This window comes from Geomonas azotofigens (assembly GCF_018919395.1).
Lineage (GTDB): Bacteria > Desulfobacterota > Desulfuromonadia > Geobacterales > Geobacteraceae > Geomonas > Geomonas azotofigens.
This window is the reverse complement of the sequence record NZ_JAHLME010000002.1, coordinates 288216-403558: the sequence shown is the minus strand read 5'-3', so window position 1 is coordinate 403558 and position 115343 is coordinate 288216. Positions and strand designations below refer to the sequence as shown.

At 61.9% G+C, this 115343-nt stretch carries 103 protein-coding genes (2 of these 103 cut by a window edge); 72 read left to right on the top strand and 31 right to left on the bottom strand.

Annotated elements, in window-relative coordinates; all coding sequences use genetic code 11:
* Window positions 1–847, bottom strand: the 5' portion of a protein-coding gene (locus KOL99_RS06775) for a tyrosine-type recombinase/integrase (RefSeq protein ID WP_268898911.1). It extends 410 nt beyond the left edge of the window; 847 of the gene's 1257 nt are visible here — the first part of the coding sequence; its start codon is at window positions 845–847; its stop codon lies off the left edge, out of view.
* A 438-nt stretch (window positions 848–1285) separates the two neighbouring features.
* Between KOL99_RS06775 and KOL99_RS06770 the strand changes: the two genes are divergently transcribed.
* The 3 genes from KOL99_RS06770 (at window position 1286) to KOL99_RS06760 (ending at window position 4151) form a co-directional block, all read left to right on the top strand.
* Complete coding sequence (locus KOL99_RS06770; RefSeq protein WP_216509720.1) at window positions 1286–1726, top strand: hypothetical protein; 441 nt, start codon at window positions 1286–1288, stop codon at window positions 1724–1726.
* 870 nt (window positions 1727–2596) lie between these two features.
* The gene (locus tag KOL99_RS21590; protein WP_236025864.1) at window positions 2597–3319 is read left to right on the top strand and encodes a PEP-CTERM sorting domain-containing protein; all 723 of its coding nucleotides are present in this window, start codon (window positions 2597–2599) and stop codon (window positions 3317–3319) included.
* A gap of 295 nt (window positions 3320–3614) precedes the next feature.
* Window positions 3615–4151, top strand: coding sequence for a hypothetical protein (locus KOL99_RS06760; protein WP_216509719.1), 537 nt, complete (start codon window positions 3615–3617; stop codon window positions 4149–4151).
* A gap of 435 nt (window positions 4152–4586) precedes the next feature.
* Here KOL99_RS06760 and ftsH (KOL99_RS06755) read toward each other — a convergent pair whose 3' ends face one another.
* From ftsH (KOL99_RS06755) to KOL99_RS06740, 4 genes are all read right to left on the bottom strand, one after another.
* Window positions 4587–6479, bottom strand: a complete 1893-nt coding sequence (gene ftsH / locus KOL99_RS06755) for an ATP-dependent zinc metalloprotease FtsH (RefSeq protein ID WP_236025862.1) — start codon at window positions 6477–6479, stop codon at window positions 4587–4589.
* A gap of 72 nt (window positions 6480–6551) precedes the next feature.
* Entirely contained in the window at window positions 6552–7040 is a 489-nt protein-coding gene (locus KOL99_RS06750) for an adenosine-specific kinase (protein WP_216509718.1), read from the bottom strand.
* Window positions 7041–7124: 84 nt separating this feature from the next.
* Window positions 7125–8135, bottom strand: coding sequence for an AmmeMemoRadiSam system radical SAM enzyme (gene amrS / locus KOL99_RS06745; protein WP_216509717.1), 1011 nt, complete (start codon window positions 8133–8135; stop codon window positions 7125–7127).
* A gap of 62 nt (window positions 8136–8197) precedes the next feature.
* Window positions 8198–8608, bottom strand: a complete 411-nt coding sequence (locus tag KOL99_RS06740; protein ID WP_216509716.1) for a hypothetical protein — start codon at window positions 8606–8608, stop codon at window positions 8198–8200.
* 674 nt (window positions 8609–9282) lie between these two features.
* Here KOL99_RS06740 and KOL99_RS06735 point away from each other — a divergent pair.
* Complete coding sequence (locus KOL99_RS06735) at window positions 9283–11181, top strand: UvrD-helicase domain-containing protein (protein ID WP_216509715.1); 1899 nt, start codon at window positions 9283–9285, stop codon at window positions 11179–11181.
* 589 nt (window positions 11182–11770) lie between these two features.
* On the opposite strand, the gene KOL99_RS06730 is transcribed toward KOL99_RS06735, so the two are convergent.
* From KOL99_RS06730 to KOL99_RS06720, 3 genes are all read right to left on the bottom strand, one after another.
* Window positions 11771–12139 (bottom strand): hypothetical protein, encoded by a 369-nt coding sequence (locus tag KOL99_RS06730; RefSeq protein ID WP_216509714.1) that lies wholly within the window; start codon window positions 12137–12139, stop codon window positions 11771–11773.
* A 215-nt stretch (window positions 12140–12354) separates the two neighbouring features.
* Window positions 12355–15042: an HYR domain-containing protein gene (locus tag KOL99_RS06725; protein WP_216509713.1), complete on the bottom strand. Its 2688-nt coding sequence runs from the start codon at window positions 15040–15042 to the stop codon at window positions 12355–12357.
* Window positions 15043–15098: 56 nt separating this feature from the next.
* A complete protein-coding gene (locus KOL99_RS06720) occupies window positions 15099–15413 on the bottom strand; it encodes a PilZ domain-containing protein (protein ID WP_216509712.1) in 315 nt (104 codons plus the stop codon).
* A gap of 385 nt (window positions 15414–15798) precedes the next feature.
* Between KOL99_RS06720 and KOL99_RS06715 the strand changes: the two genes are divergently transcribed.
* Window positions 15799–16494: a helix-turn-helix domain-containing protein gene (locus KOL99_RS06715; RefSeq protein ID WP_216509711.1), complete on the top strand. Its 696-nt coding sequence runs from the start codon at window positions 15799–15801 to the stop codon at window positions 16492–16494.
* Between the two features lie 64 nt (window positions 16495–16558).
* Here the strand turns inward: KOL99_RS06715 and KOL99_RS06710 are convergent, their stop codons facing one another.
* Window positions 16559–16870, bottom strand: a complete 312-nt coding sequence (locus tag KOL99_RS06710) for a hypothetical protein (protein WP_216509710.1) — start codon at window positions 16868–16870, stop codon at window positions 16559–16561.
* 173 nt (window positions 16871–17043) lie between these two features.
* Here KOL99_RS06710 and KOL99_RS06705 point away from each other — a divergent pair, with 173 nt between their 5' ends.
* Window positions 17044–17604 (top strand): YcbK family protein, encoded by a 561-nt coding sequence (locus tag KOL99_RS06705; protein WP_216509709.1) that lies wholly within the window; start codon window positions 17044–17046, stop codon window positions 17602–17604.
* Between the two features lie 100 nt (window positions 17605–17704).
* Here KOL99_RS06705 and nhaD read toward each other — a convergent pair whose 3' ends face one another.
* The 6 genes from nhaD to KOL99_RS06675 form a co-directional block, all read right to left on the bottom strand.
* A complete protein-coding gene (gene nhaD, locus KOL99_RS06700) occupies window positions 17705–18988 on the bottom strand; it encodes a sodium:proton antiporter NhaD (protein ID WP_216509708.1) in 1284 nt (427 codons plus the stop codon).
* A gap of 161 nt (window positions 18989–19149) precedes the next feature.
* Window positions 19150–20529: a TRAP transporter large permease gene (locus tag KOL99_RS06695; RefSeq protein ID WP_216509707.1), complete on the bottom strand. Its 1380-nt coding sequence runs from the start codon at window positions 20527–20529 to the stop codon at window positions 19150–19152.
* Complete coding sequence (locus KOL99_RS06690; RefSeq protein ID WP_216509706.1) at window positions 20526–21200, bottom strand: TRAP transporter small permease; 675 nt, start codon at window positions 21198–21200, stop codon at window positions 20526–20528. The genes KOL99_RS06695 and KOL99_RS06690 overlap by 4 nt, the downstream gene beginning before the upstream one ends.
* Before the next feature lie 75 nt (window positions 21201–21275).
* Complete coding sequence (locus tag KOL99_RS06685) at window positions 21276–22286, bottom strand: TRAP transporter substrate-binding protein (protein WP_216509705.1); 1011 nt, start codon at window positions 22284–22286, stop codon at window positions 21276–21278.
* Window positions 22287–22694: 408 nt separating this feature from the next.
* Window positions 22695–24071 (bottom strand): sigma-54-dependent transcriptional regulator, encoded by a 1377-nt coding sequence (locus tag KOL99_RS06680; RefSeq protein ID WP_216509704.1) that lies wholly within the window; start codon window positions 24069–24071, stop codon window positions 22695–22697.
* 147 nt (window positions 24072–24218) lie between these two features.
* Complete coding sequence (locus tag KOL99_RS06675; protein ID WP_216509703.1) at window positions 24219–26717, bottom strand: PAS domain-containing sensor histidine kinase; 2499 nt, start codon at window positions 26715–26717, stop codon at window positions 24219–24221.
* 163 nt (window positions 26718–26880) lie between these two features.
* Between KOL99_RS06675 and KOL99_RS06670 the strand changes: the two genes are divergently transcribed.
* The 5 genes from KOL99_RS06670 (at window position 26881) to lgt (ending at window position 31578) form a co-directional block, all read left to right on the top strand.
* The gene (locus tag KOL99_RS06670) at window positions 26881–28722 is read left to right on the top strand and encodes a UbiD family decarboxylase (protein WP_216509702.1); all 1842 of its coding nucleotides are present in this window, start codon (window positions 26881–26883) and stop codon (window positions 28720–28722) included.
* 290 nt (window positions 28723–29012) lie between these two features.
* Window positions 29013–29777: a TlyA family RNA methyltransferase gene (locus KOL99_RS06665; RefSeq protein ID WP_216509701.1), complete on the top strand. Its 765-nt coding sequence runs from the start codon at window positions 29013–29015 to the stop codon at window positions 29775–29777.
* 38 nt (window positions 29778–29815) lie between these two features.
* Complete coding sequence (locus tag KOL99_RS06660; RefSeq protein ID WP_216509700.1) at window positions 29816–30160, top strand: histidine triad nucleotide-binding protein; 345 nt, start codon at window positions 29816–29818, stop codon at window positions 30158–30160.
* Window positions 30161–30228: 68 nt separating this feature from the next.
* Window positions 30229–30723 (top strand): DUF4124 domain-containing protein, encoded by a 495-nt coding sequence (locus KOL99_RS06655; RefSeq protein ID WP_216509699.1) that lies wholly within the window; start codon window positions 30229–30231, stop codon window positions 30721–30723.
* A gap of 81 nt (window positions 30724–30804) precedes the next feature.
* Window positions 30805–31578, top strand: a complete 774-nt coding sequence (gene lgt, locus KOL99_RS06650; RefSeq protein ID WP_216509698.1) for a prolipoprotein diacylglyceryl transferase — start codon at window positions 30805–30807, stop codon at window positions 31576–31578.
* 3 nt (window positions 31579–31581) lie between these two features.
* On the opposite strand, the gene KOL99_RS06645 is transcribed toward lgt, so the two are convergent.
* The 5 genes from KOL99_RS06645 to KOL99_RS06625 form a co-directional block, all read right to left on the bottom strand.
* Window positions 31582–32004 carry an ATP-binding protein gene (locus KOL99_RS06645; RefSeq protein ID WP_216509697.1) on the bottom strand — a complete coding sequence of 141 codons (423 nt, stop codon included), beginning with the start codon at window positions 32002–32004 and terminating at the stop codon, window positions 31582–31584.
* A 31-nt stretch (window positions 32005–32035) separates the two neighbouring features.
* Window positions 32036–32377 carry an STAS domain-containing protein gene (locus KOL99_RS06640; protein ID WP_129125724.1) on the bottom strand — a complete coding sequence of 114 codons (342 nt, stop codon included), beginning with the start codon at window positions 32375–32377 and terminating at the stop codon, window positions 32036–32038.
* Between the two features lie 91 nt (window positions 32378–32468).
* On the bottom strand, window positions 32469–35705 hold the full coding sequence (locus KOL99_RS06635; protein WP_216509696.1) for a SpoIIE family protein phosphatase: 3237 nt from the start codon (window positions 35703–35705) through the stop codon (window positions 32469–32471).
* On the bottom strand, window positions 35705–35953 hold the full coding sequence (locus KOL99_RS06630) for a hypothetical protein (RefSeq protein ID WP_216509695.1): 249 nt from the start codon (window positions 35951–35953) through the stop codon (window positions 35705–35707). Before KOL99_RS06630 ends, KOL99_RS06635 begins: the two co-directional genes overlap by 1 nt.
* Window positions 35950–37512 (bottom strand): bifunctional aminoglycoside phosphotransferase/ATP-binding protein, encoded by a 1563-nt coding sequence (locus KOL99_RS06625; RefSeq protein WP_216509694.1) that lies wholly within the window; start codon window positions 37510–37512, stop codon window positions 35950–35952. Before KOL99_RS06625 ends, KOL99_RS06630 begins: the two co-directional genes overlap by 4 nt.
* Window positions 37513–37725: 213 nt before the next feature.
* On the opposite strand from KOL99_RS06625, the gene KOL99_RS06620 reads away from it, so the two are divergent.
* From KOL99_RS06620 to KOL99_RS06555, 14 genes are all read left to right on the top strand, one after another.
* Window positions 37726–39447, top strand: a complete 1722-nt coding sequence (locus tag KOL99_RS06620; protein ID WP_216509693.1) for a tetratricopeptide repeat protein — start codon at window positions 37726–37728, stop codon at window positions 39445–39447.
* Window positions 39444–41033, top strand: coding sequence for a peptide-binding protein (locus KOL99_RS06615; RefSeq protein ID WP_216509692.1), 1590 nt, complete (start codon window positions 39444–39446; stop codon window positions 41031–41033). Before KOL99_RS06620 ends, KOL99_RS06615 begins: the two co-directional genes overlap by 4 nt.
* Before the next feature lie 86 nt (window positions 41034–41119).
* The gene (locus KOL99_RS06610; protein ID WP_216509691.1) at window positions 41120–42100 is read left to right on the top strand and encodes an ABC transporter permease; all 981 of its coding nucleotides are present in this window, start codon (window positions 41120–41122) and stop codon (window positions 42098–42100) included.
* A gap of 64 nt (window positions 42101–42164) precedes the next feature.
* A complete protein-coding gene (opp4C, locus tag KOL99_RS06605; RefSeq protein ID WP_216509690.1) occupies window positions 42165–43019 on the top strand; it encodes an oligopeptide ABC transporter permease in 855 nt (284 codons plus the stop codon).
* A gap of 146 nt (window positions 43020–43165) precedes the next feature.
* Window positions 43166–43678 (top strand): hypothetical protein, encoded by a 513-nt coding sequence (locus tag KOL99_RS06600; RefSeq protein ID WP_216509689.1) that lies wholly within the window; start codon window positions 43166–43168, stop codon window positions 43676–43678.
* A 379-nt stretch (window positions 43679–44057) separates the two neighbouring features.
* The gene (gene tilS, locus KOL99_RS06595) at window positions 44058–45434 is read left to right on the top strand and encodes a tRNA lysidine(34) synthetase TilS (RefSeq protein WP_216509688.1); all 1377 of its coding nucleotides are present in this window, start codon (window positions 44058–44060) and stop codon (window positions 45432–45434) included.
* 179 nt (window positions 45435–45613) lie between these two features.
* The gene (gene ftsH, locus KOL99_RS06590; RefSeq protein WP_216509687.1) at window positions 45614–47452 is read left to right on the top strand and encodes an ATP-dependent zinc metalloprotease FtsH; all 1839 of its coding nucleotides are present in this window, start codon (window positions 45614–45616) and stop codon (window positions 47450–47452) included.
* Window positions 47452–48288: a dihydropteroate synthase gene (folP, locus tag KOL99_RS06585; RefSeq protein WP_216509686.1), complete on the top strand. Its 837-nt coding sequence runs from the start codon at window positions 47452–47454 to the stop codon at window positions 48286–48288. Before ftsH (KOL99_RS06590) ends, folP begins: the two co-directional genes overlap by 1 nt.
* Window positions 48289–48330: 42 nt before the next feature.
* On the top strand, window positions 48331–49089 hold the full coding sequence (gene cdaA / locus KOL99_RS06580; protein WP_216509685.1) for a diadenylate cyclase CdaA: 759 nt from the start codon (window positions 48331–48333) through the stop codon (window positions 49087–49089).
* On the top strand, window positions 49086–49478 hold the full coding sequence (locus KOL99_RS06575; RefSeq protein ID WP_216509684.1) for a YbbR-like domain-containing protein: 393 nt from the start codon (window positions 49086–49088) through the stop codon (window positions 49476–49478). Before cdaA ends, KOL99_RS06575 begins: the two co-directional genes overlap by 4 nt.
* Window positions 49479–49559: 81 nt before the next feature.
* Window positions 49560–50924 carry a phosphoglucosamine mutase gene (gene glmM / locus KOL99_RS06570; protein WP_216509683.1) on the top strand — a complete coding sequence of 455 codons (1365 nt, stop codon included), beginning with the start codon at window positions 49560–49562 and terminating at the stop codon, window positions 50922–50924.
* Window positions 50917–51636, top strand: a complete 720-nt coding sequence (locus KOL99_RS06565; protein ID WP_216509682.1) for a pyridoxine 5'-phosphate synthase — start codon at window positions 50917–50919, stop codon at window positions 51634–51636. Before glmM ends, KOL99_RS06565 begins: the two co-directional genes overlap by 8 nt.
* 70 nt (window positions 51637–51706) lie before the next feature.
* Entirely contained in the window at window positions 51707–51988 is a 282-nt protein-coding gene (locus tag KOL99_RS06560) for a peptidylprolyl isomerase (RefSeq protein ID WP_216509681.1), read from the top strand.
* Between the two features lie 151 nt (window positions 51989–52139).
* A complete protein-coding gene (locus KOL99_RS06555; protein WP_216509680.1) occupies window positions 52140–52409 on the top strand; it encodes a hypothetical protein in 270 nt (89 codons plus the stop codon).
* 207 nt (window positions 52410–52616) lie between these two features.
* On the opposite strand, the gene KOL99_RS06550 is transcribed toward KOL99_RS06555, so the two are convergent.
* From KOL99_RS06550 to KOL99_RS06530, 5 genes are all read right to left on the bottom strand, one after another.
* Window positions 52617–54176: a DHA2 family efflux MFS transporter permease subunit gene (locus KOL99_RS06550; RefSeq protein WP_216509679.1), complete on the bottom strand. Its 1560-nt coding sequence runs from the start codon at window positions 54174–54176 to the stop codon at window positions 52617–52619.
* Between the two features lie 189 nt (window positions 54177–54365).
* On the bottom strand, window positions 54366–55442 hold the full coding sequence (locus tag KOL99_RS06545) for an HlyD family secretion protein (protein ID WP_216509678.1): 1077 nt from the start codon (window positions 55440–55442) through the stop codon (window positions 54366–54368).
* A 70-nt stretch (window positions 55443–55512) separates the two neighbouring features.
* Window positions 55513–56778, bottom strand: coding sequence for a TolC family protein (locus KOL99_RS06540; protein WP_216509677.1), 1266 nt, complete (start codon window positions 56776–56778; stop codon window positions 55513–55515).
* A gap of 13 nt (window positions 56779–56791) precedes the next feature.
* Window positions 56792–57226: a MarR family winged helix-turn-helix transcriptional regulator gene (locus tag KOL99_RS06535; protein WP_216509676.1), complete on the bottom strand. Its 435-nt coding sequence runs from the start codon at window positions 57224–57226 to the stop codon at window positions 56792–56794.
* A gap of 175 nt (window positions 57227–57401) precedes the next feature.
* Window positions 57402–59519 carry a lytic transglycosylase domain-containing protein gene (locus KOL99_RS06530; protein WP_216509675.1) on the bottom strand — a complete coding sequence of 706 codons (2118 nt, stop codon included), beginning with the start codon at window positions 59517–59519 and terminating at the stop codon, window positions 57402–57404.
* A 319-nt stretch (window positions 59520–59838) separates the two neighbouring features.
* Between KOL99_RS06530 and rnr the strand changes: the two genes are divergently transcribed.
* The 47 genes from rnr to KOL99_RS06295 all read left to right on the top strand — a co-directional run bounded on the left by rnr (window position 59839) and on the right by KOL99_RS06295 (window position 108239).
* Complete coding sequence (gene rnr, locus KOL99_RS06525) at window positions 59839–62052, top strand: ribonuclease R (protein WP_216509674.1); 2214 nt, start codon at window positions 59839–59841, stop codon at window positions 62050–62052.
* Window positions 62053–62133: 81 nt separating this feature from the next.
* Window positions 62134–62982, top strand: coding sequence for a twin-arginine translocase subunit TatC (gene tatC / locus KOL99_RS06520; RefSeq protein ID WP_216509673.1), 849 nt, complete (start codon window positions 62134–62136; stop codon window positions 62980–62982).
* A 15-nt stretch (window positions 62983–62997) separates the two neighbouring features.
* Entirely contained in the window at window positions 62998–63990 is a 993-nt protein-coding gene (locus tag KOL99_RS06515; RefSeq protein ID WP_216509672.1) for a bifunctional riboflavin kinase/FAD synthetase, read from the top strand.
* Window positions 63991–64079: 89 nt separating this feature from the next.
* Window positions 64080–65108, top strand: coding sequence for a lysylphosphatidylglycerol synthase transmembrane domain-containing protein (locus KOL99_RS06510; protein ID WP_216509671.1), 1029 nt, complete (start codon window positions 64080–64082; stop codon window positions 65106–65108).
* Window positions 65098–66954, top strand: coding sequence for a glycosyltransferase family 117 protein (locus KOL99_RS06505; protein ID WP_216509670.1), 1857 nt, complete (start codon window positions 65098–65100; stop codon window positions 66952–66954). The genes KOL99_RS06510 and KOL99_RS06505 overlap by 11 nt, the downstream gene beginning before the upstream one ends.
* Window positions 66954–67808: a shikimate dehydrogenase gene (locus KOL99_RS06500; protein WP_216509669.1), complete on the top strand. Its 855-nt coding sequence runs from the start codon at window positions 66954–66956 to the stop codon at window positions 67806–67808. Before KOL99_RS06505 ends, KOL99_RS06500 begins: the two co-directional genes overlap by 1 nt.
* 72 nt (window positions 67809–67880) lie before the next feature.
* Window positions 67881–69587, top strand: coding sequence for a type IV-A pilus assembly ATPase PilB (gene pilB / locus KOL99_RS06495; protein ID WP_216509668.1), 1707 nt, complete (start codon window positions 67881–67883; stop codon window positions 69585–69587).
* 32 nt (window positions 69588–69619) lie between these two features.
* Window positions 69620–70723, top strand: coding sequence for a type IV pilus twitching motility protein PilT (locus KOL99_RS06490; protein ID WP_216509667.1), 1104 nt, complete (start codon window positions 69620–69622; stop codon window positions 70721–70723).
* 40 nt (window positions 70724–70763) lie between these two features.
* On the top strand, window positions 70764–71987 hold the full coding sequence (locus tag KOL99_RS06485; RefSeq protein WP_216509666.1) for a type II secretion system F family protein: 1224 nt from the start codon (window positions 70764–70766) through the stop codon (window positions 71985–71987).
* 5 nt (window positions 71988–71992) lie between these two features.
* On the top strand, window positions 71993–73618 hold the full coding sequence (locus KOL99_RS06480) for a two-component system sensor histidine kinase NtrB (RefSeq protein WP_216509665.1): 1626 nt from the start codon (window positions 71993–71995) through the stop codon (window positions 73616–73618).
* Window positions 73619–73714: 96 nt separating this feature from the next.
* A complete protein-coding gene (locus KOL99_RS06475) occupies window positions 73715–75088 on the top strand; it encodes a sigma-54-dependent transcriptional regulator (protein WP_216509664.1) in 1374 nt (457 codons plus the stop codon).
* A gap of 218 nt (window positions 75089–75306) precedes the next feature.
* The gene (locus KOL99_RS06470) at window positions 75307–75531 is read left to right on the top strand and encodes a type IV pilin protein (protein WP_216509663.1); all 225 of its coding nucleotides are present in this window, start codon (window positions 75307–75309) and stop codon (window positions 75529–75531) included.
* A 35-nt stretch (window positions 75532–75566) separates the two neighbouring features.
* Complete coding sequence (locus KOL99_RS06465; RefSeq protein WP_216509662.1) at window positions 75567–75986, top strand: hypothetical protein; 420 nt, start codon at window positions 75567–75569, stop codon at window positions 75984–75986.
* A 134-nt stretch (window positions 75987–76120) separates the two neighbouring features.
* Window positions 76121–76912, top strand: coding sequence for an ABC transporter permease subunit (locus KOL99_RS06460; RefSeq protein WP_216509661.1), 792 nt, complete (start codon window positions 76121–76123; stop codon window positions 76910–76912).
* Window positions 76912–77772 carry a hypothetical protein gene (locus KOL99_RS06455; protein WP_236025859.1) on the top strand — a complete coding sequence of 287 codons (861 nt, stop codon included), beginning with the start codon at window positions 76912–76914 and terminating at the stop codon, window positions 77770–77772. The genes KOL99_RS06460 and KOL99_RS06455 overlap by 1 nt, the downstream gene beginning before the upstream one ends.
* 19 nt (window positions 77773–77791) lie before the next feature.
* Window positions 77792–78670, top strand: coding sequence for an ABC transporter ATP-binding protein (locus KOL99_RS06450; protein ID WP_216509660.1), 879 nt, complete (start codon window positions 77792–77794; stop codon window positions 78668–78670).
* Window positions 78667–80376: a tetratricopeptide repeat protein gene (locus KOL99_RS06445; protein WP_216509659.1), complete on the top strand. Its 1710-nt coding sequence runs from the start codon at window positions 78667–78669 to the stop codon at window positions 80374–80376. Before KOL99_RS06450 ends, KOL99_RS06445 begins: the two co-directional genes overlap by 4 nt.
* Window positions 80376–81218 carry a decaprenyl-phosphate phosphoribosyltransferase gene (locus KOL99_RS06440; RefSeq protein ID WP_236025857.1) on the top strand — a complete coding sequence of 281 codons (843 nt, stop codon included), beginning with the start codon at window positions 80376–80378 and terminating at the stop codon, window positions 81216–81218. Before KOL99_RS06445 ends, KOL99_RS06440 begins: the two co-directional genes overlap by 1 nt.
* The gene (locus KOL99_RS06435; RefSeq protein WP_328759882.1) at window positions 81200–82171 is read left to right on the top strand and encodes a glycosyltransferase family 2 protein; all 972 of its coding nucleotides are present in this window, start codon (window positions 81200–81202) and stop codon (window positions 82169–82171) included. The genes KOL99_RS06440 and KOL99_RS06435 overlap by 19 nt, the downstream gene beginning before the upstream one ends.
* Entirely contained in the window at window positions 82168–82893 is a 726-nt protein-coding gene (locus tag KOL99_RS06430) for a glycosyltransferase family 2 protein (RefSeq protein WP_216509657.1), read from the top strand. Before KOL99_RS06435 ends, KOL99_RS06430 begins: the two co-directional genes overlap by 4 nt.
* A 15-nt stretch (window positions 82894–82908) precedes the next feature.
* The gene (locus tag KOL99_RS06425; protein WP_216509656.1) at window positions 82909–83751 is read left to right on the top strand and encodes an ABC transporter permease; all 843 of its coding nucleotides are present in this window, start codon (window positions 82909–82911) and stop codon (window positions 83749–83751) included.
* On the top strand, window positions 83748–85019 hold the full coding sequence (locus KOL99_RS06420) for an ABC transporter ATP-binding protein (protein WP_216509655.1): 1272 nt from the start codon (window positions 83748–83750) through the stop codon (window positions 85017–85019). The genes KOL99_RS06425 and KOL99_RS06420 overlap by 4 nt, the downstream gene beginning before the upstream one ends.
* Window positions 84995–86023 (top strand): class I SAM-dependent methyltransferase, encoded by a 1029-nt coding sequence (locus KOL99_RS06415; protein WP_216509654.1) that lies wholly within the window; start codon window positions 84995–84997, stop codon window positions 86021–86023. The genes KOL99_RS06420 and KOL99_RS06415 overlap by 25 nt, the downstream gene beginning before the upstream one ends.
* Before the next feature lie 42 nt (window positions 86024–86065).
* Window positions 86066–86893, top strand: a complete 828-nt coding sequence (locus KOL99_RS06410; RefSeq protein ID WP_236025856.1) for an N-acetylneuraminate synthase family protein — start codon at window positions 86066–86068, stop codon at window positions 86891–86893.
* Window positions 86886–88037: an acylneuraminate cytidylyltransferase gene (locus KOL99_RS06405; protein WP_216509652.1), complete on the top strand. Its 1152-nt coding sequence runs from the start codon at window positions 86886–86888 to the stop codon at window positions 88035–88037. The genes KOL99_RS06410 and KOL99_RS06405 overlap by 8 nt, the downstream gene beginning before the upstream one ends.
* Window positions 88031–88882, top strand: a complete 852-nt coding sequence (locus KOL99_RS06400) for a hypothetical protein (RefSeq protein WP_216509651.1) — start codon at window positions 88031–88033, stop codon at window positions 88880–88882. Before KOL99_RS06405 ends, KOL99_RS06400 begins: the two co-directional genes overlap by 7 nt.
* Window positions 88879–89457 (top strand): class I SAM-dependent methyltransferase, encoded by a 579-nt coding sequence (locus tag KOL99_RS06395; protein ID WP_216509650.1) that lies wholly within the window; start codon window positions 88879–88881, stop codon window positions 89455–89457. The genes KOL99_RS06400 and KOL99_RS06395 overlap by 4 nt, the downstream gene beginning before the upstream one ends.
* On the top strand, window positions 89454–90410 hold the full coding sequence (locus KOL99_RS06390; protein WP_216509649.1) for a polysaccharide pyruvyl transferase family protein: 957 nt from the start codon (window positions 89454–89456) through the stop codon (window positions 90408–90410). The genes KOL99_RS06395 and KOL99_RS06390 overlap by 4 nt, the downstream gene beginning before the upstream one ends.
* 47 nt (window positions 90411–90457) lie before the next feature.
* The gene (locus KOL99_RS06385) at window positions 90458–91267 is read left to right on the top strand and encodes an FkbM family methyltransferase (RefSeq protein WP_216509648.1); all 810 of its coding nucleotides are present in this window, start codon (window positions 90458–90460) and stop codon (window positions 91265–91267) included.
* Window positions 91268–91271: 4 nt separating this feature from the next.
* Complete coding sequence (locus KOL99_RS06380; RefSeq protein ID WP_216509647.1) at window positions 91272–91943, top strand: class I SAM-dependent methyltransferase; 672 nt, start codon at window positions 91272–91274, stop codon at window positions 91941–91943.
* A 3-nt stretch (window positions 91944–91946) separates the two neighbouring features.
* Window positions 91947–92930: a polysaccharide deacetylase family protein gene (locus KOL99_RS06375; protein WP_216509646.1), complete on the top strand. Its 984-nt coding sequence runs from the start codon at window positions 91947–91949 to the stop codon at window positions 92928–92930.
* Entirely contained in the window at window positions 92927–94264 is a 1338-nt protein-coding gene (locus KOL99_RS06370; protein WP_216509645.1) for a glycosyltransferase, read from the top strand. The genes KOL99_RS06375 and KOL99_RS06370 overlap by 4 nt, the downstream gene beginning before the upstream one ends.
* A gap of 109 nt (window positions 94265–94373) precedes the next feature.
* Complete coding sequence (locus KOL99_RS06365) at window positions 94374–95258, top strand: glycosyltransferase family 2 protein (RefSeq protein ID WP_216509644.1); 885 nt, start codon at window positions 94374–94376, stop codon at window positions 95256–95258.
* Window positions 95259–95268: 10 nt separating this feature from the next.
* Entirely contained in the window at window positions 95269–96060 is a 792-nt protein-coding gene (locus KOL99_RS06360) for a DUF268 domain-containing protein (RefSeq protein ID WP_236025855.1), read from the top strand.
* Window positions 96061–96112: 52 nt separating this feature from the next.
* Window positions 96113–97096, top strand: a complete 984-nt coding sequence (locus KOL99_RS06355; RefSeq protein ID WP_216509643.1) for a radical SAM/SPASM domain-containing protein — start codon at window positions 96113–96115, stop codon at window positions 97094–97096.
* The gene (locus KOL99_RS06350; RefSeq protein WP_216509642.1) at window positions 97093–97788 is read left to right on the top strand and encodes a class I SAM-dependent methyltransferase; all 696 of its coding nucleotides are present in this window, start codon (window positions 97093–97095) and stop codon (window positions 97786–97788) included. Before KOL99_RS06355 ends, KOL99_RS06350 begins: the two co-directional genes overlap by 4 nt.
* Before the next feature lie 13 nt (window positions 97789–97801).
* On the top strand, window positions 97802–98686 hold the full coding sequence (locus KOL99_RS06345; protein WP_236025854.1) for an alpha-1,2-fucosyltransferase: 885 nt from the start codon (window positions 97802–97804) through the stop codon (window positions 98684–98686).
* Window positions 98686–99699 (top strand): glycosyltransferase family 2 protein, encoded by a 1014-nt coding sequence (locus KOL99_RS06340; RefSeq protein ID WP_216509640.1) that lies wholly within the window; start codon window positions 98686–98688, stop codon window positions 99697–99699. The genes KOL99_RS06345 and KOL99_RS06340 overlap by 1 nt, the downstream gene beginning before the upstream one ends.
* Window positions 99692–100531 (top strand): class I SAM-dependent methyltransferase, encoded by an 840-nt coding sequence (locus KOL99_RS06335; RefSeq protein ID WP_216509639.1) that lies wholly within the window; start codon window positions 99692–99694, stop codon window positions 100529–100531. Before KOL99_RS06340 ends, KOL99_RS06335 begins: the two co-directional genes overlap by 8 nt.
* Window positions 100532–100537: 6 nt before the next feature.
* A complete protein-coding gene (locus KOL99_RS06330) occupies window positions 100538–101641 on the top strand; it encodes a glycosyltransferase family 4 protein (protein WP_216509638.1) in 1104 nt (367 codons plus the stop codon).
* The gene (locus KOL99_RS06325) at window positions 101638–102555 is read left to right on the top strand and encodes a glycosyltransferase family 2 protein (RefSeq protein WP_216509637.1); all 918 of its coding nucleotides are present in this window, start codon (window positions 101638–101640) and stop codon (window positions 102553–102555) included. Before KOL99_RS06330 ends, KOL99_RS06325 begins: the two co-directional genes overlap by 4 nt.
* 19 nt (window positions 102556–102574) lie before the next feature.
* The gene (locus tag KOL99_RS06320; RefSeq protein ID WP_216509636.1) at window positions 102575–103381 is read left to right on the top strand and encodes a class I SAM-dependent methyltransferase; all 807 of its coding nucleotides are present in this window, start codon (window positions 102575–102577) and stop codon (window positions 103379–103381) included.
* Entirely contained in the window at window positions 103378–104481 is a 1104-nt protein-coding gene (locus tag KOL99_RS21890; protein WP_216509635.1) for a glycosyltransferase family 4 protein, read from the top strand. Before KOL99_RS06320 ends, KOL99_RS21890 begins: the two co-directional genes overlap by 4 nt.
* A 71-nt stretch (window positions 104482–104552) precedes the next feature.
* The gene (locus tag KOL99_RS06310) at window positions 104553–105284 is read left to right on the top strand and encodes an FkbM family methyltransferase (RefSeq protein WP_216509634.1); all 732 of its coding nucleotides are present in this window, start codon (window positions 104553–104555) and stop codon (window positions 105282–105284) included.
* Window positions 105285–105382: 98 nt separating this feature from the next.
* Complete coding sequence (locus KOL99_RS06305; protein ID WP_216509633.1) at window positions 105383–106777, top strand: DUF6056 family protein; 1395 nt, start codon at window positions 105383–105385, stop codon at window positions 106775–106777.
* Between the two features lie 110 nt (window positions 106778–106887).
* Window positions 106888–107295: a hemerythrin domain-containing protein gene (locus tag KOL99_RS06300; protein ID WP_216509632.1), complete on the top strand. Its 408-nt coding sequence runs from the start codon at window positions 106888–106890 to the stop codon at window positions 107293–107295.
* A gap of 179 nt (window positions 107296–107474) precedes the next feature.
* Window positions 107475–108239, top strand: coding sequence for an undecaprenyl-diphosphate phosphatase (locus KOL99_RS06295; RefSeq protein WP_216509631.1), 765 nt, complete (start codon window positions 107475–107477; stop codon window positions 108237–108239).
* Window positions 108240–108248: 9 nt separating this feature from the next.
* On the opposite strand, the gene KOL99_RS06290 is transcribed toward KOL99_RS06295, so the two are convergent.
* The 6 genes from KOL99_RS06290 to KOL99_RS06265 all read right to left on the bottom strand — a co-directional run.
* The gene (locus KOL99_RS06290; protein ID WP_216509630.1) at window positions 108249–108986 is read right to left on the bottom strand and encodes a sulfite exporter TauE/SafE family protein; all 738 of its coding nucleotides are present in this window, start codon (window positions 108984–108986) and stop codon (window positions 108249–108251) included.
* A gap of 117 nt (window positions 108987–109103) precedes the next feature.
* Window positions 109104–110489 carry a NarK family nitrate/nitrite MFS transporter gene (locus tag KOL99_RS06285; protein ID WP_328759868.1) on the bottom strand — a complete coding sequence of 462 codons (1386 nt, stop codon included), beginning with the start codon at window positions 110487–110489 and terminating at the stop codon, window positions 109104–109106.
* Between the two features lie 118 nt (window positions 110490–110607).
* Window positions 110608–111273, bottom strand: coding sequence for a respiratory nitrate reductase subunit gamma (locus KOL99_RS06280; protein ID WP_216509628.1), 666 nt, complete (start codon window positions 111271–111273; stop codon window positions 110608–110610).
* Entirely contained in the window at window positions 111267–111812 is a 546-nt protein-coding gene (gene narJ / locus KOL99_RS06275; protein ID WP_216509627.1) for a nitrate reductase molybdenum cofactor assembly chaperone, read from the bottom strand. The genes KOL99_RS06280 and narJ overlap by 7 nt, the downstream gene beginning before the upstream one ends.
* Complete coding sequence (gene narH, locus KOL99_RS06270; RefSeq protein WP_216509626.1) at window positions 111809–113263, bottom strand: nitrate reductase subunit beta; 1455 nt, start codon at window positions 113261–113263, stop codon at window positions 111809–111811. Before narH ends, narJ begins: the two co-directional genes overlap by 4 nt.
* A 235-nt stretch (window positions 113264–113498) precedes the next feature.
* Window positions 113499–115343: the 3' portion of a nitrate reductase subunit alpha gene (locus KOL99_RS06265; RefSeq protein ID WP_216509625.1), read on the bottom strand. 1764 nt of this gene lie beyond the right edge of the window; only the last 1845 of its 3609 coding nucleotides appear in the window; its start codon lies off the right edge, out of view — the gene reads right to left on this strand; the stop codon is at window positions 113499–113501.

The following is a 115343-nucleotide window of genomic DNA, read 5'->3' as shown; positions in this document are numbered from 1 at the left end:
ATTCCTCTATGATCTCCAGCGCCAGCGGGGAGAGGGGGACGCGGTGGGCTTTCCCGTTTTTGGCCCGCTCGCTTGGAATGGTCCACCACTTGCCGTCGATCTCGCGGGTGTGCATGCCTGACACCTCGCCGGGTCTCTGTGCGGTGACCAGGATGAGTTTGATGGCGCGTATCACCTCTCCGGACAGGTTCATGCCGGTGTCGAGGGCGTGCCATACGGTCTTGACCTCGTCAGCGGAGAGAGCACGCTCCTTGAGTTTCAGGGGGGCGGGCATGTCGATGCCGGTGCAGGGGGTGGTTTTCAGGCGATCCTTCTTCACGGCCCAGTTGAACATCTTGCGTATGATCTTGAAGATGTTGTTGGCGGTCTGCGGGGAACCCCGGTCAACGACCTTGTCCAGAAGGGCGATCACCTGTCCTTTGGTTATCTCCTGGGCCTTTAGCCGGCCCCATGTAGGGAACACTTCCTTCTCGAGTATCCGTTTGTCTTCGAGCCAGCTTTTTTTGTTTGCTTCGGCGTGGCGCTTTAGGTAGTCTTCACCAAGCTCTTTGACGGTGGGCGCCGCCTTCAGGTCTGCCTGTTCCTGCTGGGCGGTTTCGAGAGGGTCTCCACCGGACTTGACCAGTTCATAGGCGCTGGCATGCTTGATCCGGGCTGCCTCAAGGGACAGTCCTGGATACTCCCCCAAGGTGAGGAAGCGCCTGGCGCCTGTTACCGGGGAGTCGTAGCCGTAAAAAAATATCTTGGTGCCGTTAGGTTTGATGCGTAGTCCGAAACCGCGACCATCCCGGATATCCCTGATCTTGGCCTCGGGTTTCATATTTCTAATCTGCCGGTCGGTGAACATTGCACTCCTCCCGCTGACGAGTGAACTTTCGAGTGAACTTTTAGCCGAGGGGTTTGTTGAAAACTGTTGAACTGCTCTGAATAGGTTGTAACCCATATCTTATTGATTTTCAAGAGCAATTCTTGAGGATTTGAAGCGAATCGAAACGTGATGAAAAGGCGTGAAAAGGCTTTTTTATTTAACTCCTAAGGAAGGGGTCGGACGTTCGAATCGTCTCGGGGACGCCAAAAAAATCAAGGGCTTACAGTGTTTAGCTGTGGGCCCTTTTTGTTTGTGCAACCTCTGGTGCAACCTCCAACCTGTCTATTTCCACTTCAGCTCTCTTTCACCTCGTTATCGCCCAAGTTGCTGCCATTTCAGTGCACGCAATGCGTGCATATATTTCGTTCACGGCTATATGTTCTTACGAGTGCCATTCTAGCCAGAAGGAGAGCAAACATGAACAAAAGCATCGTTTCACTGTTGGTTTTCTCCGCGTTGTGCAGTACGGCCTTTGCGGGCCCTCCCCCCGTCACCGGCAGTGTTGAAATCAGCGGGACTGTCGCTGTCGACGTAAAAAGCCCCAATCCCCTGCCTACGAAATCACCTGACAGTGTGTGGGTGACCCAAAAAGAAGGGCTGGCACTGTCTGCCGGTTCTCCTTCCCTCACCACCGACGCTAAATATAACTTTTGGAAATGTCGCGTAGGTATCAAGAATGAAAATGCGGAGGGAACGGTTGTCAATGTAAGAATTTACGATCCAGTGTCCAATTTCACATTTGACTCTTTTACCATGAACGAGCCAGGACAGCACGCAACGTACATAGACCTTCCTGGCGGGGGAATATCTATTGCCAACGATGCCATTGTCACTGTGCTGGGCATATTGTGCCGCTGATAGGGGTTGCGTCACCAGTATTATTGCAGGCAAAAAAGAGCAGGAATTCTGGCGCCTGCTGTGTCTAAAATTCCTGTTTGCTTTTTTAGCTGATAGGCAGATAATTACTCTTACCTGCTATGAAGGCCATCGCGCAAGAGGGATGCTAAGCGCAATCTAGTGCCTCTCCCTAATGTGACAGCCTTCAAAAACAGGGAAAAGCTCCCGCTCCACCAGCACCCGGTTCTGAAAAAACCGACAGCTGCGCGTAGACATTGTGAGCATTAAAGACGCTACTCTGTCACCGGGAGCCACCACCGAAACTGCTTTGGTCAGAGACCGCACTCAGGCTTGCTTAAAAAACAAGTCCAAGAGCAGCGGCAACCTCCCAAAGCAGTTTCTTTTTTGTGCCCAGCCGAATTTGCAGTTATATTTCCCCGCGTCTTCAGTCCAACGTCTCCTTTTTTCCTATTTTTTCCACGGCTCACCTTCTCCTGTGAGCCTATTCTCAAGGTGTCTTTAGGGCTCGTTGGCGATTCAACTGAACCCACCCCCGTAACCACCGATGGCCGGAGAAAATCCGGCTTTTTTTATTTCTTGACATGCACTTGCTGTTGCAATCGCCTTAAAACGGCCTTCTTGCTCATCAGGTAGCTAACCATGTATCGCAAATCTGTCGGTTTTCTTTACATAATCGTTTTGCAGCGCATGCGACAAGATAATAAACCTCATGGGAACAGGTGGTTATAAGTTTGGATGTGAATTTGCATATACTGACTTATAACACAGAGGGAAGTTTTGCGTGTTCCTAATTAAATGCAATGCAGTGTGTTGCATAGGGATAATCTGAATTTTAAGTTATCTGGCGATACTAAATATTGGGGAGGAATTATGCTCTCGAAAAGTATCAAGATAAATTCAATCTTCACTACATTCTTGGGGCTAATATTATTACAAGTGGGAAATACATATGGGTACACTATATCCTTTGAACCTATAGACCAAATTGTTTGGGCTAATGATAATTCAGGTGAAAGTCTTCCTGTAGCGTATGATGATAATTGCGCTGAGTTGATAGGCGTTAACTTTAGGCCTTACAATAATGAGTATTATCAGGTGAATGCGGGTACATCAGTTACTTCAGGTACATCAAGAGTATTTGCAGATAACAACGTATATTCCAACGCTTTTATCGAATTTAATACTTGGAAAACTTTGTATTCCGGTTGGTACGAAATTGACCACCAATTCCGTGGAACATTTTTATTGAATATTAAATCAGATGCAAACAATAACGAACCTATTCCCCTGATAAGTAGCGTTAATGGTATAGCAGGTGGAAAAATTACGTTATTCGACGATTCCTGGAGCAAGATATACGAATCTTATGATTATCCTAGTTTAAATGATGCAATATTGTCGCCAGAAGTAAACTATTACATGCAGGTAAGTTTATTCCATGATAGTTTGTCTGACATTTCAGATTATCAACATAATCGATTCGAGTTTTCTCTTGTTGAGACATCTCCTGTCCCCGAACCCTCAACCATCCTCCTCCTTGGTGCTGGTCTTGTAGGTCTTGCAGCATACGGCAGGAAGAGAATTAAGAAATAAGTCGGAAAACTTTATACTTTCCAAGAGGGCCATTCAGTCGAGTGGCCTTTTTCTTTATAGTTAGCATGCAGTAATCATTCACTAATTAAACATATCTGGTTATCTGCTTCGCTCAAGTTGGGGATAGGCCCGTGGTCACGAGGCGCCAGTAATTGGTTTTGAGGCAGCCGCAAAGCTGAGGGGGCAATGACCTTCTGGAGGTATGGCTAGAGGTATCAGCCCAAGGTTTTACTTGAGGCTATGTCAATGATATGTTACTAGATTTGCTCTTCACTTACCTACACAGGAGGAACAAATGAATCGTACTTTTGCTGTGTTAATGGCAGGAATGGCTCTAGTGACCTCAGCGTGCAGCAGCAGTTCTCAGGCAGACTCAGTTGATGCTAACACCAAAATGTTAGCTTCTAACATCATTATTGACAATTCAAAGACAACGCTTTCTGCTACAACGCTACAGTCAGCCATCGAAGAACTTGCTCCAGCCACTTTATCTTCTTCTGTTATAGTTGGTAGCTGGAACATTCTCAACTACCCTGACAAGAGTACAGGATCAGTTACTTTTAATTCTGACGGGACTTACAGTGTTACCAGCGGTGCTTTCAGAGTTTCTGGAAACCTTGTAGACGCTCCATACACAGGGAAGTGGAAGATGATTGAAGGTACTTTGCTGGAGTTGGTTCCTGATGTCACAGATACATACCATGGAACTACAGGGAATGATTCTGGCGTGCTTGATGCCTCATCCAAGTACCCCTCTGCACTTGTGTTTACCAAAAGTAAAATAATTCTTAAAGATGCCTCAATGGTTTCGATATTGAGTCCTGCTAAATAGGAAGGGGAGGGAGTACCTGGAAGACCACCTACAGTTTCCCAGGTACTCCCCTTGCCACACTACAGGATCTTCTTCAGCATCTCCCGTAGCATCTTCAACAGAGGTTCAACCGCTTGGCGCATCAGTTCCTTGAAGTCCTTCCTCCGCTCAGGGATTCGTTCCTTCTCGGAGACTCTCGGTTGAGGTGTCTCTGCTATCGGTATCACCCGTTGTTTGTTCAGTTCTTCCTTCCGAATTTGTGGTATTTGGTCACCAGACCATCTAACGCACTACTTCTGCCAAGGTACACCCTGTATAGGATGGATGACCTCTCAGCTTCCGAGAGAGTCCGGTTCCTACTGATTCGGGTGAGGCGGGAGATAGGGGAGAGGACCTCCTTAAGGCGTGGAAATTAGCTTCACATCTGAAGGCTCAGCAGCGGTCCCCCGCAACTGCTCACTGCACTATGCTCGTTTGCGGCGAGGCATCCCGCAGTATCCGCTCCACATCCGCCCTCTCGAGTACTTCTTCCTGCAGCAGCGCCCCTGCCAGGACATCAAGGGCATGCCTTCTGTCCTTCAGTATCCGGGTCGCGGTTGATTCGGCCTCCCTTATGATCTGCTGGATCTCCTGGTCCATGACCCAGGCCATTTCCTCGCTGTAGCGTTTGGGTAGGGAAAGCTCCCTGCCGAGGAACGGATGTTCTTCGCCGCGGCCGAGGTTCATGGGGCCGACCTTGTCGCTCATCCCCCACTGAGCCACCATCTTCTCGGCCAGCACGGTGGCGTCTTTGAGGTCATTCTGCGCTCCGCTGCTAAACTCGGCGTACACCATCTTCTCCGCGACCCTGCCCGCAAGGCTGATGCTCAGCCGGTTCATGAGGTAGGAGCGGGGATAATAGTGGCGATCTTCCCCCGGAAGGAGCTGCGTCACTCCCATCGCCATGCCACGGGGGATGATGCTGACCTTGTAGATCGGATCTGCGCCCGGCAGTTCCCAGGCGACGAGGGTGTGGCCGGCCTCATGGTAGGCGGTTATCCGCTTTTCCTCGTCACTGATGGTCAACTCCTTGACCGATCCCATCAGGATGATGTCCTTGGCTTCGCTGAAATCATGCGCGTCCACCAGCTCCTTTCCCTGTCTCAAGGCCACCAGCGCTGCTTCGTTAGCCAGGTTCTCCAGGTCCGCGCCGGTCATCCCCGGCGTCCCCTTGGCCAGGATTTCAAGATCCACATTCGCCGCCAGCTTCTTGCCGCGTACGTGGATTTTCAGGATCCCCTTACGTTCCTTCCATCCGGGCCGGTCGATCACGATATGGCGGTCGAACCTCCCCGGCCTGAGCAGCGCAGGGTCCAGAACATCGGGTCGGTTTGTCGCGGCCATGACGATAACTTCCTCATGGGGATCAAATCCGTCCATTTCGCTCAGCAGCTGGTTCAAAGTCTGCTCCCGCTCGTCATGACCGCCGCCCAGCCCCGTGCCCCGGGTCCGGCCGACCGCGTCGATCTCGTCGATGAAGATGATGCTCGGATGCGTGCCCTTGGCCTTCTTGAACATATCCCGGACGCGTGAGGCGCCGACCCCCACGAACATCTCGACAAACTCGGAGGCGCTGATGCTGTAAAAGGGAACTGCCGCCTCACCTGCCGTAGCGCGGGCTATCAGGGTCTTGCCGGTCCCCGGCGGGCCGACCAGCAGCACCCCCTTGGGAACCTTCGCTCCAATCCTCTCGAACCGGGAGGGGTCCGTCAGGAACTCGATGGTTTCCCTCAATTCCAGTTTGACGTTGTCCATGCCGGCAACGTCGTTGAAGGTCACGCTCGGCTTGTTGACGTCATAGAGGCGGGCCTTGCTCGCGCCGAAGGTGAAGAGCCCTCCGGGGCCCCCCTGTATCTGCTGGTTCTTTCGTAATATCACCAGCCAGACACCGATGATGAACAGCCAGGGAAGCAATGTGAGCACCGTCTGCCACACCACGCCATGTTCGGCAGATTCAATGCTGATGGTCACCTTTTTTTCCTGCAACTGGGCAAGGAGTCCCTCCCCCTGGAAAGGGGGAAGTATGGTTCTGAAATATTTCACCTGCGCGGGCTTCTCCCCTTCCTGCAGCGGGAGGCTCGCCTCGTTGCGCAATTCGCCGCTCAAGGCTTCCTTCCTGATGAGCACCGATTTGATATTGCCCGCGCCAAGCTGCTCCACGAACTGGCTATAGTTGATCGTATGGCGCAGGGGGGCGTTGACGTTGAACGTGCTGTTCCATAACGACAATAACAGAACAACGAGCAGGAACAGTGCGACCTTCCAGAAATTCATGATATCGGGGGGGGAGCCTTGCTTAGTGTCATTCATGATCCACTCGTGTCTGGGGTGCACCTTTAGGATGCGGCCCCTTTAGATTCTCCGTTTTTCACTTGGCATCTCTCAACGCTTGTAACCGATGCGACGCAGCAGGTCGCGCCGTTCCTGCCGGTCCTCGTCCGTTTCCACCCCTTTGGGTGGCAGGCCGTCGATGACGCCGAGTATCCCCCACCCCTGGAGCGTCGAGGCAACGACAACCTGGAGCGGATTGGCCGTGGCGCAGTAAATCCGGCACACTTCCGGGCAGTTCTTGATCTGGTTGAGCACGTTTATGGGGTAGGCATCGCGCAGCAAAACGCAGAAGACATGACCGGCGCCGATCGCCTTGAGCACCTGCACACATCCCTGGACCAACTCTTCATCGTTCCCCTCGGTCCTGATCAGGCACGGGCCGGATGCTTCGGTGAAGGCCACTCCGAAGCGAGCCTGTGGTACCGTCGTGGCGATGACTTCATACAGGTCCTCGGCCGTCTTGATGAAGTGGGTCTGACCGATGATTATGTTGGACCCCTCGGGGTACTCGATTTTTACATCATGTATTTCCACGTTCATAAGTTTCTCCTTTGGCTGACCAGGCAACCCGCGACCGTTTCGGCGTTTTCAGTTAGTTCCTGCCAGGTGGTTTGCCCGGACGTTTCACATGCCGAGGCCCGCTATGGTGGTGTCGCACTCAGGACAGGCTCCGTTGCGGATCCTGTTGGTAACGATTGCAAAACCGTAACGCTCGATCAAAAGGGTGGAACATGAGGGGCACCAGGTATTCTCTCCACCCTCACCGGGCACATTGCCTTCATAGACGTAGCGCAGGCCGGCGGCGCGGCCGATGTCTCGCGCCTTGCGCAGCGTGTCCACCGGTGTCCGTGGCCGGTCGGTTAATTTGTAGGTAGGGTAGAACTGGGTCACGTGCCAGGGGGTGTCGATCCCCAGGTTTGTGACGATGAATTCCGCTATCCCCTGCAACTCGGCCTCTGAATCGTTCAGTCCCGGTATGATCAGCGTGGTCAGTTCCACCCAGATCCCCTGCCGGCGATATTCGATGATGGAGTCGAGGACTTCGAAGAGACGGGCATGGACCACGTCCCGGTAGAAGCTCTCGGAGAAGCCTTTGAGGTCGATATTGGCCGCATCGAGGTAGGGCGCGATCATGGAAAGCGCCTCCTTGCTGATGTAGCCGTTGGTGACGAAAACGTTGCTCAGGCCCGCCTCTTTGGCAAGGAGGGCGGTGTCGTAGGCGAATTCGAAGAAAATGGTCGGCTCGGTGTAGGTGTAGGAGATAGAACGGCAGTCGGCACTCCGGGCCCTTTGTACGATTTCCAAGGGGGAGCGCTCAGTACCTGTAATGGGGGCGCCACGCTCTATCTGGGAAATGGTGTAGTTTTGGCAATGGCGGCAGTGGAAGTTGCATCCGACCGTGGCTATGGAATAGGACCTGGTCCCCGGCATGACGTGGAAGAGCGGCTTTTTTTCGATGGGATCGACATGCTCGGCGCAGAGTTTGCCGTAGACCAGGCTGTAGAGTGTACCGCGCCGGTTTTCACGCACGGCGCAGATTCCACGGGCGCCATCGGCTATGTGGCAGCGGAAGCGGCAAAGGCCGCAGCGGACCGTATTCCCTTCTTCCCGCTGGAAAAACAGTGCCTCTTTCATGGCTCCCCCCAGCGCTTCCTGTTTCAATTCCCGGGGCTTTTTCGCGTGGCCGTCACCTGTAGCTAATGAATTTGGATCCGGCTGACGTCAGGCGCGGAGATCTGGTAGGCTCCGTCTCCAGTGTCCCCGTGGAAGACGGCACCCGTGCGTATAGTCAGTTGGAGGCGATGACCGGATTTTAGCAGCAGGTCGGCTGGCACCATATCGCCACTGACAGGGCCAAAGCCGATTTCTTTCAGATCGTGGAAGAAGACACTCATTTCTCCCGCCCCTCGTTTCCCCTCGAGAAAAACCTTGCCGTTTACAGAAAACCTGGTCAATTCGATTTTCATTCCGGAGCGGTCGGTAAGCTGCACCTTGATGTTCTCATCCGTTTTGGGCACCTCTCCCTCCGGTGCTCCCCCAAGGCTACCCATGCCCATCAACACGGCGGTTGTTATAAGGACCAGCGCGGCAGTCATAAGGTTTCTCATACCGTCTCTCCTTTCCATCGTCAAATTGGATGCAGCTAACGCCGGTGCCATAGAGGGGGCACCCGCATAACACGGACTTCATTTTCCTCTGCGTCAATGACATGCTCCACGCAGGAATTGCCCGGCTATAACGTTTGCCCAATGCACTGACAGTATATCACTTTGTTATGGCCACGTTGCTGGGCATGTCCAGTCCGCGTTGAGCGTTGCGAGGCAGAGCGGTACTCGAACAACGGAAAGCTGACGATAAAGGCAGAGGAGGGAGCCACAGGAGCGACCACTATCGACACAACAAAAAACATTACAAAACATCTGAAACATAACGTGATCATCACAACCTTCGGTTACGCTTTAATCCCGGTTCTTGGTAACGTTACTAGCATCAAATCAATGCGCTGTATGTCGGCTGAACGAGCCTTTTGCCGCCCTCGTTTTTCTTACAGGTTGCCTGGGTATGGGGTGTGGATATGGCAGGGGTGGAAAAGCCTTCCAGTTTCTCTGGGGCTAACGGGAGGCCTCGCGCGTATGCTGGAAGAAAGCGCTTGAAAGCGGGGCTGAATGTGGGTATATCTAGTCCGCGAGCGTTGCGAGACTAAGCGGTAACGAATCATCAAAGGTTAGGCACTTGCGGGTTTCCTGCGGGTGCTTTTTTATGTTTTGGCTGTGGGGAGTTGATGGAAATTGTAAAACAGGAAATCGAGCGGCTGGACAGGGTGCATGAAGCGATCGGGCGGTACGCGGTCGACCGGCTGCAGACGATCGGGAGGCACGAGGCGTACACGAAGGAGCTGGAACAGCAGCGCCTGGCGTCGGTGGATTGGCGCGAGAAGAACGATCTCGCGGAGAAGCTGATCGAGCACGGGCACCACTCGCCGCGCAAGTATCTTCATGAATTCACCCAAACGGCCTCTCCCTACTTCGGCATTCTCGGCATCCACGACAACGACCGCAGGATCGGCAAGAAGGAATACCTGATCGGCAATCAGACCCTCATGGTCGGCCAGCGTGTGATCGTCATCGACTGGAGAAAGGCGGAAATCACCGGCCCCTTCTACGAGGGGTACGACATCGGCGAGGAATACGAGCTGACCATCAGAGGGGTCGAGAGGGAAGGGGTGATCACCCGCCGGGACAAGGTGACCATCACCAGGAAGGTCCTGAACCGGATCGAGACTCCTTCGGAAACCTACGAGCTGCGTGACGGCGCGTGGCATGTGAACGGCGGTGTTGCCGAGTCGACTGCCGATACCAAGGAACGGACCGAGGACCACCGGATGGTGGACTCCATCGCTGCTCTCATCTCCCCGGAGCAATTCCGGGCCATCACCAAGTTGAGAGACGGCGTCGTCGTCATAAACGGCGCGGCCGGAGCGGGCAAGACCACGGTGGCGCTGCACCGGCTCTCTTTCCTCATGTTCGACGCACCGGAGAAGTACCGCCCGGAGCGGTGCATCGTCCTCATGTTCAACAGGGTGCTGCGCGACTACGTCAAGCAGAGCAGCGACACCCTGCTGGGCCCGGTCCGCGTCGACACCTACAGCGCCTGGTCCCTGACGGCGCTCGCCGCTCTCGGCGTCCATTCGTTGAAAACGGTCTTCGACGATCCCTTCGGGGCGCAGAAGAAAAGCAGCAGGGTTCCGGCTCTTCTGGCGAAATACGTGAAGGAGACCACGAAGATCGAGCCGGTCACCGACCTGTGGCGTTTTCTCATGCAGGACTACGTCGTCGCCGCCCTCTGCACGGATTGCGGCGCGCAGTTCCAACAGGTGGCCCAGAGGAAGTTCGCCGCGAAGGAGCGGACGGTCTCGTTCTCCGACGTCAGCATCTTGCTCCGCCTGGCTCAACTGCGGCGTCCGGCTGGTACCGTCGTCCTCGGTGCGCTCAATGCCTACGATCACATCGTGGTCGATGAAGCCCAGGATCTCTCCTCGCTGGAACTTCGTACCATCGTTGCCGCCACCTCCGCGGCGCGCAGCCTCACCATCTGCGCCGACGAAAAGCAGCAGATCCTCGGTTTTCTCGACTCCCAAGGGTTCTCCAGCGTCATCGCCCAGCTCCAGTCGCAGGGGCTCGAAAAAGAGAACCTGACCGTTTCCTATCGCTGCCCCAAGGAGATCGTCGACCTGGCTGCCCAGGTGAGCGGCCGTAACGCCGACACCACCAAGGCCCACTCCGGCGTGGTCGACGTCCATTCCACTAATAATGCTGGTGAGTCGATGGTGAAGATCCGGGAACTCGTCGAGGCGTTGGTGCACGCGGCGCCAACCTCGCTTACCGGGGTCATCTGTAAGAAGAAGTCCGATGTCAAAGCCCTCCACGTATCGCTCGCCGGCGTACCCGGTCTGCATGCGGAGGGGGAGGTCTCCTTTTCCCCCGGCGTCCAAGTGATCCATGCCCACGCCATCAAAGGTGTCGAGTTCTCCAACGTCATCCTCTACAACCCCAGTTCTTACGACTATCGCCAGACCGACCCCGACAGGAACCTCCTGTACGTCGCTATCACGCGCGCCTGCAAGACCCTCCACATCGTCCACCATCAGCCGCTGGCGCAGGGGCTTCGTTCTGCAGTTTAGGCTGGAGACCCAACGTCAACACGGTTGGCGTTCTGGTACGCGCGATGTGGTACTCCATTGTGGGGTAGCGGAGCTCTGGTACGAGCGATGTGGTACGCCACGTTCGGTTAATGGAGCTCTGGTCCGCGCGATGTGGTGCTCCACGTTCGGATAATGGCGCTCCGGTACGAGCGATGTGGTACGCCACGTTCGGATAATGGCGCTCCGGTACGCGCGATATGGTACGCCATGTTCGGATAATGGCGCTCCGGTACGCGCGATATGGTACTCCATGTTCGGATAATGGCGCTCCGATAGGCGCGATGTGGTACGCCACGTTTGGATAATGGAGCTCTGGTAGGCGCGATGTGGTACGCCACGTTGGGATACTGGAGCTCTGGTAGGCGCGATATGGTACTCCATTTACGGATAATGGAGCTCTGGTAGGCGCGACGTGGTCCTCCATTTTCGGATGACAAAGCTATGGTTCGCGACTGGTGGGGGGGCAACTGGTGGGCGGGGCAACTGGAGTGAAAAAAAATCCCCCGAACACGCCGCTGTCGCGGTGCTCGGGGGAACAGTCGATGTGTCCCGTTATGTGGGAAGCGGGCTAACTCCCGGCAGGCACCGGTGTTTTTTTCCTCTTAGGCGGCGTCACCACTTCCAATCCAGCCTGTAGCAGGTCCGGAATATCATCTTCGGTGGCAACCAACTGAAGATATGCCACCACCTTTTTGAATAACTCCACCATCACCTTAAACGATTTGTTGCGCAGCACGATCTGTACGCGATCGTAATTGATGGCGGCTTGAAATTTCTGATCCGCGTCGTCGATCGCCGCTTTCAGCGTCGCCAGAGGTACTGCCTGCTCCGGCGGGTTGCGGTACAACGGAAGTACCGATAAGCCATTGAAGTACCGTTTGCAGTTGGCGAGCACCACGGCAGGCCTGCCTTGCAAGTCATAGGTTAGATGCAGCATGGTCACCTCCACTCTTAGGGTTCGTGGGCGTAAAAATCCGTGCGGCGTGTCCAATATAGCTCATCCCTCCCATTCCGCAATAGAACCATGAAAAAAAATTAACCTGTCCTCCCAATAGATGATTACGGAGGCCGCCTGATGGACAGGGGTGGGCTCCAACAAAAAAGGAGGCGGGGAATTCCCCGCCTCCTTTTCGCTTCTGCTGCTGACTTCGACTATTTCGCGAGCCTAACCGGGAAGGGCCCGATTTTCTGGCCGGTGATGCCGCTTTGGATGTAGATGTTGTATGTCCCGTCGGTGTAACCGGTCGTTTTCCAGTTGAACTGCCAGGTGTTGGTCACGCTGTCGTACTGGAGGCCGCTGGAACCGGCATCGTCCAGGGTGACGAGGTCGCTGGAGGCTACGCCATTGCTTACCAGCTGGATGCTGACGCTGGGCTGGGCACTTGCGCTTGCGATGACCGAACCGGTGCTGTTGGTGAACTGCCACTTGAGCGGGATGGCGCTCTTGATCTTGTAGGCCTTGTTGGCATCGTACGGAGCGAGCAGGCCGTTGAAGCCGTACTGCACGTTCACGTCGAACTTGGCGCTGGTGCCGTTGCCGTGAGCGTCTTTGGCGCTGCAGGTGACGGTGGTGGTGCCCAGGGCGAAGCTGCTACCGGTGCCCGGGGTGCAGGTTACCGGGACGCTGCCGTCGACAAGGTCGGTCGCGGTCGGCTCATAGGTCGCTGCCTGCCCGATGACCACGGTGAGCCCCTTGGGTACGCCGTCGAGTTTCGGCGCCGTGGTGTCCTTCACGGTGATGGACTGGGTGGCGGTACCGGTGTTGCCGGCGGCATCCTTGGCGGTCCAGGTCACTACGGTGGTGCCCACCGGGAAGGAGGCGGGTGCGTCGCTGGCAAGGCTGGTCACCCCTACCGCGTCGCTTGCGTTGGCGCTGCCGGTCGCGACGGTGGTGTTGGGGCCGGTGGCTTCAACGGTGACCGCTGCGGGAGGGGTCACTGCCGGTGCCGTGGTGTCCTTGACGGTGATGGACTGGGTGGCGATGCCGGTGTTGCCGGCGGCATCCTTGGCGGTCCAGGTGACCACGGTGGTCCCTACCGGGTAGAGCGCGGGGGCGTTGTTGTCGATGCTCTTGACTCCCACGGCGTCGGTGGCGGTGGCGGTGCCGATGGCGACCGGGGATTGGGCCGCGGTCGCCTCGACCACGACGGCGGCCGGAGCGGTCACGACCGGCGCGGTGGTGTCCTGCACGGTGACGGACTGGGTGGCTGTGCCGATGTTGCCCGCCTCGTCGCTCGCCGACCAGGTCACTTCGGTGGTGCCAACGGGGTAGACGGCGGGGGCGTTGCTGCCGATGCTCTTGACACCGACGGCGTCGACGGCGGTGGCGGTACCGATCTCGACTGCGGAAAGGGGTGCTGTGGCCTCAGCCACGACGGCGGCGGGCGGGGTCACGACCGGCGCGGTCGTGTCCTGCACGGTGACGGACTGGGTGGCGGTGCCGATGTTGCCGGCATTGTCGCTGGCGGACCAGGTCACGATGGTCGCGCCCACCGGATAGTTGGCCGGCGCGTCGCTGGTGATGGCCTTGACGCCGACCGCGTCGGTGGCGGTGGCCGATCCGATGGCGACCTCGGTCCTCGGACCGGTCGCTTCGGCGGTGACCGGCGCGGGGGGCGTCACGGCGGGCGCGGTGGTGTCCTGGACCTTCACGGAGAACTCTTTGCTGGCTCCGTTTTGCGCGGCATCGGCGACGCTGCAGGTGACGGTCGAGGTGCCCAGCGGGAAGGTCGCGCCCGAGGCGGGGGTGCAGGAGACGGCGATGACGCCGTCGACGTTGTCGGTCGCGGTCGGCGCGGTGAAGGTAACCTCGGCGCCGGCCGCCGAGGTTGCCTCGGCGGTCAGGTTGCCCGGGCCGTCGCCGATGGCCGGGGCGGTCACGTCGAGCACCTTCACGGAACATTGCTTGCTGTCGCTCAGAGAGCCTGCGTCCGTCACCAGGAGCTTGAAGGTCATGGTGTCGTTAACGGAGTCGAGGTGCGGAGCGGCAAAACTCAGGGTAGTGGCGGTCGCCATGTCATAGTTCGGCAGGGTCGCGTTGGGGGTGCCGAGCGCCTGGCTCCATTGGTAGCTCGCGATGCCGTTGTCGCTGTCGGTGGAGCCTGAGCCGTCGAGGGTTATCTGTGACCCCTCGTTCACGCTCTCGGGACAGGAAAGCGCGGCCGTGGGGGGATCGTTCACCCAAAGCACGTTGACGATCTGGTCAGTACTGCTTTTCAAGGAGCCGTCGGAAACGGTCAGCTGGAAACTGAGCGAGGTACCGTTCGGGAAGGGAACCTCCGCGGGAGCGGTAAAGGTCGCTTTCGCTCCATCGGCCGTCAAGGTGACCGCCGGGCCCGTCAACTGGGACCAGGTGTAGGTCAGGGGATTGCTGTCGGGGTCGGAGGAACTGCTGCCGTCGAGAGTGACCAGGGTGCCCTCGTATACCGCGCTCGGGGCGAAGGTCGCCGACGCAACCGGCGGGCGGTTGGTGACCACGTTGGCCACGTTCACGCTCGTGGTGGCACTCTTTTGCTGCAGCGGCGAGCAGCCGCTGACCGTGAGCTTGAAGGTGAGGGTGGCCCCCGACGGGCCAACCTCGGGGGCGGAGAAGGTCGGCTTGGCAGCGGTGGGGTTGTTGAGCGTGACGAGCGGGCCGGCTATCTGTTCCCACAAATAGGCCGTGGCGTCCTTGGAAGATGGCTGGCCGTTCAGCATGACCAGGGTGGGGACGCCGCTGGAGTCCTTCTCGCTAACGCTCTGGTTCGCAGGGGAAATCTGTGCGTCGAGACCGCATGTTCCCGCCATCGCAGGTGCCGCTAACAGCAGGCCAACAACCGTTGTCAGTAATTCTCTTCTCATCTCCTGGTCCTCCTTCTGTTTAGAATCACAGCAAAGTGTTGAAAGCGATACTCAGATCAGCCGTGGCCGATGGCGGCGTTGGCCGTCGTGTCCACCAGGTGTCTCGTGATGGCGACGGCGACGCCCAGACGGTCGGCCTCCGCTTCAACCCGCACCACGTCCGCCTGGCAGCGCAGCCTCACCGTTCGCGTCTGGTTTTGGTGTTCGAGCAGCATGACCAGTTCGAGGGATTCCCCCACGAGGACCTGCTGGTCGGTGAAGAAGTAGAGGCCGCACGAGCTGAAATCGCGGGTGATACCCGTTCCCTGCTTGACTTCCAGCGGGATCTCCCCTTTGAAACGTACCGAGTTTCTCTCAGCGAAGATTTTCATATGTCACATCCGAAACCCGTAAGAACTGTCGCTGGTTGTAGATGATCTATTGATACGCTTTAGTTTCATAGAATTGAATATACAACCGGGCATAATTCTCTATAACTTTTGATATACCCGTGCCGTGTCCGCCCCATCGTGGAACAGGAATGGTGTCGGTGACACTGAGGGTATTGCTTGACCAATCGACTATGCTTTTGCTATGTACATTAGATCATTGTGATCCGAGCGGTGGGAATCTGACGGGTCGAGGGGGAGCGGAGGTCCATCTTGTCGTGGACCGGGTGGGCACTTCTTAACAACCGGCTCTAATTTGTGGGGGTAATTGTCTACAGCAATTTATATGAAAACTTGCTATAAAAGCTTCCCATGTGGAGGGTGGTTAATGACTATTGAAGAAGCTTTTGGCATTGTAATCCGCAGGTTGAGAAGGGAGCGCAACCTCTCCCAGGACAAACTGTCCATGTCCAGTTGCCTGGACCGCAAGTTCATCTCCAACATCGAAGGGGGGAAGCAGCAGCCGAGCCTCGTTTCCATATTCGCCCTCGCCAGTGCCCTCAATACCTCCGCTTCCAGCATCATCTACGAGACGGAATTCATACTGAAGATCAACACGCCTGACCGACTGAGGACCGAGGGGTCGAAGATCGACTGGATCAGTAGCATGGAGATCATGATGAACAAGATCAACAACAGTTACCAGGGGTCGGAGACCATCCTGATCGTCGATGACGAGAAGCAGCTCCGCGAGATGCTGTCCGACTTTCTGGCCAGCTACGGGTACAAGGTGATCACCGCCGAGGACGGACAGGACGCCCTGGAGAAGTACACGGAGAACGGCCCCATCCACCTGGTGGTCCTGGACGTCGTCATGCCGCGCAAGGACGGCATCAGCTGTTTCAAGGAGATCAAGAAGGTGAATCCGAAGGCGAAGGCCGTCTTTATGAGCGGCTACCGGCCGGATCACCTGCACGCGAAGGAGGATTTCCACCTGATCCAGAAACCGTTCTCGCCGGTCGAGATGATCAAGGCGATCCGGATGGCGCTGGAATCGGATTCGGAGCAGCCCTTCGAGTTGTGAGACGAAAATAGGAATATGGAGAGTCAAGGGGAAGGGGAACTCACACGAGTTCCCCTTTTCGCGTTCAGGGGTGCTGGTAGAATAGGCTGAGGATCCAGGCGGTGGCCAGCGTCGAGGAGAACCAGATCAGCGCCCGCGGGGTGATGTCCTTGGGGATGTCGATGTAGGGACGCTCGCCGCGCAGCGACTGGATCTTGTATTCGATGGTCTGCTTGCCATGGACGAAAACGGCGATGGAGACCGGAAACCAGATGGCGCCGGTTATGGTGCAGAGGGCGCTGACCGGGCCGGTGAGGTACTCGCCGGTGGAGAGCATGAGTGCGAGGGTCATCCCCGAGAGGAGCGCCGTGGTCTTGGTGGCATACGGGATCTTCATGGCCTGGCCCCCTGTTTGGGGAGTGGGTGCCGACCAAGAGAGGAAAACATACAAAGGCACATTAGCAAGTTAAAGAGCCGGTTCGGGCATGGCACGGTTGACAGGAAGGGAGGCTTTGTGGTAGCAAGGGATAGCGCCGGCATGCGCTAACTCTCTGATTTATAGGAGTTTATGTGAAAGACACAATGTTGTGCCGCAGGATGTTTCTTAAGTCCTCAGCTTTTTTCGCAGCCACCCTTGTGGGGGCGAAATCGGCGTTCGCGAAATTCATGGAAGGGGGCGGGGTCCCGGAGGGGAAGCTCTCCCTCTACAACGTCAACTGCAAGGAAAGGCTCACCGTCACCTACCGCAACGGCCTCGGCGAATACTGCGACGACGCCCTCCAGGCCCTCAACTGGATCTTCCGCTGTCACCATACCAACGAAACGACCGCCATGGACCTCCGCGTGCTCGAGTACCTGAATCGGCTCGACAACAGCCTGGGCGGTGGCAACGAAATCCACATCATCTCCGGCTACCGCTCGCCCGAGTACAACGCCCGTCTGCGCAGCAGGTCGGCGGGGGTGGCCAAGGACAGCCTGCACATGAAGGGAATGGCCATCGACCTCGCCATCCCGAGGATAGGTCTCGACCGGATCAGGCACACCGCCCTCGCCCTCGCCGCCGGAGGGGTCGGCTACTATCCCCAGTCCGGCTTCGTCCATATCGACTCGGGGTTGTTCCGGGCCTGGTAGGCGCGCGATCCAGGAAAATCCAGACAGACCCGGGCAGACCTTCGCAAACCGGTGGGGGATGATACGGGAGCGGTGGGGTGCCGCAACAGCAGCCGTGGGGTCAGCCGAAAAGCCTGGCCTGCAGCAGGTAAACTGCTATGCCGCCGAAGTAGCCGAGGAGAGCCAAGCCGCTGATCCGCTTCATGTACCAGAAGAAATGCAGCTTCTCGAGCCCCATGGCCGCGACCCCAGCGGCCGAGCCGATTACCAGGATGGAGCCTCCGGTTCCAGCGCAGTAGGCCATGAATTCCCAGAGGAAGCTGTCCGCCGGGTGCTGCGCCAGGTCGTACATTCCCATGCTTGCTGCGACCAGCGGTACGTTGTCCACGATAGCGCTCACCAGGCCGATAAGCGTCACGATCAGGTCGAGGCGACCGACGGCGCGGTCCAGCCAGGTGGCGATCGCCGCCAGGATGTGCGTGTGCTCAAGGGTGGCCACCGCGAGCAGTATGCCGATGAAGAAGACGATGGAGCTCATGTCGATCTTCTCCAAGGCATGGGCGAGGGTGAAGTGCCGCTTGTCCATCTCCTCCTTGTTGCGGTGCACCAGGTCACCGGCGAGCCAGAGCAGGCCGAGCCCGAGCAGGATTCCCATGAAAGGCGGGAGGTGGGTCACGGTCTTGAAGATAGGAACGCTCACCAGGATGCCGATGCCGAGAAAGAACATGAGGTTGCGCTCGAACAGGGTAGACTGGGGCAGGTCACCGTTGTCCAGGCGCACCGGGGCCACCACCTCGCGCCCCCTGAGCTGGTAGGCAACGACGGCCAGCGGCAGCAGGAGATTCACCAGGGCGGGGGCGAGCACGCCTTTCATGATCTGCAGCGTGGTGATCTGTCCGCCGATCCAGAGCATGGTGGTGGTCACGTCGCCGATGGGGGTCCAGGCGCCGCCGGCATTGGCAGCGATGACGATGAGGCCGGCAAAGAAGAGCCGGTCTTCATGGCGGTCGAGGAGCTTCTTCATCAGCGAAATCATGACGATGGTCGTGGTGAGGTTGTCAAGGACGGAACTCAGGAAGAACGTAACGAATCCGACCAGCCACATAAGCGAGGAGAGCTTGCTGGTTTTGATGTGGGTGGTGATCACCTCGAAGCCGTTATGCGCGTCGATGACTTCCACTATGGTCATGGCCCCGATCAGAAAAAAGACGATCTGCGCCGTCGCGGCCAGCGACTCGTTCAACTGATGCACGACCACGTGGCTTTCCGGACCGAGAAGGGCGTACACCGACCAAAGAAGGCCTGCGCCCAAAAGAGCCGATGACGACTTGTTGATCCTGATCGGATGCTCAAGGGCGATGGCCGCGTATGCGACCAGGAATATTGCTACCAGCAGGGGGATCATAGGTGTGCTTCCTCAGTCGGGCGTTAAGGGGAACTCGGCATTGATAGCGCAACTCTTCCCGGGGGTAAAGGTTTTTCGGGTGCATGTCATAGGTGTGGTTGAAAAAGGGCCTGTCCGATGGACAGGCCCTTTTTGTTGCTGCACCTGCTAAACGTGACCGGCTAGTAGCCGAGCGCGCGCGGCAGCCAGAGCGAGATGATCGGCACGTAGGTGACGAGCAGCATGAAGCCGAGCATGGCCAGGAGCCAGGGCCAGACGGCGACGGTGAGCTCCGATATTCCCATCTTGGTGATGCCGCTGGCAACGTAGAGGTTCAGGCCCACCGGCGGGTGGCACATGCCGACCTCCATGTTGACCGTGATCAGCACGCCGAAGTGCACCGGGTCGATGCCGAGCTTCATGGCGACCGGGTACAGGATCGGGGCGAGGATCAGGATGATGGAGGAGGGCTCCATCACGTTGCCGGCCAGAAGCAGCAGCACGTTGGTGACCAGGAGGAAGGAGACCACGCCCAGGTTGTGGCCGAGGATCCAGTCCGCCATGAGCTGCGGGATGTTCTCGTGCGTCATCAGGAAGGAGAAGAGCACCGCGTTGGTGATGATGTACAAAAGCATCGCCGACATGCTGGCCGAGTCGAGCAACACCTTGGGTACCTTCGCGAACGGCACGTCGCGGTAGACGAAGACGGCGATGACAAAGGCGTAGACCGCGCTCATGGCCGCGGCCTCGGTCGGGGTGAACATGCCGGAGTAGATCCCGCCCAAAACGATGACGATCAGGAACAGGCCCCAGATGCTGTCGCGGAACGCCTTGGCCCGCTCGCCCCAGGTCGCCTTCTTCATGCGGGGCATGTTGCCCTGCTTCGCCCGCCACCAGGCCACGAGGCCGAGCAGCGAGGCGAGCATGAGGCCCGGGATGACCCCGCCCATGAAGAGCGCGCCGACCGAGGAGTTGGTGGCGACGCAGTAGACGACCATCGGGATGGACGGGGGGATCAGGATGCCCAACGAGCCCGAGGTGGTGATGACGCCGGCGCCGAAACGCTTGGGGTAGCCGGCGCGCACCATGGCGGGCATCATGATGGAGCCGATGGCGACAACCGTCGCGGGGCTCGAACCGGAGACCGCGGCGAACAGGGCGCAGGCCATGACGCCGGCGAGCGCCAGACCGCCGTGCCAGTGGCCGACCATGGAGGTGGCGAAGTTGATCATCCTCTTGGCGACGCCGCCGTGGGTCAGGAAGTTGCCGGCCAGGATGAAGAACGGGATCGCCATGATCTCGAACTTCTCGATGCCGGTGAAGAGCTTCATGGCCACCGCCTCGGTGGGGACCTCCGAGAAGAAGAACAGGAAAGTGAGGACGGTAAGGCCCAGGGCGATGGAGATGGGCATGCCGGTCAGCATGAGCGCCAGCAAGAGCGCGAAGACGATGCCGGTGCTGCCGAGGGTGGCTATCGCTCCAAGGACGACGGCGATGCACAGGAGCCAGGTGGCCGCCTTTTTCTTGGAAAACTGTTCCCAGCCAGCTACTGCAGTACTCATTTCACACCCCCCTGCGCGTCCTTGTGGTTGAACTTGTGCTGCTCGTACTCCTCCAGTGCGTCCGTGGCGTCCAGCGAGCCGATCTCGTCGATGCCGTCGACGTGGGCGTGGTCGTGGTGCGGCAGTTCGCCGGTGCGCAGGAAGGCGAAGCCGACCTGGAGGAAGCGGAAGCACATCAGGTAGGAGCCGAGCGGCACCGCGGAGTAGACGATCCAGGTCGGCCACTCGAGGTCGGGGGTGGTGGGGCCCTCGATCAGCTCGGTGACGTTCATGCCCAGCTTGTTGAACAGGGCGTAGTGCAGGCCGTTCTCCCAGACGAATTTGGCGCCCAGGGTGCCGATGAGGCCGGTGAAGAGCGCGCCGCCCAGGATGGCGATGATGACGGTCACCTTGCGCCAGGAATCGGGCATGCGGGTGACCAGGACGTCGACGCCGACGTGGATGCCGCTACGGACGCCGTACGCGGCGCCGAACTTGGCCATCCAGACGAACATGTAGATGCAGAGCTCCTGCGCCCAGCTCATGTTAATGGCAAGCAGCCAGTCCTGCAGCCCCGGGATGGGGAGGCCGGACAGATAGCGATGGCCGACGGCCAGGGCGATGATCACCGTGGCGGCGCCGATGAGGAAGGTGATGATGATTTCCTCAAGATGGTCAAGATACTTCATCATGATGGGCTTCTCCTGGAACTCGTTGAACGGCCGCCGCGAAGCCCGCGGCGGCCGTGACGTACAGGTCGGTAGAGGTTAGTTCGCGCTGTAACCGGTGGCGGCGTAGACTTCCTTGACGATGTCGGCACCGATGCGCCCCATGTTCTCCTTGTGCGCCTTGTCCATCGTCTTCTTCCAGGCGGCGCGCTCCTGCGGGGTCAGGGAGATCAGCTGGCTGCGGCCGGACTTCTTGACGGCGGCAAGAGCCTCCTCGTTGTCCTTCTTGGCCACGTCGTTGGCGTACTTGGTCGCGTCCTTCATGCACCCTTCCAGGATGGTGCGGATGTCGGCCGGCAGGCCCATCCAGAACTTCTTGTTGACGATGACCGCGTAGCCCAGGTAGCCGTGGTCGGAGAGGGTGACGTACTTTTGCACCTCGTGCATCTTCTGGGTGTAGAGGTTGGAGGGGGGATTCTCGGTGCCGTCGACGACGCCGGTCTGCAGCGCCTGGTACACCTCGGAGAAGGCGAGCACCTGCGGGATTGCGCCTGCGGAACGCATCTCGGAATCGAGCACCTTGGAGGACTGGATGCGCATCTTCTGCCCCCTGAAGTCGGCGACGCTCTTGATGGGCTTGTTGGCGCTCATCACCTTGAAGCCGTTATCCCAGTAGGCCAGGCCGAGGATACCCTTGGGCTCCAGTTTCTTCAAGAGCTTCGCTCCCACCGGCCCCTGGGTAACCTTGTGCAGTTCCTGGTAGTTGTCGAAGATGAAGGGGAGGTCGAAGACCTCGAACTCTTTCACACCCAGCGGAGCGAACTTGGCCAGCGACGGCGCGAGCATCTGCACGGCGCCCAGCTGCAGGGCCTCCATCTCCTCCTTGTCCTTGTAGAGCTGGCTGTTCGGGTAGACCTCTACCTTCACGCGCCCCTTGGTGCGCTCCTCGGCCAGTTTCTTGAAGTAGTCGGCGGCCTGCCCTTTGGGTGTATGCTGGGCGACGACGTGGCTGAACTTGATGACGATGGGTGCGGGTGCGGCAAATGCGGTCACGGGCAGGGCAAGGGCTGCGGCCATGACCAAGCTTTTAAAACAGGCTTTCAGGTTCATACGATACTCCTCCTTGAGTGGTGTGCTGCTGGTATTAGAACCGGTTGATTAACTGGATGCTGCTCGCGTCCGGTGCCGCCGATGGCGCGACGTATACGATACATTGTTATACTGCAACAGCGGTGCCACGGCCCCGGCGGCGTAACATGCCGTTTTTGGTGCACCGCTTTCGGCAAAATGATGGTTGTGGCGCTGTGCGGTGGCCGAAATTCGCCACTTCGGTGGCGGATAGTTGCCAGGGTGAGGTGTCGGAGCAGGATTAGAATGAGGTGGGAAGGGGCAGCGTAGCGCGCAAGGGTGGTTGGTCGGGTCTAATGTAGGCGGGGCGGCCGAAATAGAACGGAGGGGGGAGGGGATGGACTTCGTTTTATTTCGGCCGGTCGACGACGGTCGACAGGAGTTTGAGAACTACAGGCCGTACTTGTCCATCTTGTAGCGCAGCGTGCCGCGCGGGATCTTCAGGTTGGCCGCGGTCTGCAGCACGTTGCCGCCGGTGGCCTCAAGCGCCTGCTCGATCAGGGCCTTCTCGATGCCGCTGATCGCCTCCTCGAGTCCGAGCCCTTCGGGGATGGTCAGGGGATTGGGCGGCTGGGGCGCCGCCGCGTCCCCGTACTGGCCGCTCCTGATCTCCTGGGGTAGGTATTCGGGGAGCAGGGTCGGGCCGCTACGCATGATGCAGATGCGCTCGATGACGTTCCTGAGTTCCCGGACGTTGCCCGGCCAGGCGTATTGGGCCATGAGCCGTTCGGCCTCAGGCGCGACGTCGCGGAACTGGCGACCGAAGGAGCGGCTGAAATCGTCCAGAAAGTAAGCGGCCAGCGCGGCGATGTCGGCCGTTCGCTCTCTCAGGGGGGGGATGTGGATCGGGAACACGTTGAGGCGGTAAAAGAGATCCTCCCGGAAGCTCTTCTCGGCGATGCGCTGCAGCAGGTCGCGGTTGGTGGCGGCGACCACCCGGACGTCGATGTCGATGTCCTTGACGGCTCCGACCCGGCGGATGCTCTTTTCCTGGAGCACCCGCAACAGTTTGGCCTGCATCGCCATGTCCATCTCCCCGATCTCGTCCAGGAAGATGGTGCCGTGGTGCGCCTCCTCGAAGAGTCCCTTCTTCCGGGTGCCGGCCCCGGTGAAGGCCCCCTTCTCGTGCCCGAAGAGCTCGCTTTCCAGAAGCGTCGCCGGGATGGAGGCGCAGTTGATGGCGACGAAGGAGGCGTCCTTGCGGTCGGAGAGGTCGTGGATGGCGCGCGCCACCAGTTCCTTGCCGGTGCCGGATTCGCCGGTGATCAGGACGGTGGAGGGGAGGCGGGCGATCTCGCGCACCTGGGCCACCACCTCGTTGAAGGCCTCGCTCCTGCCGATGATGGGGGAGGCGCCGGGGAGGGACCCGTCGCCGCGCCGGAGTTTTCTGACCTCGCGCTTCAAGGTCTGGGTCTTCAGGGCGAGTTTCACGATCAGCCTCAGCGCGTCCGCCTTGAAGGGCTTTTTCATGTAGTGGAAGGCACCGAGCTTCAGCGATTCCACCGCGCTCTCCACGGAGCCGTAGCCGGTAATGATGATGACCAGCAGTTCCGGGTCGATCTCCTTCAGGTTTTTCAGTACGTCGATGCCGTCCTCGGTGCCAAGGTTCAGGTCCAGCAGGGCGAGGTCGATCTCCTCCGAGGCCACCAGCTCACGCGCCTGCTGCCCGGACCCCGCGGCGAGGACCTCGAACCCCTCGCTGGAGAGGATGCGCTGCACGTTTTCGCAGATGAAGGCTTCATCGTCTATGATCAGTATCTTTTCCATGGTTTCCTTGTTTGCGCCGATTTACGGTAGTAAAGGTCCCAGGCAAATCCCCCCTGTCCCCCCTTCGCAAAGGGGGGGACGCGGGGCTCGTGCGGTGCCTTGCAGGCTGCCTTCTCCACACTCCCAGGAACAAAGCCCGCTACGATTCTATGGCCCGCCCAGCGGCAGTTCTACGGTGAAACGGGTCCCTGATCCCGGCGCGCTCTCCACCCGGACCCGCCCCTGGTGTTCCTCGATGATGCGCTGGGTGATGGAGAGACCGAGCCCGGTGCCGGCACCCTTCCTGGTGAAGAAGGGCTCGAAGATGAGCGGGAGGTCCTCGGCCGCGATGCCCGGGCCGTCGTCGCCGATCTCGATCACGGCGAAGCCGTCCCGCACGGAGGTGGCGATCGTGATGCGCCCCCCGCCGGGGAGGGCCTGCTGCGCGTTCTTGATGATGTTGAGCACCGCCTGTTTGACCTTTTCCGGGTCGAACCTGAAGGAGGGGACCTCCCCCTCCTCGAGGGCGAGTTGCACCCGATGCTTCTCGCACGGGCGGCGCAAGAGGAGCACGGTATCGTTCACCAGGCGGTTCAGGTCGCATTCCCGGAACTCCGCCCGCACCGGGGAGGAGTAGTTCAAGAGGGCGTTGACCAGCTTTTCCACCCGCTCGATCTCGGCCAGGGCCTTCTTGATCAGCTCCCGGTCCGCGCTGCTCGCCGCCGCCTGGTCATGCAGGTCGTCAAGGAGCAGCGAAATGCCGGTGAGCGGATTTCTCACCTCGTGCGCGATCCCCGCCGACAATTTACCCAGCGACGCGAGCCGGTCCAGGCGCATCATCTCCTCGTGCAGGTTTTCGCGCTCGGTCTCGTTTCTAAGCGTGATGGTTAGTCCGTGCTCGGAGTCGTGCCCGATGGGGAAGAAGCCGACGTCGAAGTGGGTCTTGCCCGGGCCGTGGTCGAAGCGGAAGGTCTCCCTGCCGTAGCCGGCGTTGGTTGCGAATACGGCGGCGATGCGGTCGCCCAACCCCCCCCAGTCCCGGAACAGTTCGCGGTAGTGCGTCCCCTCGGCCACCTCCTCGCCGAGAAAGATCCTCCCGGTGCGGTTGATGGAGGTGAGCAAGCCCTGGGGGGAGAAGGTGACGATGCCGCTTGAGATACTTTCCAGCACGCTCGCCTTGAAGTTACGCTCGTCCATGATCTCCAGCCGGGACTGCTTCAGTTCCTCAAGGGTGGAGAGGAGGCTCAGCTTGCGGCGGTCCAGTTCGTCGGCCATGTTGTTGAAGGTCTGGGCCAGGACCCCGATCTCGTCGGCGGAGTTGACGGCGACCCTCTCGGCGAAATCGCCCGCGGCGAGCTTGCCGGCGTTCTCGGTCAGCTGCCGCAGGGGAACGCTGATGCCGCGGGAGAGGAGCCAGGCCGAGAGCGCGGCGACAAGGGCGGTGAGCAGGATGATGACGGCGCTGGTGCGGCGGTGTTCGCCGAGCTGCTTGTCGATGAGCCTGCCCCCCTTGCGCGAGGCCTCGTGGAAGCGGTCCACCTGGAAGCCGATGGTGACGCCGCCAAAGACGCCGTGTTTGGCGTAGTCGCCGGTATCGTAGAAGATGGGGGCGAAGGCCATGATCTTCTTGGCCCCCCCCACGTTGGTGATGTCGACGAACCCTTCCTGTTTGGCGCGCACGGCCGCCGAGACCTTGGGGTAGCCCGGGTGCACGAAGCCGGCGTAGTCAAGGTTGAAGGGGATGCGGCCGCTCTCTATGTCGGCCTTGCCGGAGCGGGCGGTGTAGGGGGGGACCAGCCTCCCCAGCGGATCGACGCCGCGGATGTCCCAGAACTTCGGGTGGGTGATGATCCACCCCTCGTCGTCGAAGAGGAAGGCGTAGTTGCCGCTTTGGTAGGAAGGAAAGAGCGAGGAGGCGTTCTTGCCCGGGTCGATGTGCTGGGTGAACTCCATCAGGTGGCGGTGGTCCAGGGAGAGGAGCACCATGCCGTTGAAGGCCCCCTTGGCGTCGAACAGGGGCGCCCCGAAGCGGACCACCCCCTGGTAGATCTTGCCGTCGTAGGCGCTCTCCGGGTCCGCGGCCCCCGCGAGCTGCTCCTGCTTGCTCACGTGGAAACCGGTCAGGTGGGAGACGTAGATCTCGCCCGGCTTCAGGGCGCGCACCCGCGCGAAGTAGTTCTCGCTCTTGAACTCGGTGTTGGCCGGGGCGGAGACGTCGGCGAGCTGGTTCTCGGGGAGGAAGCGGCCGTTCTTGATCACCACCCGCTCCCTGCCGTCTCGGCCGATGAGGGCGATGGAGCGGTAGATGGGGAGGAACTCGTGGGTCCCCTGGGCCGCGGTGGAGCTGCCGCCGCGCTGCCACACCTCGGAGAGCCGGGTCTGGTAGAAGTCGAGCAGGGCGGGGCGGGAGAGGGGGGAGCGCGAAAGGAAGAGGAGGTCGCACTCGCACTGGTGCAGGAAATCCTTGATGTTTTCCGCGAGGTCGCGCGCCTTCATCTGCAGCGACTCGACCGCCTGGCGGTCGTCGGAGTCGCTGATCTCGGCGGAAAGACGGGCGCTGGTCGCCTGCAGGTTGGCCAGGAGCACGGCGGAGGAGACCAACAGCGGCAGCAGGGAGAGCAGCAGCGTGATAACCAGGATCTTTTTGAAGATGGTGAAACGTGGCAACGGGCTCTCCCTCATGGTAATCAGGTCCGCAGGTTAGCACAAAACGGGCGGGTGGAACAGTGTTCCTTTGTGCCGGTGCGGGCGGGGGTCTTTTGTGTTGACTTGGCTGCGGGGCTGCATTAAAAGTAATGCGGTAATCAGGCTGACCGAAGCGGAGGATTTGTTGGGATATAAAGACCTTGCATCTTGCGTGGCCGACCTGGAGCGCTCAGGCGCCCTGGTGCGGATAGACTGTGAAGTTTCCGCGGAGCTGGAGATCGGCTCGATCCAGCGCCGGGTGTACCAGGCGGGAGGGCCGGCGCTGCTCTTCACCAGGGTCAAGGGGAGCTCGTTTCCCATGCTGGGCAACCTGTTCGGCACCCTGGAGCGGACCAGGTACATCTTCAGGGACACACTGAAGGCGGTGGAGCGCCTGGTGAAGCTCAAGGTCGACCCGCGCTGCGCGCTGCGCGAGCCCGCGACGCTCGTGGGCGCCGTACCCGCCGCCTGGCATCTCCTCCCCAAGAGCGTGAGCGACGGCCCGGTCCTGGCCAACCGCACCACCATCGATAAACTCCCCCAGTTGAAGTCCTGGCCCGACGACGGCGGCGCCTTCATCACCCTCCCCCAGGTCTACTCCGAGAGCGCGCTGCAGCCGGGCCTGCGCCATTCCAACCTGGGGATGTACCGGGTCCAGCTCTCCGGGGGGGAGTACCGCGCCAACGAGGAGATCGGGCTGCACTACCAGATCCACCGCGGCATCGGCTTCCACCACGCCGAGGCGATCGAGAAGGGGGAGCCGTTCCGGGTCAACATCTTCGTCGGGGGCGCCCCTTCCATGACCGTGGCCGCCGTGATGCCGCTTCCCGAGGGGATGCCCGAGCTCTCCTTCGCCGGGCTCCTGGCCGGGCACCGCATCGAGATGGTGCGGCGCGAGGGAAGGCTCCCCATTCCCGCCGAGGCCGACTTCTGCATCACCGGCGTCATCGATCCCGGCAAGACCCTCCCCGAGGGGCCCTTCGGGGACCATTTCGGCTACTACAGCCTGGCCCACCACTTCCCCGTGCTCAGGGTGGAGGAGGTGTTCCACCGCGACGGCGCCATCTGGCCCTTCACCACGGTTGGGCGTCCCCCCCAGGAGGACACTTCCTTCGGCGCCTTCATTCACGAATTGACCGGGCCGCTGATCCCGACCGTCATCCCGGGGGTGAAGGCGGTGCACGCCGTGGACGCGGCCGGGGTGCACCCCCTGTTGTTCGCCATGGGAAGCGAGCGCTACGTCCCCTACGGGGAGCGGCGCACCCCGCAGGAACTCCTGACCATCGCCAACGCGGTGCTGGGGCAGGGTCAGCTCTCGCTGGCCAAGTACCTGATGATCGCGGCGCACGAGGACGCGCCCAGGCTCGACATCCACGACATCCCCGCGTTTTTGGGGCACGTACTGGAGCGCATCGACCCGCGCCGCGACCTCCATTTCCAGACCGCCACCACCATGGACACCCTGGACTACTCCGGGTCCGGGCTGAACAGCGGCTCCAAGGTGGTCTTCGCGGCCATCGGCGAGAAGCGGCGCACGCTGGGGCAACAGCTCCCCGCGGCAGTGAGGCTCGCGCCCGGGTTTTCCGAGCCGGCCCTGTGTCTCCCCGGCGTCATTGCCGTGCAGGGGCCCCCGTGCCGCACCGTGAAGGGGGAGGCGGACGCGCAGATGGAGGCCCTGTGCCGGGCGCTCGAGGGGGTGGAGGGGCTGGAGGGCTTCCCGCTCATCGTGGTCTGCGACGACAGCCGCTTCACCGCGGCGGAACTGAACAACTTCCTCTGGGTCACCTTCACCCGCTCCGACCCGGCCGCGGACATCTACGGCGTCGGGGCCAGCACGGTCTGCAAGCAGTGGGGCTGCAGCGGGCCGCTGGTCATCGACGCCAGGGTGAAGCCGCACCACGCGCCCCCCTTGATCGAGGATCCGGCGGTGGAGAAAAGGGTGGAACAGCTGGCGGCGCCGGGCGGGCCGCTGCATGGGTTGTATTGATAAAAGGCAAAAAGCTTCAACGCAAAGACGCAAAGCCGCCAAGACGCAAAGAAAACACAGATACTGGGAACTGCAAGAGCTTTAAATTAACGCAAAGCCGCCAAAGAAAAGCATGACTGCTGTGAACTGTAAAAGCTTTAAAACCATGGATGACGCAAAGCCGCCAAGGCGCTAAGACACCAAAGACTGGTGTGACAAGAACCTTTGAATAGTTTTTGTAGTTCCTTCGCGCCTTTGCGGCTTTGCGTTAACAATTACGATTTTTGTTTTTTTGATGTTCGGGAGTTAGCTTGGCGAAGGAAAGACTGGACAAGCTGGTCATGGAACGGGGGCTCGCTCCCTCGCGGGAGAGGGCCAAGGCGCTGATCATGGCCGGACAGGTGGTGGTGGACGACCACCTCGCGGACAAGGCGGGGCTCATGGTCTCCTTGGAGGCGGAGATCCGCCTGAAGGGGGAACCGCTCCCGTACGTGAGCCGCGGCGGCCTGAAACTCGCGCAGGGACTGGACCGTTTCGCGATCACCGTGGCGGGACTGGTCGCCGTCGACGTGGGGGCCTCTACCGGCGGATTCACCGATTGCCTTTTGCAGCGCGGCGCCCAAAGGGTCTACGCGGTCGACGTCGGCTACGGACAGCTCGCCTGGAAACTGCGCGAGGACCCGCGGGTGGTGAACCTGGAAAAGACCAACATCCGGCACCTGGAGTCGCTGCCGGAGTGCCCCGACCTCGCCGTCATCGACGCCTCCTTCATCTCGCTGGACAAGGTGCTCCCCCCGACGCTGCGCCTCATCAAGGAGGACGCCACCATCGTGGCCCTGATCAAACCGCAGTTCGAGGTGGGACGCGGCCAGGTGGGGAAGGGGGGCGTGGTCAGGGACGAGAAGAAACACCAGGAGGTCGTGGAGAACGTGACCGAACTGGCCCGGGGGCTGGGGCTTTCGGTCCTGGGCGTCTGCGAGTCACCCATCCTCGGTCCCAAGGGGAACAAGGAGTTCCTGATCCACCTGCGCAAGGGGGGCACGGTCGAGCCGGCCCCGGAGTCGGCGCAGGCTTGAGCAAAAGCTCGAGGTATCACTTTCAACTGGAGGAAATCATGAGTGATTGTCTGTTCTGCAAGATGGCCGATGGGGCCATCCCGGTTAAGAAGGTCTACGAGGATGAACTCCTTTTCGCCATCGAGGACATCAACCCGGTGGCGCCGGTCCATATCCTCATCATCCCGAAAAAGCACCTGGTCAACACCCTGGAGCTGACCCCGGCGGACGACCAGCTGATCGGCGCGGTGCACCGGGTCGCGGCGTCTTTGGCCCGCGAGCGCGGCTTCGACCAGCAGGGGTTCCGCCTGGTGAACAACAACAACGCCGGCGCCGGCCAGTCGGTCTGGCACATCCACTTCCACCTGCTGGCCGGGCGCAACCTCGGCTGGCCTCCGGGCTAACCGATGCGGCGGCCGGACGGCCGGTACGAGGTGCAGATCCCAGAAGGTACGGCTAAAGGAGGTCGAAAATGAAGAGATTGCTCGTGCTGTTGCTCCTGCTCTACCCGTTGACCGCGGCGGCGGAGACATACCAGTGGACCGACGAGAGGGGTACGGTGAACTTCGCCGACGACCTGGGCCAGGTCCCCAAGAAGTATCGCAAGAAGGCGAGGCGAGTGGGTGAGGAGGATGCCGCTCCCACGGTGATCGAGAAGGGCCCGGCCGAGCCCGCCAAGACCAAAGACGACGCCCAGGCGGGGAAGAAAACCTACGGCGGCAAGGACGAGGCGACCTGGCGCAGGGAGTTTCTGCAGGCCGATGCCAACCTGAAGAACGCGGAGTCCGACCTCGCCACCTTGAAGGGAAGGGTCGCCGACACCTCGCACATGACCCGTTCCGAGTACCTCACCATCCAGAGCAGCATCAAGTACGCCGAGGACCGGGTCCAGGCCCAGCAGAAAAGGCTGGACCAGTTGCGGGAAAGCGCGGAGCGCCTCGGCGTCCCCCCCGAATTCAGGAAGTAGCTCCCACCCACCGGCCGGGGCCCCCGTGCGCAAGCCGCGGGTCCCGGACCGGGCGTACAACCATCTCTTGGAGAAAGCAGCATGATCTTCCCGAACATCGACCCGGTCTTCCTGCGCCTGGGGCCGCTGGAATTCCGCTGGTACGGTCTCATGTACATCTGCGGCTTCGTCGCCGCCTACTTCATCATCCTCTCCGGGGTGAAGCGAAAGGGACTCCCCCTGAACAAGGACCAGGTCGCCGACCTGATCTTCACCGTCGCGGTGGGGGTGATCCTCGGCGGACGCCTGGGGTACATCCTGTTCTACAACTTCTCCTACTACCTCTCCCACCCGCTCAAGCTGTTCGCGGTATGGGAAGGGGGGATGTCCTTCCACGGCGGCCTGGCCGGCGCGCTGTTGGCGAGTATCTACTTCGTCAGGAAGTTCAAGCTGAACTTCTACCCCCTGGCCGACATCGGCTTCCTGGCGGCCCCGGTGGGGCTTGGCTTCGGCCGGATCGGCAACTTCATCAACGGCGAGCTCTACGGCCGGGTCACCGACCTCCCCTGGGGCATCGTCTTCCCGTCCGGGGGGGCGCTGCCGCGCCATCCGTCGCAGCTCTACGAGGCCTTCCTGGAGGGGCCGCTCATGTTCCTGATCCTGTACCAGGTTTCCAAAAGGGTGCGGCATGACGGCGTGGTGGTGTGGTCGTTCATCGCGCTGTACGGCCTGTTCCGGTTCCTGGTGGAATTCGTGAGGCAGCCCGACGAGCAGATCGGATTTGTCCTGGGGGGATTTTCGATGGGGCAGATGCTGAGTTTGCCGATGTTTCTTCTGGGAGCGGCCATGGTGCTGCACCGCTGCAGGCGGGGCTAGGACTCAGGAGAGCTTCTTCTTCATCTCCAGCATGTTTTCCTTGCAGTTCTTTCTGTAGGCCACGGAGTCCATCAGCGTGCGGATCAGGAAGATGCCGCGGCCCCGGTCCTCCAACTCCTCGAAGTTGGGGGCCGGGATGGCGTTGATGTCGAACCCCTGGCCGTCGTCGTAGACCCTGATGGTCAGGTCGTCCCGGTGCAGGGTGATCACGATGCGCACCAGCTTTTCCGGTTCTTTCGGCCCGGCGTGCTTGATGGCGTTCACCATGGCCTCGGTGAGCACCAGGTTCAGATGGTAGGCGAGAACCTCCTTGTCGCCGCTGTAACGCTCCAGCTCGCGGGCGATGTCCTCCCCGATCTTCCCGATAAGACTCAGGTACCTGGTCTTGTTGGGAACCTTTATGTCGACCTCGATCGTGTTTTCCATCTGACGCCTCGCTTTGCCGCCGCCCGACCAGTTAGGACTGGAAGTTCTCCACCGCCTCCACCGTTGAAGGGAATATCTCGAAGACCCGGTGCAGACGGGTCAGCTCGAACATCGACTTGACCTGGGACTGCAGCGAGGAGAGTTTCAGGTTGCCCTGGTGCGAGATGGCGTTCTTGAACCCGGAAACCAGCGCGCCCAACCCGGAACTGTCGATAAAACGTACATCCTTCAGGTCCACCAGGACATTCTTCTTGCCGTCCTCGAAAAGCTTCTGTACCGCACTTTTCAGTTCGGTCGAGTTGTGCGCGTCCAGCCTTTCCTCCTTGACGTATATGATTACAACGTCGTTCCTCGTCTCGCTCGCTAGGTTCATGACCATCTCCTTGTTTTGAGGTCCGTACGGTATACAGCCAGATTCATTGTGCAATAAGCGCCGACATTTAGCAAGTGGCGCAGCCCCCGGGTCAGGCAACTTTCATGACTACCATGGATATGTCGTCCTGTAAAGGATTGGGCCAGGCGTAGGAGTAAACCTCCGAAAGCACCTTCTCGATCACCACCTCGGGGTCCAGCTCCAGGAGCGTCTCCATCAGGCCGCACAGCCTCGGGATGCCGAACAGCTCCCCTTGGCCGTTCTCCGCCTCGATGATGCCGTCGGTGTAGATGAAGAGGAGATCCCCCGCCCGCAGCTGCATGTGCTGTTCCTCGAAAACCACGTTCCGTTCCACGCCGAGGATGAGCCCCTCGGCGTCGAGCTCCAGCCAGCTCCCGGCGCGGAAGAGCAGGGGGCGGGTATGGCCGGCGTTGGCGTAGCGCAGGGTCCGGGTCGCGCCGTCGTAGCGCGCGCAGAACATGGTGATGAAAAGCTCGGCGGCGCTCAGGTCGTCGTAGAGGAGCTCGTTCAGGAGCTTCAAAAGGTCCCGGGCCGAGCGCGGCTCCTCGATCTGGGCCCTCAGCACGCTGCGGGTCTCCACCATGATGAGGGCGGCGCCCACGCTGTGGCCGGAGACGTCGGCCATGACCATGTCCACCACCTGGCCGCCGCGCTGGAAGAAGTCGTAGTAGTCCCCCCCCACGTGGGTCGCCGGGACGCAGCGGCAGGCGATGCGCACCCCCGGCAGGGTGGGCGGGGCCTCGGGGAGGAGCGAGAGCTGGATCTGCTTGGCGAGCTCGAGGTCCCGGGTCACCCTGGCGTTCTCCAAGAGGGCGGCCTCCTTCTGGTGCCGTTCCCGCTCCTTGGCCTCGCGCTCCTCGACGATGCGCACCGCCTGGGCCAGCTGCCCGGCGAGGCTCTCCAGGAGTTCCACGAACTGCTCGGTGAAAAGCCCGACGATGGAGCGGGAGAAGACGGAGAGGATGCCGACCGGCTGGGCCCCCTCGCTGGCGATGGGGATGTGGGCGAAGGACTTGATCCCCTCCCGGCGGAAGATCTCCTTGGCGATCGGCTTGGTGATGAAGGCGGTGTCGTTGAAGAACTCGGTGCGGCGCCCGAGGAAGGCCTCGCCGACGTGGGTGTCGATTTCGAGGATGCGGTCCTCGGCGGTGAGGCGTTCCCCGCCGATGCCGCGGTAGCAGCGGACCTGCAGCACCGACTCCTCGTTCAGAAGGCGGATCACGGCGAGGTCGAGCTTGAACTCGCGCAGCAAAAGTTCGAGGAGGTCCCCCATGATGATGTCCAGCTCCAGGGAGCGGTTCATGATCTCGGAGGCGCGCAGCCTGACGAAGAGCGCCTCGCGGCTTTGGTCGCGCGAGGTGCGCACCGTGGAGAAGATGTCGTAGACCGGCTCCATCCGGGAGCCGATGTCGGAGAGGAAGCTCTCGACCACCGCGCCTGCCGCCGCGCCGCCGAGCGAGCCGGCCAGGGTCTTCTCCACGAAGCGCTTCAGGTTGGGGAGCTCGAACTCGGACACCCCCCCCTTGCTGTCGATCTCGCGGTCGCCAAGGTAGTCGGTGATGGCGGCGTTGGCCTGCTGCTCGCCGATGAACTTGGTCATGAGGTTCACGAACTGCACGATGGTGACCGGCTTGGAGAGGCGCTTGGTCTCCCACTGCGGCGTCGCGCTCTCCGGGGCGAAGACGCGCACGAAGCGGTTCACCTGCTCGCGCTCCTTCTCACTCTGCCCCAAAAGGATGGAGAGGGAAAGGTAGGCGGCGATGTTCATGAACATGCTCCAGAACAGGGTGTGGGTGTACGGGTCCAGGCCGGTCAGCCCGAAGAGCTCCTGGGGGCGCAGCAGGGCGATGCCGAAGGGGCCGTTGAGCAGGAAGTCCCCCTGCCACCCGCCGGCCCGCAACAGCGAGGGCATGAGCAGGGTGTAGAACCAGACCGCGAAACCGGCCAAAAGCCCGACGATGGCGCCCGCCTTGTTGCCGCGCGGCCAGTAGAGCCCGCCGATCAGCGCCGGGGCGAACTGGATGGCGGCTGAGAAGGAGATGAGCCCCATGTTGGCCAGCATGTAGCTTTCCCCGACCACGCTCTGGTACAGGTAGCCAAGGAGGATGACCAGCACGATCCCGAAGCGCTTCAGGTTGATGAGGAGCTGCGGGAACCAGGCGCGCGGCTTGAGCTTGATCACCACCGGCAGCAGCACGTGGTTCAGGAGCATGGTGGAGACGGCGATGGACTCGACCATCACCATCCCGGCCGAGGCGGAGAAGCCGCCCAGGAAGGCGACCAGCGCGAGCCAGGGGTAGCCAAGCTGCATGGGGAGGGTGAGCACGAAGTAGTCGGCCCCAGCGTTGCTGCCGTTCATGAGCACGCCGGCGAGGGCTATCGGCATCACGAACAGGTTCATCAGGAACATGTAGGCGGGGAAGCGCCAGGAGGCGGTGTTCAGGTGCGACTCGTGCGCGTTTTCCAGCACCATGATCTGGAACTGGCGCGGCAGGAGCATGACCGCCCCCATGGAGAGGGTGAGGATGCTGAACATGGAGGCGTAGGAGTTGTCGCCGCGCTCGCCCAGGGTGGTGAGCCGCGCCAGGAGCTGCGGGTCCTTCTGCTGCACGCGCTGGAAGATGTCGCCCATGCCGTTGAAGGCGAAGTAGCTGATGCAGACGCCGACGGTGAGCATCGCCATGAGCTTCACCACCGACTCCAGCGCGATGGCGGCGACGAGGCCGTCGTGGCGCTCGGTGGATATCAGGTGCCTCGCCCCGAAGATGACGCTGAACAGGGCCAGAAAGAGCGCGGTGAAGAGGCCGGGGTGGGGGGAGGGGATGTAGACCCGCTCCATGAAGCCGACGTGGAAGTCGTGGTAGCCGGTGATGATGGTGAAGGAGGTGGAGACCGCCTTCAGCTGCAGGGCGATGTAGGGCATCACCCCCATCAGGGTGATCACGGTGATGATCCCCCCGAGCCACTGGGACGAACCGTAGCGGGAGCTGATGAAGTCGGCGATGGAGGTGATGTTGTTTTCCTTGGAGATCCTGACCATCTTCTTGAGCAGGAACCACCAGCTGAAGGCGGTGAGGGTCGGGCCGAGGTAGACCGGGAGGAAGTCGATGCCGGTGGTGGCCGCCTTCCCCACCGAGCCGTAGAAGGTCCAGGAGGTGGCGTAGACGGCGATGGAGAGGGCGTAGACCCAGGCGTTGGCGGTGATGCTGCGGCCCGCCTTCTGGCGCTGGTCGGCGTAGTAGGCGACCAGGAACAAAAAGGCTATGTAGAGCAGCGCGGTGCCCCAGACCCAGTTGACATCCAGCATCACATGTGCCCCCTGGTGTCGCTATCCTTGCGTGCCGCCCGGCTGAACAGGTAGACGATGAAGATGGAGAAGCTCCAGCCGGTCAACAGGTACAGGTAGAGCAGCGGGATCCCGAAGGGGAGGGTCGTCTTGTTGAAGATGCTGATGAAGGGATAGTTCATCATCACCATGCCGAGGACGAAACAGATCACCCAGGTGTCCTTCAGCTTGAGCCGGTGCAGCACCAGTTGCCTTAACGTGGTCTTCATGCCGATAACCCCATGGCGGCCATTACCAGGTCCGCCTCGTCCCAGACGGGGAGGGTGCTGTCCAGGAGCAGGCTCTCGCCCGGCTCGGGGAACTCGAATTCCACCCGCTGCCGCTGGTACTGCTCCCACCGCGCATCGGAGACCTCGGCGGGGTCGTGCCGGCGCCGATCGAGGCGCTCGTGGGCGACCTGTTCCGGGCAGCGCGTATGGGCGATGAGAAACGGAGCGTCCAGCCGCGCGGCCAGTTGCCGGAACCGCTCGCGGTCGGAGCGCCGCTTGAAGGTCGCGTCCACCACGATGCCCCTGCCGAGAGCGAGCGCGCGCTCCGCCTCGGCGAGGAGGGCGGCGTAGGTGGCCCGGTCCATCTCGTCGTTGTAGATACCGTCCCGGCCGTGAGCGCCCGCGGCGCCACCGGCGGCGGGGACGCCGGCGAGAGCCTTGCGCACAAGGTCGGAGCGGGTGATTTCGAGGCCGAGCTCGCGGCTGAGCTCGCCGGCGAGGCTGCTCTTGCCGCTGCCGCTTAGCCCGCAGGTGAGGATGAGCGTCGGGACGAGGCGCCCCCGAAGCGCATAGCCGCGGGTCAGGCGGAAGTAGCGCCGGGCGCTGGCCTCGACACCGGCGCGCTGTTCGGGGCTCAGCCCGGGCTGGGCCAGGCGCAGGCTGGTCACCTTGCCGCGCACGAAGGCGCGCTGCGCCTTGTAGAAGTCGAGCAGGGGCGACATGCCGGCATCCCCGCTCGCCTCGCGGTAGGCGGCCAGCAGCACCCGGGCCAGGTCGGGGCGCCCGGCGTACTCAAGGTCCATGAGCAGGAAGGCGAGGTCGGCGGCGGTGTCGATGTAGCGGAACTTCTCGCTGAACTCGATGCAGTCGAAGATGCAGACCGGTTCGGTCAGGCAGATGTTGCCGGAATGGAGGTCGCCGTCGCAGTCCCTGATGAAGCCGCCGGCGACACGCTCGCGAAACAGGGGTTCATTCTCGGCCAGGAAGGAGGTCGCCCATTGGCGGATTTCCGCCAGTTCGCCGGCCCGCAACGTGCTCCCCACGAAGGGGGCGCTCTGGCGGAAGTTCTGTTCCCAGTTCTGGCCGATCATCTCGGGCGCGGCGCAGGCGTCGATGTGCGGGCCGCGCTCGGCGCCGGCATGGAAGGCGGCCACCGCCGCCGCGATGCGTGCCATGTCGGCGGGGAAGACCGCGCCTTCGCTGAGGAGCCGGTCCAGCATGCGCTCCTCGGGGAGACGTCGCATCTTGACGGCGTAGTCGATGACCGCGCCGTCGCCGGCGAAGGCGGCGCCCCGCTCCGTCTCGCGCAACTCCACGACGCCGAGGTAGACCTCGGGGCACAGGCGCCGGTTCAGGCGCACCTCCTCGCCGCAGTAGAAGCGGCGCCGCTCCAGCGTGGTGAAGTCCAAAAAGCCGTAGTCGACGGCCTTTTTCACCTTGTATACGAAGTGGTCGGTGATGAAGATGAAGGAGACGTGGGTCTCGACCAGGCGCACCTCTCCCGTCGGCTCGGGGTAGGCCGCTGCTTCAAGTAGCGATTTTATAAGCTTTTGATCCATCGTTTTGCCGGTAAACTGATGATTTCACTTGAGAATACTACCATACCACATTAGAGCCGCAACAGCCTAAAATGCATCTAAATGTTGTTTGACGCTGGTACCTATTTATGCTAGCTTTCATGTAGTTAACCGCGCCACCCCGGATACTGTATCCCACCGGGGTGCCGCGTTTTTTAGATTTTGCCCGAAATCTACCGAACCCACAGGTAACCCATGACCAAGAAGTGTCTAGCGCTCCTTTTCCTGCCCCTGCTGATCAACGCCTGCGCCACCACCGAACAAGCTTCGGAAATGCCGCCGCTTGCCGAGCTCGGCGCCATCACCGCGCCCACCCCTCCCCCCGGTGCGGGAAGGAACCTGTCGCTCTTCGCGGAAGCCAGGATGCGGGCGTCCGAAGGTGACCAGGAGGGGGCCCTGTCCCTGCTGCGCCAGGCGATCGCCGCCGATCCCTCCTCCGCATTCCTGCACAACGCGGCCGCGCAGATCTACCTGCAGCAGAACCGTCCCGAGGATGCCCTCGCCGAGTGCCAGGCCGCCATCGCCATCGACCCGAAGTCGCTGCAGGCCGAGCAGTTGTGCGGCAACATCCTGATGACCCTGCAGCGCGAGAAGGAGGCGGTCCAGCACTACAAGAGGGTGATCGAGCTCGATCCGACCAAGGAAGAGGTGTACCTGCACATCGCCATCTTCTACCTGAAGAGCTTCGAGTACGAGCAGGCGGTGGACACGCTGAAGGCGCTGGTGAAGGCTTCGCCGGAGTCCCCCCTGGGCTACTACTACCTCGCCAAGACCTACGAGCAGATGCGGCTCCCCAAAGAGGCGCTCACCTACTACAAGAAGGCGGTCGATCTCAAACCCGATTTCGAACAGGCGCTGATCGAGATGGGGATCTCCCAGGAGACCCAGGGGCTGATTCCGGACGCCATCGACAGCTACAAGGATCTCCTGGAGATAAACCCCAACAACGCCAACGTCATCCAGCACCTGGCCCAGCTCTTCATCCAGCAGAAGCGGCTGGAGGAGGCCCTCGCCCTGCTGCAGCAAAAGGGCGGCAAGTCGCTTGAGACCTCGCGCAAGATCGGCTTGCTGCTGCTCGAGCTCGAGCGCTACGACGAGGCGATCAAGGCCTTCCAGGACATCCTCGCCGTCGAGCCCGACGCGCAGCAGGTGCGCTTTTACCTCGCCTCCGCCTACGAGGAGAAGGAGGACGTGGACCAGGCCATCGCCGAGTTCAAGAAGATCAACCGGGATTCGCCGTACTACCTGGATGCCCTGGGGCACCTGGCCTACCTGTACAAGGAGAAGGGGCAGCCGGAGAAGGGGATCGCCCTGCTGCTGCAGGAGATCGCGCAGCAACCCTCCCGCATCGAGACCTACCTGCACCTGGCCGGCTTCTACGAGTCGATGGAGCAGTACCAGCGCGGTATCGACACCCTGAAATCCATGGACCTCAAGCTGCAGTCCGACCCGCGCGTCCTGTTCCGGCTGGGCATCCTCTACGACAAGATGGGGCAGAAGGAGCTCTCGGTCAGCATGATGAAGAAGGTGCTGGAAGCGACCCCGGACGACCCCCAGGCGCTCAACTACCTGGGCTACACCTACGCCGAGATGGGGGAGAACCTGGAGGAGGCGCTCACCTACCTGAAGAAGGCCGTGAGCTTGAGGCCCGACGACGGCTTCATCCTGGACAGCCTCGGGTGGACCTACTTCAAGCTCAAGCGCTACAACGACGCGATCGCGCAACTGGAGCGGGCCGCCGAGCTTTCCGACGGCGACGCCACCGTGGTGGGGCACCTGGCCGACGTCTACTGCGCCATCCGGGCCTACAAGAAGGCGCTGCCGCTCTACAAGAAGCTGCAGAAGATGGAGCCCGAGCAGAGCGCCGAGCTCGCCGAGAAGATCAAGCACTGCCGCCAGGAAGCCGGTGAGAAATGATCCTGGCCCGGATTCTCTGCCTCCTGCTCCTCCTGATCTGCGCCGCCTGCGGGCAGGATGCGCCCTGGAATAAGGTGCAGGCGCAGGATGGGAAGGGGGGCTCGCAATTCGTCACCGGCAGCATCGGCGAGCCCTCGAACCTGATCCCCATCCTCGCCTCGGACAGCTCCTCCAGCGACATTTCGGGACTGGTCTACAACGGTCTGGTGCGCTACGACAAGAACCTGAAGCTGGAGGGGGACCTGGCGGAGTCGTGGGAGGTTTCCGCCAACGGGCTCGAGATCACCTTCCACCTGCGTCGCGGGGTGAAGTGGCACGACGGCCACGACTTCACCTCGCGCGACGTGCTCTACACCTACCGCGTCACCGTCGATCCCAAGACCCCGACCGCCTACGCCGAGGATTTCAAGCAGGTGCAAAGCGCCCAGGCCCCGGACCTGTACACCTTCCGGGTCACCTACGCGAAACCCTTCGCCCCCGCGCTCGCCTCCTGGGGGATGCCGATCCTGCCGGCGCACCTCTTGGAGGGGAAGGACATCACCAAGAGCCCGCTGTCGCGCAACCCGGTCGGCACCGGCCCCTACATCTTCAAGGAGTGGGTCCCCGGGCAGAGGCTCGCGCTGGAGGCGAACCCGAACTATTGGGAGGGGGCGCCGCGCCTGGCCCGCTACGTCTACCGCATCATCCCCGACAACTCGACCATGTACATGGAGCTCAAGGCGGGCGGTGTCGACATGATGGGGCTCTCCCCGGTGCAGTACCAGCGCCAGACCACCACCAAGGAATTCCTGGCACGCTTCAACAAGTACCGCTACCCGGCCTCGGCCTACACCTACCTCGGCTACAACCTGCGCCTGCCCATGTTCCAGGACGTCAGGGTGCGCCGGGCCATCACCTGCGCCATCAACAAGGAAGAGATCATCCAGGGCGTGCTTCTGGGGATGGGGCAGATCGCCCACGGCCCCTACAAGCCCGGCACCTGGGCCTACAAGTCCAAGGTCGAAAGCGATCCCGGCTATGACCCGGCGCGCGCCCAGGCGCTTCTGCGGGAGGCGGGCTACCGGATGGGGGGTAACGGCATCCTCGAGAAGAACGGCAAGCCGCTCAGCTTCACCATCATGACCAACCAGGGGAACGACCAGCGCCTGAAATGCGCCCAGATCATCCAGATGCGCCTGAAGACGGTGGGCATCGACGTGAAGATCCGGGTGATGGAGTGGGCCTCCTTCCTCACCAACTTCATCGACAAGGGGAAGTTCGACGCGGTGCTCATGGGATGGACCATCTCCCAGGATCCCGACCTATACGACGTCTGGCACTCCTCGAAGACCGGGCCCAAGGAGCTGAACTTCATCCACTACCTGAACCCGGAACTGGACCGGCTCATCGTGGAGGGGCGCGGCACCTTCGACATGGCCAAACGGCGCGACTGCTACTACCAGATCCAGGAGATCCTGGCCAAGGACCAGCCCTACACCTTCCTCTACGTGCCCGACGCGCTGCCGGTGGTCACCTCGAGGATCAAGGGGATCGAGCCGGCACCCGCGGGGATCATGCACAACTTCATCAAGTGGTACGTGGAGTAGGGGTGAGAGGGCGGAGGGGACAAACCGCAGCTGTTAAGCAGGTACTGAAAGCACGGCAACTACTGCAGCTATTACTTCAGAGAACTATGGCCAACTACTTGATCAAAAGGATACTCATGCTGGTCCCGCTGCTCCTAGGGATCACGCTGATCACCTTCACGGTGATCCATCTCGCGCCGGGGGAACCGGTGGAGATGCAGACCGCCATGAGTCCCAAGGCTTCGGCCGCGTCGCGCGCCCGTCTGCGCGAGTTCTACGGGCTGGACAAGCCGCTGCACGTGCAGTACGGCATGTGGCTCTCCAACCTCTCGCGCCTGGACTTCGGCCGTTCCTTCGCACCGGACAACCGCCCGGTCCTGGACAAGATCAAGGAACGGATCCCGATCACCATCTCGCTCAACGTGATCGCCCTGATCCTCGAGTTCGGCCTGGCGCTCCCCATCGGCATCATGGCGGCCGTGCACCGGGACACGCTCCTGGACCGGGCCATCTCGGTGTTCGTATTCGTTGGTTTCGCGGTGCCGACGTTCTGGCTTGCGCTTTTGTGCATGTACCTCTTCGGCGTCAAGCTCGGCTGGCTCCCCATCTCGGGGATCCATTCGCTCGGCAGCGACCAGTGGTCTTTCTGGTGGCGCAGCCTCGACCTCGCCCGGCACCTGGTGCTCCCCATAGCCATCGCCACCTTCGGCAGCTTGGCCGGCCTGTCGCGCTACATGCGCTCGACCATGATCGAGGTGCTGTCGCAGGACTACATCACCACGGCCCGGGCCAAGGGGGTGCGGGAGCGGGTGATCATCTACCGGCATGCCTTGAAGAACGCGCTCCTTCCCGTGATCACGCTGCTCGGCTTCTCGCTCCCCGCCCTGATCGGCGGCAGCGTCATCTTCGAGACCATCTTCTCGATCCCGGGGATGGGGCAGCTTTTCTACCAGGGGGTGATGGCACGCGACTACCCGCTGGTGATGGGCATCCTGGTGATCGGCGCCTGCCTGACCCTGATCGGCAACCTCCTGGCCGACCTCTGCTACGCCCTGGCGGATCCACGCATCAGGCACGGGAGGGGATGATGCGGCCGATCGAAACGAAGATCAAGCGTGACAACAGCCGGTATGCCGGCGCTGCGGGGGGGCCATGCGTGACCAGGTGAGTAGCCCCTACCGTGAGTTCTGGCAGCGTTTCGCCAGCAACCGCTTCGCGACGGCGGGGCTGGTCGTGATCGTTGCCCTGTTCCTGCTGTCCATGGCCGCGGCCCTCGTGACCCCGTACAGCCCGGACACCATCGATGCCTGGCACGTGCTCCTCCCCCCCTCCGCCAGCCACTGGTTCGGCACGGACGAACTCGGGCGCGACGTCTTCACCCGCGTCGTCTACGGGGCCCGGGTGTCCCTCAAGGTGGGGTTCGTCGCCGTCGGCATCGCGGTGGTCGTCGGGACCGTGATCGGGCTCTTCGCCGGCTTTTACGGCGGCTGGGTCGATTCGGTGCTGATGCGGGTGGTCGACATCATGCTCTGCTTCCCGACCTTCTTCCTGATCCTCGCCGTGATCGCGATGCTGGAGCCTTCCATCTGGTACATCATGGTGATCATCGGCCTCACCGGCTGGATGGGGGTGGCGCGACTGGTGCGTGCCGAGGTGCTCTCGCTGAAGAGCCGGGACTTCATCCTGGCCGCGCGGGTGCTGGGGGCGTCGGATCTGCGCATCATCTTCCGGCACATCCTGCCCAACGCACTTTCTCCGGTGCTCGTTTCTGCCACGCTGGGGGTGGCGGGAGCGATTCTGACCGAGTCGGCGCTTTCCTTCCTGGGCATAGGCGTGCAGCCGCCGACGCCGAGCTGGGGCAACATCCTCACCTCCGGCAAGGACTACATCGAGTTCGCCTGGTGGCTCTCGCTGTTCCCGGGCGTGGCCATCCTTGTCACCGTGCTGTCCTACAACCTGGTGGGTGAGGGGATCCGGGACGCGCTCGACCCGAGAAGGCAAGGCTAAAAGCTATGTTCTACGTTCCAGGTTCTACGTTGTCGGAACCATGGACTTTGCTTGTTGATGCGGGGAAAGAACTAAGGGCGCCGGCGTGAGAGTCGTTAACGTAGAACATAGAACATAGAACGTAGAAAGTTTTTTAAGAGGATTCCATGGCTGAACTTTGCGATGAGGCATTCGACGTATTGAAGGTTGACAAAAGGGATTTCGTGCCGACGACCCTCGAGGACGAGGTGCGGGTGGACAAGCTGGTGAGCGACCTGCTGCATCGCTTCTACGAGGAGATACAGCTGACCGGCATGTCGCCGGAACAGGCGACCGCTCTCGCGGGGGCGGCGGACTACTTCACCCGGGATTTCGTGGTCTCGATCAAGGCGCGCAGCATCTTCGACGAGCGCCCGGGGATCGTGCGCCAGTTCGCCGGCAACTGGTACATCGTCAACACCATGGAGCCGCTGGCCTCGGAGATCGATGGGTACCTGGCGGGAATCCGCGAGTTCTACCGCTTCCTCTACGGCCACCGGCTCATCTCGCTCAAGTTCCTCCAGGCCATCGAGGCGGAATGCGCGGACCTGGATTACTACGCGGGGCGCATCGAGTCCTTCTGGGATATCGTGGGGGACGGGTACAACGCCTGGGAGCGGGAGTGCACGCTTAAGGACTAGAACGGCAGAAACCGTTCTACGTTCTACGTTTTTTGGGCGGGGCGTGGCGACGGGGTGGCATCTCGGTGACCGGGAGTGGCGGTGCCAGTAGGTGCCGCTTGGGGTGGGCGAATATTATTCGCCCCTACAGGTGCCTTTCGTTCCCCCTTTTTGGTGGGATCCCTCCGGAATGCTGACGTGGTCCCTTCCCTCACCCCTCAATTCCCTCCTGCAAGTGGAGGGGATGCACCAGGCAACCTCCCCTCTGTAGGGGCGAATAATCATTCGCCCTGCGCTGCCCGGCCCATGCACCGCACTCACTCGCAACACCATCGTACGCGCCGCGGCGCCGCACATGGACCTCGCCGCAGTCGCCGCCTTTACACAGGAGCCTAACCGCTTGAAAGACCTCGTCGCCATCGTCCGTAACCAACATCTCTTCGCTCCCGGCGAGACCGTGGTGGTCGCGGTCTCCGGGGGGGCGGACTCGGTGGCTCTGCTGGATATCCTTTTCCGGCTCGAGGACGAACGCCTGAACCTGGTGGTCGCGCACCTAAACCACTGCCTGCGCGGCACCGAGTCCGACGACGACGAAAAATTCGTCTCGGACCTCGCCACCCGCCGTCATCTCCCCTTCGTCGCCATCCGCGTCGATGTCGCCTCTTTCGCCGCCGCCGAAGGGTTCTCCCTGGAGGACGCCGGGCGACAGGCGCGCTACGCCTTTTTCCACGAGGTCGCCAGGCGGCGCGGTGCTTCCAGTATCGCGGTGGCGCACCATCTCGACGACCAGGCGGAGACGGTCCTGATCCGCCTGCTGCGCGGGGCCGGTGGCACCGGCCTGAGCGCGATGACGGCTGCTGGCGACAGCCTGGTCAAGCGACCGCTCTTGAAGGTGAGCCGTGCCGAGCTGGAGCTTTACTTGAACAGCCGCAACCTAACCTGGCGCACCGATTCGACTAACTCCGACACGACCATCCTGCGCAACAGCATCCGGCACGAACTGATCCCCACCCTCAGGAAGTACAACCCGAAGATCAGTGAACGGCTTGCCGCCACCGCCGAGATCCTCGCCGCGGACGAGGAACTGCTGGAACACCTGACCTCCACCGCCTTCGACCGGTTGGCCTCGCTGGATGGGGAGACGGTGGCGTTCGGTGTCGAGGCCCTGCTCAAGGAACACCGGGGACTGCGCCTGCGGCTCTATCGCCATGGACTGCAGGAACTGCGCGGGGACCTGATGCGCATCGCGCTCACCCACCTCGAGGCCATCGACCGCCTGGCCAGTTCCGACCGCCCCAACGCGCGTCTGAAATTGCCGGGGTCACTCCGCGTGGAACGCTGCTACGGCCGGCTCAGCTTCACCTGCGCCGCGCCGCAGACCGCGCAACGCTGGGAGCAGGTGGTGCCGGGGGAGGGGAGTTACGCCCTGGAAAACGGGATGACCCTCGCGGTGCGGCGGGTGGAACGTCCCCAGGACCTGGCCACGGGGGCCAAAGACGTCGCGTACCTCTCGGCGGACACGGCGCCGTTTCCCTGGATCGTGCGCCCCTTCTCCCTCGGCGACCGCTTCACGCCGCTCGGCATGACGGGCTCTCAGAAGGTGAAGGAGCTTTTTATCAACGAAAAGCTGCCACTTCATGAGCGCGGCCGCGTGCCGCTCGTTTTCAGCGAGGGGGAGATCATCTGGGTGGCCGGGGTGAGAGTGGGGGAGAAGGGACGGGTAACTTCCGCGACTGGCGCGGTTTTACGGGTGGAAATTCTTGATATTACACCTTAAAGCTCTTGTCAACCTGCACCCTTTATGGTAATCCTTTTTACTCATTTGAACGCTTTTTTCTTCGTTCTCATAAGGAAGCCCGCAATGGCGACCGTTCAACCAAGCAGCACGCTGTCTGTGTCATGACAAAATCATTGCAGATTGAGTGTTTGCAGCATACCGATTGATCGGGAGGAAACTTGAATCAATTCTATAAGAACCTGGCGCTCTGGCTTGTTATCAGCTTGATGATGATCCTGTTGTTCAACCTGTTCAACAAGCCCAAGCCGACCCAGGAAAAACTGGACTACAGCGACTTCATCGAGGCGGTGGAAACCGGCAAGGTGAAGAACGTGAACCGCCCGGTGGCCTCGGTGATCATCCAGGGCGACGAGATCATCGGCAAGTTCGCCGACGGCAAGGAGTTCAGGACCTTCAAGCCGGCCGACGCCAACCTGACCGACAAGCTGATCGAGAAGAAGATCGCGATTTCCGCCCGCCCGCAGGAGGAGCACTTCTCCTGGTTCTCGCTGCTGGTCTCCTGGTTCCCCATCATCTTCCTGGTCGCCGTCTGGATCTTCTTCATGCGCCAGATGCAGGGTGGCGGCGGCAAGGCGATGGCCTTCGGCAAGAGCCGCGCGAAGCTGTTGACCGAGGCGCAGGGGCGCATCACCTTCGAGGACGTGGCCGGCATCGAGGAGGCCAAGGACGAACTGGAGGAGATCATCTCCTTCCTGAAGGACCCCAAGAAATTCACCAAGCTGGGCGGCCGCATCCCGAAAGGGGTCCTGCTCATGGGCCCTCCGGGCACCGGTAAGACCCTCCTGGCCCGCGCCATCGCGGGCGAGGCCGGGGTTCCCTTCTTCTCCATCTCCGGCTCGGACTTCGTCGAGATGTTCGTCGGCGTGGGCGCCTCCCGCGTCCGTGACCTCTTCGTGCAGGGCAAGAAGAGCGCGCCGTGCATCATCTTCATCGACGAGATCGACGCCGTCGGCCGTCACCGCGGCGCAGGCCTTGGCGGCGGTCACGACGAGCGCGAGCAGACCCTGAACCAGCTCCTGGTCGAGATGGACGGCTTCGAGTCCAACGAGGGGGTCATCCTGATCGCGGCGACCAACCGTCCCGACGTCCTCGACCCGGCGCTGCTCCGCCCGGGCCGCTTCGACCGCCAGGTCGTGGTGCCCCGCCCGGACGTGAAGGGGCGCGAGATGATCCTCAAGGTGCACACCAAGAAGACCCCGCTCGCCCCGGACGTCGATCTCGGCGTCGTGGCCCGCGGCACGCCGGGCTTCTCCGGCGCGGACCTCTCCAACGTGGTCAACGAGGCGGCACTCCTCGCCGCCCGCAAGGAAAAGAGCATGGTCGAGATGATCGACTTCGACGACGCCAAGGACAAGGTCCTCATGGGTGTCGAGCGCCGCTCCATGGTCATCTCCGACGAAGAGAAGAAGAACACCGCGTACCACGAGGCGGGGCACACCCTGGTCGCCAAGCTGATCCCGGGTGCGGACCCGGTGCACAAGGTCTCCATCATCCCGCGCGGTCGCGCCCTCGGCGTCACCATGCAGCTTCCGATCGAGGACAAGCACAGCTACTCCCGCGAGTCGCTTCTGGACCGCATCGCGGTCCTTTTGGGCGGCCGCGTCGCCGAAGAGATCATCTTCAACTCGATGACGACCGGCGCCGGCAACGACATCGAGCGCGCCACCGACATCGCCCGCAAGATGGTCTGCGAGTGGGGCATGAGCGAGAAGCTGGGTCCGGTCTCCTTCGGCAAGAAGGACGAGCAGATCTTCCTCGGGCGCGACATGGCTCACCAGAAGAACTACTCCGAGGCGACCGCCATCGAGATCGACCACGAGATCAGGCTCATCGTCGAGCAGAACTACGCCCGCGTGCAGGAACTGTTGAAGGGGAACCTCGAGTCCCTGCACCGCATCTCCCACGCGCTGATCGAGAAGGAAAACCTGACCGGCGAGGAGGTCGATCGCATCATCGCCGGCAAAGAACTCTCTTCCGAACCTGTCGCAGCCGACTGATGATCAAGGCACCGACGTGGGAACTTTCCCGCCGCACCCTGTCCCTGGAGCGTCCGCAGATCATGGGTATCCTGAACGTGACGCCGGACTCCTTCTCGGACGGGGGGCGCTTCTTCTCTCTCGAGGCCGCCGTGGAGCGCGCCCGCGAGTTGGAGCGTGAGGGTGCCGACATCATCGATATCGGGGGCGAAAGCACCCGACCCAACGCTCCCGCCGTCACCCTGCAGGAGGAACTGGGCCGGGTGCTTCCCGTTATAGAGGCGCTCAAGGGGGAGATCTCCGTCCCCATCTCCATCGATACCTACAAGGCCGGGGTGGCCCGCGCCGCCTGCGCCGCCGGGGCCGAGATCGTCAACGACGTCACCGGGCTCATGTTCGACCCGGAGATGGCCGCCGTGGTCGCCGAGGCCGATGCCGGGCTCGTCGTGATGCACACCCGCGGCATGCCCGACTCCATGCAGAAGGACACCGGCTACGGCGACCTGATCGCCGACGTGAAGAGCTACCTGGCCGGCTCCATCAACCTCGCGAAGAAGGCCGGGCTGCCCGAGGCGCGGATAGCGATCGACCCGGGGCTCGGCTTTGGCAAGAGCGTGCAGGGGAACCTGGAACTGATCAAGCGGCTGGAAGAGTTCCTGCCGCTGGGACGACCCATACTGGTAGGACCTTCCCGGAAGTCCTTCATCGGCGCCATCACCGGCAGGGACGGGGGGGGAAGGATATTCGGCACCGCCGCAGCGGTCGCAATGTCGATCGTGCACGGGGCCACCATAGTACGGGTGCACGACGTGGCAGCCATGAGGGACGTCGCCGTGATGACGCGGGCGCTCATGTAGGCCGGCCCGAAAACCGGAAGCGCAGCTTCCCGACCGGTGCGGATGAACTCATTCCTGCAAAACATAGGCATCCTGCGGGACCTCGTGGACCTGTCGCTCGCGATACTGATCGTCTCCAGGCTGGCGCGGCTTCTCAAGGGAGTGCTCGCGCTGCGCATCCTCGCCATCCTCTCGGGTCTCGTCGCCCTGCACCTCCTGGCGCGTTTCTTCTCGCTGCAGACCGTCCGGCTCATCGTCGACCTCATCCTGGCCTCCTCGGTGGTCGGGTTGGCGGTCATCTTCCAGACCGATATCCGCAGGGCCTTCGCCACGCTGGCGAGAAGCCGCACCGAGAAGGACGTCGAGATGTCCGACGTCATCGACGAACTGGTGTTCGCGGTGGCGGGGCTGGCCCAGAAGAAGATCGGGGCCCTGATCGTGATCGAACGCGCCATCTCCGTGGACAGCTACCTGGCGGTCGGCACCGACATCGACGCCAAGGTGACCAGCGAGCTGATCTCCTCGATCTTCCTGCCGTACTCGCCCATCCACGACGGCGCCGTGATCATCCAGCACGGCAAACTGACCAAGGCCGGGTGTTTCCTGCCGCTCACCCAGAACCTCGAGGTGAGCAAGAGCCTGGGGACCCGTCATCGCGCGGCCATCGGCCTCACCGAACTGGTCGATGCCGTGGTCGTGGTCGTTTCCGAGGAGACCGGCACCGCCTCGGTCATCGTTGGGGGCAAGAAGACCGATGTCATCGACATGCCCTCGCTGGGCAAGACCTTGAGAAGGCTGGTGGAACCGAGGTGGCTTAAATGACGGCGCACGTCAAGGGACACGAATGGCTCAAGGGAGTGAAGTTCCTCTCGGTGCTCCTGGCCGTGTTGATCTGGCTCAGCGTGATCCTGGAACGCCCGGGGGAGATGCTGCTCGTGCTGCCGGTCAACCTGCACCGGATGCCGGCAGGGCTGAAGCTCGACGGTGGGGCGCCCGCCGAGGTCGAGGTGGTGGTGTCGGGGCCGCGCATTTTGCTGTTCCTGCTTCCCTTCCGCCAGACCCGTTGCGACATTGACCTGGCCGGCGCGCAACCGGGGCTGCAGCAGGTATCGATGAAAGAGGCGGAGTTCAACCTCGATCCGGAGATCAAGGTGATGCACGTCGCGCCCGCCACGGCGAGCTTTACCTTGGCGACGAAGAACAAGTACTAAAATGCTTCTCCACCCGGCTCCCTCTCCCAGAGGGAGAGGGGATGCTGAGTAGCCGCAAATAAATCAACTAGAGGTGAACAGATGAAGAAGCTTTTCGGTACCGACGGGGTCCGTGGTGTGGCCAACGTCTACCCGATGACGGCGGAAATGGCCATGCAGATCGGCCGCGCCGCCGCCTACATATTCAAGAACGGCAAGAAGCGCCACCGCATCGTGATCGGCAAGGACACCCGCCTTTCCGGCTACATGCTGGAGAGCGCCCTCATGGCCGGCATCTGCTCCATGGGGGTGGACGTGCTCCTGGTCGGCCCGCTGCCGACCCCGGGCATCGCCAACATCACCTCCTCGATGCGCGCCGACGCCGGTGTGGTTATCTCGGCCTCGCACAACCCCTTCGAAGACAACGGCATCAAGTTCTTCTCCCGCGACGGCTTCAAGCTCCCGGACGAGACCGAGCTGATGATCGAGGAACTGATCTTCTCCAAGCGCATCGATTCCCTGCGCCCGACGGCGAAGGAGGTGGGCAAGGCCTACCGCATCGACGATGCCCAGGGACGTTTCGTCGTCTTTTTGAAGAGTACCTTCCCAAAGGACCTCGACCTGTCCGGCCTTAAGATCGTGCTCGACTGCGCCAACGGCGCCGCCTACAAGGTGGCCCCCGCCGTCTTCGAGGAACTGGGTGCGGAGGTGATCTCCTTAGGCGTCAAGCCCAACGGCACCAACATCAACGCCGACTGCGGCTCGCTGCATCCGGAGGTGATGAGCGAGGCGGTGAAGCAGCACGGCGCCGACCTGGGCATCGCGCTCGACGGTGACGCCGACCGGGTCATCTTCGTGGACGAGTACGGCAACGTGGTCGACGGCGACAAGATCATGGCCATCTGTGCCACCGACATGCTGAAAATGGGGACCCTGAAGCACAACACCCTGGTGGCCACCGTGATGAGCAACATGGGCCTCGACATCGCCATGAAGCGCGCCGGCGGCGAGGTGATCAAGACCGCCGTGGGCGACCGCTACGTGGTCGAGGAGATGCTCAAGGGGGGCTACAACCTGGGCGGCGAGCAGTCCGGGCACATGATCTTCCTGGACCACAACACTACCGGGGACGGCATCCTTTCCGCGCTGCAGGTGCTCGCCATCATGCAGCGGCGCCAGAAGCGTCTCTCCGAACTCGCCCTGGTCATGCACTCCCTGCCGCAGGTCTTGGTGAACGTGCGCCTGTCCCAGAAGACCGACGTGATGCAGGTCCCGGAGATCGCCAAGGTGATCAACGACGTCGAGGAGAAGCTCAAAGGGGAGGGGAGGGTACTGATCCGCTGGTCCGGCACCGAGCCGCTCCTGCGTATCATGCTGGAAGGCAACGACGAGACGACTATCCGCAGCTGGGCCGACGAGATCGCGCAGACCGCGTCCGCAGCCCTGGGAGGTGAGAACCGTGGCTAGACTGGGTGTCAATATCGATCATGTGGCGACCCTGCGCAACGCGCGCGGTGGTGTGGAGCCGGATCCGGTGGCGGCCGCCGCCATCGCGGAACTGGCCGGCGCGGACCAGATCACCATCCACCTGCGCGAGGACAGAAGGCACATCCAGGATCGCGACCTGAAGATCCTGCGCCAGACCGTGAAGACCAGGCTGAACCTGGAGATGGCGGCTACCGACGAGATGATCGCCATCGCGCTCAAGGTCAAGCCGGAATGCTGCACCCTCGTCCCCGAGAAAAGGGCGGAGCTTACCACCGAGGGTGGCCTCGACGTCAGGATCCACCAGGAAGCGCTCAAGGTGGCCATCGAGAAACTGCAGGCGGGTGGCATCATCGTCAGCCTGTTCATCGATCCGGACCCGGACCAGATCAAGGTGGCCAACAAGATCGGCGCCGATTACATCGAGATCCATACCGGTTCCTTTGCCGACGCCCCTACCTGGAAGGAAGAGAATCTGGAGCTGATCAAGCTCGAGAACGCGGTCAAGCTGGCCCGAAAGCTGGAACTGGGGGTCAATGCAGGGCATGGCCTCAACTACACCAACGTGAAGAAGGTGGCGGCCATCGGCGGCATCGAGGAGTTCAACATCGGTCACTCCATCATGTCCCGCGCCATCCTGGTCGGCCTGGACCGCGCCGTGCGCGACATGTCCGAACTGGTGCGCTACGCATAAAGAAAAGGACCAAAAGAAAAGGGGACAGGCACCTGCGGAGCCAGTCCCCAAAACAGCAAAGGAGATGGAAATGGCGAGAGCTACAGCAAGTCACATATTGGTGGCAACCGAGGCGGAATGCGTCGCACTGAAGAGCCAGATCGAGGCAGGAGCCGATTTCAGCGAGGTGGCGCGCGCCAATTCCCTCTGCCCTTCCGGCAACCAGGGGGGACGCCTGGGCGAGTTCGGTCCCGGCCAGATGGTCCCGGCGTTCGACCAGGTCGTCTTCAGCGGCGAAGTAGGCAAGGTGCTTGGCCCGGTGCAGACCCAGTTCGGGTACCACCTGATCCTGATCACCAGCCGTACCGCATAGGCGAGTTTTCCCCGAAGGGGCTGGTTCTCCTGTAGGGGCGAATAATCATTCGCCCCAACCCCAGCCGGAATACGCAGTGCCGCCGGTCTTAGTGAAAAGTGGGCGTCGACGGGCGAATAATTATTAGCCCCTACAGTTCGGAGGTAATTCGATGGCGGACAGCAACGAGAAGCAATCCCTGGTGAGCCTCATCTTCAGCGCACCGTTCCTGCTCGGGTTGGTGGGTGTCGGGTGCATGGTCTACGGTGTGGCTCAAGGGTTCCGGGTGATGCAATTCTTCTTCGGCGTCTGCATCGTGCTGGGCAGCGTCGGGTTGCACTTCATCCGCAAGAAGGACTGGGACGCGCATTGGGCCGAGATGGACCAGGCCCGGCAGGCCCACGAGAAGCGGATGGCTGAAGAGGCGGAAAAGAAGAAATAACAGCCGGAAGAGCAGATTGGAAATATGAAAGGCGGGGGATACCATCCCCCGCCTTTTTTAATGCCCCAAACATCACGCCAAGGCGCCAAGGCGCCGAGACGCAGAGGGATGCAGGTGGGTGTTTTACCCCAGCTTGTTGTTTTTCCTGCGCCTTGGCGGCCTGGCGTCTTTGCGTTAAAGCTTTTGGTTTTTTTGCCTGATCCGGCGTCAGTGCGCCGCGCCGGGGGGGAGGTGCTTCTGCGGTTTCTTCAGCAAGAGGAGGAGCGGGATGATGATCAGGAAGGCGATGCCGACGATGAAGAAGATCCGGTTGTAGGAGAGCATGTAGGCCTGCCGGACCACCTTGCCATAGATGATGGCGAAGGCGCCTTGTTCGGCGGCGACGGGACCCAGCCCTCGATTCAGCATGGCCCCTTTGAGCATCGCGATCTGCGACTGCGCCTGCGGGTTGTAGGGATTGACGTGGGCGACCAGGCTGGTCTGGTAGAACTGCGAGTAGCGCGCCAGCAGCGTCGCCGAGATGGCGATGCCGACGCTGCCGCCGATGTTCCTCAGCAGGCTGAAAATACCGGTCGCGTTGCCCATCTCCTCCTTGGAAATGGTGGCGAGCGTCACGGTGGTGAGTGGCACGAAGATCATGGCGAGGCCGATGCCCAGCACCACGCGCGGCCAGACGAAATCGCGGTAGGCGGCCTCCAGGGTGAAGCCCTGCATGATGTGCATGGAGTAGGCGGCGATGAGAAGCCCGATGAAGACGACTTTTCTGCCGTCGTAGCGCTGGATGATCGCCCCCACGAAGGGCATGCAGATAAGGGTGGCGACTCCGCCGGGGGCGAGCACCATGCCGGCCATGGTGGCGTTGTACCCCATGAGCGTCTGCAGAAAGAGCGGGATCAGCATGATTGAGCTGTACAGGCAGAAGCCGACGGCGAACATGACCAGGTTCCCGGCCGAGAAGGAGACGTTCTTGAACAGGCGCAGGTTGACGATCGGGTGCGGGTGGGTCAACTCGACGTAGACCAGGGCCGCCAGCGAGACGGCGGTGAGGACGGAGCAGGCGACGATGAAGCCCGAGTTGAACCAGTCGTCCTGCTGCCCCTTGTCCAGCACGATCTGCAGCGCGCCCAGGCCAACGGTCAGAAGCGCGAGCCCCCAGTAGTCGATGCTGGTCTTGGCCCGTTTTAGGTAGCTCGGATCGTAGATGAAGAAGGTCGCCATGACCACGGCGATGATGCCGATCGGGATGTTGATGTAGAAGATCCAGCGCCAGTTCATGTTGTCGGTGATCCACCCCCCGAGTGCCGGACCGATGATGGGGCCGAACATGGCGCCGACGCCGAAGATCGCCATCGCCATCCCCTGCTGGTAGGGAGGGAAGGTCTCCATCATGATCGCCTGGCTCATCGGGATCAGGGCGCCGCCGGCGGCCCCCTGGAGCACCCGGAAGAAGATGAGCAGGCCCAGCGAGGGGGCCGCGCCGCACATGAGGGAGGCGAGGGTGAAGAGGGTGATGCAGGTGATGAGGAAGCGTTTGCGTCCGAACATGCGCGCCAGCCAGCCGGTCATGGGGAGGACCACGGCGTTACTCACCAGGTAGGAGGTGAGCACCCAGGTGATCTCGTCGGTGCCGGCGTTGAGGCTTCCCTGCATGTGCGGGAGCGCCACGTTGGCGACGGAGGTGTCGACGATCTCCATGATGGCGGGAAGCATCACCGTGATGGTGATCAGCCACTTGTTGACGTTTTTTTCTTCAGCGCTCTTTTTCATCAAACCGCCAGTTGGGTTGCGCTCGCCGTCCATACCCTCGCCCTACGGGAGAGGGTGGCCGCCCTGCAACATCTTCAGATGGAAGAGGCGCCCTCACCCCGGCCCTCACCCAACGGGAGAGGGAGTGCTGTAGGGGCGAATAATCATTCGCCCAGCCGAACGTGTCCAGAGGAAAGGGACGGAATATCGCTACTGCCCGAACCCGATCACCTGCCCGAAGGTCTGCCCGGTAAGGATGGTCGGCACGACGCTCATGCCGACGCGCAGCAGATGCTCCGGGTCGCTCTTCCTGTCGATGGCGATACGCACCGGGATCCTCTGCGTCACCTTGACGTAGTTGCCGGTGGCGTTCTCCGGTGGCAGCAGCGAGAAGGCCGCCCCGGTCCCCGCCATGATGCTCTCCACCTTGCCGGTGAAGTGACGGCCGGGATAGCCGTCCACGGTGAAATCAACCTCCTGCCCCGGACGGACGTTGGTCAACTGGCTTTCCTTGTAGTTCGCGGTGATCCAGGCGTCCTCGAGGGGGACGATTGCCATGAGCGCCTGCCCGGGCTGCACGTAGTTGCCTACCTCGACCCCTTTCCTGGTCACGTAGCCGTCGCTGGGAGCCACGATGCGGGTGTAGGAGAGGTTGAGCTTGGCCGCTTCCAGGTCCCCCTGCTTCTGGGCGACCCTGGCGTCCTTGGAGCCGCTGCCGGACATGCCGATCATGGCCTTGGCGCGGTTCTCGGCCTCCTGCGCTTCCCTGACCTGGGCCTGGGCCACCTTCTGCGCGGTGCGGGCGCGGTCCAACTGTTCCCGGGGAATCACTTCCTTCGCGTAGAGCGCCTCGGCGCGCTTCAGGTCGAGGTTCGCCTGGTCCAGACGGGCGGCGGCGAGCCCGACGTTGGCGCGTGCGCTCTCCACCTCGGCGTAGTCGCCGGAGGTCTCGTTCTTGGCCATCTCCAGTGATGCCGACGCGCTCTTGAGCCGCGCCTGGTAGTCCGCCGGGTCAAGTTCGACCAGCAGGTCTCCCTTGTGCACGAACTGGTTGTCCACCACGGCGACGCGTTGCACCAGGGCGGGAATGCGGCTCGCCACGGAGTGGACATGGGCCTCGACGAAGGCGTTGTCGGTCTCTATGTGGGTCTTGCTGCGCACCCACTGGCGCACGCCGAAGAGGGTGCCCACCAGGATGAGGATCAAAAGGATGATGCCGCCGCGCTGTTTCTTGCTGAGGCCTGATTTGGTCGCCGGCGGTGTCGGTTCAGTGGTTTCGTCTGCCATGTCGGTATCTCCGGTATCGGGTGCGGTCGGGCGACCGGCCGCTGTCCCGTGGGGTGGTGTTGGTAGGCGGTTACAGTTCGCCGGTTGCCCTCTTGACCCTCGCCGCCGCGACCTGGAGGTCGAACACGCTGCGGTAGTAGTCGGTCCTGGTCTTGGTCAAAAGCGTCTGGGCATCGACGACCTCGGTCGCGGTGCCGACGTGCTCCTGGTAGCGGTCCTTGGTGATGCGCAGGTTCTCGATCCCCTGGGCTATGGCCTTCTCGGCGACCTTGATCCGGGCGTCGGCAACCTTCAGGTCGTTTACCGCCATGCCGTACTCAAGCCTGGTCCTCTCCTCGAGATCCCTCAGCCTCTCCTCGTCCCTGGAACGGGCCTGTACCGCCTGCCTGACCCGGGCGGCCGAAGCGGGGCCGTCGAACAGGTTCACCTTGAAGCCGACGGTCGCCGCCGTGATGGCCTGCTCGCGCACCTTGCTGTTGGCGAGGTAGTCGACGCCGAACTTGGCGAAGAACTCCGGGTAGTGGCTGGTCTTGGCTTCCTTGACGGCGTATTCGTCGGCGCCGACCACCGCCTTCAGCGCGGCGATTTCGCCACGTCGGCCGAGGTCGGGATTCCCCTGCTGGTCCGGCAGTTGCGGCAACGGTGCTTCATCCTTCAGTTCGGCGCGGTAATCCGGTGCGGCGCCGGTCAGGTAGTTCAAGAAGAGCCACCCGTTCGCCACCTCGTTTTGCGCGCTCAAGACGTTTTGACGACTGGAGGCGACCCGCACCTCGGCCTGCAACAGGTCGTTCCTGGTGACCACACCCTCGTCAAAGAGCGCCTGGGCCGTCTTCTGGTGCGACTCCATCTGCACGACCTCGTCCGCCGCGGCCTGCACCAGTTTTTGCGCGGTAAGGATGCCGTAATAGGCCTGGACCACCTGCAGGAAGAGGTCCTGCTGGTTCCCTGAGTAGGAGTAAGCGGCGGCTTCGCCGCGCAAACGTGCCATTGCCTCGTTGGCGCTGGTGCGGCCGAAGTCGTACAGGGTCTGGTAGATGCTGAAGTTGAAGAAAGGGTAACGCGGGTCCTGGGTCTCCTGGGACGCCGCGCCGAACTTGAAGGCCTGGGCCTTGGCCTGGGCGACATACCCCCCCTGCAGGTCGATGCGGGGAAGTTTGGTGGAGCGCGCCACGTTCACCTGCTCGCGGGCTATCTCCACGTCGCGCGAGGCCGATTTGAGCCCCCGGCTGGTGGCGGTGGCGCGGTCGAGCGCTTCCCTGAGGGTGAGCGTTTCCGCCTGTGCTACGCCGGTCAGCGCCAGGAAAAACAGCGCCAGTGGCACTAGAAGGTTAAGCATGAAAGCTCCTGAATCAGCTTCTGATTTTGTTGAGCAACGACTTCAAGGTTTCCAGTTCGTGCGGTTCCAGCTTGGCGATAAACTCGCCCTGCGCCCGCAGTGCGATCGGCGCCAGTTCCGGCCCCAGCGCCTTTCCCTTTTCGGTGAGACAGATGCGGTAAGCGCGCCGGTCGGCCGGGTCGGGACGACGCACCACCAGCCCTTCCTTTTGCAGCCGGTCGATGAGGCCGCCCATGGTGGTTCTGTCGATCTGGCTTTTAGCCGAGAGCAGCGCCTGGCTGATGCCGTCTTCGCGCCACAAAAAGCAGAGCAGGCCGAATTGCTGCGGAGTCAGGTCGTACTGGTCGAACTGTTCCTTGAAAATGAGGCATGCCCGCTGGTACGCCTTGGCCAGCAGGAACCCTACGTTGTTCTCGATATCGATGGGGGTGATCTCAGGGTCTTTCATGGCCCCTCCGGCTTGTAACACTCTGAAAGTTTTAGCATTATGCATATAATCAGTATGCTGTCAATCCTGATGTGGCGTTTGCCGCGACGACAGGTGCATGATTGGCGACCACCGGAGACAGAAAAGGCGCCGGACTATTGTCCGGCGCCTTTTCTTGGCAGGGGGAGGTGGCGTGCTAGCGCAGGGCGACCTTTTCTTGTACGGTGCCCAGGTTTTCCTTCGGTGTCGCCTTTTGCTGCTCCGGTTGCTTGAAAGGGGGGAGGCGGTACAGCCTCTGGTACATCTGCATGCTGCTCACCACTTTCTTGACGTATTCGCGGGTTTCCCGAAAGGGGATGCTTTCCACGAACTCGTCCTGCGGGAGATCGCCGTAGGCTTTCTGCCAGCGCTTGACGTTGCCCGAGCCGGCGTTGTAGGCGGCGACGGTCAGGGTGAGGTTCTTGTCGTACAGCTCCAGCAGGTCCTTCAGGTGCCGGGTGCCCAGCTTGATGTTCAGGTCCGGGCTGGTGAGCCGCTTGGAATCACCCTTGGACATCGCCTCGGCGGTGGAGGGCATGATCTGCATCAGGCCGACCGCGCCCACCGGCGAGAGGGCCGCCGGGAAGTAGTTGCTCTCGGTGCGCATCACCGCGTACACCAGGCTCTCCGGGACGGCGTGGGCCGCGGCGCTCCTGGCGACATCGTCGCGGTAGGCCAGGGGATAGGTTACGCCGAGGACGGTGGCGTTCTCCTTGTCGCCGCGCCTGGGCTTCTCGTTGGCCATGGTGTGGTAGGCGCCGTTGTAGTTGCCCATCTCGAGGTACAACCTGGCGATCCCGGCCGGGTTCTTCCCCTTCTTGGAAAGGGAAAGCTCGCGGGCGGCCTCCTCGAAGAGCCCGAGCGTGATGAGCGCCTTCTCCCGCTCGAATCCGGCCGGCATGGGGAGCGCGTCCGCGATGTTTCTCGGGGGCTGCGGCAGCGTATCGCCGGCCTGGAACTGGTTGCTGATCAACGCGTAGTACCCGAGCGGGAATTCCGCGGCCAGGGTGGCCAATACCGACTGGGCGCCCTTGTCGTCACCGGTCAGGGTAAGTGTCCTGGCCAGCCAGTAGAGCGCCTTGTCGCGGAGATCCTCCCGGTCGGCGAGCTTTTTAAACTGGGCGGCCGCCTCCTGGTAGTCACGGGCCTGGTAGCTGCACCACGCGGCCTCCCAGAGGACGTTGCCGTTTTTCTGGCTGGGCGCCATGGCGAGGTATTTCCTGAACAGCGGCACCGCCTGGCTCCACTGCCTCTGGAACCGTTTCTGGTACGCCGCCTCCAGCATCGCCTCCTGTGCCACGACGCCGCCCTTGGGGTCCTGGCCGAGTTTAAGGAAGAGCTGGAGGGCCTCGTCCCCTTTGCCCGCCTTGTCCAGGGCGCGCGCCAGCCAGAGATCCGCCTCGGTGTTGCCCGGCAGCGAACCGAAGGTGCTTTGCGCCTGCTGGTACCGCTTCGACTTGTACAGGGCCTGCCCCTTCTTGAATTTCACCTTGCGAATGAAGTCATCGCTTTCGCCGGAGAGCGGGATCTCGGCGTACGCCTCCGCCGCCTTCAGGTGGCGCCCCAGGTCGTAGAGGGTGCCGGCGCGCTTGAAGAGCTCTGCGCTGGTGTAGGGCTCGGCCCTGATGCCTTGGGCGGCCAGGTTCTGCAGCTCCAGCGCCGCCTTGTCCGCATACGGAGAGGCGGGGTAGACGAGGTAGATGTTGCGCAGTACGGCGGCCGCCGCCGCGGCGTCGCCGAGCTTGATCTTGCAGAGCGCGGAGCCGAACAGCGCGGAGATGGAGTCGGTGCCGGAAGGATAGCGTTCCACGAAGGTGGCGTAGCTTTGCTGCGCCTCCTTGGGATACCCCGCCGCGGCCAGGGTGTCGGCGTAGAGGATCAGGGTCTGGCGCGCCAGGCGACTGTCGGCGTGGTCCTTGAGCAGCTTGTACAGGGGAGCCAGGGCCTGGGCGTGGCGCTGCGATTTGGAAAGGGCGAGCCCCTGGTAGTAAAGGGCGTAGTCGGCCAGGAGCGGGTACCCTTCGGCCGCCGCCGGGAGCTGGGCCGCGGCGTCATCCCACTGCTCCATCTTGGCGGCGGCGATGCCGGCCATGAAGGAACGCAGCGCCGGGTCGTTGATGGTCTGGGCGGCGTCGCGGGCGCCGCGGAAATCCTTGACCTGCATGCGCTGGGCGGCTGCGCTGAGCGACGTGTCGGGCTTGTTGAGATTGACGGCTGAGGCGGGAAGGGTGGCGTACAACACGATCGCGGCTGCTGCAATGGTACGGCAAAACATGGCTACTCCCTGTCGTTACAAAAGCTAACCCGTATTTGTACCGAAGCGCGACGTAAAAGGCAATTCAAAAGCACGGTACAAAATGCATGATCCGCCGCCCCATGCCGCTACATCCCCTCTCCCTCCGGGAGAGGGTGCACGGCTAAGGCCCTCATCGCCCTGCGGGCACCCTTTCGAAGAGGCGAGGGACTGGCGCACGACATCGCTGAATAGTAAAGCAATCGACGGTTCCCTTCCCGCCTCTCCTTGACTTTCTCCTGCCCCTTCTGCATTATCCAACGGTACTGATTTCAATAATTTCCCGAAGGGGTTCATTTTTATGCGTAAAGGTAAAGACGCCATCCTGAGGCTGCTCGGCAAGGGGGAGCCGGTACCGTACCGGCAGATGCTGAAGGCCCTCAACGTATCCCGGCACGAACGGGGACGCCTTGACGACATGCTCGACTACCTGGTCGAAACCGGGGAGATCGCCAAGCTGCCGGGACGCATCTATACCGTCGCCGGGGGCGGGGACAGCGTACGCGGCAAACTCTCCACCCACCGGGACGGCTACGGCTTCGTCATGCCCGAGGATGGCGGCGAGGACCTCTTCGTCCCGGCGCGCTACCTCTCGGAGTATATGAACGGGGACATCGTCGAGGCGCAGGTGGTGTCGACCCGGCGCGACGGCAAGAGGGAAGGGCGCGTCACGGCGCTGGTCAAGCGCGGCGTCACCGAGATCGTCGGGCGCTTCGAGGCGGTCGGCAAGGGGGGACGGGTGATTCCGGACGACCCGAAACTCGGGCGCGACCTGTTCGTGACGCCGGGACCCGCAGGTGGCGCTTCCAAGGCGAAGGACGGGCAGATCGTCCTGGCGGCCATCACCTCGTACCCCGTGGGCGCCAGGCCGCTCGAGGGGCGCATCGTCGAGGTGCTGGGCGAGGCGAACGACCCGGAAGTCGAGGTGCTCACCGTCATCAAGAAGTACGAGCTGCCCCACGTCTTCGACGAGAAGGTCATGGCCGAGGCGGAACAACAGCCGCAGCAGGTGACCGAGGAGGCGATCCAGGGGAGGGTGGACCTGCGTGGGAGGTTGACGGTGACCATCGACGGCGAGACCGCCCGTGATTTCGACGACGCGGTCTCGGTTGCCCGGGAAGGGGACAAGATCCGCCTCTGGGTTTCCATCGCCGACGTCTCGCACTACGTCGTCGAGGGGTCGCGCCTGGACACCGAGGCCTACCTCCGGGGAACCTCGGTCTACTTCCCGGACCGCTGCATCCCGATGCTCCCCGAACAGCTCTCCAACGGCATCTGCTCGTTGAACCCGCAGGTGGACCGCCTCACCATGACCGCCGAAATGCTCTTTGACTCCGACGGCGCCCGGGTGGACCAGAAGTTCTATACCTCGGTGATCAAGAGCGCGGCGCGGCTCACCTACACCACGGTGAAGAAGATCCTGGTGGACCAGGACGCCGAGGCCATCGAGGCGAACCGGCAGCTGGTCGCGGACCTGAAGGTCATGGAGGAGCTCTCCCTCAGGCTGAACGCGGTGCGCAAGGGGAGGGGGAGCATCGACTTCGACCTCCCCGAGCCGCAGATCATCCTGGACCTGCAGGGTGAAACCACCGCCATCGTCCGGGCCGAGAGGAACCTCGCGCACCGCATCATCGAGGAGTTCATGCTGGCGGCCAACGAGGCGGTGGCCCATTTCCTGGAGTCCACCCCGGTCCCGTCCCTGTACCGCATCCACGAGAACCCCGACCCGGTCAAGCTGCAGGACCTCGCCGAGTTCGTCTTCGGCTTTGGCTACACACTGAAGGTGGAGGACGAGAAGGTGAACCCGGTCGCCCTGCAGAAGCTCCTCGCCGAGGTGGCGGGGAAACCCGAGGAGCGGCTCATCAATGAGGTGCTGTTGCGCTGCATGAAGCAGGCGCGCTACAGCGCGGAGAACCTGGGGCACTTCGGCCTGGCCGCCTCCTCCTACACCCACTTCACCTCCCCGATCCGGCGCTACCCGGACCTCGTGGTGCACCGCATCCTGAAGAGGGTGCTGGGCGGCAAGATGAAGCAGGCGGACAAGGACCGGCTCGAGGCGCGGCTCCCGGAGACGGCACTGCACACCAGCAAGCGGGAGCGGGTCGCCATGGAGGCCGAGCGCGAGATGGTCGACCTGAAGAAGATGCAGTTCATGCGCGACAAGATCGGCGAGGAGTACGACGGCTTCATCACCGGCGTCGCCCCCTTTGGCCTCTTCGTGGAGCTGGTCGACCTCTTCGTGGAGGGGATGGTGCCGGTAGCGACCCTCCCCCAGGACTACTACGTGCACCTGGAGAAGAGCCACGCCCTGGTGGGGGAGAGAAGCCGTGCCATGTACCGCATCGCCGACAAGATCCGGGTCAAGGTGGCCGCGGTGAACGAAGCGCGCAAGCAGGTCGAGTTCGCCCTGGTGGGGACCCTGGAAAAGCGCCCCATCGAGCCGATCGCCGACGTGCGCAACGCCTACCAGCGCATCCCCATCAAGGGGAAACGACCCAAGCCCAAGCGCCGTTGAAAGCTGTTGCGCTGGCTTTCCGCGCTGTGGTATAGAATTGGTTTGAGCTCTGCGCGGTATTAATTAGGAGATACACGTTTTATGGTTGAAGAAAAGGTACTGCCGTTCATGGAGCACCTGGTAGAACTCCGGAAACGGCTCATCGTCTGCGTTTTCGCCATCATCATCGGCATGGGGGTCGCCTGGAACTTTTCCACCGACCTCTTGAAGTTCGTGGAGCAGCCGCTGACCGGCAAGACCTACCTGTCCGACATAAAGAAATCCCTGTATGAAAAGGTGAAGCAGAGCTACCCCGAGGCGTACCAGCGCATGAAGCTGGGCGAGGAGCACGCGGTCGCGGAAAAGCCGCGCATGCTGAACTACAGCGCGCCGCTCGAGCCGTTCTTCGTGCAGTGCAAGATCTCCATGCTGGCCGGCCTGGTCATCGTGCTCCCGGTCCTGTTCCACCAGTTCTGGCTCTTCGTGGCGCCGGGACTGACGCGCAAGGAGCGCCGGCTGGTGGTTCCCTTCGTCACCACGGCCACACTCGCCTTTTGCGCCGGGGCGATGTTCTTTTTGATCATCATCTGGCCGGTGATCATCAACTTCTCGCTCTCCTACGAGGCGACCGGGCTGCAGAGCTGGTACAACATCTCGGCCTACATCAACTTCTGCCTGCGCCTGATCCTCATGTTCGGCCTCATCTTCGAACTGCCGATCCTGGCGCTGCTTTTGGCCCGCTTCGGCATCGTCAACTACCGCATGCTGGCCACCCGCAGGAAATACGCGCTCCTGGCGAGCGCCATCGTCGCCGCCTTCCATGCGGACCTGGTGACCATGTTCGTCATCATGATCCCGCTCTATCTCATGTACGAGATCAGCATCTGGGTCGCGCTCCTGTTCGGGAAGAAGAAAGTTCCCCGGGCGGACGTCGAGCCGGCCGAGGCCTGAGGGTCCCTTCCGTTCATGGTCATTTTCAGAAACGTTTCCGAAATAAAGGAAAAACTGCGCCGCCCGGTGGTGACCATCGGCAACTTCGACGGCGTGCATCTCGGGCACCGCGAGATCTTCCGCAGGGTGCGGGAACTGGCCCGCGAGCTGGGCGGGGTCTCCGTGGTGATCACCTTCGCGCCCCACCCGCTCAAGGTGCTCGCGGCCCACAAGGAGGTGCGGCTTATCACCACCTGCCGGGAGAAGGAGGCGCTCATCGAGGGGTCAGGCATCGACTACCTGCTGGAGATCCCCTTCGACCGGACCTTCGCGGCCATGCCCGCCACCGAGTTCCTGCAGCGGGTGCTGGTCGACGCGATCGGGCTGGAGCGGCTCGTGATCGGCTACGACTACGCCTTCGGGCGCGGCAGGGAAGGGGACGTGAAACTGTTGCGGGAGCTCGGGACGCGCTTTGGCTACAGCGTCGAGGAACTGCAGCCGATCTCCGACGGCGCCACGGTCTACAGTTCCACCGCGGTGAGAAGGCTCGTGAGCGCGGGCGACGTCGCCGCCGCCTCGCAGCTCCTGGGGCGGCACTTCTCCATAACGGGGAAGGTGGTGCACGGTCACGAGCGGGGCCGCGGCTTGGGCTTTCCCACCGCCAATATCGACACCGACAAGGACCTGATCCCGTCCGTCGGCGTGTACGCGGTCAAGGTCTGCCTGGGGGACCGGCTCTTCGACGGGGCCTGCAACATCGGTCCCAACCCGACCTTTGGCAACGCACGCCTCTCCATCGAGGTGTTCCTGCTCGACTTCGAGGGAGACCTCTACGGGCGCGAGATCACGCTCTTCTTCATCGAACGGCTGCGCGGCGAGAAGAGGTTCGCGGGGCTCGATGAGCTGAAACAGGCCATCGCGGCCGATGTCGCGCGCTGCCGCGAGATACTCCGGGAGGCCCGTCCGGTCGCCTCCGAGAGCGGCGGCGACTGGGACTGCATGACGGCGCCGGCCAAGGACACCCCCTGACAGGCCAGAAAGGGGGACAGGCACCTGGCGGAGCCAGTCCCCTCGCGGGCGACCGCGCAAGCAGGCGAGAACTGAAGACAGGAGCCCCATTGTTCACGGAAAAACTCGATAAAAAGCTCTTGCTCGGCCTCGCCATCAGCGCCCTGTGCCTTTTTTTCCTGTTCAGGAAGATCGACTTCCACAAGATGGCGGAGGCCTTCGCGGGGCTTGAGTACCGCTACCTGGTGCCGGCGCTGCTGCTCACCTTCGTCAGTTACTACCTGCGCGCGGTGCGCTGGAAGTTCCTGCTGCTCCCCATCAAGAAGACCACCATGGGGAACCTGTTCCCCTCCACCCTGATCGGTTACATGGCCAACAACCTGTTGCCGGCGCGGCTGGGCGAACTGGTGCGTGCCTACTCGCTGGGCAACAAGGAGGGGATCGGCACCAGCGCCGTGTTCGCCTCCCTGGTCCTGGACCGGCTTTGCGACGGCTTCACCATCTTGTTGGTGCTGTTGATCACCTTCTTCACCATCAGGCTTCCCGCCGGAATGGAGGGGATCCAGCGCGCGCTGGTCACCGGGGGGTACGTCACCTTCGCGCTCTACCTCGGGGTGCTCGCCTTTCTCTTCCTGCTCAGGCGCCACACGGAACTCACCCTCGGGCTGGTGGCGCGCCTGGTGCACCCGGTCGCCCCGCACCTGGGCGAGAAGATCGACGGCGTCCTCCGCTCTTTCATCTCGGGCATCCGCTTTCCCGGGAACCTCGGCGCCGTCCTTGGCATCCTGGTCAGCTCCCTCTTGGTCTGGGCCACCGCCATCTGGCCCGTGGACCTGATGCTGCGGGCTTTCGGGGTCGTGCTGCCGGCGACGGCGTCCATGTTCATCATGGTGTTCCTGGTGTTCGCGGTCATGGTGCCGGCCTCCCCGGGGTTCATCGGGACCCACCACCTCGCCTGCGTCACCGCGTTGTCTGCCTTCCAGATCGGGAGCGAGCGGGCCCTCAGCATCGCCATCGTGATCCACGCCATGGGCTTTTTCCCGGTCACCATCGCCGGGCTTGGCTGCCTGTGGCGGGACAAGCTTTCCATCAGGACCATCAGCGAAAATACCTCTCAGGAGCAACTGCGTGAACAATAACGGAATCCTCGGCAGGCTGGATGCCTTCGCCATCCTGGCCTTCAGCATCCCCTTGTTCATCTACCTTTTGACACTGGCCCCCACGGTGACCTTTTTCGACAGCGGCGAGTTTCTGACCGCCATCGCGTCGCTGGGCGTCGCGCACTCCCCGGGGTACCCGCTGTTCATCAACTACGCGAAGCCGTTCACCTTTCTTCCCATCGGCAGCATCGCCTTCAGGGTCAACTTCGCCACCGCGGTCTCGGCGGGGCTCGCCTGCTACGGCGTCTACCTCTTGACCGTGAAGTTCCTGGAAGGGGAGGAGACCTCCTGGCAGGGGAGGTTCCGTGAACTGCCGGTGAAGCTCTCCGCCCTCGCCGCCGCCGTCACCTTCGCCTGCACCGCGAGGCTCTGGCTGCAGTCCAACCACGACAAGCCGTACCCGCTGCTCGCCTTTATCTGCGCCGTGGTCTTCTACCTGATGCTCCTGTGGCGTGAGAGCTATCTCGCCGGCGAGGAGCGCCCGGCCTACGTCTATCTCGGCGCCTTTCTCTGCGGCCTGGGCGCGGGCGCGCACCAGATCATGGTGCTGATGATCCCGACCTACGCCTTCCTGCTCTGGTCCGCCGATCACCGCGTCATCATGCGCTTCAAGGAGTTCTTCATCGCCTTCGCCTTCGGGGTGCTCGGCTTCGGCATCCACCTGCACCTGGTGGTGCGCGCCTTCCAGAACCCGGTGCTCAACTGGGGGGACTCGAAAAACCTCGAGCAGTTCCTTTGGAACATACTGCGCAAGGGATACCCCGTGGAGAAGCCCGCCCGCGACCTGGGCCTGCTCTGGGCGCAGCTGAACGCCTTCAACGTCCCCTACGAGTTCACCGTGGTCGGCATGGCGCTGCTCATCATCGGCCTGAGCTACCTCCTCTTCAGAAAGCGCGAACTGGTGCTTGGGTACCTGATCACCCTGGGCGCGTTCCTGGCCGTCATCGTCGGCTACTTCAACACGCCGGGGGAATTGATCTTCCTCACCGAGGAGTTCTTCACCCCGCTTTACCTCCTCACCGCGGTCTTCATCGGGGTGGGACTCTTCACCGTGGTGAAGGAGGCGGCCCAGCGCCTCCCCGACTCGGCGCCCTTGCGCGTGGGGCTCCTGGCGCTTCTTTTCATGCTCCCCGCCACCATCTTCGCCCAGAACTTCGTGGAGAACGACCAGCACGAGAACTACATCGCCTTCGACTACGCCACCAACACCCTGCGTTCGCTGCCGCAGGACGCGGTGATGTACACCTGGGGCGACTCGGGCGCCTTCCCGCTTTGGTACCTGCAGGGGGTGGAGCGGATGCGCGAGGACCTCGACCTGCCGCATACCCCGCACCTGGTCTTTGACTGGTACCTGGACTCCATGCCGCGCATGTTCAAGCAGAGCCAGCTGCGCAAGATGCCGATGGAGTACCGCTCCCCGGACAACACGCTGCTCACCTCGGTCATGGAGCAGTACAACCGCCGCCCCGTCTTCGTCGACTTCTCTACCAAGTACTCGATCAACTTCAATAATTTCGTGCTGCACCAGCGCGGCATCACCTTCCGTCTGGACAGCGCCAGCGTTCCGCAGTCCCCCCCCGACCTGGACAGCTGGCCCATCTACTCGCTGCGCGGCGTGCTGGGCGACCACGACATGTTCTTCCGCGACCTCGATACCGGCAAGGCGATCCTGATCTACGCCGCGGCCCTGATCGAGTCGGGACAGACGCGGCTGCGCATGGGGCAGAAGGAGGCGGGGGTGCGCGACCTCCAGATCGCCGCCGCCATCTCGCCGGAGAACAAGCCGCAGGTCGACGCCATTCTGAAGGCGACCGGGGCACAGTGATGGCCATCACCGGAAAGACCACGGTAACCGGGATCATCGGCTGGCCGGTGTCGCACTCGCTCTCGCCGGTGCTGCACAACGCGGCCTTCCAGGCTCTGGATCTCGACTGGATCTACGTTCCCTTCCCGGTGGCGCCCGAGCGCCTGGCCGAGGGTATCGCGGGGCTCAAGTCGCTCGGTGTGGCCGGCTTCAGCGTCACCATCCCCCACAAGGTCGCCATCATTCCCCTGCTTGACCAGGTCACCCCGGAGGCGGAGCTGATCGGCGCGGTCAACACCGTGGTGGCGCGGGAAGGACGGCTCTTCGGGTACAATACCGACGGCATCGGCCTGATCGCCGCGCTGCGCGAGAAACTGGGCTGCGACCCCGAGGGGAAGCGGGTCCTGGTGTTGGGCGCCGGGGGGGCGGCCCGCAGCGCCGTGGTGTCGCTGGCCGCCGCCGGGGCCGCCGGCATCGCCATCGCCAACCGTTCCACGGATGCCGCGGTCGCGCTGGCGCACCTGGTGGGCGCGCGCCTGACGGCGACCCGGTGCGAGGGGGGCGGTCTCGCCTCGCTTGCCGACCCCGGCTTCATGGGCTCCTTCGACCTCGTGGTCAACACCACATCGGTCGGGATGGCGGGGGACTCGTTTGCTGGACTCGCTCTCTCCTCCCTCGCGCCGGGGGCGTGCGTCTACGACATGGTCTATGCGCCGCCGGTTACCCCGCTCCTTGCCCAGGCGGGCGCCTTGGGGATCCCCTGCGCCAACGGCTTCGGGATGCTGGTCGCCCAGGGGGAGGCTGCCTTCAGGATCTGGACCGGCGCCACGCCACCCCGGGGGTGCATGGAGGGCGCGCTGGCCGCGGTTTTGTAGGTTAGAGCAATTCCTTGACATTAACGTGATTACAAAATACCATTCACAGGATATTTAACCCCTGAGGTAGCTATGCACGTAAGCAGACTGGGTGAACTGCTGGTCACAAACAACCTGATCACCAAGGAACAGCTGAAGCAGGCGCTCGCGGAACAGAAGTCCGCAGGTAGCCAACTGCGTCTTGGCTCCATTCTGGTCAGGGATGGACTGATCAATGAGGCAGATCTCACCTCGTTTCTCTCAAAGCAGTACGGTGTACCGACCATCAACCTCGCCGACTATGAGGTCGACGCCGCCGTCGTCAAGATCATCCCCGCCGAAATCGCCCACAAGTACCAGATCGTGCCCGTGAACCGGGCGGGTTCCACGCTCATCATCGCCATGAGCGATCCTTCGAACATCTTCGCCATCGACGACATCAAGTTCATGACCGGGTACAACGTCGAAGTCGTCGTGGTCGCCGAGAGCGCCATCAAGGCCGCCATCGACCGGCTCTACGACCAGAGCGCCTCGCTGGCGGACGTGATGAGCGACCTGGAGATGGAGGACCTGGAGGTCGTCGGGGACGAAGAGGATATCGACGTCGGCTCTCTCGAGCGCGCCACCGAGGACGCCCCGGTCGTCAAGCTGGTGAACCTCATCCTCACCGACGCCATCAAGAAAAAGGCCTCCGATATTCATATCGAGCCCTACGAGAAGTATTTCCGGGTACGCTACCGCATCGACGGCGTGCTCTACGAGGTGATGAAACCCCCGCTGAAGCTGAAAAACGCCATCACCTCCCGCATCAAGATCATGAGCGAGCTGGACATCGCGGAACGGCGCCTGCCGCAGGACGGCCGTATCAAGATCAAGCTGGGGGGGGGCAAGGACATGGACTTCCGCGTCTCGGTGCTCCCCACCCTGTTCGGCGAAAAGATCGTTCTGCGTCTTCTGGACAAGAGCAACCTGCAGCTGGACATGACCAAACTGGGCTACGAGCCGGAGGCGCTGGAGCACTTCCAGCGGGAGATCCACAAGCCGTTCGGCATGGTGTTGGTCACCGGTCCTACCGGTAGCGGCAAGACGGTTTCGCTGTATTCCGCCCTCTCCGAACTGAACAAGGTCACCGAGAACATCTCCACCGCCGAGGACCCGGTCGAGTTCAACTTTGCCGGCATCAACCAGGTGCAGATGCACGAGGACATCGGCCTCAACTTCGCCGCGGCCCTGCGCGCCTTCCTGCGCCAGGACCCGGACGTGATCATGATCGGCGAGATCCGCGACTTCGAGACCGCCGAGATCGGGGTCAAGGCGGCCCTCACCGGCCACCTGGTGCTCTCGACCCTGCACACCAACGACGCCCCCTCGACCATCAACCGCCTGCTCAACATGGGGATCGAGCCCTTCCTGGTCGCCTCCGCGGTCAACCTGATCACGGCCCAGCGCCTGGCACGCCGCGTCTGCGGCGAATGCAAGGTGGTCGAGGATGTGCCGGTGCAGGCCCTGATCGACGCCGGAATCCCCGCCGAACAGGCACCCTCCGTGGTCTGCTACCGCGGCACCGGCTGCCCCAAGTGCAACGGCACCGGTTACAAGGGGAGGGTGGGCTTCTACCAGGTCATGCCGATGCTGGAGCCGATTCGCGAGCTGATCCTAAACGGCGCCAACACCGCCGAGATCAAGCGCGAGTCCATGCGCCTGGGGGTCAAGACCATGCGCCAATCCGGCCTCACCAAGTTAATGGAAGGCGTCACTTCATTCGAGGAAGTCCTAAGGGTTACGGTGGCCGATGACTGACGCCACGAAAGGGTAACGAAGACGAGGTATTCATGATCAACTTTCACCAAATGCTCAAGGAACTGGTGGAGAGGGGCGGTTCCGACCTCCACATCACCACCAATACCTCGCCGCAGATCCGCATCGACGGTAGACTCACCCCGATCGACGTCCCGCCGCTCACCGCCATCGAGACCAAGCAGCTCTGCTACAGCATCCTCACCGACGCGCAAAAGCACAGGTTCGAAGAGGACAACGAGCTGGACCTCTCCTTTGGCGTCAAGGGGCTGTCGCGCTTTAGGGGGAACATCTTCGTGCAGCGCGGCGCGGTCGCCGGCGTCTTTAGGGTGATCCCGTACAAGATCCTCACCTTCGAGGAACTGGGGCTTCCCCCGGTGGTCAGGGCGCTGTGCGACAAGCCGCGCGGCCTGATCCTCGTCACCGGGCCGACCGGCTCCGGCAAGTCGACCACGCTCGCGTCGATGATCGACCACATCAACATCAACCGGCACGACCACATCGTCACCGTCGAGGACCCGATCGAGTACCTGCACCCGCACAAGGGATGCATCGTGAACCAGCGCGAGGTCGGCGCCGACACCAAGAGCTTCAAGCATGCGCTCAAGTACGTGCTGCGCCAGGACCCGGACGTGGTCCTGATCGGCGAGCTGCGCGACCTGGAGACCATCGAGGCGGCGCTGACCCTCGCCGAGACGGGTCACCTCTGCTTCGCCACGCTGCATACCAACTCCTGCGCCCAGACCATGAACAGGATCATCGACGTTTTCCCCCCCTACCAGCAGACCCAGGTGAGGACCCAGCTCTCCTTCGTGCTGGAAGGGGTCATGTCCCAGACGCTGATCCCGAAAGCGACCGGGCCGGGACGCGCGCTGGCGCTGGAGGTGATGGTCCCCAATCCCGCCATCAGGAACCTGATCCGCGAGGACAAGGTGCACCAGATCTACTCGCAGATGCAGGTGGGCCAGGATAAATTCGGCATGCAGACCATGAACCAGTGCCTGATGAATCTTTTGTCGCGTCGTGTCATCACGGTCGACGACGCACTGGGCCGTTCGTCAGAGCCCGACGAGTTGAAGCAGATGCTCGCCCCGGGAGGGGCGGGGGCGGCGCAAATGAGGCGTCCGTCGCAACGATAGCAGCAGCCAGTCCCGGCCGGCGCCGGGAGAGGAGCACGTAATGACAAAATTCGATTGGGAAGCAAAGAGCAAGGCGGGGGGCGTCCAAAAGGGCGTCATGGAAGCCGCCAGCGCATCCATGGTGGAGGCGCAGCTCAAGAGATACGGTTTCTCCGGCATCACCGTCAAGGAGCACGGCAAGGGGCTCTCGATGGAGCTCAAGATCCCCGGCCTGGGCGGTCCCAAGAAGATCGAGACCAAGGACCTGGTCGTCTTCACCCGCCAGTTCGCCACCATGATCGATTCCGGCCTGCCGCTGGTGCAGTGTCTGGATATCCTCTCCGGGCAACAGGAGAACAAGACCTTCAAGGACATTCTGGTGAAGGTGAAGGAGAGCGTCGAGAGCGGCTCCACTTTCGCCGACGCCCTGGCCAAGCACCCGAAGGCTTTCGACCAGCTCTACGTCAACCTGGTCGCGGCGGGCGAGGTGGGCGGTATCCTCGACACCATCCTTGCCAGGCTTGCCGCCTACATCGAGAAGGCGATGAAGCTCAAGAAGCAGGTCAAGGGCGCCATGGTCTATCCGATCACCATCATGTCCATCGCCGTCATCGTGGTCGGCGTCATCCTGATCTTCGTCATCCCGACCTTCGCGAAGATGTTCGCCGACTTCGGCGGCGAGTTGCCGGCGCCGACCAAATTCGTCATCGCGCTTTCCAACTTCCTGGTCAAGTACATCGTGGTGATCATCGCCGTCCTCTTCGGGATCAAATACGGCATCGGCAAATACTACAACACCACCAGCGGCAGGAAGGTGCTCGACGCCTTCGCGCTCAAGGCGCCCATTGCCGGCCCCCTGATCCGCAAGGTCTCCGTTGCCAAGTTCACCCGCACCCTGGGGACCATGATCAGTTCCGGCGTACCCATCATGGATGGTCTCGACATCGTCGCCAGGACGGCGGGGAACAAGGTCGTCGAAGAGGCCATCTACAACGTGCGGCAGTCCATCTCCGAGGGTAAGACCATCGCCGAGCCGCTCGCCGAGAGCGGCGTGTTCCCGCCGATGGTGGTGCAGATGATCTCCGTCGGCGAGGCGACCGGCGCCATGGATGCCATGCTCAACAAGATCGCGGATTTCTACGATGACGAGGTCGACGACGCCGTCGGGGCCCTCACCTCCATGATGGAGCCTTTGCTCATGGTGTTCCTCGGCACCACGGTCGGCGGTCTGGTCATCGCCATGTATCTCCCGATCTTCAAGTTGGCCGGCGCGGTTGGCGGTTAAGCTGGATGATCGAAAAGAAGAAAGTCTTCTGGTTCATACTGCTGAGACTGCTGGTGGTATCGGTCTTCCTCGTCACCACCGTTTATCTTGACGTACACACCTACGACGTAAGTGGCGAGGTAGCCGGCAAAGTGCTGGTCCGGTTGCTGGGCGCCACTTACCTCTTTTCGATCCTTTCACTGGTGGTGCTGCGCAAAGCGTCCGACAGGACCACCCGTACCCTGACCCATCTCCAGATCGTCTGGGACCTCATCCTGGTCACCGTCCTGATCCTGGTTTCCGGTGGCGTCACCTCCCACTACGCTTTTCTCTACTTTCTGTCGATCATCAGCGCCAGTGTGCTGCTGGCCCGTTCCCAGGCCTACTATACCGCGTCGCTATGCGTCATCTTCTACGGCGCCATCCTTGACTTCCAGTACTACGGCAAGCTGGTTCCCCTGGGGCTTTCCCCGTATCCCGCGCAGCAGTGGGGCGCCGAGTACCTGTTCTACCTGATCTTTCTCCACTGCGCCTCGTTTTTCCTGACCGCCTTTCTGGCCGGGCACCTGGCCGAGCGGGCTCGGGTATCCGAGAGCGCGCTGCAAGAAAAGGCGATCGACTACGAGGAGCTGGAACGCCTCAATTCCTGCATCGTTTCGACCATCGACAGCGGTCTTTTGACCATCAATGTCAACGGCAGGATCCGGGTCTTCAACCGCTACGCCGAACTGCTGACCGGGGTCTCCCAGCAGGACGCCTACGACCGCCTGCTCACCGACGTCCTCCCGGGCTGCTCGCGGTTCCAGTCGACCTTCTTCGAGGCGGGGCAGGGGGAGTTTCAACACAAGGGGGCGGACGGCAAGGAACTGCTGCTGTCCTACAAGACGGTTCCGTTGCTGGACAAGACGGGAGCGCCGGTAGGGGCGATCTTTGACCTGCACGACCTGACCGAGCTGAAGCGCATGGCGGCCGAGTTGAAGCGGGCGGACCGCCTGGCCGCGCTGGGCGAGCTTTCAGCGAAGATGGCCCACGAGATACGCAACCCCCTGGCGGCGATCAGCGGCTCGGTACAACTGGTCGCGCTGCGCCCCTGGGTGGACCAAAAGGATGAGCGCCTGTTCTCCATCATACTGAGGGAGACCGACCGCCTGGACGGCCTGTTACGCGATTTCCTCTCTTACGCCAAGCCCAACCAGCCCGCCAAGGTGCCGCTCAACCTGCACCGGGTCATCGCCGACCTCTGCGCGCTGCTCGCCACCGATCCCAGGATGGAAGGGGTCGAGGTCGACAACCAGCTCCCCGGCGAGTTGGTGGTGCAGTTCGACAAGGACCAGTGCACGCAGGTGTTCTGGAATCTCCTGGTGAACGCGGCCGAGGCCATCGCGGGAGACGGCCGCATCCGCATCGACGGCGCGCTGGTCCAGGAGAGCGGTTGCCCCTGTGAGGCGCGCGTCGACATTAGGGACAGCGGCTCCGGCATGAGCCAGGACGACGTGAAGCGGGTCTTCGAACCCTTTTTCACCACCAAAAAAGGGGGGACGGGGTTGGGCCTTGCCACGGTGTACCGGATCGTGGAAACCAACGGCGGCAGGATGGCCATAAGCAGCGCCGAAGGGAAGGGCACCACCGTCACGCTCCACCTGCCGGCGTAAGGGCAGGGCTTTGGGCCTGGGGGAGCGTGCCCCGGCGCCGCGCGTCTTCATACGGTTGGACGATTTATACTGAGACTAGTGAGCGAGGTTTTGTAAATGCGTGCCAGGATTTTGGTTGTCGATGACGAGCTGAGCATGCGGGAGTTTCTCGCCATCCTTCTCGATGGGGAAGGGTACCTGGTGGATCAGGCGGAAAGCGCGGAGGACGCCCTGTCGCGTATAGGGCGGCAGCAGTACGAGATGGTCATCTCCGACGTCAGCATGCCGGGACTTGGGGGGATAGAGCTTCTGTCCCGCATCAAGTCCGAGTCTCCGGACACCGCCGTCCTGATGATCACCGCCTTCACCACTGCGGAACAGGCGGTGGAGGCGATGAAGCTTGGGGCCTACGACTACATCGGCAAGCCCTTCAAGGTGGAAGAGGTGAAGGTGCTGGTGCGGAAGGCCCTGGAAAAGCAGCGGCTCGTGCAGGAAAACATCCGGCTGAAGGCGGAAGTGCAGGAGCGCTTCAGTTTCTCGGGGCTGATCGGCAAGAGCAAGCAGATGCGCGAGGTCTACGATCTCATCGCCAAGGTCGCCGACAGCACGGCTAACGTCCTCATCACCGGAGAGAGCGGCACCGGCAAGGAACTGGCGGCAAGGGCGATCCACTACAATTCGCCGCGCAAAAATGCCGCCTTCGTCGCGGTCAACTGCGGCGCGATCCCCGAAACCCTCATCGAGAGCGAGCTCTTCGGCCACGCCAAGGGCGCCTTCACCGGCGCCATCGCGGACCGTCCCGGTCTTTTCGAGCAGGCCGAAGGGGGGACCCTCTTTCTGGACGAGATCGGCGAGGTCCCTCTGCTGTTGCAGGCGAAGCTTTTGCGTGTGCTGCAGGAGCGCGAATTCCGCAGGGTGGGGGGGGGCAGCTCCCTCAAGGCCGACGTGCGCATCGTGGCGGCATCGAACCGCAACCTCGAGGAGCAGGTGCGCGAAGGGAGCTTCCGCGAGGACCTCTTTTACCGCCTCAACGTGGTACAGATACGCATGCCGTCGCTCAAGGAGCGCAGCGAGGACATTCCCGCGCTGGTCGAGCATTTTTACAAGAAGTACTCCATCTGGTCCGGCACCGGCGACATCATCACCCCGGATGCCCTGCGCGTCCTCTTCAACTACCCGTTTCCTGGCAACGTGAGGGAACTCGAGAATCTGGTCGAGCGCTGCGTCGTGCTCGGCAGCAGGGTGATCGCCCTCGACTGCCTTCCACCCGCGGTGCGCGAGCACAAGGTCGCCTCCCCCCCCCCTGACGGTATCGGCATCCCGGAAGAGGGGATGGACCTGCAGGCCTACCTCGACAGCCTCGAGCAGAAGCTCCTGGTGCAGGCCCTGGACAAGTGCGGAGGAGTCAAAAAGCGCGCCGCCGCGCTGCTCGGCATGACCTTCCGTTCCTTCCGCTACCGTCTGGCCAAGTTCGGCATGGACGAGGAGTGACTGACAAAAAACGTCACCGTATCGTCGCCAAAATTGTCGCTGTGACGTTTCTGGGCGTTGTGTCAGACCTGTCACTGGTTGCAAAGTCCCTCAATTTACTCCGTTTTTATCTGTTTCGTTGTTTTGGCCCATATGTTGCTCTATGGAACACGTCTTGCGGTACCGATGATCTAACCAGATCTTCCAATCGGCAATCCACCAACGAAAAGGAGAAACAGATGTTAAACAAAATCAGAAGCAACAAAGGCTTCACCCTGATCGAGCTCTTGATCGTCGTCGCGATCATCGGCATCCTGGCCGCCATCGCAATCCCGCAGTTCTCCGCTTACCGCGAGAAGGCCTTCAACGCCGCCGCCAACTCCGACCTGAAGAACTGGAAGACCGGCCAGGAAGCGTACTACGCCGACGTGCAGACCTACCCGGCATACTACGAATACAACTAATCCCAATAATAAGATCTGCTAAATCGGAGGATACAATGAAAAAGGTTCTCGCCTTAACGCTTCTCTCGCTCTCGTTCGCTTCGTCGTACGCTTTTGCCGGCGCTGGCGTTGCCGGTACCGCTATGGACAGCGGTGCCGTAACCAACCCCGCCGTTTCGATTTATGGCGGCAACACCCAGCAGAACGCTACTGACGCTAAAAGCCCGCTGATCAAGCTGTCTTCCAAAGTAAGCGCTACCATCAACTACGAGTCTGCAAACAAGGGCATCGGTCAGAGCTCCAGCTACGCGATCGGCACCAAGCATGTAGACGGCTCCAAGATTTTTGGTACCGCGTCCGATTCGACCACCATCTTCTTCAAGCAGAACGCCAGCGGCACCGCCTTGACTAATGCCAATTTCGGCTCCGCTTTGAACAACACCAACTTCGGGGTCGCCGGTTGGACTGCCTACTAGGTTAAGCTGGTACCGATCGGGTTCGTGGAAAACGGGATGTTTCGGCATCCCGTTTTCTATGGTGCCTCGGATTTCACCTGCCAGGTTGCGGTTCACATCCTGTCTTTTTTACATGAGGAGTGCGGATAAGCGGTATGCTCAATACAGTTGCTGTCAACCTTCGGGCGATCTTTCGGGACAGGGTTTTTCATGGGATTGTGGTCGTTGCCTTGTTGTTTCTGCTGATCCCCTCGGTCAGCTCGCTTTCCATGCGGCAAGTGACTGAGCTCTCGATTACTCTCGCGCTTTCCCTGCTTTCCTTGATTCTCCTGCTACTGTCCATTTCCTTGGGTGCCACTTCGCTCTGGAAGGACATCGAGCGCCGCTACACCTACAGCGTGCTCAGCCTCCCGCTCAGTCGCAGTTCCTACCTGGTTGGCAAGTTCGTCGCGGTCGCCCTGTTCCTGCTCCTGGCGACGCTGGTGCTTGGCGCGGTCGCCTGCTGCATGATCTGGCTCGCCTCGGGAATTTACCCTGCGGATCGCCCCATTGTCTGGATGAATCTGGTTTTGTGCATCGCGGCCGATCTGTTGAAATACGTCATGCTGGTCGCCTACGCCTTTTTGTTTTCCACGGTCAGCACCTCGTTTTTTCTCCCCATTTTCGGCACCATTTCCGTGTTCCTTGCCGGAAACGCCTCGCAGCAGGCCTACGATTATGTCCACTCCCCGCTGGCCAAGACGCTGTCTCCCGTGGTCAAACAGGCAGCCTCGTTTTTCTACTATCTGTTGCCTAACTTCAGTGCCTTCAATCTCAGGATCAACGCGATTTACGGGATCCCCTTGTCCATGAAGGCCGTGGTTCTGCCCGTAATGTACTTCTGCATCTACACGACCCTCTTGGTGGTTTTGGCAACCGTTATCTTTACCCGACGTGAGATGAAATGATGTCCAAAACGGTGCGGAAACTTTTTCTTGTTCTCCCCATCCTCGTGGGTTATCTGGCGGTCGTTTTCGCTCTTGCCGATTACATGAGAAGCAAGCCATTCGTGGAAAAGCTCGGCTACATACCGAGCGTCAACACCATGAAGGCGATGTCGGCCGATCACCGGGAAACAGTCGGCGCCTTGTTGATGCTGAAGGTCCTGATGTATTACGGGGGGCTGGTGGATAAGGCGAGCAACGAGCTGGAGATGCCGATCGATTACCCCGCCATGTCGCGCACCATCGATGCCAGCCTGAAGCTGGACCCCTACAACATGGATGGCTACTATTTCGCCCAGGCCATTCTCACCTGGAATGTAGGCCAAGTGGCCCTCGCCAACACGTTCTTGGAACGCGGCATGGAGTATCGTGACTGGGATTGGCAGCTTCCCTATTTTGTCGGGTTCAACTACGCCTATTTCCTGAAGGACTACGGGCGTGCCGCCAAATACTACCGTCGCGCGGCTGAGCTTAGCGGCAATAACATGTTCATCAGTTTGGCCGGGCGCTACATGCAGCGCTCCGGCAGTACCGAAATGGCCATTGTTTACCTCGGCAACATGGCCAGAAACTCGCGTGACCAGGCCGTGAAAAAATCGCTCCTCGTCCGCCAGGCGGCCTTCATCAGGGTGCTGGAGCTGGAAAAGGCACGCGACGCTTTCGTGCAGCAGCACGGCAAACTTCCCGGGTCACTGGAAGAGCTGGTGCGGGCCGGTTTGTTGCGCGGGATCCCCAGGGATCCGTATGGCGGGAAATTCATCCTGCAAAGTGATGGCAGCATCAGCTCTACGAGCGGTTTCTCCTTCTCCGGAGGGAAAAAATGAGGCGAGGTCCGAGGCGGAAATGCACGCGATAGAATTCGACGAATTAAGCAAGGTGTTCCAGGGTAAAAAGAAGGTCACCGTCAACGCCTTGAACTCCCTGTCTTTGCAGGTTGCCCAGGGAGAGGTGTTTGGTTTTCTCGGTCCCAACGGCGCCGGTAAAAGCACTTCCATCAAGATTTTGCTGGGCCTTATCGGCAGCACCGCCGGTACCGCCCGGATCATGGGGGTCGACGTCACCGAGAAATCTGCCCGTTCCGATGTGGGCTTTCTTCCCGAGAACCCCTCTTTCTATGATTTTCTCACCGGCGAGGAGTACCTGCGCTTTGTCGGCAAGAGCTTCAACATGTCAGCGGCCGATATCTCCGCAGGAAGCAGCGACGTCCTGAAGCGTCTCGATCTTTGGGAGGCCCGCAAGCGCCCGATCCGTGGCTACAGCAAGGGGATGGTGCAACGTCTGGGTCTTGCCCAGACGCTGATACATGATCCCTCGGTGTATGTTCTCGACGAGCCCATGAGCGGCCTGGACCCGATCGGCCGGGCCCTGGTGAAGGACATCATCCGCGAACTCAAAGAGCGCGGCAAGACGGTATTCTTCAGCACCCATATCACTGCCGACGTGGAAGCCGTGTGTGACCGGGTCGGCGTCATCAACAAAGGCGTCCTTCTCGCCGTCGATACGGTCTCCGGCGTCCTCGAACGTGGCGTCGAGGGGTACACCGTGCGAGTCCTCAAGCCCGACGGCGCATCCGAGGAGCGCGTTGTGGCCAAAGCCGATCTGCAGGAATTCATCGAGAAGTCGATGGCGCAGCGCTGGGCCATCGAAAGGGTGGAGCCCAAAAGAAAGGATATGGAAGCATTTTTTCTGGAAATGGTGTCACCAAAGCAGACGTCGGGATGAAGCTCAAACCCTGCTATCAGATACTGATTCTGGCGGCTATCGTCCTTTGCGTCTATTATCCGGCACTCTCCGCCGGTGTTTGTTCAGTAGACGACCCCCGCATTATCGCAGCCTATAACGCCGGCGCAGGCAAGACGTTGATGGATTTGTTCCGCCCCAGCGGCACCTACTATTACCGGCCGCTGATAGAACTCTCCTATTACCTGGACAACCTGCTCTGGAGCATGCACCCCCGGTTCATGCATCTGGAGAACATCCTGTTCCATGCCCTCAACACCATGCTCCTGTTCCTGATTGCCAGGCAAGTGGCAGCGGCCTGGTCCATAAAAGCACCATGGTTTCCGCTGGCAGGTGCCATGCTCTTCGCCGTTCATCCCATCAACACCGAACCGGTCACCTGGATCGCCGGCCGTACCGATCCCTTGGCGGCCGCTTTTGTCTTCGCCGCGCTCTGGTGCCTGCTGCGGAGCCTCAGCACGGACCGGCTTCTCTATCTTTGCCCTGCCTTGCTGCTGTTCGTTTTAGGGGTGTTGACCAAGGAGGTCGCGATCTGTTTCCTGCCGGTTGCGATGCTGCTGGCCGCCTGTTGGCCTGCTCCTGCCCGATCCCGGCGGATCGTTCTGCTCGTTTTGGCAGGCGTTGCCGCCTCGTGCGGGTTGTTGCTGTCAATTCTCGCCGCGCTCAGCCCGACTCTCAGCGTCAGCAACCTGCTGGGCAACCAGGTCGGCGGACCGCTGGCAGCTCTGCGGACCGTCACCGCCGCGCTCGGCTTTTATCTGAAAAAACTGGTTGTGCCGTTTCCCCTCAATTTCGCCATCGATGCCGTTTCAGCGCTCTACCTGGTTCCCGCGATCCTCTTTTTGCTGCTGGTGCCGTTCTGGCTGAAAAAGCGCAGCTTGGCTGCCGTGCTAGGCGCGGCTTGCGCCATCTTTTTGCTCCCCGCGCTCGTGGTCTCGCTTGGCCATGTGGCCTGGACTCCGTTTGCGGAGCGCTACCTTTATCTCCCCTCGGCGTTCATGTGTCTGGGTGTTGCCGGCCAGGCCTCCGTTTTGCTGGAGAGGGGCAATCGGCAACGGTGGTTGCTTCCCGCAGCCGTTGCCATCGCCGTCATCGCGGGTTCTCTGACGGTGCAGCGCACCTTTGTCTGGCAAAATAACCTCGCCCTTTTCCGGGATACGGTGGGTAAGTCCCCAGGCTTTGGCGCGGCACACCTCGAACTCGGCGTTGCCCTTCTGTTAAAGGGAGAGTTGCGCCACGGGCGCGAGGAGATCGAGACGGCCGAGCGGCTGAACGACCGGCCGTCGATCAGGAGCCTCATCAAGCAAAACCTGATGGCGGTGCGGCTCGATGAGGGAGACTATCAGGGCGCGCGGGAATATTTCTTCCGCAATTTCGACAGCCTGGACCAAGCCGGCCCCGAATTCCTGCAGATGCTGGTCAAGGCAGATGAAGGGCTTGCCCGGCAGGCCGCCGATGCGGCTGTCAGGGACGGCATTTACCGCGGCATGATCGGCACCTACCGGTTGCTGTACCTGAAGACCCGCGACCCCTTCAACCTCTACCAGAGCGGAAAGGTGGCGCAAGAGCGCGGCGATCGTGCCGAGGCCATGGCCTATTTCCGCCAAGCGGTGCGGGAAGCCCCTGCCGATACACACTACCGCGCGGCGGCAACGAAAATGCTGCAAAGGCTGGAGGTTGGACAGTGATGAGGGCTTATATCACCTTGCTGCGTCCCGCCCAGTGGCTCAAAAACCTGATGCTTTTCTTCCCCCCGTTCCTGGGAGGGCAACTCCTGGTGCAGGGCCAACTCGCGCGCGGCATTGCCCCGCTGCTCGCCTTCTGCTTCGTCTCCAGTTCCGGCTACGTGCTGAACGACTTGCTTGACCGCGAGCGCGACCTGAGCCATCCCAGGAAAAAACTGCGCCCCATCCCGTCCGGGATGGCCAGCGTCACTGGGGCCGTCGTGCTTGCCGTCCTGCTGCTGGCGGCGGGACTCGCCCTCGGAAGCAGTTGCTCGATGGTGTTCCTGGCCTTTCTTCTTTGCTACCTGGGCGTCACGCTGTCTTACTCCTTCGCGCTCAAGAGCTACCCTATCGTGGACCTGTTCTGCATCTCCGCCGGGTTCCTGCTCCGTCTTCAGGCGGGTGGGGAGGTCTTTCACGTCGAGATTTCCCCCTGGCTCTTTATGAGCGTATTTCTTCTTTCGATCTTTCTCAGCACGGGAAAAAGGCTGTGTGAGTACTGCCTCTTGGGAGAGAAGGCGGTTGAGCACAGGGAAAACCTCGTCCATTACCCGCAGGGATACCTTGAGGGGATCATGTACATGTCCGGTGGCGCCGCGCTGGTGACCTACGCTATGTACACCACCATCAACCGGACCACGCTCATCTACTCGGTGCCGCTTTGCTGCTTCGGTCTCTTCCGTTACATCCTGAGGGTACAGTCCGGCAAAAGCGGCGACCCGACCGAATCGCTTCTCAAGGACCTCGTGCTGCTCCCCGTTGGTATCGTGTGGGTGGCCATGGTGGCGTGGAGCATCTACTGGTGAACCGGGTCTACGTCATCGTTGTCAACTGGAACGGTTGGCGGGACACCGTGGAGTGCCTGGAAAGCCTGCGCGCACTCAGCTACTCCCCCCTGAGCGTCATAGTCTGTGACAACGGCTCGACGGACGATTCGCTGCATCGCCTTCGCGACTGGGTCGACGACAACGGCATCGACTGCGCCGAGTACAATGCCGCCGAGGCGGAGTCCGGCGGCGTTGCGGGACTGGACCCCTGGCTTGTGCTGGTGCGAAACGGAGGCAACCTGGGCTTTGCCGGCGGCAACAATGTTGCGTTGCGCTACGCCCTGTCCCGGGACGATTTCTCCTACGCCTGGCTGCTCAACAACGACACGGTCGTCGATCCCGATGCGCTTTCACACCTGGTACGGCGCATGGAGGAACACCCCTCCATCGGCATGTGCGGGTCGACCATCCGCTACTACGAGGACCGGGAAAAGGTGCAGGCGCTGGGTGGGGGGCATTACTGCCGCTTCGTCGGCCTTCCCTGGCACTACGGCCGATTCTTGGGAGGGCATACCGAGCGCAGCAGGGCCGAGAGGTGGATGAACTACGTGGAAGGTGCGTCGCTCATGGTCTCCAGTCGCTTTCTCAAGGAGATAGGGGTCATGTCCGAGGACTACTTCCTCTACTTCGAGGAGGCGGACTGGGCGGAGCGGGCCAAGGGGCGCTTCGAGCTTGGCTACGCGCCGCGAAGCCTTGTCTACCACAAGGTGGGCCGCAGCATCGGCACCAGCAGCAACCCGCGCCGCAAGAGCTACACCTGCGACTTCTACAACGTGCGCAACCGCATCCTCTTCACCCGACGCTACTATCCCTACGCGCTGCCGACCGTCTACCTGGTGCTGCTCGGGGGACTGCTGCTGCGCCTTCTGCTGGGGCGCTTCGACCACGCCGCCATGGTGCTGCGGCTCCTCCTGAAAGGGGCGAAGCGATGAGCACGGAGCCGCGCCTTAGCATCGTAACCGTGGTGCGTAACGCCGCGGACCACCTCGAAGAGACCATCCTCAGCGTGCTGGAGCAAAAGCACACCAAGGCCATTGACTACCTGGTCATCGATGGCGGCTCCACGGATGGCACGCTGCAGGTCATCGAGAGGTACGCAGACCGGTTGCACTACTGGGTGAGCGAACCGGACCGCGGCACCTACGACGCCATGAACAAGGGGTGGCGCGCTGCGGATCCCGAGAGCTCGATCCTCTTTCTCGGCGCGGGAGATCGGGTGGTTTCCCTGCCGGACCGTCTCGGCGACTATGGCCCCCGCGACGTTCTCTACGGCACGGTGCAGATGGGGCCGGGGCGGGTCTTTCACCCGAGGGCTGACTGGCACTTGAGGCTCTACAACACCCTGCACCACCAGGCGCTCCTGGTGCCCAAGCGGGTGCATCCCGAGCCTCCGTTTGACTGCCGCTACCCGGTGTACGCCGACTTCGATTTCAATCAGAGGATGAAAAAAGCCGGGGTCGATTTTGTCTTCTGCCCGCAGTTGATCGGCTATGCCCGCCCAGGCGGGGTGAGCGATTGCCCCCGCTTCACCGAAACCTTGCGGGTTGTCAGGGCCAATTTCGGTTTTTTCTGGGCGGCGCTGGCCATTTCGGGTTACTATGCCATGCGGATTATGCCGCTAATGAAGAAGCTGCGCCCCATACGCGACGTCTGATACCACCAAGAGGCCATGGCTACAGAAGAAAGCTTACAACCTGAAGTGTTACTCATCGAGCCTGAGGCTCCGGCCCTGCATTACTGGCGTGACCTCTGGAGGTACCGGGAACTGCTCTGGTTCCTGGTCTGGCGCGACGTGCTGGTACGCTACAAGCAAACCGCGATCGGGGTGCTTTGGAGCTTGCTGCGCCCCTTGCTCGCCATGATCGCCTTCACCCTGGTCTTTGGCCTGTTCGCCAAGATGCCCTCCGGCGAGGCGCCGTACCCGCTGCTGGTCTTTGCCGCCATGCTTCCCTGGAATTTCTTCGCCAACGCCTTATCCGAAAGTTCCGGTGCGCTGATCGGCAACGCCAACCTGCTCACCAAGGTCTATTTTCCGCGCATGATCGTCCCCTTGAGCAGCGTCATCGCCAGCCTGCTGGACTTCGCCATCTCCCTCGGGGTCATGGCGGCCATCATGCTCTGGTACGGGGTTTTCCCGACCTGGCGGGTGCTTGCCCTTCCCCTGTTCCTGCTCTTGGCCTGCGTGGCCGCCACCGGGGCCGGCCTGTGGTTCTCCGCGCTCAACGTGAAGTACCGCGACTTCCGCTACGTAGTTCCGTTCCTGCTGCAGTTCGGCCTCTACGTCTCGCCGGTGGGGTTCGCAAGCGCCGTGGTCCCCGAAAAATGGCGTCTTTTCTACGCGCTGAACCCGATGGTCGGGGTGATCGACGGCTTCAGGTGGGCGCTGCTCGGGCTGAAGGTCGAGGTGTTCTGGCCCGGCATCGTTCTTTCCACCTTCCTGTCGCTTTTGCTGCTGGCGGGCGGCCTCCGGTTCTTCCGCGGCACCGAGAGGACCATGGCGGATGTGATATGAGCGCGCCGGCCATCAGTGTCCGCAACGTGGGCAAGAAATACCTGCTCTCGCATCAGCCGCGGGAGCAGTACACCGCCCTGCGCGACGTGCTAAGCGACGGGGTCGCAGCTTTTGCCAGAAGGCTTCGCCATCCTTTCGCACCAGGGGAGCGCGCCGATAGCGTGGAGGAATTCTGGGCGCTGCAGGATGTCTCCTTCGAGATCAAGCAAGGGGAGCGGGTCGGCATCATCGGCCGCAACGGCGCGGGAAAATCGACCCTCTTGAAGATCCTGAGCCGCATCACCGAGCCCAGCACCGGCAGCATCCGGATCAGGGGTAAGGTGGCGAGCCTGCTGGAGGTCGGCACCGGGTTCCACCCGGAACTGACCGGTCGCGAGAACATCTATCTGAACGGCGCAATCCTCGGCATGCGGCGCGAGGAGATCAGGCGCAAGTTCGACGAGATCGTGCAGTTCGCCGAGATCGAGAAGTTCCTGGACACCCCGGTCAAGCGTTACTCGTCCGGGATGTACGTCCGCCTGGCCTTCGCCGTAGCCGCCCACCTTGAACCCGAGATACTGGTCGTGGACGAGGTGCTGGCAGTCGGCGATGCGCAGTTTCAAAACAAATGTCTCGGGAAGATGGAGGCGGTGGGCAGGGAGGGACGCACCGTGCTTTTCGTCAGCCACAATATGGGTGCCATCAACAAGCTGTGCGACCGCGCCATCTGGCTGGAGAGCGGACAGCTGCTTGAATCGAGCGACACGGAGACGGTCGTTCAGAAGTACCTTTCTTCGGCCTTTCTCGGCCAGTCGACCAGGCAATTCCCGGTGAAAAGCGACAAGGCCGCTCAGGTCCTGCAGGTGAGGCTTCTCAACGGTGAGCACCAAGAGAGTACGGAATTCGGTTTAGGAGAGGAGCCGTTTGTCGAGGTCCGCTACCTGCTGAACCATGAACTGACCGGGATACACGTGGCCTGCATAGTGACCACCGTGCAGGGAGTGCATGCCTTCTCGACCGCGGACACCGACACGAACCCGAAGTTTTTTGAGGCGCGCCCCGCCGGCGAATACGTATCCTGGGTGCGACTCCCCATGAAGGACTTCAACTCGGGGATCTACCATGTCGCCATCGGCATCGGAATCCCCGGGGTGCAGATCCTTGACCGACAGGAAGCACTCTCCTTCACCCTGCATGACACCGGCGGCTTTGCGACGCTCAAGGAGGGGGCCAGGAGGGCGGGGTTGCTCGTTTTCGAGGTGCCATGGCACCTCCGGGAGAAGCCCTGATGTTTTTCTGCAGCTACCCCACCCGTTTCTATAGTCTGGACGCCCCCTCTGTACCGTTGACCGGGCCGCAGGCTGCCGCACTTGAGCGGTTCAGGACGGGGATGAACGAGGGGCTCTACGCGCTGGAGCCCGCCCCATGCATCTGCGGAAGCGAGGACGGGGTGCTGCTGGCGAGACGGGACCGCTACGGGCTTGAGGTGGATACCTATCTTTGCAGGCACTGCGGCGTGCTCAGGACCTCGCCGCGGCTCTCCCCGGAGAGCCTGTCACGCTTCTATGACAGCGACTACCGGGAAATATATGGTGGTGAGGAGACTGCCTCGGACGCCTTTTTCGCGGAGCAGATAGCCCATGGCCGCTCGATCCTTGACTCGGTGCTGCACAACATCGCGGGTGACCTGGCGGGGGCGGTAGTTTTCGACGTGGGCTGCGGTGCGGGCGGTGTCCTGATCCCGTTCCGGGAGTCCGGCTGCCTGGTGTATGGCTGCGATCACGGTGGCAGGTATCTTGAGTACGGTCGCTCTCAGGGGCTGCGGCTGGAGCACGGCGGAGCGGCGGAGCTTAAACAGCACGGGAAGGCGAAGGTCGTCATCTTAAGCCACGTACTTGAGCATTTTCCTGACCCGAGGGCGGAGTTGGCATTGCTGTCGTCGCTTCTGGAGGATGACGGCTACCTGTACATCGAGCTCCCTGGCGTATTCAACATTCACAACGTATATCGGGACTTTCTGCTTTATCTGCAGAACGCGCACCTGTACCACTTCACCCTGAGCACCCTGTCGTCGCTTTTGGCCGATGCCGGCTTCCAGTTGGTATTCGGGTATGAAAACGTCGTCGCGCTTTTCAAAAAGGGAAGCGGGAGACCGGTGCAGGTTGGCAAGAGAGAGTATGCGAAAGTGTTGTGCTATCTGTACAGCGTCGAGCTGAGCAGGTTGGCGATTTTCAGGAAGCTTCCCCAGCTGGTAGCCCGCATCATCGGGTGGACCTATAAAAGGGCATGGTGAGATATGGACGTTAAGGCAATCGCGGAAATAGGATGCAATCACATGGGAAAGATGGACATCGCCCATGAGATGATCAAGATGGCGGCGCAGTTTTGCAAGGTCGACATCATAAAGTTCCAGAAACGGACCAACAGGGAACTGCTCACCCCCGAGGAGTACCAGGCACCGCACCCCAATCCCGCCAATTCCTACGGCGCCACCTACGGCGAACACCGCGATTACCTCGAGTTCGACGTGGACCAGCACCGCCAGCTCAAGGCGTGGTGCGAGGAGTGGGGCTGCGAGTACAGCACCTCGGTCTGGGACCTGACCGCCGCCAAGGAGATCGCGCAGCTCAAGCCGCGCTTTCTGAAGATCCCCTCCGCCTGCAACCTCGATTTCGAGCTTTTGGAGTGGCTGGCGACAAACTACGGCGGTGAACTGCATCTATCGCTGGGGATGACCACACCCGCCGAGGAACAACGCATCGTGTCGTTCTTTGAAAACAAGGGACGCAGCCAGGATCTCGTCCTGTACGCCTGCACCTCCGGCTACCCGGTGCCGTTCGAGGATATCTGCCTGTATCAGATCAGGCACCTGGTGGAAAGCTTTGGCCACAGGGTCCGCGGCATCGGTTTTTCCGGGCACCATCTTGGCATCGCCGCGGATATAGCGGCGCTGGCGCTGGGAGCCAGGTACTTTGAGCGTCACTTCACCTTGGACCGCACCTGGAAGGGGACCGATCATGCGGCCAGCCTCGAGCCGGACGGCATGAGGCGCCTTGCGCGCGACCTGCGCAACGTATCGAGGTCGCTTACCTACAAGAGCCAGGATGTGCTCCCCATCGAAGCGGTCCAGCGCAAAAAGCTGAAGAGGAAGGTCAATGACTGACATCGTGGCCCTGGTTCCGTTGCGTGGCGGCTCCAAGAGCATTCCGGACAAGAACATCCGCATGATCGGCGGCAAACCGCTGTGCGCCTGGGTCCTTGAGGCCGCGTGCCAATCCGGGATTTTCTCCCGGGTGGTAGTATCCACGGATTCCGAAAGGATAGCGCGGACGGTGGCGGGGCTCGGGCTCCCCGTGGAGGTGCTTCATCGTCCCGCCGAATTCGCAACGGACACTGCCTCCACCGAGTCGGTCATGCTCCATGCCGCCGGTTGCATCGATTTTGAAGTAGTGGTCACCATTCAGGCGACCTCCCCCCTGGTCACCCCTGAAGATTTTCGTCGCGCCGATGCCTTGTTCAGGGGCGGCGGCTACGACTCGCTCGTTACCGGGGTCAGGACCAAGAGGTTTTTCTGGAACGGTGACGGCACGCCGCTCAATTACGACCCGCGCTCTCGTCCGCGCAGGCAGGAGTTCGCCGGGTCCTTCATGGAGAACGGAGCCTTTTATTTCACCAGGCGCAAACTCTTGGAGGAGTCGCATTGCCGTCTGGGCGGGCGGGTCGCGGTGTACGAGATGGCCCCGGATACAGCCGTCGAAATCGACGAGCCTGCCGATTGGGAGATGGTGGAACGCGCCCTGAGGCTAAAGGCTGTGGGGACGGCAACCGGCTCCCTTCGCGGCATCAGGCTCTTGGCGGTCGACGTGGACGGCACGCTCACCGACGCCGGCATGTACTGGTCAGCAGAGGGCGACCGGCTGAAGAAGTTCAACACCCGCGACGCCAAAGGGCTTCAACTGGTGCGGGAAGCGGGCGTGGACGTGGCGGTGTTGACCTCGGAGAACTCCCCCATCGTGACCGCCCGAATGGCGAAGCTCGGCATCACGCGCTGCTACACCGGGGTGGAGGACAAGCAGAGCTGTCTGCTGGAGTTGGTGCGCGACCTGAATATCGATCTTGGCCAGGTAGCCTACATCGGGGATGACGTCAATGACCTCGCCTGTCTCAAGCTTTCCGGGTTCTCGGCCTGTCCCGGCGATGCGGTGGATGCGGTTCGGGCGGTGGTGCATCACGTTTCCAGGCACGCGGGGGGCATGGGCGCTGTCCGGGAACTGTGCCAGATGATCCTGGAGGCCCGGGGATGCTAGTGAGGACCCAGCAGGTACTGCCACCGGTGCTCTTTAGAAAGCTGGAACAACTGCTCGACACCTGGACCTTCCGGGGACACCCCGATCGGGTCGCACTCTCAAAGAACGTGTCGCTCAAGGGGGTGGCCCGGGGGCGAAGGGCTTTTCTGCTGGCCACCGGGCCGAGCATCAAGCAGGAAGAGTTGCAACTGCTGAAAGGGGAGGATTGCTTCAGCCTGAGCAACTTCTTTCTGCACCAGCACATCAAGGACATCTGCCCGCGGTTCCACTTCTTTGCGCCGTACCACCCGCCTTTGGTCCTGGAGAACTACGTCGAATGGCTGCGGCTTGCGGACCGCACGTTGCCCAAAAGCACCGCGATCTTTCTGGGACATGCCACAAAGCCCCTGGTGGAGCGGTACCGCCTGTTCGCCGGGCGCGAGGTCTTCTACCTTTACCTGTCGGAGCACCCCAGTAGCCAACTGGTCGATATCACCAGGCAGGTCCTCTGCCCGCAGAGCGGCCCGCTCATGATCCTGCCCGTTTTGCTGTACATGGGATACCGGGTGGTCTACCTTGTCGGGTGCGATCATAGCAACCTCAGGGACTACAAAAAACCGATGGAGCACTTCTACCCTAAGGAGCAGGACGTCCGCAAAAACGCCTCCGACGAGAACGCCTGGGACAATGTCACCAGCACCATGTGGCAGGCTTACAACCTTTTCAGCCAGTATGAGTTCTACAAGGATCTGTACCGCAAATCGGGAGCGACCATAGTGAACCTCTCCACCGATAGCTGGCTTGACATGTTTGAACAGGGAAGGCTCAGCGAAGTGATTTCGCGCGCGCCGGCGAGGCCCGAATGATCCGTTCGCTCTTAGCCAGACTCAGGCGCGCCGTGCGCCCCCCAAAATGGCGTGAGATAGAGCATTTTGACGAGCAGTGGAAGCGGCGCATAAAGGGGCTGGCCGACCTGCTCGATCAGGAGAAGAGCGTTCTCGACCTTGGCTGCGGCAGGATGTGGCTTCGGGAGTTTCTTCCGGCCGGCACCCGGTACTTTTGCTGTGACTACGTGGCCAGGAGCCCGGAAACGATTGTGTGCGACTTCAACCGCTCCGAGTTCCCCGATCTGCAGGTCGATGTCTGTTTCGTCAGCGGCTGTCTGGAGTACGTGGAGGACGTGGACTGGTTTCTGGGCAGAGTTGCCCAGGCGTCGGACCGGCTCATCCTCTCCTATTGCAGCACGGAACTCGTCTCCGGCCTCGCCGGCAGGAAGAGCCTCGCCTGGAAGAGCCATCTCAGCCATGATGCCTTGCTTGCCAAGGCTGAGGCCGCCGGATTTCATCTGTGCGCCCGGGGCGAGGATATAGACGGCAACGAGATACTGAAGTTCGAGAAACCATCCAGGCAAAGTCCGACCAGGAGCCAGGCCAGCCCGTGAATACCATATCGATATTCGACACCTCCATCAGCGATTACAATCTTGGCAATGAGATCATCATGGAGTCGGTCTACGGCCACATGCGTGAGGTTTTCCCTGAGGCCTTCTTCTTCAAGCTCCCCTACATGGAGATAACCCGGCACACCCGCAGTTGCATCCAGCAAAGCGACCTCCTCGTCTTCGGTGGTACCAACTCCCTAAGCAGCAGGATGGAGCAGTATAAACAATGGGACGTGAACCTGCGCAAGTCGGCCTACGTGAAAAACGTGGTCCTGATGGGGCTTGGCTGGTGGCAGTACCAGGAAAAAGAGAGCCTCTACACCAAGGTGCTCCTAAAGCGCGTGTTGAGCGGGAAATGGCTGCACTCGGTCCGGGACTCATATACTGAGGCAAAGTTGCGCATCCTTGGCTTTGACAACGTGGTGAACACGGGGTGCCCCACGCTTTGGCACCTGACGCCGGAGCACTGCCGGGAGATCAGGACAGGCATGGGCGATACCGTCGTCAGCACCCTGACGGACTACAGCCAAAACCCGGAATTGGACCGCAGAATGCTGGAGGTGCTGTCGCAGTGCTACCGGCGTGTCCTGGTCTGGTTGCAAGGCGTGGGGGACAGGGACTACCTGGCCGCGCTTGGCGTTGCCGGTGTCGAGGTGATTCCCCCCTATCTCCAGGCCTTTGACGGCGCCCTGGCCGATCCGGCCGTCGACTACGTCGGCACGAGGCTGCATGCGGGGATCAGGTCACTGCAAAAAGGGAGAAGAAGCCTGATCGTCGGGGTAGACAACCGCGCCGCTGAGATGCGTAAGGATTTCGACCTTCCGGTCCTGGAGCGCTCGGCCCTTGACCAACTGGAGAGCCGGATCAGGACCCCTCATCGGACGCAGATCCGCATACCGCTTGAAAACGTTACCCGTTGGAAAGGGCAGTTTTCCTCGGTTCAACCGGCGTGAAACCGCATTGACCGTCGTGGCACGGGGCGGCAAGGAGAGGGTTTTTCATGGGCATCATCAATCTGCTGGCCGACATCGCCCGGCACACGACAAAGCGGCTGCGCCTCGCTCTGCTGCGCCGTAAGTGCTGGCAGCAAAGGTCGGGAGCGGTCCTGCGTATGCGGGGGCTGGAAATGGCGGTCACCGACGGAGCGAATTTCTACATGCAGTACAAGGACGAGTTCGTCAACCGCATCTACCACTTCGACGCGGTGCGGCCAGACCCGGTAATCATCGACGGCGGCAGCAACATGGGCATGTCCATCCTGCAGTTCAAAAAGGTCCACCCGGGAGCCAGGGTCTTCGCCTTCGAACCCGATCCGGAGCTGTTCAAGATCCTTTCGGGCAACCTTTCACGCAACAACATCTCCGACGTGCAGTTGGTCAACGCGGGACTTGCCGCAGAGGAGGGCGAGACCAGCTTCCTGGCGGACGGAAAGGCCGGCGGACAGATCGCTGATCAGGGTTCGGTCCGGGTGCGCATGGTGCGTTTGTCGGGGTACTTGGACCAGCCGGTGGATTTCCTCAAACTGAACATTGAAGGAGAGGAACTCGCCGTGCTCACCGAGGCCGCTCAGGCCGGGAAGCTGCGTCAGATTCGCGAACTGGTCCTGGAGTACCATGGCTGGGCCGGCCGGCGCCAACTGCTGGGAGACATCCTGAATCTGCTCGACCGGCAGGGGTACCGCTACCTGGTTCACGATTTCGATGCCGAGACCTGTTTCGCTTCCAAGCCCCCGTTCAGGCTGGGGCCTGACACCACCTGGTTCTGCTTGGTGTACGCCAAGCGCAACGATCTCCTTATCGACGGGAAGTGAAGAAATGGCCTTTTTCCGGCACATATGGAGGGGTATCCGGCTGGGGCGGCTGCAGCCGGTCAGCAGGAGCTTCGGGTTCGACCGCGGCCAGCCCATCGATCGCTATTACATCGAACGGTTCCTAAGCGACAACAGCCAGGATATCAAGGGGAGGGTGCTCGAGGTGGGCGACGGCGAGTATACCCGTGTTTTCGGCGCTGAGCGGGTGACGAAGTCCGATGTTTTGCACGCCCAGCCCGGCAATCCCAAGGCGACGCTGGTCGGAAACCTCGCTACGGGCGAAGGGATCCCCGACCGCTCCTTTGAATGCATGATCCTGACACAGACGTTCCCTTTTATCTACGACCTGCAGGATGCGGTTGCCAACACCTACCTGAAGCTGAAGGAGGGAGGAGTGCTCCTGGCAACCTTTGCCGGCATCAGCCAGATCAGCCGGTATGACATGGACCGCTGGGGCGACTTTTGGCGCCTCAGCGACGTTGCCGCCCGCCGTCTGTTCGGCGACGTGTTCGGGGACCAGAACGTGGCCGTTGCAAGCCACGGAAACGTTCTCGTCGCCTGCAGCTTCCTGCATGGACTTGCCAGCCGTGAACTCACCAGAGCTGAGCTCGAATTCCGGGACGAGGATTACCAGGTGCTGATCACCGTGCGAGCGGTGAAGCGGGCCCGGAGCTGACCGATGTACGGAGAATTGATGCTCAGGAAGTTGGCGCGGTGCATGGTGCCACAAGCGGCGATCCTGCTCTACCATCGGGTCGCCGATACTGCCAGGGATCCGCAGTTGCTCTGCGTTTCACCGGAGAATTTCGCCGGTCACATGGACGTGCTTCGTTCCCGATATCTCCCTGCGCCCCTCTCCGCCAGGGAAAGCTGGCAGCCGGGCAGTGTGGTGGTTACCTTTGACGACGGTTATTCAGACAACCTCACCAACGCCGTCCCGCTGCTGCGGCAGTACCTGGTCCCCGCCACGGTCTTTGTGGCCACGGGGTTTCTAGGGGATGCGCAGCGGCCATACTGGGACGAACTGGCAGACCTGTTGCTGTGGTCCGCGGTACTGCCCAAACGGTTGCAGCTGACGTTAAACGGCCATACCAGGGCCTGGGAGTTTGGCTCGCACGGCCCGGTTGATCCTTCCTGGAACCTGCTTGGCGGCGTGAGCTGTGGGCGGCAGCATGCCTATCAGGTGCTTTGCGATCAGCTGCGTCTCTCCACCCCTGTCCAGCGTGTCGAGACGATGGCTCAGCTCAGGGAGTGGGCCGGCAGATGCTGCGCCGATTCGGGGGAGCGCCGGTTTCTCACCGAGCAGGAACTGCGCCGCCTCGCGGAGGAGGACGTCGTCGAGATCGGGGCGCACACGCAAAACCACGCCAACCTCGCCCTTCTTTCCGGTACCGAGCAGCGCTGCGAGATCGCCCAGGGGAGACAGCGGCTGGAAGATATCTGTGGGCAGCCGGTGCGCAGCTTCGCTTATCCCTACGGCACCAGGCAAAGTTATGCCCGTCAAACGCAGCGGATCTTGCAGGACGAGGGTTTTGACTGTGCCTGCGCCAACTTTGGCGGCGCTGTCTTTCCCGTAGTTTCCCGTTTCCAGTTGCCCCGGCTCCTGGTGCGCAACTGGTCCGCCGAAGAGTTTGCCGTAAGACTGGCTGAGTACCTGAAATGACCGACGCCAAAATCGAGATCATACAGCTGAACACGCTGGACACCGTGGGGGGCGCCGCAGGCGTCACCAGTACCCTGCACGAGTACTTCAAGAGCCAGGGGCACGGATCCTTGCGCATGGTGGGGCGCAAGCTCGGCCCTGATCCCGACACGATAGAGCTGAGAGCCGCGGTCCGACCTTCGCTTCCGGGGAGCGTGGGGCGCTTGCTGCGCTCGGTGCGCCGCCGCGCCGAACTCTTCGCCGGCTTCGAGGACTTCGGAGATCCTGCGAGCCGGTCGCTCGACAGCGCTTTGCCTGGCGGCGCGATCATCGTCTGCCACAACCTGCACGGGGGGTACTTCGATCTTACAGGCTTGGCCGACCTGTCCCGGCGTCACCCGGTGGTGCTTGTGCTGCACGACGCCTGGCTCCTCGCAGGCCACTGCGCGCACTCCTTCGATTGCGACAAGTGGCTTAGCGGCTGCGGCAGCTGTCCCTATCCGGACGTGCAATACGCCCTGACGCGCGACACCTCCCATCAAAACTGGAAGAGAAAGAGTGACATTTACCGCGCCTGTCGGCTCAACGTGATAACCCCTTCGCGATGGCTCATGACTAAAGTCCAAGATTCCATCTTGAAACCGGCTGTGATAAGGTCACGTGTCATCAATAACGGCGTGGATCAGAGCATCTTCTGTCCCGGGGACAAAGCGGCCGCACGGGCGCGGATCGGTATCGGCAACAGCGAGGTCGTGGTGATGTTCGCCGCCAACGGCATCCGCGAAAGCATTTGGAAGGATTGGAGCACCATGCGCTGCGCGGTCGCGGAGGTAGCGCAGGCCATGCCGGATAAGCAGCTTCGATTTCTGGCGGTCGGCGAGAGCGCGCCAAGCGAGCAGGTGGGAGGGGCCACCATAACCTTTGTCCCCTACCAGGCTCCCGCTGAGATCGCAGCCTTCTACCAGGCCGCCGACCTGTACATCCACGCGGCGCGGGCTGAGAACTTCCCCAACACGGTGATCGAAGCCCTTTCCTGCGGGACCCCCGTGGTCGCCACTTCGGTCGGCGGCATCCCGGAACAGGTTAAGGGATTACGCCACGAGGGTGATGCCGACGCAGTCAACCTCTACGGTCGGGACCATGCCACAGGAATACTGACCCCTGTCGGTGACCACAGGCGCCTGGGCTCCGCCATATGCCGGCTGCTCGGCGATGCCGCACTGGTCAATCAACTTTCGCATTCAGCGGCATCGGACGCGAAAGAGCGCTTCAGCATTACCCGGACCGGAGGATGCTACCTCGATTTTTTCGAAGAGGTGCTGACCGATTTCGGCAAGAATACGAGGTCCGCCTGATGTCGGAGGGGGGCCGTGGCAATGGGTGCTCAGCCGCGTCGGCCGAACGTCGGCAGGGCGGGGGGCGTATCGTTTTTCGGAAAGCCCCAGGACAGGAGAGGCAAAGACCGTGGCTACCCAGAAGGTGATCTCTGTTGTAATAGGCTCTTATAACCGCCTGAGTTTTCTCAGACTTACCGTAGAGAGTGTCAGGCGGGAGTTGGAGGGGTTCGGCTCCGCCGCCGAGGTCATCGTCGTCGATGGAGGCTCCGGCGACGGCACCCTGCCGTGGCTTATGAAGCAAAAGGACATCATCACCATCGTGCAGCATAACCGCGGCACGTGGCAGGGGAAAAGGATCGAGCGGCGTTCCTGGGGCTACTTCATGAACCTTGGCTTCACGTGCGCCCAGGGGAAGTTCGTCTGCATGCTAAGCGACGACTGCCTGGTGGTCCCAGGTGCGATCGTCAACGGCGTACGGCTCTTTGAGGAGCGCCTGGGAGCGGGGGAAAAGGTCGGCGCCGTGGCTTTTTACTGGCGCAACTGGCCGGACCAGGAGAAGTATTGGGTGGGGCTGACGCTCGGGGACCGCATCTTCGTGAATCACGGACTGTACCTGAAGGAGGCGCTCGCTCAGGTGGGATATGTGGACGAGGAGACCTTTCACTTCTACCATGCGGATGGCGACCTCTGTCTGAAAATGTGGCAAAACGGGTATGCCTGCATAGACTCACCCGACTCGTTCATCGAGCACTACTACCACACCGCAGCCGACGTCAGGAAGAGCAACCTGGAAACCCAGAAGAAGGATCATCGCGCCTACCTTGAGAAGTGGGAGGGGATCTTTTACGATCCCGTTGCCGTGAACACGGGAGGCTGGATAGAGAAGGAATTTAACGACGACTTCAAAACCGCCGATCTGTTCAAGAGGGCCGCTCCCTTCAACTGCCACATGAAGCGGAACGTCCTGAAAATGGTCGGTCCTTTTCTCGACAAGCACAGGGGCAAGAAATGAAGGCTGCGTCATGCTGATGGGCGAGGGCGCCGCAGGGGTGCTGGGCCCGTTCCGCGCGCTGGCGGGAAAACTGCTTTCCTTGGCCGGCGAACTGAGGGCGTACCGCGCCTTCAGGCAGGAATTCAAGCGGTTCTCCGAACTTTGCGGTGCGGCTGACCGTTTCCAGCTCGAATGGCGCGACAGATATCCCTGCCTGCACGACAAGACCGCGAACACCGGCTTCGACCGTCACTACGTGTATCACACGGCATGGGGCGCACGGAAAGTGGCCCAGATAAGGCCGCAGTCGCACGTCGACGTATCGTCTTCCCTGCACTTCTGTACCCTGGTGTCCGCGTTCGTGCCCGTGAGGTTCTACGATTACCGCCCGGTGGACCTGCGTCTTTCGGACCTCTCCTGCGATGCCGCGGACCTGCTGAGGCTGCCTTTTGACGACGAGAGCATCGCGTCCCTCTCCTGCATGCACGTGGTGGAGCATGTGGGGCTCGGCCGCTATGGCGACCCGCTTGATCCTGAAGGGGATCTGAAGGCGGTTGCCGAATTGAAGCGGGTGCTCGCGCCTTGCGGCTCGCTGCTGTTCGTGGTTCCGGTGGGCGGCAGGCCCTGTTGCATGTTCAACGCACACCGGATCTATTCCTACAGCCAGGTACTCGAGCTGTTTCACGGCCTCGACCTGGTTGAATTCTCCCTGGTACCTGACGACCCCGCGGCTGGCGGTTTGGTTGTCGACGCCGGCAAGGCGCTGGCCGATGCACAGACGTACGGCTGCGGGTGCTTTTGGTTCAAAAAACCGGCACCATGAACGCGGCTGGCATACGTTGTTCCCGAGATGATGAAGGCCGTTTTGAGGTGACATGACCAGACATCAGAAATACTTCAACCAGAGAAGATGCGATATCGGAGAGCTTCCGGACACCATTCTGGTTGAGTCGTACATGGGCTGCAACCTGCGGTGCGAGATGTGTCCTGTTCCCGATTCACGAAACAACATGAATGGCAGAAGCTATTCCTGCATGTCCCTGGAAACCTATAAAATCATCATCGATCAGGTTTCCGAAAGGCCTCGAAGCATCAGGCTGAACCAGCTCGGCGAGCCGTTATTGAACCCTGAAATCGTGAATTTCGTGGCCTATGCCGCGTCCAGGGGACATGATGTCGGATTGACCACCAACGCTACCAAACTGGATGCAGATCTTGCTGAGAGGCTGATAGTGGCCGGTCTCGGGGAGATCATATTCTCCTTCGACGGCTGTACAAAAGAGACCTACGAGAAGATACGTGTCGGAGCCGATTACGATCAGGTTCTTGCCAATATCCTCGAGTTTTCCCGTTTGAACAAGGTTCATAACGGCAGATGCAGTGTACGGGTCGATTGTATCGTATCCGATCTGACCTTTGGCGATCTGGAGCAGATCAGGAAATTCTGGAGCCAGAGGAAGATCCCGGTGAGTTTTATCCCCATCGACGACTGGGCCGGGAAATTGCGGCTGCCAGCCCGGTTTGGCGTACGGAGAAGCCTTACTGGCTCCACGTCAAAGAGATATCCGTGCCACTTCTTGTGGACGGCGCTCGTGATATCAGCTGAAGGCAATGTCGTTTTTTGCTGTCATGATTACCAGCTCTTATCCAACCTCCCATCGGTCCACGAAAAACCGTTGCGGGAGATCTGGAATACGCAGGTCAGGCATATGAGAGAACAGCACGTTCTGGGGACGGTTACAGAAAAGCCATGCCGTTCCTGCGACGCATGGATGTCAATGCCGGAATTTTACCGATCCCGACTGGCTTACCTCGACCGCCTCAAGGCCAAAATGAGATCGTTAACGGGAAGAAAATGACCGTCGGGACCGCAAACCTGCATACGCGCGAAAAATGGCTTGAGGCCGCTCTGTCGGCGATACCTGCTGGCTCCAGGATCCTCGATGCCGGTGCGGGAGAACAGAATTACCGGAGATTCTGCAGCCACCTGGACTACGTTGCCCAGGACTTCGCCCAGTACGACGGCAAGGGGGACGCCAAGGGGCTGCAGACGGGCGCCTGGGACCAGAGCAGGCTCGATATCGTCAGCGACATTACCTCCATTCCCGAGCCGGACGCATCGTTTGACGCCATCATGTGCGTCGAGGTGTTCGAACACCTCCCCGACCCGCTGGCCGCCCTCAGGGAGTTCAGCCGCCTGCTGAAAAAAGGGGGGACCCTGATCCTGACCGCCCCCTTCTGCAGCCTGACCCATTTCGCGCCGTATCACTTTTACAGTGGCTTCAGCCGCTATTTCTACCGGACCCACCTTGACGCTTGCGGCTTCGAGATCGAGGAGCTGGTCGAGAACGGCAACTACTTCGAATACCTCGCACAGGAGGTGCGTCGCATCCCCACCGTGGCCGACCTGTACGTCGGCAAGCGCCCGCGGCTTTGGGAGCTGCTGTCCGTGCGCGTGGTGCTGCACATGCTGGAGCGCTTCTGCCGCGACGACCGCGGCTCCTCGGAACTGCTGCATTACGGCTGCCATGTGCGGTCCGTCAAAAGGTGAGCAGGTCGCCGCTATGATCATCGTCTACCTGCAGGGTGGCATGGGGAACCAGATGTTCCAGTACGCGGCCGGACGCCGGCTCGCTTTTCACCTCGGCGCCTCCCTGAAACTGGACATCTCGCGCCTGTCCACGGCGGAGCCGGGCATAACCCCGCGCGCCTACGCACTCGCGCCTTTCCCCATCAAGGCCGCCCTCGCCACGGCGCAGGAAAGCCGGAGGCTGTGGCAAAAGCCGGGTGGGTTGGGCGGCCGCCTGTGGCAAACCGTCAAGCCGGGCTACCGCCAGACCCACGTCCGGGAGCGCGGTTTCCGCTTCGACCCGGCGATTCTCGACCTGGGCGACGACGTCTGCCTGGACGGGTACTGGCAAAGCGAAAAGTACTTTGTCGATGCCGCTTCACTTTTGCGTGACGATTTCACGCTTCCCTCGCCGCCTGCCGGCGCCAACGGCGAGGTGCTGCGGCAGATAACCCGGTGCCAGTCGGTTTCGCTGCATGTCAGGCGCGGCGACTACCTGACCGACAGAAGGATAGCGGCCAAGCACGGGTCGTGCAGCGACCGCTACTACCATAAAGCGGTCGCGATGATCGCCGCGCGGGTGTCTCAGCCGCACTTCTTCGTCTTTTCAGACGACCCGGAGTGGGTGCGCGACCATTTCGCCATCCCCCATCCCATGACCGTGGTCGGGCATAACGGCCCGGACCACCCCCACGAGGACCTTAGGCTCATGAGCAGCTGTCAGCACCATATCACGGCGAACAGCTCCTTCAGCTGGTGGGGAGCCTGGCTCGGGGAGCATCCCGGCAAGGTGGTGATCGCCCCGGCGCGCTGGTTCAGCGACCCCGCCATCGACACGACGGACCTGCTGCCGGCTTCCTGGTTGAAGGTGGAGAACTGATGGAGCCGCGCGTAACCGTGCTGATGCCCGTCTTCAACGGTGCGGCATTTGTGACCGAGGCGGTGGAGAGCATCCTGGGGCAGTCCTACCCGGATTTCGAGCTGCTCGTGATCGATGACGGCTCGACCGACAAAAGCGCTGCGATCGTCCTTTCCTATGATGACCCGCGCATCCGCCTGGTTAAAAACGGACACAACCTGGGACTGATCGCCTCGCTCAATCGCGGGCTCGACCTGGCCCGAGGGGAATACGTGGCCCGCATGGACGCCGACGACATCAGCCGGCCCAGGCGCCTGGCACGCCAGGTGGCCTTCCTGGACTCCCACCCCGAGGTCGGTGTCTGCGGCAGTTGGGTCCGCTTTTTCCCGGACGGCTACGTCTGGAAACTTCCCCCCAGCTCAGAAGAGATCCGGTGCCGCCAGTTCAACATCGTCGGCGTCGCGCATCCCTCGGTGATGCTGCGCCGCGGCCTCTTTCTCGAGCACGGGCTTTACTACGATCCCGCGTACCTGCACCTGGAGGACTTCGAACTCTGGGGACGAGCCCTGGCGTACATGCAGTTCGCCAACATCCAGGAGGTACTGCTCGATTACCGCGTCACCCCGGATCAGGTCAGCTCCAGGCACCGCGCCGAGCAGCTTGCGGCGGTGGCGCCGCTGCGGCTTAAGAAGGTGCTGGAACTCGGGGTGACACCAAGCCCCGCCGAGCAGGAACTACACGAACAGGTGGTGAACGGCACCCTACCGGTCGACCCGCGGCAGTTGGACCGGGCCGAGCGGTGGCTCCTGAAACTGCAGGCGGCAAACCGGGCCGCCGGGATCTACGACCACGGCTTCTTTTCCCAGTGGCTGCTCCATATCTGGTTTTCCGAGTGCCGAAGGCTGGCCCGCCTGGGGGCGTGCTCCTGGCGCAGGTGCCTTGGGTCGCGGCTTTGGAGCACCGGCAACGCCTCACCCTGGCGCCGCCTCACGGCGGCAGGAGCCTGGACCCTGCAGGGACTACGACATGTCTGAGCGTATCGACTACAACAGCAGGATCCACAACCTGATCGCGCCGGTCTATGAGGCCCGTCACGCCGAGATCTTCAACGAGAGCGAGCAGGCGAGGATTCGCGCACAGCTTCGCTTCGCCCTGGAGTCGATCGACGACGCTCCCGCGCATCCGCGGGTGCTCGACTTCGGCGCCGGCACCGGCAACCTGACCCGACACCTGCTCGAACTCGGCGCCCGCGTGGTCGCCTCCGACGTTTCCAGCGGCTGCCTCAAGGAACTGAAGGCCATGGCCGGAGGCTCCGGGCACCTGGAACTGTCCCTGCTCAATGGCCGGGATCTGTCGCAGTTCGCCGACGGCTCCTTCGACATGGTCGCCGTTTATTCCGTGCTGCACCACGTCCCCGACTACCTGGGCGTCATCGAGGAGTTCGTGAGGGTCCTGAAGCCGGGCGGGGTGGTCTACCTCGACCATGAGGTCTGCCCGGACTTCTGGGGCAGTTCACCAGATTACCAGGCGTACCAAGCTGAACTGGGGGATCGCCTGGTGGCGGAGCGGCAGGGGCTCGGGCGCTACCTCCTCGGCATCCTCAGGCGCAGAAACCGCTGGCGCTACCTGGCCGCCGCCCTGTACCTGCGCTGGCGGACGTTTGACGACGACGAGGGAGATATCCACACCCACCCCGACGACCACATCGAGTGGGACAGGATCCGGATGCTGTTGGAGCCCCGCTGCGAGGTGCTGCGCGAGCTGGACTACCTGGTTTGCCGCGAACGCAGCGTGCCCGCCGGGGTCTGGGAGAAATGGCACGCACGCTGCGCCGACATGCGTCTTTTGATCGCGCGCAAACGCTGAGGCCCCATGAGAATACTCGTCGTCCTTACCGAGACCGGCAGTTACGGGGGAACCTTCCGCTTCCTGGAAAGGCTTCTCGAGGCGCACCGGCGCCGCGGCATCGATACCGTGCTGCTGGTGCCCGCGGGGGAACCTCCCGGGGCGCTGACAGGGCTGGCCTCGCGCTATCGGGTCGATCTGCGCCAGGCTGCCAACCGCAACCGCCCGGGGACGTTCCCGCTTGCGACGCCGCTCTTCGACCTCGCTTTCTGCTGGCGGGCGATCTGGTCCTGCCGCCCCGACCTGGTGCTGGTTTCCACGGCGGACCCCGGCAGGATGTCGGTCGCGCTCTACCTTCCGGTCCCGGTGCTGTACATGCTGCACAGCGTCCCGGAACACCGCTTCCGGATACTCCCCCGCTGGTACCTCGGGCTCGGGGCACGGCTTGGCAACAGCATCGTCACCGTTTCCGGCGGCGCAGCCGACCTGATCGCGCAGCGGATGGGGATACCGAGGGGGGCGATCTCGGTCCTCCACAACAGCTCCCTGTGCAGCGCGGCGCCGCAGGAGCGGGACCGCGAGCCACTCATCCTCACCGCGGGCCATGTCGTCGGCTACAAGAACCCGCAGCTTTGGCTGGAAACGGCCCGGTTGGTGCTGAGGGAGCACCCGCAGGCGCGCTTCGTCTGGCTCGGTGACGGCCCCCTGCTGGATGACATGCGCCGGCAGGTCCGGGACCTCTCGCTGCAGGAACAGGTCCTCTTTGCCGGGTACGTCCCCGACACCGGCTCCTGGTACTGCCGCTGCGCCGTGTATCTGCAGCCCAGCAGGATGGAAAGCCACGGTATCGCCGTTCTCGAAGCGATGGCGCACCGTCTCCCCTGCGTGGTCTCCAACGTCGGCGGCCTGCCCGACTCGGTGCTCGACGCAGAGACCGGCTACCTCTGCCCGCCCGACGACGCCGCGAGCTTTGCCCGGCGCATACTCGAACTGCTCGCCGACCCCGATCTGAGGGAGCGGCTGGGACGGGCAGGCGGGGAGCGGGTAGAGACCGAGTTTTCACCGGAGAGCCAGGAGCGCGGACTGATGGATCTGTACCGGCGACTGCTCTCCTCGACAGGGGAGCCATGAGCGCATCTTTCATTTTGACCACCCCGGTGGTGCTCCTCGTTTTCAACCGCCCGGAGACCACCGCCCGGGTATTCGCCGCCATCCGGCAGGCCCGCCCTTCCCGGTTGCTTATCGTAGCCGACGCCGCGCGCCCCGGCAGAGCTGACGAGGCTGAGCGCTGCGCCGAGGTGCGCCGCATCGTATCGGCCGTGGACTGGCCCTGCGAGGTGCTGCGCGACTACGCGGACGTGAACCTGGGGTGTCGCCGGCGCGTGGCGAGCGGACTGGATTGGGTCTTCGACCAGGTTGAGCAGGCCATCATCCTCGAGGACGACTGCCTCCCCGACCCCTCCTTCTTCCGGTTTTGCCAGGAATTGCTGGAGCGCTACCGCGAGGACCGGCAGGTGGGGATGATCAGCGGCGACAACTTCCAGTTCGGCCGCCGTTTCGGCGATGACAGTTATTACTTTTCCCGGTACTTCCACATCTGGGGCTGGGCGACCTGGCGCGACCGCTGGAAGGACGATTACGACGTTGACCTGACCAGGTGGCCGCAGGCCAGGGAGCAGGGGCTGCTGGCGGAAATCCTGGAGGGGCGCGCTGAGCGGAGGGATTGGGGCAAGGTACTGGAGAACTCCTGGCGCGGCAGGATCGATACCTGGGACTACCAGTGGGTCTTCGCCAACTGGGCGGCGCGCCGGCTGTGCATCCTCCCCGCGGTGAACCTGGTCTCCAACATAGGGTTCGGCGCCATGGCCACGCACACCAAGGCGGCGTGCGAATTGGCCAACGTCCCGACTCGCGCCATCTCCTTTCCGCTCGCCCACCCCGCGAAAACGGTCCGCAACCGGGAGGCCGACGCTGCCAGCAGGCACAGGCCGTCCCGTCGGTCCCTCTGGGATGCCTTGCGCGGTGTCGTGGGGGGGCGAGGATAGACCTATGGGAATAGCAACCATGACATGTGCGATATGCTCCGGGGCCATGGAGCCGAAGTTCTCCGCCCTGGTGCTGGGCAAACACCTGGCCCAGTACCATTACTGCCGCAGTTGCGGGTTCCTGGCGGCGCGCGACCCCCACTGGCTGGAGGAAGCCTACGGTCGCGCCATCGCCAACGCCGATACCGGTCTTGTGCTGCGCAACCTGGACCTAGCGCCGAAGGTCGCCTCAACCCTTTTCTGGTTTGCCGGCGAGCGGGGTGAGGGCCGCTTTGTCGATGTGGCCGGAGGGTACGGTCTCCTGACCCGGATGATGCGGGACCTGGGTTTCGACTTCTACTGGCAGGACAAGTACTGTGAGAACGTCCTCGCTCCCGGTTTCGAGTACCGGCCGGAGCTGGGTCCCTGCCGCGCCGTCACCGCCTTCGAGGTGCTGGAGCACTTGACCGACCCGCTTCCTTTCATCGAGGAGGCCCTGGCCACCTACCGCCCGGACCACTTCCTTTTCAGCACCGAACTGTACGAGGGGGAGCCTCCCGCGCCCGAGCGCTGGAACTACTATGCCTTCGCCACCGGTCAGCATGTCGCCTTTTTCCAGCGTCGGACCCTGCAGAAACTGGCCGACCGCCTCGGCCTGCATTTCGCCAGTGCCAACCGGCTGCATCTCTTTTCCCGGCAACCGGTGGACGAGTACCTGCTGCGCATGGTCACCGGCCCGCTGGCTGCGCCGTTGTCCCGGTACATCCGCTTCCGCCTGGGCTCCAAAACGGTGCGTGACCAGGAGCTGATGCTGGGAATTTCCCGCGACGGTGACTCGAAGCCGTGAAGATAGCCTACGACGCCCAGATATTCTACGAGCAGGCCTATGGCGGCGTCTCGCGCTACATCTGCGAGTTGGCCGCTCGCATCGCCGCCCTGGATGAGATGGAAGTCTCCATCACCGCTCCCATGCACATCAACGCCTACTTGGAGCACCTGCAGCACCTGGTCGCAGGTTTCCGGCTCCCCGGCGTGAAGCGGATGCCGCTTTCCGTTCGGGGCGCGGGGATGCTGATGTGCGACCTGATGATGCGCGCCCAGGCACCGGATCTGATCCACGAGACCTACTATTTCCCCTACCGTATGGGGCCGCTTCGAGCCCGCAGGGTGCTCACCGTTCACGACATGATCCATGAGAGGCTCCCGGGCTACTTCGACCCAACGGACAGGACCCCGCGCTTCAAACTCATGGCCGTGCAGAGGGCAGATCACATCATCTGCGTTTCAAAACGGACCCGGCAGGACCTGATCGACGTTCACGGCACCTCCCCCGACAAGATCAGCGTCGTGCATCACGGTTTCGGACTGCTCCCCGCAAGAGACGGTGACGACGCAGGCAAGCCGCCTTTGGTCCAGGATTCCTTCCTTCTCTACGTCGGTCCGCGCGGTGGCTACAAAAACTTTGCCGGCCTGCTCCAGGCCTACGCGGCGTCGCGCGAGGTGCATGAGCGTTGTCTGCTGGTTTGTTTTGGAGGGGGCGAGTTGACCCAGCGGGAGCGTGAGACGGTCCGGGGGCTCGGACTGCGCGAAGATCGTGTGGTGCAGTTCGGGGGAGGGGACCAGGTGCTGGCCCGCCTTTACCGCCAGGCGCTTGCTTTCGTCTATCCCTCGCTCTACGAGGGATTCGGCATCCCGCCACTGGAGGCGATGTCCTTTGGCTGCCCCGTGGTCTGCAGCAACGGGGGCTCCATCCCCGAGGTGGTGGGGGATGCCGGCGCCTATTTCGAGGCTGGCGACGTCGAGTCGATGCGGCTGGCGCTGCAGAGCGTGGCGTCATCGGAGAGCGCGCGTCGCGAACTGATCGCCCGGGGGCTGGAGCGCCTCAAGCTTTTTTCCTGGGACCGCTGCGCGCGGGAGACCGCCGCGGTGTACCGGAAGCTGCTCTAAACGCCAGGACGCCTGTTCGCCTGAGCGGTGACCGGAGAGTGGAACGGGCATCACATCCAGGAGGAGATTACGTGCAGTTTGAACTGTTAATCAAGCAATTGGCGAGGCGATTTGGGGTGGACCTGCGCGCCTATCGTCCGGCGCGCTCCGAGGCGGCGCGGCTTGCCCGCATGCTTAAGCGGCACCGGATCGACACGGTGCTGGACGTCGGCGCCAACACCGGTCAGTTCGCACGGCACCTCCGCTCCATCGGTTACCATGGGAGGATCATCTGCTTCGATCCGTTGTCCGAGGCGCATGCCGCCCTCGTCAAGCTCGCCCGCAGGGACCCGGCCCTGATTGTAGCCCCGCGCCAGGCGCTTGGGGAGAGCTCGGGCGAGGTCGAGATCAAGGTGTCCGCCAACCTGGAGAGCAGTTCGATACTCCCGGTTTCCGATGCGCACCTGCGGGCGGAGCCCCGCGTCAGGACCGTGGCCGTGGAGAAGGTGCCGATGCGCCGGCTCGACGACGCCGTGCTCTCCTACCTTTCACCCAGCGACAGGGTCTTTCTGAAGATCGACGTGCAGGGGTACGAGCTCCCCGTGCTGCGCGGCGCCGAAAGGGTGCTGGGGCAGGTACTCGGCGTGCAGCTCGAACTTTCCTTGCAGCCGCTGTACCAGGGAGAGCCTCTTTTCCGTGAGGTGATCGATGCGGTGGAAGCGCTGGGCTTTGCCCTTCACGACGTGAACCCCTGCTTCTCCGACGACGCCACCGGGAGGACCTACCAGGTGGACGGCGTCTTCTTCCGCAACGAGGCTTCCTGATCGCGGCAGTTGCCGCGATTGCTCCGCTTCAGGCTGACGCCTCTTTTTTTTGCCCGCATCAACCCCTGGGACCACCGGGACCACTACGAGGAAGACGGATGCCGATTTCGGATTCGAAGAAGACTTTGGCGGTACTGCTTTTGACCGTGTTGCTGCTTCCGTTTGTCATTAACTGCTTCTTTGCCTATCCTCAAACCGATGATTTCGTCTACTCCGTTGCCGCTCGAAGCCTCGGGTTTCTAACATGTCAGTACGACTGGTACGTCAAGTGGTCGGGACGTTTCACGTCGACCGTGCTTCTCAGCATCAATCCCCTCGTTCATGATAGCCTCGCAGGGTACAGGCTCAGTTTTGCCCTCCTCATCGCGGCCCAGGTCGGTTCGCTGTACCTTCTGACACATGCACTGACCAAACGGACCCTCGCGTGGCAGGAAAAGCTCGCATTCTCGCTGGCCTTGTTGTTCGCCTGCCTGGACCAGATGGATGACCTGAGGTCGTGGCTTTACTGGATGGCGGGAGTGGCCACGTACCAAGTCGCAGCAACGATGATGGTCCTGTGGCTTTCGCTGATACTCCTGATGGACCAGGACCAGAAATTCGACAACCTGTGGAACAGGGGAGCGGTCCTTGCGTTGTCCCTCTTTCTTGGCGGCACCAACGAGATCGTGCTGTCCCTTACATTCCTTTTCAGCTTGACGTTGATCGCCTATCGGTATGCGTCCAGGAAGACCCTGACTCCGTTTCACATTGCGACATTCTTCGCGGTCGCAACGGGAAGCTGTATCGGAGTTTTCGCCCCCGGCAATTTCGCACGCATGAAGAGTGACTACGATACTCACAGGACCGTCTGGACCATCGCCTGGAATGCTTTTAAAGCCGCACTTGCTTCCATGGAAGTATGGATGACCTACCCGGTGACATTGATCCTCGTGACTGCCGTTTTCTGTACCGTCATCAGCAGACCACAACTGAGGGCCATTTATGGCAGGATCAGGATCCTGTACTCGATGTGCATGTTGTTACTTCTCGTCGTGCTGGGGTTCTTCATACCGTACTGGGCCACCGGGATGTACCCGCAAAACCGCGTACTGAACATCATTTACTTCTTCTTCATGATCGGTTTGACGATAAACGTTGCAGTCATTTTTTCTAAACTCGGTGAACCAGCCTTGGCCTTCTTGAAGAACATCCCGTCTAAACGGTGCAGCATGGTCGGCGTCGTGTTCCTGGCGGTTTTATTCTGCCTGCAGAGATCCAATTTCGTGACGGTGACCAAAGATCTTTTAAGTGGCGATTCCCTTCGTTACAGCAGGGAGATGCAGCAAAAACAATCGCAGCTCATTCACTGCGCTACCAGCCACTGTACTACTTCCGAGGTTACGACCCGCCCCGCCAGTCTCTACTTCTACTTCATCGATTCTGACCCCCAGAACTGGGTCAACCGTGCCTACGCAGCCTATTTCGGTAAGGAAAGCGTCTCCTTGGCAAAATAAGAGTTCAATTGCTTGACCTGCGTCAACCCGCTAGCCTTCTCGCCCGCCTATACTTCGGATATCAGGCTGATCAAGCGAAAGATCAAAAAACGCAGTAGGAGAGGTGACAAATGGCAAGGTTGATAGATGAGCTGAAACGGGATCACGTGGCAATCGAGGAGATGCTCAACCGCGTCAAGGATACCAGCATTACCAACAACGAGGCGCACAAGCTCCTTTTGGCGGCGCAGTCGACGCTGCTGGCGCATCTGCGCAAGGAGGACGCGCAACTCTACCCGGTGCTGAACAAGGCCGCGCAGACGGACCAGGCTCTGAAACGCACCGTTGATTTTTACGCCAAGGACATGGACGAGATATCCGGCAACGCGGTGACCTTCTTCAAGAAGTACTCCGCCGACGACGCGGTGATCGATATCGAGTTCGCCAAGGCGCTGGGCAGGCTGTTCGCCACCATCTCGAGGAGGCTGCGCAGCGAGGAGAACACCCTTTACGCCGCCTACGAGAAACTGCACCACTGATACCTGGCAGTTCTTCCGCACGTGGGACCACGGGGCGTCCCGTGGTTCCATCTTCCCAAGTTCACCCTGTCCACGCCTAGCTGGATGGCATCTTTCCCGCCACTGGTTCGGCTTTACAATGCCGCATCGATCGGGTATCTTAGCTCGCTTAAACCAGCGCAGTGGCAAGGAGTGGGTTCGTGGGTATTTTCGAGGCGATAGTACTGGGCGTCGTGGAGGGGTTGAGCGAGTTCCTTCCTGTTTCTTCCACAGGGCATCTGATCCTGGCGTCGGCGCTTTTGAAGCTGCAGCAGTCAGAGGCGCACAAGGTGTTCGAGGTGGTCATCCAGCTGGGGGCCATGCTGGCCGTGGTCGAGGTGTACCGCAAGCAACTCCTCGCGCGCCCGGACCTGATCAAGAAAGTCTGCTTCGCCTTTCTTCCCACCGGCACCATCGGGTTTCTGCTCTACAAGCTGGTCAAGTCGTTCTTCCAGCCTTCGCTGGTGAGTTACATGCTCATCGCCGGCGGCGCTGCCTTCATCGTCATCGAACTCTGGATGAAGGACCGGCCCGCCACCACCCACACCCTTGACGAGATCAGCTACAAGCAGGCCTTCTCCATCGGCCTGGTCCAGTGTCTCTCCATGGTCCCCGGCGTCTCGCGTTCCGGCGCCACCATCATGGGGGGGCTGCTGTTCGGTCTGGACCGCAAGGACGCCACCGAATTCTCCTTCCTGCTCGCCCTTCCCACCATGTTTGCCGCCACCTGTTACGACGTCTACAAGAACTACACGGTTTTCCATGCGGCGGACTGGCAGAACATCGCCGTAGGGTTTGTCACCTCGTTCATCTTCGGCGTGATCGGCATCAAGGCCCTGCTGAAGTTCGTCACCAGCCACACCTTCATCCCCTTCGGCATCTATCGCATCATCGTGGGGGTGCTCTTCCTGGTTTTTCTCTTCTAGAGGCGGGATTTACACCAGCAGCAGCTTGAAACCGGCGATGGCGAGGACGAGGGAGAGGACCCTCATGATGGTGGGAACGGGGAGGTGGCGGCTCCCCAACAGGGAACCTACCACGCCGCCGAGGAGGGCGCTGCCGGCCATGAGCGGCGCGTAGCTCGGTATCGCCTGCACCCCGCTCAGATGCCCCAGTAGCCCCGCCGCTGAATTGACCAGGATGAAGAGCGCCGCCACCGCCGAGACCTCCCTCGGCTCACCCCACTTGCACAACAAAAGCAGCGGACTGAGGAAGATGCCCCCGCCGACGCCGGTGAGGCCGGAGAGTAGCCCCAGGGCCGCCCCGATCACCATCGCGGTCGGCGTTGCCGGGGGAGTGGTGCGTACGGGCCCCTGATTTCCCTGCAGCAAGAGGCGCGATGCGGAGAGGAGCAGCACCACGCCGACCAGCGGCCGGTAGATGTGGGAGGGGAGGGTGAGGTAGCCGCCCAGGAAACTGAACGGGATCGAGGTTGCCGCGAAGGGCCAGAACAGGCGCCACGAGAAATGCCCGGCGCGGGCGAAGGAGAAGGTGGCGATCCCCGCCACCAGGAGGTTCAGGGTCAGCGCCGTCGGCTTGAACACCTCCGGCGCCACGCTGAATAGTGCCAGCACCGCAATGTATCCCGACGCCCCGCCATGCCCGACACACGAGTAGAGGACGGCGACCAGCAGGGTGCACAACAACATCGGTATCAGAAGTTCCAGGATCATGTAACCCTCTGGCGGTCCGGCGGTTAAGCCACCGGACCTTCAGTGTTGTCGCAACCTTGCCCGTCAGGCACCGGGAGAAGATACCACACTTTCCCGGCGCTGTCCCACGCATCCTCTTTAGCAGGGCATCTCGGCATTCTTGCGCGAATAGCAATACCAGGTGAGGGCGATACAGCTCACATAGAAGGCGAGGAAGCCGTAGAGCGCCGCCTGCGGTCCGCCGGTATGGGTGATGGAACTGCCGAAGGCCTTGGGGATAAAGAAGGCCCCGTAGGCTGCGAACGCGGAGCAGAAGCCGAGAACGGCCGCGGCTTCCTTTCCCGCCTCGGCAGCGGCCCTGGCTTGGGCCTCGCGCCTCACGTCGCCGGCCGCACGCTGGCGCTCGGTGAGGAAGATGACGGGAATCATCCTGAAGGTCGACCCGTTGCCGATCCCCGTGGTAACGAACAGCAGGATGAACATGGCGAGAAAACCCCAGAAGTTCCCCGGGCTCTCCTGGCCGGGGAGGTAGTGCAGCACCCCGAAGGCGGCGGCGGTCATGGCGACGAAGTTCCAGAAGGTGACCCGGGCGCCCCCGACCTTGTCGGCGATCCAGCCGCCGAGCGGGCGGCACAGCGCCCCGACCAGAGGCCCCAGGAAGGCGTACTGCATCGGGTTGATGGTCGGGAACTGCGACTTGATCAACAGCGGCAGCCCCGCGGAATAGCCGATGAACGATCCGAAGGTGCCCAGGTAGAGCCAGCACATGATCCAGTTGTGCTTGCGCTTGAAGATCACCGACTGCTCCTTGAAGGACGCCTTGGCCTCAGCGATGTCGTTCATGCCGAACCAGGCGGCCAGGGTGGAGAGGACGATGAAGGGGACCCAGACGAAGCCGGCGTTCTGCATCCAGACCGAGGTGGAGACCCCCTTGATGACGCAGACCTGGGGATCGCCGCACAGGGCACCGAACATCCCGCCGGTGATCACCAGCGGTACCAGGAACTGCATGGCGCTCACCCCGAGGTTGCCAAGGCCCGCGTTCAGCCCGAGGGCGGTACCTTTGAGGGCCTTCGGAAAGAAGAAGCTGATGTTGGACATGCTCGAGGCGAAGTTCCCGCCGCCCAGGCCGCACAAAAACGCCAGCACGAGCATCGTGCTGTAGCTCGTATGCGGGTCCCGCACCGCGAAGCCGATGCCGATGGCCGGGATCAACAGCGACGCGGTGCTGATGGTGGTCCAGGTCCTGCCGCCGAAGATGGGGACCATGAACGAGTAGAAGATCCTGAGGGTCGCCCCGGAGAGCCCCGGCAGCGCCGCCAGCCAGAACAGCTTGTCCGCATCGAAGGAGAACCCGATCGACTGCAGGTTCACCACGACCACGCTCCAGACCATCCAGACCGCGAAGGAAAGGAAAAGCGAAGGGATCGAGATCCAGAGGTTTCGGTAGGCGACGGCCTTACCCTGCTGTTCCCAAAACTGGGCATCCTCCGGGGTCCATACTGCCAATACGCGTGACGACATCATCCCTCCCATAGATTCTCAAATGCCCAGATCATCAAATGCTGCATGCACCGTGCAAAGCCCGGATGGCGCCAGATTCATCCCATAGCCTCTATCCCGTATCCCTACACTTTCCGCCTTACTTCGACCGCCACCGGTACAAAAGCGGCGGGTCCTTCAGGAAATCGACCGGCAGGTAGAGCATGTGCACCAGCTTGGTGAACGGGAGCACGGCCACGATCAGGAAGGCGCAGGCGGCGTGCAGTTTGAACACCAGCGGGAGGTCGGCGACGTATTCGATCTGCGGCTGGAACGACACGATGGACCAGAGGTAGGGAACCGCCGTGTGCAGGTACCACTGGGAGCCCCAGCGCAGGACGTAGCCGATGTAGATCCCGGTGCCGGCCTGGAACAGCAGCAGGTACAGGATCAGCCAGTCCGAAGTGAAGGTGACCCGCTTCAACATTGCCGAGTTCACCCGGCGCAGCAAGAGGAGTACGACGCCGAGCACGGCGAAGGCCCCCAGCCCGAAGAGGACGCTTTCCACGCCCACCAGGGTTTCCGGGTTGCCAAGCAAACCCTTGAAGGCGCCGGGGAAGGCGAAGCCCACGATGTGGGCCAGCAGGATGGGCAGGATGCCGTAGTGCCACGGGTTGATGCCCCAGTAGAGCACCTTTCGTTCCAGGAACTGGGTCGAATAGGCGGTCCAGGTGAGCCGGTTGCTCAGGAACCGGTACGGGGTGACGAGGAGCAGCAGCGCCAGTGCCGTGTAGGGCAGGGCGATGAAGATGAAAGAGTTCAGCATGTTGCCTCCTCACGGCAGTCCGCGCTGCACAAAAGCTCCGCCGCCTCGACCAGGGCGAGCCACGGGGAGGCGTCCCGCTCAACCGAAGTACCGAGCAGCTTGTTGATCCCGGGCAGGACCAGTTTCTCGATGAACTCGCGCCGGAAGGCGTCCTCGCCGCGGCTCGCCACGTGCGCCAGGAACGCGAGCACCACGCCCAGGTGGTCGGGAAGCTCGTCCCCCGGCGCCTCGAAGTCGTGTCTGCCGTACTCCTGCTTCACCTGGATCATGTAGCCACCCTTCTTCTGGTTGTCGCCGTACAGGTGGTGCCCAAGGTAGGGTGCCGCCGCCGGGTTGAAGTCGAAACGCGCCACGTAATCCTCCTGCAGCTCCGCGAGGGTGCAGTTGCCAAGCATCTCGCCGAAGAGGTGGGCGCGCGACTCGATGCCGCTTCGCCTGAGGTACGTGGCGAGGGCGTCGTAACATGCCTCCATCTCCTCGCGTTGCCGCGGGTACTCCAACAGTCGCGAAAGGGCGTGGTAGCTCTGTTGCATGCTCATTTGCCGCCTCCCCTGGTCTTCTTGAGGATGCCGAAGCCGGCCTCCTGCTTGCGCCGTTGCGGGTCGTCCTCCTCGCGCTGCTGCGGCGGGATCACGTTGCGCTCGTGGTAGCCCGCGACCGTGAAGAGCCGGTACAGCCTTTTCGCCGCCGCCTCGTCCAGGCCCGCCTCCTGGAGCAGGGCCGGGTCCGCCGGCAGCCCCAGGTTCTCCGCCCGCATCTGGACCCGGACGGCGATCAGCTTCTTCAGTACCTCCTCGATGACGCCCTCGTTGCCGCCGGAGAGAAGGCTCGCCAGGTAGCCGATGGGGACGCGCAGGGTCTCAAGCGCCGGGATCATGCCGTGCTCCAGGAGCTTGTGGGTATCGCCCCAGGTGGAGAGGACCGGCGACAGGGACGGGATGTAGTACGCCATGGGGAGGGTCCTGAACTCCGGGTGCAGCGGGAGCGCGATCCGTAACTCCTTGACCAGCGCGTAGACCGGCGAGGCGGCCGCCGCGTCCAGCCACTGGTCGGAAATCCCGTTTTCCCTGGCCTGCCGGCAGACTTCCGGGTCGCGCGGGTCGAGGATCACGTCGCGGTGCGCGTCGACGAGTTCGGTGTCACCCTTGAGGGCGGCCCCCTCCACCGCGTCCGCGTCATAGAGCAGGACGCCCACGTAGCGGATGCGCCCGACGCAGCTGTGGGCGCAGGCGTTGCACTGGCCGGTCTCCACGCGGGGATAGCAGAAGATGCACTTCTCAGCCTTGCCCGTGTTCCAGTTGAAATAGACCTTCTTGTACGGACAGGCGCTGGTGCAGAAGCGCCACCCCTTGCAGACCTCCTGGTCCACCAGCACGATGCCGTCCTCGCCCCGCTTGTAGAGGGCGCGGGAGGGGCAGGAGGCGACGCAGGCAGGGTTCAGGCAGTGGTTGCAGATGCGCGGCAGGTACTGCATGAACATCGAATCGTAGGACTCGATCACCTTCTTGTCCTTGAGGTTCAGGTCGTTGGCGGCGTAGAGCTGGGAGCCGGAGAGGTCGTCGTCCCAGTTGGGCCCCCCCTGGATCTCCTCGATCTTCTTGCCCGAGATCTGGGAGAACGCCTCGGCGACCGGCTGGTCCTTCGCCTCCTTGGCGCCGGCGAGGTTGCCGTAGTCGAAGTCGAAGGGCTCGTAGTAATCCTCGACCTTGGGCATGTTCGGCTGGAAGAACATGTTGGCGAGCGTCGGGCCTTTGCCCATCGCCTTCAGCTTCAGCTTCTTGCCGTCGACGACCCACCCCCCCTTGAAGCGCTCCTGGTCTTCCCACTGACGTGGGTAACCGACACCGGGTTTGGTCTCGACGTTGTTCCACCACATGTACTCGGCCCCCTTGCGGTCGGTCCAGATGTTCTTGCAGGAGATGGAACAGGTGTGGCAGCCGATGCACTTGTCCAGGTTGAACACCATCACTATTTGAGCTCGTACATCCATATATGGCTCCTTGATCGCCGCCTTGTCCGCCCCCCCAGGGGAGGCGACTGACACGGCGCTCGTCGTGTAACTGTAGGGGCGAATAATCATTCGCCCGGTGCACTCTCCCCTCAGGAGAGGTGACGATGTCAGGCGGTGCAACATGGCTGGGCGAATGATTATTCGCCCCTACAGGTCGCCCGGGTGACCGGGGAGTGGCTCCGCAGGTGCCTGCCCCCCTTCACTGCATTCGCTCCTACTTCAGCTTCCTGACCACCACGTAACTGTCGCGGTTCACGCCGGTTGGCCCCCAGTAGTTGAAGTAGTAGCTGAACTGGGCGTACCCCCCGAGCATCAACGTCGGCTTCAGCCGGATCCGGGAAAGGCTGTTGTGCACGCCCCCGCGCTTGCCGCTCTTCTTCGACTTCTTGATGTTCAGGGTCCGCTCCGGCGCGTGGTACATGACCGCAGCGCCCCTCGGGATTCTCGAGGAGACGATGCTGCGGCAGACCACGACGCCGTTGGCGTTGTAGACCTCGATCTGCTCGTTGTCCTCGATGTCCGCCCCGGCCGCGTCGAGGGGGTTCAGCCAGACCGCCTGGCCGCCGCGCGACAGGGTGAGCATCCTTAGGTTGTCCGAGTAGGTGGAGTGGATGCCCCACTTGCCGTGCGGCGTCAGGAAGTTCAGCACAAGGCCGGTCTCCCCCTCGGTCTCGTCCAGAAGCGCCGGGTTCAGTTTCCCCTTGAACGTGGGGAGCCCCTCGTGGAACTCGCGGTAATAGGGGTGGTCCAGGTAGAGCGACTGTCTCCCCGTCAGGGTGCGCCAGGGCACCAGGTGCTCCACGTTCAGCGTGTAGGGGGAGTAGGGGCGTCCGCCGTTCACGAGGCCGCTCCAGATCGGGGAGTTGATGACCCGGCGCGGCTTCTGGGTGACGTCCTCCCACTTGACCCGGATTTCGCGCGCGCCCGCCGCTAGCTGGGCGAGCGGCTTGCCGACCCGCTTCTCCAGGTTCTGGTAGGCGCGGTGCGCCAGCTCGCCGTTGGTCTCCGGCGCGAGCGAGAGGATCGCGTCCGCCACCACCTTTTCGTCGGCGAGATCCACGTAGCTCTTGCCGTTCCAGGTCCGGTTGGGGAGCTCCCTCAAAAGCTTCTCGTGCTCGTCGTCCGCGTCGTAGTAGTTGCCGTGCGAACCGAGGTGCCCGATGTTGGGGCCGAGCGAGAGGAAGCGGTTGTAGAGGTTCACGTAGTCGCGCTCGACGATGGCGAGGTTCGGCATGGTCTTGCCCGGCACCGGCTCGCATTCCCCGAGCTTCCAGTCCTTGACCGAGCGCTGGGCGATCTCTCCCGGCGTGTCGTGTAAAAGCGGCGCCGCGATCACGTCTTTGACCGGCTCCGGCAGGTGCGTCGCCGCCAGCTCGCTCACCTTCTTGGCGATCTTGCTGAAGATCTTCCAGTCCGACTTGGACTCCCAGGAGGGGGGCACGGCCGCGTCCATGCAGTTCACGAAGGAGTGCATGTCGGTGGTGTTGAGGTCGCTCTTCTCGTACCAGGTGGCGGCGGGGAGCACGATGTCGGAGTAGAGGGTCGAGGTGTCCATCCTGAAGTTCAGGTCCACCACCAGGTCGACCTTCGCCTCGGGTGCCTTTTCGTGCCAGACGATGTCCTGTACCTGCCCCTTGGCGACTTCCTTGGCGGTCGCGCTGGAGTTGGGGGCGCCGAGCACGTGTTTCAGGAAGAACTCGTGCCCCTTGGCGGAGGCCGAGATGGCGTTGCCGCGCCAGATGAACCAGACCTTGGGCGAGTTGCCGGCGTCGTCCGGGTCCTCTATGGCGAAGCGGGTCGTGCCGCTCTTAAGCCGCTCCACCAGCCAGGATCTGGTCGCCTCGTCGTCACCGCACCCCGCCTGCTTCGCCTCCTTCATGAGCTCCAGCGGGTTCGCGTTGAAGTGCGGCGCGAAGGGGAGCCACCCGAGGCGTACCGCCTTGGCGTTGAAGTCGGCGGCGTGCATCGGCATCTTGTCGCCGGTCTCCGGCTTGAAGTAGTCCACGAAGTTGCGGTCGTAGCGCCACTGGTCGGAGTGCATGTACCAGAAGCTGGGCGT

Bases quoted from the DNA above. Each gene is read 5' to 3' on its own strand.
- pilB (WP_216509668.1), top strand. From the start codon at position 67,881: ATGCACGTAAGCAGACTGGGTGAACTGCTGGTCACAAACAACCTGATC.
- KOL99_RS06465 (WP_216509662.1), top strand. From the start codon at position 75,567: ATGAAAAAGGTTCTCGCCTTAACGCTTCTCTCGCTCTCGTTCGCTTCG.
- KOL99_RS06470 (WP_216509663.1), top strand. From the start codon at position 75,307: ATGTTAAACAAAATCAGAAGCAACAAAGGCTTCACCCTGATCGAGCTC.
- KOL99_RS06345 (WP_236025854.1), top strand. From the start codon at position 97,802: ATGATCATCGTCTACCTGCAGGGTGGCATGGGGAACCAGATGTTCCAG.
- KOL99_RS06330 (WP_216509638.1), top strand. From the start codon at position 100,538: ATGAGAATACTCGTCGTCCTTACCGAGACCGGCAGTTACGGGGGAACC.
- KOL99_RS06415 (WP_216509654.1), top strand. From the start codon at position 84,995: ATGGCACCTCCGGGAGAAGCCCTGATGTTTTTCTGCAGCTACCCCACC.
- KOL99_RS06760 (WP_216509719.1), top strand. From the start codon at position 3,615: ATGAATCGTACTTTTGCTGTGTTAATGGCAGGAATGGCTCTAGTGACC.
- KOL99_RS06290 (WP_216509630.1), bottom strand. From the start codon at position 108,986: ATGATCCTGGAACTTCTGATACCGATGTTGTTGTGCACCCTGCTGGTC.
- KOL99_RS06715 (WP_216509711.1), top strand. From the start codon at position 15,799: ATGACTATTGAAGAAGCTTTTGGCATTGTAATCCGCAGGTTGAGAAGG.
- KOL99_RS21590 (WP_236025864.1), top strand. From the start codon at position 2,597: ATGCTCTCGAAAAGTATCAAGATAAATTCAATCTTCACTACATTCTTG.
- KOL99_RS06770 (WP_216509720.1), top strand. From the start codon at position 1,286: ATGAACAAAAGCATCGTTTCACTGTTGGTTTTCTCCGCGTTGTGCAGT.
- KOL99_RS06385 (WP_216509648.1), top strand. From the start codon at position 90,458: ATGGGCATCATCAATCTGCTGGCCGACATCGCCCGGCACACGACAAAG.
- KOL99_RS06640 (WP_129125724.1), bottom strand. From the start codon at position 32,377: ATGAACCTAGCGAGCGAGACGAGGAACGACGTTGTAATCATATACGTC.
- KOL99_RS06500 (WP_216509669.1), top strand. From the start codon at position 66,954: ATGGCCATCACCGGAAAGACCACGGTAACCGGGATCATCGGCTGGCCG.
- KOL99_RS06455 (WP_236025859.1), top strand. From the start codon at position 76,912: ATGTCCAAAACGGTGCGGAAACTTTTTCTTGTTCTCCCCATCCTCGTG.
- glmM (WP_216509683.1), top strand. From the start codon at position 49,560: ATGAAGAAGCTTTTCGGTACCGACGGGGTCCGTGGTGTGGCCAACGTC.
- KOL99_RS06355 (WP_216509643.1), top strand. From the start codon at position 96,113: ATGACCAGACATCAGAAATACTTCAACCAGAGAAGATGCGATATCGGA.
- KOL99_RS06680 (WP_216509704.1), bottom strand. From the start codon at position 24,071: ATGGAAAAGATACTGATCATAGACGATGAAGCCTTCATCTGCGAAAAC.
- amrS (WP_216509717.1), bottom strand. From the start codon at position 8,135: ATGAAAGAGGCACTGTTTTTCCAGCGGGAAGAAGGGAATACGGTCCGC.
- KOL99_RS06720 (WP_216509712.1), bottom strand. From the start codon at position 15,413: ATGAAAATCTTCGCTGAGAGAAACTCGGTACGTTTCAAAGGGGAGATC.
- KOL99_RS06490 (WP_216509667.1), top strand. From the start codon at position 69,620: ATGATCAACTTTCACCAAATGCTCAAGGAACTGGTGGAGAGGGGCGGT.
- KOL99_RS06530 (WP_216509675.1), bottom strand. From the start codon at position 59,519: ATGTTTTGCCGTACCATTGCAGCAGCCGCGATCGTGTTGTACGCCACC.
- KOL99_RS06730 (WP_216509714.1), bottom strand. From the start codon at position 12,139: ATGCTGCATCTAACCTATGACTTGCAAGGCAGGCCTGCCGTGGTGCTC.
- KOL99_RS06535 (WP_216509676.1), bottom strand. From the start codon at position 57,226: ATGAAAGACCCTGAGATCACCCCCATCGATATCGAGAACAACGTAGGG.
- ftsH (WP_236025862.1), bottom strand. From the start codon at position 6,479: ATGAATGACACTAAGCAAGGCTCCCCCCCCGATATCATGAATTTCTGG.
- KOL99_RS06725 (WP_216509713.1), bottom strand. From the start codon at position 15,042: ATGAGAAGAGAATTACTGACAACGGTTGTTGGCCTGCTGTTAGCGGCA.
- KOL99_RS06300 (WP_216509632.1), top strand. From the start codon at position 106,888: ATGGCAAGGTTGATAGATGAGCTGAAACGGGATCACGTGGCAATCGAG.
- KOL99_RS06450 (WP_216509660.1), top strand. From the start codon at position 77,792: ATGCACGCGATAGAATTCGACGAATTAAGCAAGGTGTTCCAGGGTAAA.
- KOL99_RS06690 (WP_216509706.1), bottom strand. From the start codon at position 21,200: ATGATGAAGTATCTTGACCATCTTGAGGAAATCATCATCACCTTCCTC.
- lgt (WP_216509698.1), top strand. From the start codon at position 30,805: ATGATCTTCCCGAACATCGACCCGGTCTTCCTGCGCCTGGGGCCGCTG.
- KOL99_RS06380 (WP_216509647.1), top strand. From the start codon at position 91,272: ATGGCCTTTTTCCGGCACATATGGAGGGGTATCCGGCTGGGGCGGCTG.
- KOL99_RS06660 (WP_216509700.1), top strand. From the start codon at position 29,816: ATGAGTGATTGTCTGTTCTGCAAGATGGCCGATGGGGCCATCCCGGTT.
- KOL99_RS06750 (WP_216509718.1), bottom strand. From the start codon at position 7,040: ATGAACGTGGAAATACATGATGTAAAAATCGAGTACCCCGAGGGGTCC.
- KOL99_RS06685 (WP_216509705.1), bottom strand. From the start codon at position 22,286: ATGAACCTGAAAGCCTGTTTTAAAAGCTTGGTCATGGCCGCAGCCCTT.
- KOL99_RS06515 (WP_216509672.1), top strand. From the start codon at position 62,998: ATGGTCATTTTCAGAAACGTTTCCGAAATAAAGGAAAAACTGCGCCGC.
- KOL99_RS06735 (WP_216509715.1), top strand. From the start codon at position 9,283: ATGGAAATTGTAAAACAGGAAATCGAGCGGCTGGACAGGGTGCATGAA.
- KOL99_RS06615 (WP_216509692.1), top strand. From the start codon at position 39,444: ATGATCCTGGCCCGGATTCTCTGCCTCCTGCTCCTCCTGATCTGCGCC.
- KOL99_RS06480 (WP_216509665.1), top strand. From the start codon at position 71,993: ATGATCGAAAAGAAGAAAGTCTTCTGGTTCATACTGCTGAGACTGCTG.
- KOL99_RS06445 (WP_216509659.1), top strand. From the start codon at position 78,667: ATGAAGCTCAAACCCTGCTATCAGATACTGATTCTGGCGGCTATCGTC.
- KOL99_RS06280 (WP_216509628.1), bottom strand. From the start codon at position 111,273: ATGCTGAACTCTTTCATCTTCATCGCCCTGCCCTACACGGCACTGGCG.
- rnr (WP_216509674.1), top strand. From the start codon at position 59,839: ATGCGTAAAGGTAAAGACGCCATCCTGAGGCTGCTCGGCAAGGGGGAG.
- KOL99_RS06555 (WP_216509680.1), top strand. From the start codon at position 52,140: ATGGCGGACAGCAACGAGAAGCAATCCCTGGTGAGCCTCATCTTCAGC.
- KOL99_RS06740 (WP_216509716.1), bottom strand. From the start codon at position 8,608: ATGAGAAACCTTATGACTGCCGCGCTGGTCCTTATAACAACCGCCGTG.
- KOL99_RS06655 (WP_216509699.1), top strand. From the start codon at position 30,229: ATGAAGAGATTGCTCGTGCTGTTGCTCCTGCTCTACCCGTTGACCGCG.
- KOL99_RS06635 (WP_216509696.1), bottom strand. From the start codon at position 35,705: ATGCTGGATGTCAACTGGGTCTGGGGCACCGCGCTGCTCTACATAGCC.
- KOL99_RS06350 (WP_216509642.1), top strand. From the start codon at position 97,093: ATGACCGTCGGGACCGCAAACCTGCATACGCGCGAAAAATGGCTTGAG.
- KOL99_RS06430 (WP_216509657.1), top strand. From the start codon at position 82,168: ATGAGCACGGAGCCGCGCCTTAGCATCGTAACCGTGGTGCGTAACGCC.
- KOL99_RS06420 (WP_216509655.1), top strand. From the start codon at position 83,748: ATGAGCGCGCCGGCCATCAGTGTCCGCAACGTGGGCAAGAAATACCTG.
- KOL99_RS06550 (WP_216509679.1), bottom strand. From the start codon at position 54,176: ATGAAAAAGAGCGCTGAAGAAAAAAACGTCAACAAGTGGCTGATCACC.
- tatC (WP_216509673.1), top strand. From the start codon at position 62,134: ATGGTTGAAGAAAAGGTACTGCCGTTCATGGAGCACCTGGTAGAACTC.
- cdaA (WP_216509685.1), top strand. From the start codon at position 48,331: ATGAACTCATTCCTGCAAAACATAGGCATCCTGCGGGACCTCGTGGAC.
- KOL99_RS06325 (WP_216509637.1), top strand. From the start codon at position 101,638: ATGAGCGCATCTTTCATTTTGACCACCCCGGTGGTGCTCCTCGTTTTC.
- KOL99_RS06440 (WP_236025857.1), top strand. From the start codon at position 80,376: ATGAGGGCTTATATCACCTTGCTGCGTCCCGCCCAGTGGCTCAAAAAC.
- KOL99_RS06305 (WP_216509633.1), top strand. From the start codon at position 105,383: ATGCCGATTTCGGATTCGAAGAAGACTTTGGCGGTACTGCTTTTGACC.
- KOL99_RS06545 (WP_216509678.1), bottom strand. From the start codon at position 55,442: ATGGCAGACGAAACCACTGAACCGACACCGCCGGCGACCAAATCAGGC.
- KOL99_RS06410 (WP_236025856.1), top strand. From the start codon at position 86,066: ATGGGAAAGATGGACATCGCCCATGAGATGATCAAGATGGCGGCGCAG.
- KOL99_RS06395 (WP_216509650.1), top strand. From the start codon at position 88,879: ATGATCCGTTCGCTCTTAGCCAGACTCAGGCGCGCCGTGCGCCCCCCA.
- KOL99_RS06370 (WP_216509645.1), top strand. From the start codon at position 92,927: ATGACCGACGCCAAAATCGAGATCATACAGCTGAACACGCTGGACACC.
- KOL99_RS06600 (WP_216509689.1), top strand. From the start codon at position 43,166: ATGGCTGAACTTTGCGATGAGGCATTCGACGTATTGAAGGTTGACAAA.
- KOL99_RS06645 (WP_216509697.1), bottom strand. From the start codon at position 32,004: ATGGAAAACACGATCGAGGTCGACATAAAGGTTCCCAACAAGACCAGG.
- opp4C (WP_216509690.1), top strand. From the start codon at position 42,165: ATGCGTGACCAGGTGAGTAGCCCCTACCGTGAGTTCTGGCAGCGTTTC.
- KOL99_RS06340 (WP_216509640.1), top strand. From the start codon at position 98,686: ATGGAGCCGCGCGTAACCGTGCTGATGCCCGTCTTCAACGGTGCGGCA.
- KOL99_RS06425 (WP_216509656.1), top strand. From the start codon at position 82,909: ATGGCTACAGAAGAAAGCTTACAACCTGAAGTGTTACTCATCGAGCCT.
- KOL99_RS06560 (WP_216509681.1), top strand. From the start codon at position 51,707: ATGGCGAGAGCTACAGCAAGTCACATATTGGTGGCAACCGAGGCGGAA.
- KOL99_RS06620 (WP_216509693.1), top strand. From the start codon at position 37,726: ATGACCAAGAAGTGTCTAGCGCTCCTTTTCCTGCCCCTGCTGATCAAC.
- KOL99_RS06475 (WP_216509664.1), top strand. From the start codon at position 73,715: ATGCGTGCCAGGATTTTGGTTGTCGATGACGAGCTGAGCATGCGGGAG.
- KOL99_RS06485 (WP_216509666.1), top strand. From the start codon at position 70,764: ATGACAAAATTCGATTGGGAAGCAAAGAGCAAGGCGGGGGGCGTCCAA.
- KOL99_RS06695 (WP_216509707.1), bottom strand. From the start codon at position 20,529: ATGAGTACTGCAGTAGCTGGCTGGGAACAGTTTTCCAAGAAAAAGGCG.
- KOL99_RS06285 (WP_328759868.1), bottom strand. From the start codon at position 110,489: ATGTCGTCACGCGTATTGGCAGTATGGACCCCGGAGGATGCCCAGTTT.
- KOL99_RS06400 (WP_216509651.1), top strand. From the start codon at position 88,031: ATGCTAGTGAGGACCCAGCAGGTACTGCCACCGGTGCTCTTTAGAAAG.
- KOL99_RS06375 (WP_216509646.1), top strand. From the start codon at position 91,947: ATGTACGGAGAATTGATGCTCAGGAAGTTGGCGCGGTGCATGGTGCCA.
- KOL99_RS06405 (WP_216509652.1), top strand. From the start codon at position 86,886: ATGACTGACATCGTGGCCCTGGTTCCGTTGCGTGGCGGCTCCAAGAGC.
- KOL99_RS06360 (WP_236025855.1), top strand. From the start codon at position 95,269: ATGCTGATGGGCGAGGGCGCCGCAGGGGTGCTGGGCCCGTTCCGCGCG.
- narH (WP_216509626.1), bottom strand. From the start codon at position 113,263: ATGGATGTACGAGCTCAAATAGTGATGGTGTTCAACCTGGACAAGTGC.
- KOL99_RS06335 (WP_216509639.1), top strand. From the start codon at position 99,692: ATGTCTGAGCGTATCGACTACAACAGCAGGATCCACAACCTGATCGCG.
- KOL99_RS06610 (WP_216509691.1), top strand. From the start codon at position 41,120: ATGGCCAACTACTTGATCAAAAGGATACTCATGCTGGTCCCGCTGCTC.
- KOL99_RS06320 (WP_216509636.1), top strand. From the start codon at position 102,575: ATGACATGTGCGATATGCTCCGGGGCCATGGAGCCGAAGTTCTCCGCC.
- KOL99_RS06630 (WP_216509695.1), bottom strand. From the start codon at position 35,953: ATGAAGACCACGTTAAGGCAACTGGTGCTGCACCGGCTCAAGCTGAAG.
- narJ (WP_216509627.1), bottom strand. From the start codon at position 111,812: ATGAGCATGCAACAGAGCTACCACGCCCTTTCGCGACTGTTGGAGTAC.
- KOL99_RS06575 (WP_216509684.1), top strand. From the start codon at position 49,086: ATGACGGCGCACGTCAAGGGACACGAATGGCTCAAGGGAGTGAAGTTC.
- KOL99_RS06710 (WP_216509710.1), bottom strand. From the start codon at position 16,870: ATGAAGATCCCGTATGCCACCAAGACCACGGCGCTCCTCTCGGGGATG.
- KOL99_RS06540 (WP_216509677.1), bottom strand. From the start codon at position 56,778: ATGCTTAACCTTCTAGTGCCACTGGCGCTGTTTTTCCTGGCGCTGACC.
- KOL99_RS06625 (WP_216509694.1), bottom strand. From the start codon at position 37,512: ATGGATCAAAAGCTTATAAAATCGCTACTTGAAGCAGCGGCCTACCCC.
- nhaD (WP_216509708.1), bottom strand. From the start codon at position 18,988: ATGATCCCCCTGCTGGTAGCAATATTCCTGGTCGCATACGCGGCCATC.
- folP (WP_216509686.1), top strand. From the start codon at position 47,452: ATGATCAAGGCACCGACGTGGGAACTTTCCCGCCGCACCCTGTCCCTG.
- KOL99_RS06460 (WP_216509661.1), top strand. From the start codon at position 76,121: ATGCTCAATACAGTTGCTGTCAACCTTCGGGCGATCTTTCGGGACAGG.